Below are 115343 nucleotides of genomic sequence, written 5' to 3'. Positions count from 1 at the left end.
TATTCATACAGGTGGCCTGCCGCATGGTCCACATCCCGGAATGGTAGAAAAAAGTATTGGGGCTACTAAGACAGAAGAGACTGCTGTGATGCTGGATACATTCAACCCATTATATTTGACACAGGATGCACTGAGGTATGTGGACAAAAATTATCCAATGAGCTGGACTGAATAGTTTTCCATCAATTCTGGCCAGGCTATGAATAATAAGATTGGACAATACCCCTTTATCCTGCGCTTATTTCTGTATCTTTGCAGCTTAAAATCAACCAATATCTCATGAGGCTTCATTCCAACACCGTTTACGGGGTAGTCAATGCCATCGATCAAATATTCAACGAACAACAATATGCCGATAAGGTCATCGAGAGAACCTTGAAATCCAATCCAAAATGGGGATCAAGGGATCGTGGGTTTATCGCGGAATCATCCTATGAAATGGTCCGTTGGTGGCGCTTGATCAATGAAGTCAGTCCGACAGATGACCTTTTCCATTTATTTGCTACTTACTGGCTGATGCAAGGCAATGAATTACCTCCTTGGAGGGAATTTGAAGGGGTCGATGCGATTAAAATCAAGGAGCGCTATGAGTCTATAGACAGTCGGGCCATTTTACAATCCATTCCGGACTGGATGGATGAAATGGGTGAAGAACTTTTGGGTGAAAAATGGGACCGGGAAATCGACGCACTTAATGAGCAGGCCCAAGTGGTCATCAGGGTGAACAGCCTCAAAACAAGTAAAGAGGACCTGATGAACCGTTTGAAGGAGGATGGCGTGGAGACCTTTGCTCCTAAAGGCTATAAGGACGCTTTGGTATTGGCCAAAAGACAAAATATCTTCAGAAACCCTGCATTCAAAGAAGGCCTTTTTGAGGTGCAGGATGCTTCTTCTCAGCTGGTAGCTGCTGCGCTGGATGTACAGCCAGGCATGAGAGTCATAGATGCTTGTGCTGGTGCAGGAGGCAAATCGCTTCACTTAGCCACTTTGATGGAAAACAAAGGTCGTATCCTTTCCATGGATGTCGAAGAATGGAAATTGAAAAACACAAAGCTAAGAGCCAGAAGAAATGGTATCAGCATCATTGAAACCAAAACCATAGAGGGGAGCAAAACCATCAAGCGCTTAAATGAATCAGCAGATAGGTTATTATTGGATGTGCCGTGTTCTGGAATGGGCGTATTAAGAAGAAACCCAGATACCAAATGGAAAATTTCTGAAGCATCCATTGGCAATGTCCAAAAAATCCAACAGGAAATCCTGCAAGGATACTGCAATATGGTCAAGCCTGGTGGGATGATGATCTATGCTACCTGCAGCATTTTCCCTTCAGAAAACCAAATGCAAGTGGAGCAATTTCTGCAAAGTGAAAAAGGAAAGCACTTTGAACTCCTTGAAGATCAAAAAGTTCTTGCTCACGAAAGCGGATTCGATGGATTTTATATAGCCAAACTACAACGAAAGTAAATTTGGCATCGCAGGGAAAATATACTATTTGAGAGTGATTTCCCTGCGGTTTACCTTTATCTCTTATTTTTTGGTTTCCAAAGATTATTCCTTGAAGGCGTAATTTATTCACGAAATATTAAATTATTTTTTAGCTATCATTGATTCACATTCAAAATTGTTTGTATCTTTGACGGGCAAATAGGGTTCCTTAACCAAATTTGCCATGAATCTAAACACCGATAAATTCCTCTTCGAAGCACTCACCTATGATGACGTGCTTTTGGTTCCCGGATACTCAGAAGTATTGCCGCGAGACACCAACACCTCCACTCAACTTACTAAAAAAATCAGGTTAAACATTCCTTTGGTTTCAGCAGCCATGGATACCGTTACCGAAGCTGAATTGGCTATTGCCATCGCTTTGGAAGGAGGACTTGGTTTTATCCACAAAAACATGACCATTGAGCAGCAAGCCGCTCAAGTCAGAAGGGTAAAACGTTCTCAAAGCGGTATGATCTTGGATCCTATCACCTTACAGGTGGATGCCATTGTCAAGGATGCTGAAGGTATTATGAGAGAATATCATATTGGTGGTATTCCAGTAGTGGACAAAGACAGAAATCTTAAGGGAATTATCACCAACAGGGACTTGAGATTCATCAAAGATCAACAAAAACCTGTTAAGGAGATCATGACCTCCGACAATCTTATTACTGCTAAAGCAGGGATCACCCTGGAACAAGCAGAAGAGATTCTTCAAGAATATAAAATCGAAAAACTTCCAATCATCGACGAGGACAATAAACTTACAGGCTTGATCACCTATAAGGATATCCTCAAAAGAAAAGATAAGCCAAACGCTTGTAAAGATGAGTATGGCCGTCTAAGAGTGGGAGCTGCTGTTGGGGTGACTGCAGATATTGTGGATCGTGTACAGGCCCTTAAAGATGCTGGAGTGGACGTGGTTTCCATTGACACTGCTCATGGCCACTCTAAAGGAGTTATCGACACTTGTAGAAAAATTAAAGAGACCTTCCCTGATCTGGAAGTTATCGTTGGAAATATCGCTATGCCTGAAGCAGCAAAAGCCCTTGCCGATGCAGGTGCTGATGCAGTAAAAGTAGGTGTAGGACCAGGAAGTATCTGTACTACCAGGGTTATTGCTGGTGTAGGGGTTCCCCAACTATCTGCCGTATTCGAATGCGCCAAGGCGCTTGAAGGAACAGGAGTACCTGTAATTGCAGATGGTGGTATCCGCTATTCTGGTGACTTGGTGAAAGCAGTAGCTGCTGGAGCCAGCTCTATCATGATCGGATCATTATTGGCAGGAACTGAAGAAGCTCCGGGTGAAATGATCATTTACCAAGGAAGGAAATTCAAGACCTATAGAGGAATGGGGTCTTTGGAAGCCATGGAATCGGGATCAAAAGACCGTTATTTCCAAGATGCTGAGGACAATATCAAGAAATTGGTTCCTGAAGGGATTGTAGGAAGGGTAGCTTTCAAAGGCTTGGTAGCTGAGGTGCTTTACCAGCTGGTAGGTGGACTGCAGGCCGGTATGGGCTATTGTGGCACACAGACGGTAGAAGACTTAAAGAAAAATGGCAAATTTGTAAAAATCACTGCTGCTGGAGTTCACGAATCCCACCCGCATGATATCAGCGTAACTAGGGAAGCTCCTAACTATAGCGCAAAAGGTTAATATCCAACACATATTTATTATTTAAAATGTCATCTGCCTCCAGCGGATGACATTTTTTTTGATCATCATCTAAGCGAGACTAAAAGACGCATCAAAGTGGGCTAAGTGGAAAATTCGGGAGACCAGAATATTTTAGTTTTGATTTGCGCTGTTTATTATCCTTTAGTTTATTTACCGCAGACGGGTAAAGATGAACACAAATAAGGTTATCCATTAATGATAAATCTATGCGCATCATTTTTATGTGTCGTATCAAGGATGCGCCCTTGAGAGCTAAAAACTAGAGGCTCAGGCTCAAGCGGCATTAGGCTCTAATAATTTGAAAAAGCCAAAGTAAAGTAATAAAAAACTTTCTTTGTTTCCTGTTGTACTTTGCCTGGATAATAATCATATGGCTATATTCTTGAAAGTAATGGATGTATGTAAATGAATATTGAATTAAGCACCTAAACTATCAAGTATGTGATCATTCAATCTAAATATACAGGCACAAAAAAAGCGTAAAGGTTTCCCATTACGCTCAAATCACATCTTTCTTTTAGGCTAATCAATCCCCAAGAAGTCCACTTCGAAAACTAATACAGAATGCGCTGGAATCCTTTCAAATTCTCGGCTTTGATACGCGTATGTTGAAGGAATTAAATACACTGCTTTGGATCCACTTCTGATTCTTTTAGAGGCAATTGAAAATCCTGGTATAGCATCAGATGTACCTACAGTAAATTGTAAAGGACTATAAGTATCGCCTTCTTCATGAAGATCATTATCTTCTGCCACCGATTGAATATTGGTGTCAAAAACAGTGTCATCTATCAACTTTCCCACATAATTGACATAAACTTCATTTCCATTAATAGGACGAGAACCAACTCCTTCTTCTTGAACAATAATTACCACCCCGCTTGGATCATGGATTCTATATAGACTGTCTATTTCTGCTACCTCTAAATATTCGGCGATTTTTACACTATCGATCTTCAAATACTTCTCCGCATCATAAGTAGGCCCAACATTATAAGGGTTATTAGGTTCACATGATATCATGCCTGCAACCAGTACCGAGGCCAGTAATCCTAAAATATACTTTTTCATATTATTCTCCAGTTTCACTATCATCCTCAATATCCTTATCCACTTCTATTAGATCCAGGTCAAACATCAATACGGAATTGGCTGGGATTCTACTTCCCTGATCGACATTTCCATAACCATAGTAAGAAGGCATAATGACCCTTGCTCTATCACCTTCTTCCATTTTGGATAGTCCTAACAAGAAACCATATATATAATCGTTGTCATGTAAGTACTTAATTTCCAAAGGGACATAATCTCTATTAGAATTATAAATACGATTATCTCTGGCTATATCCTCATTAGAAGAATCAAATACGCTTTCATTCAACAACATTCCGGTATAATCCACATGCAAGGTATCACCCTCTTCTGGCTCAATCCCAGAATAAGACTTATGCTCCCACAAAACCACTATACCCGTATTCTCATCTTGATCCATCTCTACATATGGATAATCCGATGTGGAGAGATACTCATCGATTTTCTCCAGATCGCGCTGGTAGATCTCTTGTGGTGTTTCCTGTTCCTCCAAACAAGAAGTCAGCACCCCTGAGATCAGGAGTGCTGACAAGATTATTTTAATACTATTCATTGATTTATTTCTGAACATCAAGTACTTCTACGTCAAAAATCAAGATAGAGTTCGGCTTAATTACTTCACCTGCTTGTCTTGGACCATAAGCAAGGGTAGAAGGGATCAATAACTTGGCCTTGCTACCACCTTTAAGCAATTGCAAACCTTCATCCCAGCCTGGGATCACACGACCTTTTCCTACCATTACATTAAATGGCTCGTAAGGACGATTTTCGTTAAAGATCTCGTTTTCTTTGGCTACTTCTTCTACACTGGTATCGAAGATTGTTCCATCCAAAACATAACCGGTATAGTTCACAGAAACCGTATTACCTTCTTCTACAGCTTCACCATCTCCTGCTTCCTCAATGATATAGAAAAGGCCAGATTCAGTTTTTGTAGCATTAAGATCGTTCTCAGCCATATAGTCCTGGATCATTTTGATATCAGTGGCCAATTGCGCTTCAGAAGCCTCTTCTTGCTTGGCACGTTGCTTTTCTTGCACCTTGCTCATGAAATCTTCCATTTCGGATTCATCCAAGATATCAGTTACACCGATATTCAAGGTTACATTTTCATCAGGAGTCAAGAATGGAGGAGTGTTCATTTCACCAAAAATTTTAGATGCAGCAGCGGTAAACTGGATGCTGTCACCTTTTTTAAGGCCAGAAAAAATCTCGTCGATTGCTGGTCTTACTTTGGTAGTATCATACCTTTTAATGGAATCATTGTGCATCATATAAGCCGGTGCACCATTTTCAATACTAGAAAGAAAAACAGAATCTTTGGCATTTTTTGCGGTAAATTCATAGATCACAAATTGGCCGTTTTCTGGTTTCTGAGATCCTTCTTCAAGATAAGTATACTCGGTACCATCTTCTGTTGTTTTCGTCTTGTTACAAGAAACAATCCCTAAGGACAATGCCAGCACACTTGCTGACAACATCATGCTTTTAATGTTTTTCATTGACTAATTCTAGTTGATTTAACAATCTTTGTTGATTATCTTTTATTAATTTTTCAAACTTTTCTATGGTCTCCTTTAAAGACAAATCGGATTTTCCTCCGGCGGCATTTTTATGCCCACCACCATCAAAGTATTTCGCGGCAAATTGGTTGACCGCGACATCTTCAGTGGAGCGGAAAGAGATTTTCACACCATCTTTTCTTTCTGTAAACATGGCAGCTATTTTGACGCCATCCAAGGAAAGTGCGTAGTTTACCAAGCCTTCTGTATCACCGGTGCGAGAATCATATTTTTTCAAATCCCTTTTGCTGATCCAAAAATAGGCTGTATTCAATTCCGTATGAATCACTAATCTTCTACTTAAAGCAAAACCTATAAATTTAAGACGGTTTACGGAATTTGTATCATATATCAGACGGGAAATTTTTGCATTATCTGCACCAAGGCCTATGAGCTCAGCAGTCACACAGTGCACATGCTTGGTCGTATTGGGGTGGCGGAAACCGCCGGTATCGGTCATGATTCCCGAATAAAGACAATCTGCAATATCACTATCGATCAAGTCTTTTTCTCCCATCTTGACGATCAGGTCATATACCAGCTCACAAGTAGCCGCGGCTTCAGTACTCCAGTACCTAAAGTCTGCGAAATCTTCCGGATCCAAATGGTGGTCGATATTGACCTTGACCGCTTTAGAATCTCTGACCAATTCACCCAGTTCATGGATTCTTTTCAGACATGAAAAATCCAGGCAAATGATCATATCTGCAACGGCCACTTTTTCAGTTATCTCCTCCTGATGATCCTTGTCCTCATAGTTCAATACTTCATCATTACCTTTCATCCAATATAAAAAGGACGGATAATCCGATGGAGTAATCACGGTTACCTCATGATTTTTTTTCTTGAGATAATTACCCATACCCAACGAAGAACCTAATGCATCTGCATCGGGCTTATGATGGGTGGTGATTACAATTTTCTTGGGCGAGGACAGTAGTTTTTTAAATGACTCTAACTCTAGCATCTACATTATTTTAGTAGCACTTTCAACACTACACAAGATGCAAAGGTCATTATAATTTTTTAAAATTCCCAATTTACACAAACCCCTAAAATAGAGGAACATAAGGTGATTTTCCGTTCATATATTCTATCTTTCCGTTAAAAACACTATTTTTGCAGCGGAAAATAAACCTTATACTATCAATTAATCAAAGATGGCAAATAATAGAACATTCACCATGATTAAACCTGACGCTTTTAGCGCAGGAAATGCTGGAGCGATCCTAAAAATGATCGAAGAAGCTGGATTCAAAATTGTAGCCATAAAAGCTACTCAGTTGACAGCTGAATTGGCCGGGAAATTTTATGAAGTTCACAAAGAAAGACCTTTTTATGGTGACCTATGTACCTATATGTCTTCAGGTCCTATTATCGCAGCCATCTTGGAAAAAGACAATGCAGTAGAAGATTTTAGAAAACTAATCGGTGCTACCAATCCAGCAGAAGCCGCTGAAGGTACGATCAGAAAATTATTTGCCAAGTCTATAGAAGCCAATGCGGTGCACGGTTCTGACTCTGATGAAAATGCTGAAATCGAAGGAAACTTCTACTTCAACCAGTTCGAGAGAGTACTTTAATCTTTCGACAAAAAATTCAACTCCTTGGGCAAACGCTCAGGGAGTTTTTTTTTATTCACAGGCCCCTTCGGTCCAACTTTTAAGACCATTGGCAGCAGCCACACAATCATTGGAATAGGTCTTTCCATCACAACCACATACGGGCTGATAGATCTCAATACAAGCAACTGAAGGATCAACCTTTTCAGGATCAATACAATCACTTGCAAGGGTATCATCTTCATTATTGCATTGGAAGCCGAGAAGAAAAACGGCAAACACAGCAAATAGAATAGGAGTTTTCATTGTTCTTTCTTTTTAATCTCTACGAGATATAGTGCCTCTTTCGCTACATGATAACTTAAATTTCCTTATAAATCAATCTGCCTACAAATTAGTCATGCCCCATACCTTTAATCAAAGCTATTGGCAACAAAATAAAGCCATGGAGAAATTAATAAAGAAGAAAATGCGCTAACAAAGGACAACAAGGGTGGCAGCGAAGAACGCTAAGTTTTTTTTTGATCCGCTCTCTAAAATATTTTCTGTGACCTCTGCGAATCCTTGGCTGGCTTCGCGTGAACCAATTCCGCGTAAAGAACTGTAAGGGTCGAGCAAATAACACTAAACTCTGTTTTTATCTACCACTTTAAACACTCAGCGAACTCTGCACATCTTAGTGCGCTCTGCGAGAAAAGAGCTCCTTTGAAAAAGATAGCACAAAGAACGCAAATCACTTCTTTTATTAAGGGAACTAATCACTTAACTAGCTCTGAGATGATTAACGAATTCCGCGAAAAAGAAATTGAATTAACACTACTCAGCGGTTTCTTCTTTCTTCTTAAAAAACACCTGCCTGATCCACCTTGGCAAAAAGACCGCTCCCAAAAGCAAATAAGGATAATAAGAGAACATTCTCCACAGGATACTGGTAACAAAGGTGTAATTGGACAGGAATCCATAAAAGAACTGGGCAAAGAAAAACTCTGCCGTACCGCTACTGCCAGGAGTAGGGGATACCATCATAACGATCCACATGATAATCTGTCTGGCAAATACAATAATATGTTCATTAAAGCTGATGTCTACATATGCAGTAATCAGGGCATTGAGCATCAGGTATCTGGAACACCAAATAAAAATAGTTGCTAAGGAAATGGTCAGCCAATAGTTGGCCTTTTTACCTTGCAGCTCCTTGCTGGACTCAATTATCTGATCCCCGTATTCACTGGCATTATGTTTCCATTTTCTGATCCACCTGATACTAAATATCTTCAGTAAAATCCATTTAAACACCCTTGGTCTATAAAACAAGGCCGCCGCCATGACTAATGAATACAAGGCGTAAAGAAAATAGCTGACCCAAAAGATATAACTTAAACTATTGTCCAGTCTTAATTCCAGTACTTTACTATCGGGGAATATATATCCTTGTGCGAAATACAGGACAATTGGCGCACCAATAACGAAAAATAAGTTGTCCAAGATTGCTGTAACCATTACATAGGCAATAGCTTTCCCTAGCTTGATCCCTTCCTTATGCAAAATAAAAACAGCCACTGCAGTACCACCTACGATAGAAGGGGTGACAGCAGAAGCAAATTCCCATAATATAATTACATATATAGCCCTTACCCATGTAAGCTTCTTATCGGTAATTTCCCTAATACGAAAAACATATCCGGCATCTCGCATAAAAATCACCAAAAAAGCGACGAAAAGTGAAAATAAGGAAGCATCAAAAACACTGCTCAAATTCTCTTTGGTTATCGAAGGATCCAAATAAAACATCAGGAACACAATACCTATCCCGATCAAAATTGGAATCCAAACCTTATTTGGGTTTAGTGTTTTGAAAATTTCTTTATTATCTAATCTCATAAATGCTAAGCCTGAACTCCCTCTGTTTTCTCCACCCAAAAATTATTAAATCCTTCTCCCAGCTTAATGGTCACGAGCGATAACTGCAATAATTCAAGTATCGCCAGAAAAGTATAAATCACAAATATCTTATCAGGCTTGTATTCTATAAATTCAGAAAATGCCACATGTTTTTTAAAACTGATTTTGTCCAAGACAAAGTTTTTCTGTTGGTCGATAGTGTAGGGATATTGGACCACAGTGTGTTTTGTTTCATCAGTTCTGGCCGAGTACTTTGCCATTACCCTTTGGAAAACCTTAAGGATTTTATACAAATCTATATCCTGCACTTCACTCTCCACATCATCTACCTTACTCAATTCTTTAAGCTCGGCAGCGATATTTCCCCTTTTCTCCTTGCTCATCCTTTCTGCCTCCATATCTGAAAGCTCACTGATCACCGACTTGTACTTTTTGTACTCCAATAAATGGCGGATCAGTTCTTCTCTTGGATCGATCTCTTCGCCATTTTCGTCCAATTCAGGTCTTGGGATCAGTAATTTACTTTTGATCTTCATCAAAGTAGCTGCTACCAATATGAATTCACTGGCCACTTCGATTTCCATTTTCTCCAAATGTTGCAGGTAATCCAGGAAATCATGGGTGATTTTTGAAATGGGAATATCATAGATATCCAGCTCATCGCGCTCGATAAAGAACAGCAATAAATCGAAGGGTCCCTCAAAAAGCGGTAATTTGATCTCGAAACTCACTGGATAGTATTAAATTTCTCTTAATTTTGCGATCGAATTGATTATCAAAGATATTACATAAATACAAAAATCTATACGAGACGGTTCAAAATCCGCAAGATTTATTTCAAGAGGAAAGATTGGCTAAATTTTAGCTATATTGAAACAATTGAACCTTAGTCTCAGTTATCATTGCCAAACGGTATCAATCTGCCATGTTAATAGAACCAGGGAAACTTCTTGCTCAAATCAACTCCCCGGATGAATTGAAAAAATTCAGCAGGGATCAACTCGTACAAATTTGCGAGGAGTTGCGCCAATACATCATTGACTCTGTTTCCGTCTATGGCGGCCACTTTGGCGCGAGCTTGGGCGTGGTTGAATTAACCGTTGCCTTGCATTATGTATTAAACACCCCTTCAGACCAACTGGTTTGGGATGTGGGCCATCAAGCTTATGGACACAAAATCCTTACAGGTAGAAGGGGGGAATTCCATACCAACAGGCTATATAAGGGAATCTCAGGGTTTCCTAAAAGAAAAGAGAGCGAATACGACAGTTTTGGTGTAGGCCATTCCAGCACCTCTATCTCTGCCGCCTTGGGAATGGCCATGGCCTCCAAGTACAAGGGAGATGATTTAAAACAGCATGTAGCCGTAATAGGTGATGGATCCATGACAGGGGGAATGGCCTTTGAAGCCATGAACCATGCGGGTATCTCAGACACCAATATGATCATTATCCTTAATGATAATTGCATGTCTATCGACCCTAATGTCGGTGCACTTCGGGATTATCTGACGGATATTACTACCTCTCAAACTTATAATAGGTTTAAAGACGATCTATGGAGGATCTTGGGCAAATTCAGCAAGTTTGGTTCCAGTGCCCAAGAAATTATCTCTAAGGTAGAAGGTGCAGTCAAATCTGCCCTGCTCAAACAAAGTAATCTTTTTGAATCGTTAAACCTTCGCTATTTCGGCCCAGTGGATGGCCATGATGTCAACCATTTGGTAGAAGTGCTTAATGATCTCAAAAAAATACCAGGGCCTAAAATCCTTCATTGCCTGACGGTAAAAGGGAAAGGTTATGACCTGGCAGAAAAAGATCAAACCAAATGGCATGCTCCTGGAAAGTTTGACAAAATCACCGGTGAGATTTCCAAAAAAATATACGATACCCCGCAGCCACCTAAATACCAAGATGTATTTGGACACACTTTAGTAGAATTGGCTGAAGAGGATGATAAAATCATGGGTATTACCCCAGCAATGCCTTCAGGATCATCTATGAATATCATGATGAAGGCCATGCCGGACAGGGCTTTTGATGTAGGTATTGCCGAGCAACATGCAGTAACTTTCTCTGCAGGCCTGGCCACCCAAGGCCTAAAGCCCTTCTGTAATATTTACAGTACTTTCATGCAGCGTGCCTATGATCAGGTGGTCCATGATGTCTGCTTACAAAATCTTCCAGTAGTTTTCTGCTTGGACAGAGCCGGATTTGCAGGTGCAGATGGCCCTACTCACCATGGTGCCTACGATATCGCCTATTTCCGTTGTATCCCTAATTTGGTCATAAGTGCCCCAATGAATGAGGAAGAGCTAAGGAACATGATGTTTTCAGCTTCCAAATATGAAGGACCTTATTCCATTAGATATCCTCGTGGACAAGGTGTAATGCCTGATTGGAGAAAACCAATGAGAGAGATTCCTACGGGACAAGGACGTATAATCAGGGAAGGAGAGGATGTGGCCATTTTGACCATTGGACATATAGGTAATTACGCTGTTGAGGCTTGTGAAAAGCTGGAAAAGGACGGCTTAAACCCTGCTCACTATGATATGCGCTTTGTGAAACCACTGGATGAATCTTTGCTTCATGAAGTCTTTGGCAGATTCAAAAAGGTAATTACTGTAGAAGACGGCTGTCTCATGGGAGGATTTGGAAGTGCAGTACTGGAATGGATGATGGACCATGACTATCAGGCCCAAGTAAAAAGACTAGGGATTCCTGATGCGGTCATTGAACATGGTACGCAACTAGAACTCCATAGAGAATGCGGTTTCGATCCAGAAGGAATAACCCAAGCAGTAAAAAAGTTAGCTGATCCCATATCAGTGGAAAAATAAAAATTCTAGGGCCCTCATCAGGGCTCTTTTTTTTTATGAGAGATTTAGAGAAAGGCATTATTAAACTTGAGCTAGTTTTTAATCTGTATATCCACTATTACACCAGTAAACTTGTTTCTCACAGCCTGTCCAGATTTATCGAGAGATTCCACAGATCTACCTGGCGGAAGATAGATTCGCACGGAATAAAATATCGTTTCTTTGGACTTTTGTATTCTTACTGAAAGAATATTTTATTTACAAAAAGCTACTGGTGTCTTTGCGGATATACAGATTAAATTTTTACTAGTCCATACAAATGAAATTGATCGATAATTTTCACCTCTTTTTACTTCAAATCCATAGGTCTTCTTTCTTGCTTAGCTTATGTGTTCTAAATATTTTATTCTGTTTTTTAATATCAATATTATTTTCAGAAATAGGAGAGAGTGATGTGGCTAAAATCAATTATTTGGAGGAAGAATCATTGACGAATATTTTTCTTTTTACTGTCATTATAGCCCCATTTTTGGAAACCTTTCTTTTTCAATTTCTCATCATCGAAACGGTGCTGTTTATATTCAATAAATTTCGGATTAGCCACAGCATTTATTTTGCAATTGCCATTTCTTCTCTCGCTTTTGGCTTATCTCATTCTTATAATTTATATTATGTACTGTTTACGCTTTTGGCAGGAGTATTATATGCTTCTTTTTATTTATTGGCTAAGAAAAGACATGATCTCAATGGGTATCTTACAGTAGTGCTGATACATGCATGCACTAATTTCTTTGGGTTCATTCTTATGGATGTACTAAAACTTAATCTTTAAACCTAGATAGTAAACCGCTCATTTTTTTTTGTAAGGAAGTCAGCAAACAAATCAATTATTTTTATGATCAGACTATAGGGACCTACGACAACACAATGAATTGGAAAACGATTCTTATTCTATATTTGATATTAATGGTGTATAATCATTTTATAGTAGATTCCATTGCTTATTATTTTGAAGTAACGGGGGAAACGCCTGATTTTCAAAGTTCAGATTGGGAAGATTTGCTAGGACTCTTAATAATAGCTCCCTTCTTAGAAGAACTTATCTTTAGGGCGTATTTAAGTGGATATGTCAAGCACTATTTGTTTATTGTTATTCCGATAATAATTTCCTCATTGCTTAATTTTTCATGGATTATCTGGATCATTCTTTTTTCTGGAGCCTTGATCACCTTGTTTTATATGGAAAGTATTAATGGTAAAGATGGAAGCAAGATTTCAAAAAAATTACTTTATCTATCCATATTGTTTATATCCGTCCTTTTTGCCTTCAGTCACTTAAAAACCATAGAAGGGGATTCAGATTTAAACCGATATTTGGTTGTACTGATGGCTTTTGTTCCAGGAGGTATATTTTTATCTTGTATCAGACTTGAAAAAGGGCTTTGGACTGCCATGCTTTTTCATAGCCTAATAAACTTTACTGTTTTGAGTTTGAATTCAATACTTTAATCAAATTTTTCATAAAATTAGAATTTCTATTTGCATATTATGAATTTCACTTTTTCCCATAAGAAATTAACTGATGGGAAATTATATTTAATCTATTTGGGGATTTTTGTAGTGTTATTACTATTCGAGTTCTTTGTGGTTGACCGGGCGGCAAGTTTTTTTGAGGTAGCTGGAAATGATCAAACTTTTGAAACTTTAAGTTATTCTGGGGTTTTAAGCGCATTGATGATTGCTCCGGCAATAGAAGAGCTTTTCTTTAGAGGTTATCTAAATGGATTAAGAAAGCATTATTGGTTAATTACTCCTCAGGTTTTATTGGGCATAATTATATTGCCCGAATGGACGATTGAAATATCAATAGGTTTTCTGTTTTTACTATGCCTTATATTAACTGATAGATATCGTGTGGATGATCAGGTAAGGATATCAAAACTTCTGTTTTATGTTTCAATGCTTTTTAGTTCGGTTTTATTTTCTTTATTCCATTTGAGTAAAGTCAACCACCATTCAGGATATATTAGTTTTTTATTTGTAATGGTAGCAATGCTTCCTGTAGCTGTATATTTTTCATATATTCGATATAATTCAGGATTAACATCAGCAATAATCACTCATATGTTGTATAACGCAACGGCTTTAACCATAAATACTTTTATCTATAGTTCCTAAGATTAGCCCACCAAATAATACCAGCCAACCAAGCTGCCGAAGGAAAGTGGGATGCCTATACCTACCAGCAATGAAGCCAGTTTGGTGTTGAGATCATGGTTGATGGCGATGATGGAGCCGGTAATCATAGGTGCCATAGCGGTTTCCATTACGCTAACCTTATAAAGGATGCCGTCGGTAGGCAATAATAATTGATAGACAAAGAATATCAGGCAGGGGATCAGCAATAATTTATAGCCCAGCCCGTACCATAGTGGCCTTAGGGAAAGGGTCTCGGCGTTGATTTTTACCTGAAGGCCTACGGAAATCAGGGCCAATGGGGTCAAGGTAGCTGCAAATGCCTGTAGGATCTCATGCATGGTTCCGGAGAACTCCCAATGGAAAATATTCATACCCAAGGCAATCAAGAAAAAGATAAAAGGGGGGAAGGTCAGGATTTTTTTGGTGACATCCCTTTTACGTTTCTTTTCATGCCCATAGATGGAGGCTACGATGATGGCAATGCTGCTGACAATGATAAATGAACCCGCTTGGTCTACCAAAAGGGCAATTTTCAATCCTTCTCCCCCATACAATGCTTCGATGATCGGAAAACCTATAAAGGAGGTATTGGCCAATCCTGGAACGATGATCAAGCAGCCAGTAGTGGTTTTGCTCCAACCCAACTTTTTTCCCAAACTCCCGAAGAGCAGCCAGGATATTCCAAAGCTGATCCAAGCGGTGAGCACTGGAAGCAAAAGGCTTAAAGACAGCTCTGTGTCAGGAATATGCAGTAATGCCAATGCCGGCAATACAATATAAATCAAATAGGTATTGAGTGTCTTGGGTGCGTCTTTGGGCAATTCCTTGAGTTGCTGTAATAATATGCCAATGATTAAGCAGAGAATGACAAGAATGATATTGGTCATAAATTAAAAATTATAGCAGTTTTTCAGAATTATTAACAGAAATATAACCTGTTATTATTCAATGTTTTATTTATCTGTATTTTATTTGAAATAATAAAAAGAACAAGATGATGACCAAAGTAGTACCGATGCTGATCGGAGACCAACGTATTATTCAATTATCCCAATTGTCCATAGATCAGGAAAATGACCTGAGAAGCTTTTTACCAAAGAACACTGTAAAGAAAATCAATTTTCAGGGAATCGAACTCACAGATTGTATAGATTTTGAAACCTATGAATACTGGCTGAATATCATACAACTGCACCAAGATAGCACATACAGTATTTGGGATTTATAAATTAAAGCATCCCGAAATTTTTTCTTTTCTGAGTAAAATACTCCTCCAACTGTGGGTATACATTGCTTTTTGCTTCAGGAATTCCTGCAAGTGTAAGATTCATATCCCCTTTTACACTATTGTCCACCACCTCTAAGGTCTCTATGAGGAAAATCAATTCCTGCAGGGTCAAGGGTTTTTTGGATTTTTCTGGACTGAGATCAAATTCATTACCGTAAAAATCCACTACCTCATAATAGATTTTGCCATCCAAAGGCGCCGCATAAATACTCATTTCCTCTCCCCACTGGCTTTCTGGGTAAGAAAGCTTGGCCAGCAAGGCTGAAGGGCCTGTGCCATCGAAATAGCTCTTAGGGGCAAATTCAAAATCAATCATAGCAATCTCTTGTTGAACCCAAAGTTAGGATAAATGCAAAGTTTATTCAAACTGACCTATGTGTTAATACGCCCCTTTGATTTTATTTAACTATTGTGTTTTTATTTCTATTCCTTAGATGAAAAGAAATAAGATATTCAACAGTATATAATTGACTGGCCTTTGGAGGCCCGGTATTGTGGAAGTTGAGGTGAGTTTTAAGAAAATGAGTTAGCTCGTGCATTGCGGGGACGAGCGTAAAGAAAACAGGCAGTGACTGATTTTAACGAGTAACAAACCTACAGGAAAGGCAGTCTCGTTTACAAGGTCTTATCTCTAACCATAGAGCTCGTACCGACTAGACCTATTTATTGTTAGAAATATACAAAACTTAGATAAAAGCACCATTTCAGACATACATAAAACTCTATTTGTCAGTAGACAAGGCCGATATTCCTTTTGAAAAAAGGCGAATATAAAGTGCCATTTTAAAGGTCGCAAAAATCATAATTACTTCATCTTTGGGCTTTTTTAAAATAAATAAGCATCTGCTTGAATAAAGGCAAAATCAAAATTTCGGAAAAAGTATTTTTTTTGCATTAATAATTTATGTAGAAGCAATTTCTCAATCAATTGGATAATACATTGTTTCGAACTAATTTTGGGCAGCCAAAAATATATCCGTTATTTCCGGCTTAACCATAGGGGATGACGGGAAAGCCCCAATTTATTTTGGACAGAAAAATACTGTAAAAATAAGCGCATACTCATGAAAAGAGACCAGGTAATATTTGACCTAATCCAAAAAGAAGAAGATCGTCAGAAAAGAGGTATTGAATTGATCGCCTCAGAGAACTTCACCAGCAAGCAGGTGATGGAAGCTGCCGGTAGTGTATTGACCAATAAATATGCTGAAGGACTTCCAAAGAAGCGTTACTACGGAGGTTGTGAAGTAGTGGATGATATTGAGCAAATTGCCATCGACCGTGCCAAGGAGCTTTTCGGTGCTACTTGGGCCAATGTTCAGCCTCACTCAGGAGCACAGGCCAATGCAGCCGTATTCTTGGCTTGCTTGAACCCAGGTGATAGCATTCTAGGCTTTGATCTTTCTCATGGTGGTCACCTTACCCATGGCTCTCCAGTTAACTTTTCGGGCAAAAATTATAAGCCTAACTTTTATGGTGTAGAAGAAGAGACCGGCGTGATCGATATGGACAAAGTAGCTGAAAAAGCTAGAGAAGTTCAGCCAAAATTGATCATTTGTGGTGCTTCTGCTTATAGCCGTGATTGGGATTATGCTCGATTCAGGGAGATTGCAGATGAGGTTGGCGCTTTATTACTAGCGGATATCTCTCACCCTGCTGGTTTGATCGCTAGAGGACTATTGAATGATCCATTGGAGCATTGCCATATTGTGACGACCACTACGCACAAGACCCTTAGGGGTACTAGAGGGGGATTGATCATGATGCGTGAAGATTTCGACAACCCATTTGGATTGAAGAACCCTAAAGGTCAATTGAGAAAAATGACCCAATTATTGGATTCTGCTGTATTCCCTGGCATGCAAGGTGGACCTTTGGAACACATCATCGCTGCAAAAGCGATTGCTTTCCAAGAGGCCCTTTCTGACGAATACATGGAGTATGTTCTTCAAGTAAAGAAAAATGCTTCCGTGATGGCTGATGCCTTCGTGAAAAAAGGATATAAGTTGATTTCTGGGGGTACAGACAATCACTTGATGTTGATCGACCTTAGAAACAAGGATCTTTCCGGTAAAATCGCTGAAGAGACTTTAGGCAAGGTGGACATCACCATCAATAAAAACATGGTACCTTTCGATACTCGTTCTCCATTTGTAACATCAGGAATGCGTATAGGTACGGCTGCCATTACCACCAGAGGCCTGAAAGAAAATGAAATGGTTAAGATTGTTGACCTGATCGATAAGGCTTTGATGAACCATGAAGATGAATCAGCCCTTGCTGAAATCAAGAAAGAAGTGAATGATTGGATGGTTCAGTTTCCATTGTACTAAGAAAAGTTAAAATTAAGTGGCATTAGATCAATACAGGGAAGAAGAGGAAGAAGAAGGAATGTCGTTTTTGGATCATTTGGAGCAATTGCGTTGGCATTTGGTCCGATCCATAGCTGCAGTACTGATATTTTCCGTGCTGGCTTTCCTTTCCAAAAGCATCGTATTCGGGCAAATTATATTAGGCCCTTCTAAAGTAGATTTCTTTACTTATAGAATGCTGTGCAAGCTGTCGGAGTCCTTAGGTATTTCGGCATTGTGCATAGACGAGCTTCCTTTTATATTGCAAAGCCGTCAGATGACCGGCCAGTTTTCCATGCACATGACATCCAGTTTGGTCGTGGGATTGATCGTCTCATTCCCATATGTATTCTGGGAAGTATGGCGTTTTATAAGTCCTGGGCTTTATGACAAGGAAAGAAAGGCTGCCCGTGGAGCTGTTTTCTTCGTAAGTTTGTTGTTCTTTATGGGAGCGGCTTTTGGGTACTATATCTTGTCCCCATTATCCATTAATTTCCTGTCCAATTATCGACTGGACCCTTCCATTGCCAATGAATTTGACATCACCTCTTATATCTCTACCTTGATCATGTTGGTCTTGGCTTCAGCGGTGATGTTCCAACTTCCTGTGGTGATTTATTTCCTATCCATGTCAGGTTTGGTTAGTTCAGCCATGCTGAAATCCTACAGAAGACATGCGGTGGTTATGATCTTGGTGCTTTCAGCCATTATTACTCCTCCTGATGTGATTAGCCAGTTGCTCATTGCGATGCCAATCCTCGTATTGTATGAAACAGGGATTATGATAGCCAAGCGTCTGGAAAAGAGAAGAAGAGAGGAAGAAGAATTAATAGAAAACGATTAATATTAGTATCATGTCCAAAAAAATAGCAATTGGTGGAGATCATGCCGGCTTCGATTATAAGCAGAAGTTGGTGCAGTATTTGAAAGAGGCAGGATTAGAAGTAAAGGACTTTGGTCCATTTACGGATGCTTCTGTGGATTATCCGGACTATGTACATCCTTTGTGTGATGCAATTGAAGGTGGTGAATTTGAGAAAGGAATAGTCGTGTGTGGAAGCGGAAATGGTGTCGCCATTACTGCCAATAAGCATCAAGGTATCCGTGCAGCCATTTGCTGGAATAAGGACCTTGCTGAGCTTTCCAGACAGCACAATGATGCCAATGTTATCTCTATCCCTGCTAGGTTTGTGCCTTATGAATTGGCGCAGGACATGGTTGAGACCTTCTTAAACACTGATTTTGAAGGAGGGAGACATGCCAATAGAGTAAATAAAATAGCTTGTCAGTAAATAAATTAGATAGGGCTATTTCAGTGGCCTGATCTAAACAAAAAGGCTTGGCAGATTTCTCTGTCAAGCCTTTTTTTGGAGTTTATACTTTTCTATTTGAAGGTATATTTCAATCCTATTCCCCCTCTCAAATAATTCTCTAAATGATTGCCGAAAATTGGACTAGCTTCGAGCAAGAAACCAAAGTTCCTGACAGAAGGGAAAGGTTTTATCAATACACCCAAAGGTATACCCAGATAAAAATGATTATGGCCATGATGATGGTCATCATGGTAGTGATGACCATCTACGCCCAAATGAAAGCCACTGTAGAAATTGACCTCCTGCTTTTGGACAAAATTATACCCAAAAGTACCTTCAATATCCAAATCATGTCCGACACCTAACCTGGCTTCTCCAAACATTTTCTTGTCTGGATCACTACCGACGGCCAAATAAGTATTGGAGCTGAGCTGGTAAATACCTGCACTGATTTGGGCTATACTCTTGTGTTGTAAAAATAGAAAAGCAGTTAATGATAATAACAAAAACTTCTTCATGATAATAAATAGTTGGTTTAGTTTTCAACACTTCAGTTGCAAACTCTTTGCCAAAATTCCTAGAAGAAGAATAGCGCGACGCTAAATTCAATTTTAGCCCTTTTCTATATTAGGCTGCTGAGTAATCTTTTCTTTCAAAAATACTTTTACCATTTCAAGCGCTTTTTCAAAATTATCATTATTGGGGATGATCAGGTCTGCATCATGCTTAAAAGGCGCTATATATTTCTCATAGGTAGGCATGACATGCTTTTCGTATCGATAAAGTACATCGTCAAGATCACATCCTCTTTCTACTTTGTCCCGCACGATCCTCCTTTTGAGTTTGATATAGTCTTTGGCATCAATGAATAATTTCAAGTCCAGTAAATCAGCCAATTCTGGAGAATACAGGACAAAAATCCCCTCCACTACCACCACAGGAGCTGGGTTAAACTCCAACATTTTGGGTATGACATTAGGCTTATTGAAGGTATATTCTTGCCGAAACACTTTTTCTCCTGTTTGGATTTTTATGATATCTGAAGCGTAAGCTTCAAAGTCAAATGAATGGGGTGTGTCGTAGTTTTCAATTCCCTGATCGTCCAAGGGTTGCTGATGAATTGGCTTATAATAGTTGTCCTGGGAGATAAGGCAAATCTCGTCTGGATCAAAAGCGTGAAGCAGCTTATTGAGAAATAAGGTCTTACCAGAAGCACTACCTCCTGTGATGCCAACTATATACGGTTTTCTCATATTCTTAAATTACCAAATACCTTGTAATCATTTTAAGCTGTCCAAAAAATCAATAAGTTTCCTGACAGCCTTTCCCCGGTGGCTGATGGCATTTTTCTCTTGCATACTTAGCTCAGCAAAAGTTTGGTCATGGTTTTCGGGTCTAAAAACAGGATCATAGCCAAATCCCCCCTCACCGGATCTGCTGTTAGTAATCTCTCCTTTTGCTATGCCTTCAAAGCTATATTCCTTTCCATCCAAAATCAGGGCAATAACGGTTCTGAACTGGGCATTCCTGTCGGATTGGTCCGCCATGTTTTCCAAGAGCAAATCAACATTCCGCTCATCACTTCTTGGCTCACCAGCATATCTTCCAGAATAAACTCCTGGGGCACCATTCAAAGCCTGTACCTCTAAGCCTGTATCATCTGCAAAACAGCTGACCTGATAGTTTTCAAAAACATGACGGGCTTTTTGAAAAGCGTTGAAGTCGAGCGTATCTCCCGTTTCAGGCAATTCCTCGTAACAACCTATTTCCTTTAGAGAAACAATTGTAAAATCATTTCCCAAGGCGGCTTTAACCTCTTCTATTTTTTTGGGATTGTTGGTAGCAAAGCAGATTTTCATAATCCAAAAATAATGATTTTTTCCTGCTCCAAAAGAAGCATGTTGCGCAAAGGTACGCCTATAATTAAAACTTAGTACCCAATTAATATTAAGGCTTTGCGAAAAGGGTTAAAATTCCTGTAATTAGGGTAATCGTTTTACCCATTAGGTGATTTAAATGAAAAAAATAACAATTTACTGTGGTTCTAATACCGGAAATAATCCAGCCTACAAAGAGGGTGCGCTGGAACTTATCCAAGAAATGATTCTTAGAAAAATGGATTTGGTCTATGGGGCTGGAAAAGTAGGCCTAATGGGTGTGATCGCAAATCAAATGCTAAGCGTGGGCAGGAACGTGTATGGAATCATTCCCCAGAAATTGGTTGATGTGGAAGTGGCCCATCAAGGCTTGACAGACTTGACCATAGTGGAAACCATGCGAGATAGAAAGTGGCTGATGGCTGAGCGGGGAGATGGATTTATCGCAATGCCAGGTGGAATAGGAACCTTGGAAGAACTTTTCGAAATTATGACTCTTAATCAGCTTGGATATATCCAAAAGCCACTAGCCCTTTATAATCTAAAAGGATATTATGATCGCTTGATCGACTTTTTACAATTTTCGGCTGAGGAAGGATTCCTGAAAAAAGAACAAATGGATTTGTTGATCATTAGCGATGATCCAACAGAAATACTTGATAATATGACGGCCTATAAGCCGAAGTTTATCCCAAAGTGGGAGTCTCCAAAATAGTTGAGCAATACTTATAAGCATTGCTCAACTATCATCATCAATTTCTCCAATTTCTCGGCATCGGATTGATCAAAATCATTCAATTGATCGCTATCAATATCCAATACCAAAGCAACATGTCCCTCTTTAAAAGCTGGCAAAACTATCTCTGATTTACTGGCGGAACTACATGCGATATGACCAGGGAAAGCCTCTACATCTGGCACAAGTTGGGTTTTCCCCTCTGCCCATGCAGCTCCACAAACTCCTTTTCCTTTAGCAATACGAGTACAGGCAATTGGTCCTTGGAATGGCCCCAAAACCAGTTGTTCTCCTTTAACCAAATAAAATCCTACCCAGAAAAAGCCAAAAGCTTCTTTTAGCACAGCACTTATATTGGCCAGGTTAGCAACAAGATCTTCTTCTCCACTGACCAAGGCTTCAATTTGGGGAAGTATTACCTCGTATTTTTCTACTTTGCTAGCATTTTCAGGAAGGTAGATGGATTCAGCCATTATTGATTATTTTTTTGTTTTTAGAATTAATTTCCAGACCGATAGATTTCCAGCCGATCACCCATGATGTCCTCAGTTTCTCGAGGAGGCAATGGAATTTTGGGTGCTGGAATGCCAGTTTCAAATTGGCTTTTGCCAGTAAACACCCTGGCCTCATCCCATAGTTCACTTTTGATAAATTTATCCAATAAATATGAGCCCCCTTCAATGATAATGCTCTGCACCTTTCTTTGGTGGAGGTCAGCAAGAATGTCACTAACGCTAAAATCAGGCTTTAACTTTATATAATGAAGATGCTCTTTTTCTTCTTCCACTAATAAATTATAGCAGATTGTAGGTATGCTCTGATCAAAAAGGGCAAGTTTACTATCCAGGCTAAGTTGCTTATCCAATACAATCCGCAAAGGATCTTTACCTACCCAATCCCTTACATTCAACTTTGGATTGTCATATTGGGCAGTTTTAGTACCCACCATGATGGCATCTTCCTCAGCTCTCCATTTGTGAACCAACTGGCGACTATAGGCATTGGAAATCCATTTACTGTCATAGTCTTTCCTGGCAATAAAACCATCCATGGTTTGTGCCCATTTGAGGATGACGTAAGGCCTTTGTTTTTCTATAGCAGTAAAAAAGCGCTTGTTTTGGACCCTAGCTTCCTTTTCCATGACGCCAGTGACCACTTCTATCCCTGCATCTTCCAGTATTCTGATACCTTTTCCGCCCACTAATGGATTGCTGTCAACTGCTGCTATGACCACTTTCTTAACCTGCTTTTCTACCAATAGCTTAGCACATGGAGGAGTTTTCCCAAAGTGCGCACATGGTTCCAAGCTAACATAAACAGTGGATTCCTTCAGTAGTTCAGGCCTATCCACACTATTTATAGCATTGGGTTCGGCATGTGGCCCGCCATATTGTTGGTGATAACCTTCTCCTATTATTTTACCATCATGCACTATGACACAACCCACCATTGGGTTGGGGCTGACCTTTCCTCTGCCTAATTCAGCCAATTCAAGTGCTCTGAGCATGTAACGTTCATTCTCTTCCATTCAAATAAAATAATTGTGGGTGAAGGGATAAATTAAGGTTGTCTAAGTAGAATGGTTTCCATTTGGGATAGTGAATCGAGTTTAGTCACTACCGTAGTGGTACTATCCAGATAAGGGCTTGCTGGATGAAAATATATTTGATATTCTCCAGCCCTCAATCCACGAAAATAAAAATCCCCACTCTCATCCGTCAAGGTAGTCAAGGTATCTTGGCCCAAAATGGCATGAACAAAAGGCTGGGCGTCAACTGGAGTGACCTTACCACTAATCGAGGCTTCATCGCCTGTGGCAAAGGACCTCATGACTGGGTTCAGAAGGTAGCTTTCCTCAGCGTTTGGATCTGCCTTTATGGACCTACCCAGATCCATATCCAGATAAATATCATAGGAGTTCCCACCCCTAAGTACATAATCAACATCCAAAACCACTTCATTATTTACTTCAGGAGCCAAGCTAAGCGCTAATCTGTCTTCATCTTTGATAAGGTAATGTTCCTCACCTAAAACCAACTTAATCTGCCTAATGGTACCTAGCTCCAACTCACTTCTTCCTAGTATTAACTGGCTCTCAGCCACCAAAGCACTTACATTTACAATATTGCTTAAAGGGATATAATCAAAAGGCACCCATCCTTCAGTCTCTCCGTTATTTACTTCGTCCAAGAAGACTTCTACTCTTAGAATTTCCAACCAAGCTTGGTCAAAGTCACCCGGAGCATCTATCAAATAAATATTTACCAAAGACCTTTTTTGATTTACCTCATTTTCTAGACAGGAGCTGGTAAATACCAAAAAGGGTAGAAATAAAATAAATATATGCCTGATTCTATTCATGACCAAGGATTGTAATATAAGATGTGAACGCAAACTTACGAGACTTGATTGCGACATCACAAAAGTAACCATTTCAAGGGGCAATTTGATCTTGAGATTACCCTAAATTTTATTGGCACAAAAAAAGGAGCTCTAAAGCTCCTTAAAATTAATGTTTTTTTATGTGAGGTTTATTTATTCACCACCTTCTTCACCTTCTGTTGGCGTTTCTTCTTCTTCAACTGGAGTTAACTCCAATTCTACAGGATCCATCATAGTAACCTCCCCGGCATTGGTCGGCACATTATAAATTGTATCCGCTTCATAGCCCTCTATAGGTTGGAAGATAACTTTGTATTCACCATCATATAGTCCTCTAAGAGCAAATCCTCCTAGTTCGTTTGTGTAAGTTCTTACAGTATCTTCTCCTTGAATACCGATAACCAGAGGATCAGCTTCTAAAGGCAATACCTGACCTTCAATACTTGCAGACTCTTCAGCCACCACTCTTAATACTGGCTTAAGGATGTATTTTCCTGAATTTCCAGCTTCTACAATTGACTTGGCAGCATCAAAATCTATCACAATCTTATACTGAATGCCTGCCAATAATTCTTGGTTCAATTTTAATTTCAGACCACTTTGCTGAGCACTAGGAGTAGTTAGTTCAAATTCCTCCTCATCGATCACAAGATAGTTATCATCTCCAAGCAATAATCTGATCTGTGTAATCTCACCAGCAGGAACTTCTTCAGTACCTAGGTCAGCTTCATTTCCACCTACTAAGGACAATAAGTTGAGATGATCATCTGAAATTTCATTATCAAATGCTATCCAAGCAGATTCATCTTCTTCATTATCATCGTTGGTGAGTATTTCTACTCCTAAAACCTCAATCCATACAGCATCGTAATCAGCAGGTGCATCAATCAAAGACACACTTACTTTCGCGTTGCCTTCCATAGCCGGATCATCTTCTGAATCACATGAGGCAAAGGCCAATAGCCCCGCAAGTCCTAAAATCCAATTTTTCATTTGTAAAGATTTCATAATGTTTAGATGTTGGTTTAGTAGTATAAGAACTTCACAAAATATATGCCATAAATAAAATTATGTAGTTGATTACAGTTATTTACCCAATAAAAGTTGTATTTCCGGGTATTTATTGAAAAGCAGCAACATTGGAAAAAAGTGTATAATTTAGCTGAATACTTTAGCATAATTTATACCATATTGCCATTTTCAGATTAAGCTTCACTTCCTTTTATTTCAGTTAGCACTGAAAAATAATTTATCTCTTGCCGCTTTGATAAAAAAAACCGGACAAAGTCTCCTCTGTCCGGCCTGTTGATATTTTTCTTTTTGTTTAATTGGATTTAGTCGTATCCGAGGAAGACTTAGATTTACCGAATAAGCCTTTAACCAAGCCTTTCACCTCATCAGCGGCCTTATTCTGAGCTTCTTCCACTTTCTTATTCAGTTCACTTTTAACACTGTCCTGAGCAGCATCTGCCTTCAGTTTCATCTCCTGCTTCGCACTATCTTCTTGCGCCTTGAATTGCTCTGTTAACTGCTCTTGTAATTTCTTACCCTCTGAGGATGCCCTGGCCTTAAGAGCATTGGTAAGCATGGTTTCCATGCTTTCTCCTCCTGCTAGACCAACCTTAGGTTGCTGGTAAGTACCACCAAGATTAATGGAAAGTGGTATTTTAGTTTCCCCTGTTGCCTCAGTACCAGAAATCGAAGCTAATAAATTATTGGCTTGGCTTCCTAACTTCCCAGCAGGAATTTCCATATTCACTAAATAATTGATACTGCCGTCGAAACCGGTACTCCCTTGAATTCTGGCCTGATAATCCCAAAGTTTAATATCAAATGGACTCACTTCTAGCATTCCGTCCTTAATTTCAGCTTTTAGCTTGAGGTCTTTGATCTGAATCGTGTTACCATCTTTCAACTTTGTCAATGAAGTAATACCACTAACAATCTTACTGTTTTCCAAAACCGCTTGGGCCACTTCGATCAAACCATTGCCGTCCAAAGAAGACAGCACGGGCATCATATCCTGCCCCAAATTACCTGAAAGAGAAAAACCACTGGTAAAATCACCATTCAGATGCTGGGCGATTGGCGCAAAGGCCTTAACGGTATTAAAAGATTTGAAGGCCTCCTGAATACTTATGCCAAGAACTTTAAAATCCATATTGAATTTTGGATCTGTAATATCCTGGGTATTATAGGCCCCATTTAAAGTCATTTGGCCTCCCATTGTTTTCATGCCCGCATCTTTAAAAGTCAATATTCCGTCTTTCAAAGTCATTTGGCCTTTGGCATCATTGAAAACCAAATTATCATACAATACCTCATCCGCCTGTACACTCATGCTGAAATCTATATCCTTTGGCAATTCAATCAAGCTCAGCTCAGTAGTATCTTCTGTAGTACTTTCGCTTTCCGTCATCCATTCGTTAATATTGAACTTGGTCGAATTGACATTCAATTTTCCTTTCAAAACAGCTGTCTCCTCAAACATATAAGCCATATAATTGGATAAGCTACCAGTGGCTTTCACAGGGCTTTCACCAAGTCTGGCGTCAAAGTTCGCTAAATTAACAGCCTGTGGACTAAAATCACCCTTGGCTAGATAGATGCGAACACCCTGTGGCAAATCTTTGTCTGTATAATAAAATTCTTTTAGGACCACTTGTCCCCTAGTGTCCAGTTTATTATATCGTTCAGCTTCAACATCAGCATAACTACCTTTGGTATCAATATCAGCTTGGACCTTTCCTTCCATGATAACATCTTCCATTGGGAAAATCTTACTAAGTTTGCCCAAGTCCACAGCACCATGAACAGCACCATCCCAATTTAGTTGGTCTAGGTCCCTGATTTTCATATTGCCTTTTACCTCTTCGCCTTCTAGCTTAAATCCAATATTGGACATGTCCACTAAAAAATCAGCCATTTTCCCTGAACGGTTCACGATGGAGGTTTTGACATTAAGGTCCTCAATTGGTGCTGGGTATTCTTCACTTTTTACATAACCATCACTTAAATTCATTTTGGCATTTATTGCGGGAATGACTTCTGCTACGCTATCATATCGACCTTTGGCTGTTGCGTCCAAGTCAAGTATACCTCTTAGTTCCATCCCTTCAATTGGGAAGATAGAAGTCAACTCCGCAAGATTAAGCTTTCCTTTCAACTGCCCATCAACATCATAGGTTATCAAGTTTTCCAATAATAACCTTCCTGATATTGGATTAGAGCCGAAACTAAGGTTAAAGGCCGGGATATCTACTTGAGTATAATCTATATTACCAGTTTCATTTTTTACTGTAAGGTCAATATTAACATCTTTAACTGGCCTCGGCAGATCTGGATATTGGAACATGCCCTCTTTTACCTTCAATCCAATATTGAATTTTGGAAACTGGCTTTCATTATAGGTTCCTTTTAGAAAACCACCAAAATCCATGGTTCCACTGGTATTTAAGCCAGAAAATGATTCTGTATAAATACCTGGCACTAGAGAAAGGACACTTTTAAAGGTGTTCTCCTTTCCTTCGAAAGTCAAATCAATATCAATATCGTCTGAAGGCATGGCCACAAAACCATCTACACCAAACAAAAAGTCATTCACACCAAACTGTCCTTCTCCAAAGGAGAACTTCATTTGGGTCATATCCACCTGAATTTCAGTATCAGCAGTAAAAGTCTTATCACTGATATAATTGACATCTTCATAGTCCATTCTCACCACTTTAGTATCAATGCGTCCATCAATTCCATAGATATCAGCACTAAAATCTCCAGCACCCTCTAAGTGAAAATCCTGCAAGGCAATAAAATATTTAAGTTGTCTATCATCATAGACAAAGTTGACATCATTGACTTCCATTAAATCTATTCCAAATTTGAAATTGGAAGGTTCTTCTGGTGCTGAAGGCGCATCACTTTCTTTCACAATGTCATAATTGGCAGTACCATCTTCCAAAACCTTAACATACACTTGTCCTCCATTTAAGTGAAGCCCTGTCAGTTCAGGATAATCCCCGAAAATCACAGAAAACAAATTCAGGTCCACCTGAAAACTATTGACATGCGCTAAAGTATCTCCCTTAAAAGGCTCGTGACCGACTACGCCAAATTCTTCAATGGTTGCTGAAATATTGGGAAATCGCTTCAGTACACTTAGGCTAAAATTATCGGCATCATAAAACACATCAGCATCTACCGTATTGGCTATTTCTTGATCAATACGTTGAACAATTTTATCCTTAAAAACTATGGGGAGTGCAATTAAGCTCACTAGCAAAAGAGCAAAAACAATTAATACAACTATCAGGGTCTTCTTCATGGCAAAATTAAAATTTGATTTATCCTATAACACATGCTGATCCCAGCATATTAAAAATTCTTCTAAAATTACATCAAATTTAATGCCTTGAAGACTTTTGATAAAGGAAAGAATAAAAAATGCTATTAAGTAGTTACGCAATTTCACCAACAAAGATTAAAAGCGAATAGTATCGAGTCGTTTTGATCTGCACTTCAATGGCTGCAGACTCCAAACATTAACCCCCTGTCAACTTAAGCAAAGGATTGACGCTAATGGGCATAATAGTGAAAAATAAGTAATATCTATTTATCAAACAGACATTAACTTAAAGTGGTAATCGATATTTTCATTTTTTTGATGACTGATTTGTTTTCTCAGATGATAAAAAGCTTCCAAGAGCGGTGCATTATTGAGATTTCCAGCATCTATTGCTTTAAAACCTATCAGTTCGATCAGTTTTTTCACCTTAGATTTATCTCCTTCATTATTCCCACAAAAATAAGTCTCCTTCACTAATTCCAATGGATCTGATTTTGGATAATCCAGCCCTAAATTATTAAAACCCTTTAGGACCCTATCGTAGCCAGAGTTTTCTTGGATATAGCAGGTATTACAAGCAAAATTAGGATTATAGTTTCCATTGGTACAATCCAGAACGATCTTGTCTGTCTTTTCAAATTGACTAAGACACTGACAAACCAATGGCAAAAATTCGTTTTCACAACATATCAGAATGACATCAGCCTTTTTCATTGCTTCGCAATATCCAAAAACCTTGTCCTTTTGCATTTTAAGAATTTTCCATTCAATCTGTTTCGCTTCAAATTCCTCCCTTACGCCAAACACAACGTTCAACCCCATGGAAAGATATTTGTTTCCCAAGTTGATAGAAAGCTTTGTTCCGCCTATTATTCCTAAAGTCATGCAAATAGTATAATTATAAAATATAGTATTAAATATTAACGACTGTGGAAAAATTACCCTTCTTGGTGAGAGAATGGGTAATCAATGGGTGATTGTACGGGTCGATTAATTAATTGTATAATCATTTGAAAACTATAAATTTTCGATCGATTAACCAAATTTTTCACTACCTATCTTACTCAAAACAAGCACAATACATTTTTCAAATGACGAAAACCCTAAATTATCATTCGAATGACCACAAATCAAGCTTACCAAAACTTGTTCACCTCTTCTATTAGCTCCTTATGAATACTCCCATTGCTGGCCACAATCTCCCTTCCAAACACAAAGTTCGTACCATTTCCAAAGTCACTCACCTTTCCTCCAGCCTCTTGTACTATGATCAACCCACCTGCGACATCGTAAGCGTTCAGATTATACTCAAAGAATCCTTCTACTCTTCCCGATGCAACATAACATAGATCCACTGCAGCACTTCCCAGCCTTCGAATCCCATGAGACTTCTGCATAATACTTTTCAAAATCGCCAAGTAATCATTCAGCTTTTCAAACTGATAATAAGGAAAGCCAGTAGCAATCAAACTTTCGGCTAGAGAAGGAGCAGCGCTTACCTGAATCTTGGTATCATTACAAAATGCCCCACCTCCTTTGGTGGCATAAAAGCATTCGTTATTATTAACTTCATACACCACCCCTAAAATGATTTCGTCATTTTGCATCAAAGCTATGCTGACTGAAAAAACCGGTATTCCATGCACGAAATTCGTGGTACCGTCCAATGGGTCCACTATCCAATTATATTCATCTTCTCGATTATTGGCGGTTCCCTCTTCAGTGATAAAACCGGCTGCGGGCAAGGCTTCCTTAAGTCCCTTGACCACTATTTTTTCAGCTTCTTTGTCCACATAGGAAACTAAGTCATTAAAGCCTTTGTGTTCTACGTCTTTTAAATCAAAACTCTGTCTTTCTCTCCTGATAAATGCCCCTGCCTCCTTGGCAATCAAAATGGTTTTATCCAAAAGTTCTTTTAATTCCATCATCTAATTTTTACCTGAAACAGTAATCACAATTTCCCCTTTGATGGGATTATTTTCATAATACGTTATTAACTCTGACAAACTACCCCGTATATTCTCTTCAAACACCTTTGTAAGCTCTCTGGAGACACAGGCCAACCTATCCTCGCCAAAGGCCTCTTTAAACTGACTAAGGGTCTTTAAAAGCCTATGGGGCGACTCGTAGAAAATCATGGTTCGTGGTTCTTCCATCAAATTCTCTATACGCGTTTTACGCCCTTTCTTATGTGGTAAAAAACCTTCAAAAACAAAACGGTCGTTGGGCATGGCTGAATTGACCAAAGCAGGCACAAAGGCTGTAGGGCCCGGTAAACAATTAACAAGCAGATCAGCTTCCCTAGCCGCCCTTACCAACAAAAAACCTGGATCACTGATCGCAGGAGTCCCTGCATCACTTACCAAGGCGAATTGCTCCCCAGCTTCCATTCGCTCAATAAGCTTTTCCACAGCCTTATGTTCATTAAAAATATGGTAACTCTGCAGTGGCCGCTTGATCTCTAGGTGCTTTAATAATTTCCCAGTAGTCCGAGTATCTTCAGCGAGAATGACATCTACGGTCTTTAACACCTCAATGGCACGCAAAGTAATATCTTCAAGGTTACCTATAGGGGTAGGGACTATATAAAGGTTTGGTCTGTTTGTCTCTGTCATTTTTGAAGATTATCGATGGCATCAGCCAGCTTCCTGTCCTTTTCCGTCACAATATTCCCTTTATCATGTGTACACAGCTCAATGACTACTTTATTGTACACATTGCTCCAATTAGGATGGTGACCCTGTGCCTCTGCAAGAAAAGCCACCCTACACATAAAGGCAAAGGCCTCTGTGAAATCTACAAATTCAAATGTCTTTTTTAGTTTATTGTCTTCTTCTACCCACATACACTTTTTGTTTATAGAGAAATTATTCCTTCTATTTTTGAGGCTTTTTCATAAATTTCAAGAATAGCATCACTATCTGGCATCATGGCTTTTATAGTAACGCTTACATAAGTACCCTTTGCGGACTCTTTCAGGCTAGTCTCATTATTAGGTAATAAATTAGCTACTTCACCTTCTTTCCCCTTGGGCACAATAAATTTAAACATATACAAGGCCGGAAAGGAATTCTGCTCCTCCAACTTCGCCTTAAAAGCCTCTTTATTAAATTCTTTTTTCATAATTACCCCGAATTTAGTCTTTTAACATGATAGATGAAAAATTAAATCCCCTAAACAAGAAAATCCCATCCTCTAAAATGAGAATGGGATTCCATATTATATTTAAATCCTAATTAAAAGAACTTATATCTATAGTCTTTTACATCCGCCAACTCTTGGGCAGCCATCATAATCATATAGGTAGTTCTCTGCTTAGCACTAGCCTCTAATTGGTTCTTGTACATGCTATAATCAGCAATTTCACCTGCTGGAGTTATACTGTTCAGCTTGGCTACAATCACTCCAATATCTTCTTTGATAGGTTTGGTAATACCACCTTCCTTCAAGCCAAAGATCGCTCCAACAGCCTTAGGGGCATAGCCAATACCAGGAATGGTATTATCTATCATCTTCAAGTCAGCAGCAGTACCCACTGATGCAAACTCAGGGAAAGTTTCCTTCATAGCCGAAATACTTTCTTTTCCTGCTAGCTTGTCCATGATCACTTTAGCTTTCTTATCATTTCTCACTTGAGCAGTTACCTCAGCTCTAACCTGAGACAAAGTCACTTCTTCACCATCAGTCTCACCATTCAAAGTGGCTACGACATAGGCATTTTCCAATTCAAATACTTGGGAAACACTTCCAACAGAAGCATCGTTGAAAGCCCATCTTACTACTTCTCTTGCACCAGTAAGATTATTGATCGTTCTTGCATTGGTAGCCAATTCAGCAGCGGACATAATTCTATATCCTTCTTCCTCCGCATTGGTTTTGAACTCATCAGCATTACCGGTATTGGCAGCGAAGTAATCTGCATCTCTGAAAATTTCATTTCTGGTAGCATCACTAGGTCCCAATTCCAATTCAAGAACAGCCAATTTCACTGTTTCAGTCTTAGGCAATTCAGTAACACTGATAATATGATAACCATATTCCGTCTCTACCACTTCATTGATCAAGCCAGTAGACTTGGCATCAAACGCAGCTTCTGCAAATGGCTCTACAAAGTCCGCTTTGGCAAACCACCCAAGATCACCACCTCTTTGGGCGGTTGCATCTTGACCATATTGCTGGGCTGCGGCAAAGAAGTTGCCTGATTCTTTCACTTCAGCAAGCACTTCCTCTGCTTGAGCCTTTACAGCAGCTTTAGCCGAATCATCCATTCCTTGGGTTCCAAATAAAATATGACTAGCTCTCATTCTAGGAGTGCCGTCAAATTTATCAGAAACTTTATAAGTCACATAAGTACTTCGGTTCGTAATGAAAGGGCCATAAACGCCACCTTCTTCAATTTCCTCCGTATTGGTGGTCAAATCAGTTGGAAGAGGCTGACCAGGCAAGAAAGTTCTGAATGGATTGCTGAATTCTGAATTTCTCAAAACAAAAACAGAATCATTGTCACTGGCTCTTAGTTCTGCTGTCAGTTGATCTATTTCCTGAATTACCGCTGCAGAATCCTCACCGCTTGGATACAGATTGAAGGTAACGTAAGAAATGTCTCTTGTTTTTGCAGGCTGGAATCTTTCCTTGTTCTCATCCAAATAAGCCTTCAAATCCGATTCATTGATTGTTATCGCAGAATCCGAAACAGCATAATAAGGAATAAACAAATGTTCCACATCAGCAATACTGGATTGCATCTTGTATTGTAACGCTCCTTCTTCCTTATTTACATAAGATGAGGCAGCCAACATATTGTCATACTTGATACGCAACCTTGAGTCAGCAAAAGTTTGTTCTTGCTGCGCCCACATGGCACGCTGCTGAGCAGGAGCTGATTCCAAAGACTGCAAGAAAGAAATCAATTGCTGATTGTCAAACTCCCCTGTCTCAGGATTGGTCAATTGCTGACGAAGCTCGGCAACAATGTTTTTTCCTTGAACCATATCCACCAATTCTTCATCAGAAATGGTCATACCTAGGGCTTCGTATTGCTCAGAAAACACTTTCTTCACTACCATTCCCTGCCAAGCCTGCTCGCGAATGCTATACATTTCATTTTCGGAAGGGTTCCTTCCTGTGTTTTGAACATAGTTCTGCTTAAATAGCTCGATCTGGTTCAAATACTCATCATAGGAAATTTCTTCTCCGTTGATTTCTCCTACCGTGGTATCTCTACCACCAAGGAGCATGGAATTCGGACCTAATAAATCTCCTCCTACAAGGAAAAGTATCAATCCAAATGCAATAACACCTATTGCAAGACCTGTTCTCTGTCTAATTTCTTTTATTAAAGCCATTCTTCTAGTTTTTGAAGTGTCGCAAAATAATTACATCTAACGGTAAATTCAAAATATTATCGCTGTCAATAAATTACTTATTAAATTCTCTTATGTATTTATCTTTAATTTTACCGTATCGATTCGGTGTTCTTGCTTGGAAACAACCGTAAAAGTAAATGGCCCATAAACCACTGATTCACCCTTTTTAGGGATATTTTCTGTGATGGAAAGTACAAAACCCGACAAGGTATCATAGTCTCCTTCAGGCAAATTCCAATCATATTTTTCGTTGAGGTAATCTATCTCATGCCTAGCACTTAAAAGGTATTCATAATCACCGATCTGCTGTTCTATCAGGTCATCATTGTCATACTCATCCTCAATTTCACCAAATATCTCTTCAATAATATCCTCCATACTCACAATTCCACTGGTACCTCCAAATTCATCTACCACCAATGCCAAACTCTTTCTTTCCGATATAAACTGTACCAAAAGCTCATTCACTAAGGCCGTCTCAGGAACAATGATTATTGGGGTTAGAATATCTTCGATGCTTTTGGGTTTTTTGAACAGCTCCAAATGATGGCAATAACCGATGACGTCATCGATATTTTCCTTATAAACGATGATTTTGGAGTGACCACTGCTCATAAAGGTACCTTTAAGGTCTTGGATATCATCCTCCACATCAACAGCCACTATATCAGTCCGGGGCACCATACAGTCCCGTGCTTTTACAGTTTTGAATTCAACAGCATTATCAAAAATCTTGGTGTCAATATCCATCCCATCATCACCTTCTGTTTCCAGGTTATTTTGGATAAAGGTATTCAGGTCAGTGATCTTAAATACCGGTTTGTCCTCACTATATTCCAGATTTAGCACCTTGGTGATAAAAAAACGGGACATCCCTACTACCAACCAAACCACCGGATACAACAAATAATAGATCACCAAAAAAGGAAGAGCAAAAAAACCCAGCAAATTATTGGGGTTAAGCATAAAAATACTCTTTGGGATAAATTCCGCTGTAATCAAAACAATGATAGTGGAAACGATCGTCTGAATGATCATGACGGTCGCCTCATTGTTCAAGCCCTGAAAACCATCCGGCAAAAACTGCAGATAGTAAATGATAGCAGGTTCCAAAAGATAGGCCATGAAGATACCATAGACCACCAGAGAAACCGTATTTCCCAATAAGGTAGTCCCAATAAACTGCCCTGGGTTTTTCATAAAACCTGCCAAGACCCTACCGGTAAAACCTCCTTGTTTGTTCTGTAGTTCTATCTGAAGTTTATTGGCTGATACAAAGGCAATTTCCAATCCTGAAAACAATGCTGAGAACAAAAGTGTAATCAGGACATAAGCCAAATATTGATATTCCATTATGGGCGTTTTTTCTTTCTTTTCTGTGGCTGATGAACTTCCTGCTCTTCATTTTCTGCCATCTTGGTTTTCATGTATTTATACCAAAATAACATGGCCACCGCAAACATAAAAATAGGATAGCTAAAAGTAATCCCCTGGGTCATCGTAACATGGGTCCCGATGATTACTAAAGCTGCTGACAATGATAATAAAATAATCCCTTTTAATTTCATATTTAATCGCTCACATTCAGGAACAGGCCATGTTTAAGGCCTAGTCCCGGTATTTTCCTCTGGGATAGGTATGCTCCCATCCGTCACCTCAAAGAAAGTAATATCAGTCAAGGATTCATCTGACTCCATTCCTTTTGCAGGAATGACCGTCCCATCCTCTTTGGTTACAGTCACAAATTTCTCTGTATAAATCTTCCCGTTCCTTTCATCCCAGAAGAGTTCTTCAGAATTTAACTTGGTGCCATTTTCCAAATTATGCACCCTCACATCTCCCTCTCCACGGTAAATTTTGTCCCTTTGATTTTGAAATCCCTTATCAGCTTGGATGGTGGAAGTAACCTTGCCTTTATCATTAAAAAAATGAATCAAAATCCCCTTGGGAAATTCAGAATCCCCATTGTCAAATACCAGCTGCTGTTCGGCATTGACCTTGACCTTGACCCGTGCAGAATCACTCCTGTATACTTCCATTCCAGTGGTCACCCTTACAGGGCCTTCATAGTTTTGAAGCTGTCTAAGGTCCACGCTTTCCCTGCAGGAAAAGACAAGCATTGATATCAAAAGAAGCAAAATACCCCGTCTCATGTCACAAATTTATCAAATTAATCCTGTTTAATTCTTTTTTGGTACGAAAGAAAAAAGGCGGTTGTTATAACCGCCTTTTAATATTTTACAAAAGAAGTATAAATTCTTGAATTAATCTCTGGTCTTCAAGGTCACTGTTTGACCTACCCAACATCCAGTATTCAAAGTTTGTCCTACTTGGTAACCTTCGGTAAATAACTCCTCTTTAGAAGGGAATCTAGCCTTGGCATTGGCCATTCCTTTATTATCACCAGCTTTAGCAAATGCTTCATAAGCTGCTATAAAGATAGAATAGTCTTTCACCCTACTTTGACCTCCTCTACATTCAGCAGAAGAGCCCATGTATAAGCTACCGATAAATGACCAAGCTTCAGAAACTTTTTCTGGATCAAGTTCAGCAACACTCAAAGCAGATTGTCTTGCTGCAGATTTTTTACCTAATTGAGCCTGCGCCTTGGCAAGGTCATAAGTAACTTCTGCTCTTTGCTTATCATTTTCAGCCAACTCCAATGCTCTATTGAACATTTCTTCAGCTTTCGCGTGATCACCAGCCTGCATAGCTCTCAAACCTCTAACTTGGGAAGTAGAGAATGTTGGACTATCGTTATCCACTACTTCTAATGCTTTCGCGAAAGTCTCAGAAGAAGTACACTTATACTGTACTGAGTATTGGAAAATTCTTTTTGCCAATGCAATATTGCTTGGGTCTGCTTCCAACTGAGGGCCTAATTTCTCTTGGATGAAATCACAGTCAATGATTTCCATCGCCACAAGGATTTGGTCCAAGGTTGATTTCTCTCCTGATGCATCCCCACCTTCTGCTTCCGCTTTGTCTAGGCGTGCATAAAGGTTATCATAGATATCAAGCACTTCTTCATCGGTATAGGCTTGGTTATATGCATAGTTTCTGTACACAAGGTCGAAATAAGCAGGAACCAATCCCACAGTATTGATCTCTCCATTCAGCTCAACATCTCTAGCAAAATAAGAAGCTGCATCAGCTACTTTGTCTTTATTGGCTCTATAGTATTTGTAACCATAATAAGCCTTATTTTCGATCCAATCAGCCTCATTATTGTATTTTTCAGCTCTTATATCAAAAACAGTCATTACTGAATCCTGATAAATAGCCTTTTGTGCTTCATCAGCAGTAGCTTCAGCAGCACCATTATAAACTTTTACACCATTGATATAAATGGCTTCGTTTAGATCTGGAGCATTTACCAACAACCAATGTAAAGGTTTGGTCGCCTGTATAAATTGATCTGATTTCAAATAATCATTGTAGGCAGCATTATACTCCCTAGCTTTGGCCTCCATCTGAGGATCTGACGGCCAATTCCAATTGTCCTGTGCATGCGTTAAGCCCACAACAACAAATGATAATAACCCTAATAATGCAAATTTAGCTTTCATACTCGTTGTGTTTATTCAAATACTTTTTTGTAGAACCAACTGTTATCATTGATGGAAAAGCCCAAGGTGAATTTGAAATAATTCTCTTGAACCAGTCCATTACTTGTTGTACCTCTCTGTCCCACCTTGACAGCCAAATTCAAAAGTGATAAGCTGCTCATAGGAACAGAAGCTCCAAAATTGATGCCAATATCATTGACCTTATTTTGGTTAATAAGATATGGGGTTTGCTCAAATTCAATTCCTGCTCGGAAAGTAGAACGCATAAATACGCTCTCCAAAGAATAAATGTCGGGAACAAATTGCCCGCCTAAACCAACTTTAAAAGACTTTCCTAAACCTGTATTGTCATCAGAAAAGGACCTATATTCCGTAAAATCCTGATGTTGAGCTTCAAGTCCAATTACAAATTTATTAATTTTTTCGAAAGATATACCATAACCTAATTTATTAGGTAAATAAATACTCCCAATTTCATTATTGTAAATCAGCTCTCCGTCAGAATCAGGATCTGTACCTTGTCCATCTTCCGCAACTTTTGTATAGCGTTTTGTCTTTAGATCTCCATATGCCTGATAGATCGCACCGAAGTTAAGCCTGCTTCGATCCCCTGTACGGGCTGTATAATGCACGCCACCCTTAAGTGAAAAATCATTTACTGTTTGCCTATCATATAGTTCAGTAATCAAACCAGTCAAAGCGCCTTCGTCATCCACTAATGATAATTGCTCTCTGGCAATAGTAGACCCGAAAACATAACTTCCCTGCAAACCTACATTGAAGTTTTTCACCAATTCAAAACCTGTATTTAAATAAACCTCACTGACTCCACCACGCCCTCTTATTCTATTAAGGGCAGTAAAATCCGAATTCACCACATCACTTTCAATGATATGTTCGTAATCCACAGCGCTCACTTGGTTCAATCCCAGTCCCATCGTCCATTTCCTAGGACTTATAGGTAAAGAAACAGCCACATAGCTTAAGCCTCCACCATCAAGTGTCGCACTGCTTTCTTCTGTTCTCGCCTGATAACGCTTATAATTAAATGCAGCCTGAAAATTGAAAACATTATTTTTTACGGATAATGCCGGGTTCACCTGATTCACAGACCAGGCATCACCATAACTAATACCCAAGCCACCCATTGCCTGGTTTTGGGTCAGGCCAGAATTGTTCATATCTCCAACTCCAATGGAACTGTAGGTAGAAGAACCGATTTGTCCTCTCGCTTGATTAAATATAAAAAAGGCGCAAAAGACGCCTAGCAGATGCAGTCTAGTTTTTATTGACATTGTAAATTAATATTCTATTCAGGCCATGAAGGACTAAATTGGGGATTACAAATATGTGGTCTTTTGTTAAGCTTTCAAAGAATTTTGCATCACCACCACAAATAAAGACCTTTAAATCCTGATGATTGCCAAGGTATTGCCTAATCATACCTTCAATTTCATTTTTAATTCCAAAATAAACACCACTTTTCATTCCATCTAGGGTATTTGACCCGATCAATTCTGGATGGAGATCTTTAGAATCTAAATTTATCAAGGGCAAACGTGCAGTTTGCTCATGCATGGCCCTAAACCTCATCTGCAGTCCCGGGGATATTCCTCCCCCCAAATAGGCCGCTTGTTCATCAATGAAATCATAGGTAATGCAGGTACCTAAATCAATACTCAAAACCGGTCCATGTCCCACTTTACTATAAGCCCCAATAGCTGCCGCCAACCTATCAAGCCCCAATGTATGAGGTGTTTGATAGTTATTGTAAACCGGAAGGAGCGTTTCCTTGTCGAGAAATAAAAAGGTAAAAGGCAACATCAGTTTCAGTTCCTGGCTAGACCAACGCACTGAGCTGACAATGACTTGATCAAAGTTCAAGCTGTTGGCATATTGGATAAGCTCATCTACATAATTGAGACTATCCTCCCCAATCAACTCCAAGCCATCAAACAAGGCACATTTTATCCTGGTATTTCCTATATCTACGACTAAATTCCTCAATCAAAATCCTTTTTTGAACGTTCTAGTTCTACCAATTTTTGACCTTTCAGCCTTGAAAACAGGTGGCCAAATTTTCGCCTAAATTAATGATTTTAATATCCGAGTTTGAAATCCATCGTATAAATTTATCTTTACGCATCTTAATTTAACAAACTTTAACCCTCTGATGGATACTTCCAATATTTACCATATCATTGGCCTGATGTCCGGAACTTCAGGTGACGGACTCGACATGGCGCATTGCAGATTTGTCTTTGACCAAAAATGGTCCTTTAATATAATTGAAGCTACCACTGTTGCATTCCCTGATGAACTGGGCAAAAGACTTTCGCAAGCCCACTTACTTTCCGGAGAGGAACTGTGCCTTTTAGACAGGGAATTTGGAACATGGATGGGAGAAAAAGTACATGAATTCTGTAAAACCTATCAGCTAGGACCCGACGCAGTAGCCTCCCATGGACATACAGTTTTTCACCAACCCCAAAAAAGACTGACCACACAAATAGGCTGTGGCTGGAGTATAATGCAGGCCTGTGGTTTGCCCGTAATCAATGACTTTAGAACCAAGGATGTTTTGCTAGGCGGCCAAGGTGCTCCATTGGCACCAGTAGGGGATCATTACCTTTTCGAAGATTATGACTTCTGCTTGAACCTAGGTGGCATCGCCAATATCTCCATGATAAGCGAAGGAAAGAGAAAGGCTTTTGACACTTCTCCTTTCAATCTACTGCTTAATCATTTTGCCGCTAAAAAAGGATTGCCTTATGATGATCAGGGAAAATTGGCTAAAAGTGGCAAACTAATCCCCAAGCTCTTGGACCAACTTAACAGCCTTCCTTATTATAAGCAAAAGGGTGCTAAATCCCTTGGAAGAGAAGATATAGCCAATAGCTTTTTACCATTATTAGAAAATGAAAAGACTCCGTCAGAGGACATCCTAGCCACATTGATTAGACATTATGCAGAGCAGATAGGTAAAGTGGTCCTTGCTCATAATACTAAATCAACAAGCAAAATACTTATTACTGGCGGAGGAGCCTATAACCAGTTTTTTATTAAAGAACTATCAGATAAGCTTGGAAACAAGGGACTGGCAATAGTACCTGAACGAGAAATCATAGACTTTAAAGAAGCCCTTATTTTTGCTTTCTTGGGAGTGCTAAAACTTAGGAAACAAGCTAATTCACTTGCCTCTGTAACAGGTGCAAGCAGAAACAGTTGTGGCGGAACACACTATCGACCTGACTTGATTTCTTAAATGCCTTTTAATGGATAATGCCACAGGAACATCCTCCTACATTAGCATAAACTTTGGCTTTGGGGCAATTCGTTTTTTCCCCATTTAAGCTTATCCATTTGGACAAATTCATTAAATTGAAAGAATGCGTACCTGACTTGGACATTCTAAGCACAAAGCAAACCTTAACAAAATAACCATGACCGCTAACTTTTACCATAAAATCAATAAAAACAGGTTTAAAAAACAACCTATAAACACACCTTTTTTACAAAAAAAGCAAACATAGTACTTAAGAATAGCAGAAATAAGTTTTTTTTATATTTTTGTAAACCTTAAAAAAACCCCAGTATGATTGAACCACTCAAAAAGTTTGAGGACAAACCACCTGAGATAGTTTTTGAATGGAATGATAGTGAAACAGAAGCTAAGGGATGGGCTGTGATCAACTCTCTAAGAGGAGGAGCGGCCGGGGGAGGCACCCGAATGAGGAAAGGTCTTGACAGAAGAGAGGTGGAAGCTTTGGCAAAAACCATGGAAATAAAATTCACTGTTTCAGGACCTCCAATAGGAGGAGCGAAATCAGGAATAAATTTTGATCCAAACGACCCGAGAAAAGAGCAAGTCCTAAAAAGGTGGTATAAGTCAGTAATGCCTATCCTAAAAAGCTACTATGGTACTGGAGGAGACCTTAATATTGATGAAATTGACGAGGTCATCCCTATCACCGAATCATTTGGACTATGGCATCCGCAGGAAGGAATTGTTCATGGTCACTTTCATGCTACCGAACCCCAAAAAATCAAAAAGATTGGTCAACTCAGACAGGGTGTTTCCAAAATCTTAGAAGACCCACACTATACTCCAGACAGCCCCAAAAAGTATAAAGTGGCGGATATGATCACCGGGTTTGGGGTAGCTGAAGCCATAAAACATTATTACCAACTCTGGGGAGGAAAACTAAAAGGCAAGAGAGTCATCATACAGGGCTGGGGTAATGTGGGGGCTGCTGCAGCTTGTTTTCTGGCCGTAGAAGGGGTAAAGGTAGTGGGCATTATGGATAAGTCGGGAGGCCTGATCAATGAAAATGGTTTTGACCTTGACGAAATACGAAAATTATTCACGCATAGGTCGGGCAATAAATTGGTTGCAGAGAAGTTATTATCTTTCAAGGAAATCAATAACAGAATTTGGGACATTCCCCATGAAATATTTATTCCAGCAGCTGCTTCAAGATTAATTACCAATAATCAGGTAGCGCGCTTGATAAATGCCGGCTTAGAAGTAATATCATGTGGTGCCAATGTTCCCTTTGCGGATAAGGAAATCTTTTTCGGCCCCATAGGCTTGGCCACAGATAAAGAAGTCTCCGTCATCCCTGACTTTATTGCCAATTGTGGAATGGCAAGGGTCTTTGCCTATTTGATGTCTGATCAAGCGGAAGTGACCGACAAGGCAATTTTTGAGGATGTAAGCCAAACAATTCTAAGGGCTTTAAAAAAAACTCATCAAATGCAGCCTGAAAAGACAGGCATTGCAAGAAAATCTTTTGAAATAGCTATTAATCAACTGATTTAGTGTCGATACCTTTTTAAGGATATAAATATTAACACAAAATTAATTTACCCCGACCATACAATTTTTGTTTGGTGGGTATAGAGCAAATTGAGTAGTTTAGGGGAATCATAACAAAACCCTTCTAACTACTCTTTGAACTAATTATATAAAAATCAGCGTAAACAAAGACGAAAAAAATTTAATTTCATTTTAATGAAGAATATTATTATTGCTTTTGGTATTATTTGGGGAGCTATATTTTACACGGGTACACCGACAGTTCTGGCTCTTGATAATAACCATAGAACAGAAGTAGCGCAGGACCATGAACAAACAGATCAAGATCATCCTTCAGATTCCGCGCACACCTCTGAAGTATCTGGAGAACATGGAGAGGATGAAGGAGGACACGGACAAGCTCCTATTTGGTTAGTAATCCCATTTGTAGTTTTATTATTGATGATTGCCACTGGACCACTTTTCTATGAGGATTTCTGGCATCATAATTACCCTAAAGTCGCCGTAATACTCGCCATATTAGTCGTCTCTTACTACCTATTTGTGCTTCATGATGTCCACCAGCCTATTCATGCTTTGGCCGAGTACCTTCAGTTTATTGCATTACTTTCGTCTTTATATATAGCATCTGGAGGTATTCTTATTAAAGTGGACAAAAAATCCACTCCACTTGCCAATGTAACACTATTGATCATAGGAGCAATTATCTCTAATCTAATAGGAACTACCGGAGCCTCAATGCTCTTGATCAGACCTTTCATCAGATTAAACAAGCACAATATCCAAGCTTACCATATTATCTTCTTTATATTCATGGTAAGTAATGTAGGCGGCTCATTAACTCCTATCGGAGATCCTCCGCTTTTCTTGGGTTTCCTTAAGGGAATTCCATTCTTCTGGACATTGGAGCATAACTGGCCCGCATGGTCCATTGCATTGATAATCCTTTCTGTAGCGTTCTTCTTCATCGACCGTAAATTTGGAAGGGCAAACGACAACGAGACCATAGAAGAAGTAACTTATAGCAATAAAATGTCATTAATAGGTTCCAAAAACTTCCTATGGCTTTTAATCATCATCATCTCTGTTTTCTTAGATCCTAATGTTATTGATTGGGTTCCTGCCATACATTATGATGGAATGAAATTCTCCTTCATTAGGGAAATCATCATGTTCTCTGTCGCATTCTTTTCTTACAAATTTGCAGATGACAGGGCTATTAAAGGAAATGAATTCAATTTCGAACCAATCAGAGAGGTTGCCTATATTTTCGTGGGCATCTTTGGCACCATGATGCCGGCACTTCAATTGGTGGGAAATTTCGCTAAATCCCCAGAGGGATCTGAATTGATCACACACAATACGCTGTATTGGGGAACAGGTTTATTATCAGGATTTTTGGATAATGCTCCTACCTACCTGAACTTCTTAGCTGCAGCCATGGCCTCCAAAGGCGCTTCCATTTCTGATGTCGAGATGGTGAAACAATTCGCAATGGACGGTTATCATGATTCTGCATTTGAACTCATGGCAATCTCATTAGCTGCCGTATTCTTTGGTGCAATGACCTATATTGGTAATGGACCTAACTTTATGGTTAAGTCTATTGCTGAACAAAGTGGGATCAAAATGCCTTCTTTCTTTGGATATATCATTCGCTTTTCCATACCAATATTACTTCCAGTATTGATCATTATCTGGCTGATCTTTTTTGCTTTCAGTTGATAGAATAGAGCTGGCAGGAAACAAAAAAGGGCTGAAACTTAAAGTTTCAGCCCTTTTTTGTTTAGGATATGCATCAACCTCAGTCAATTAACGCTCCCTTTACTTTTATCTTATTTGGATCCAAAAACCAAACTTTCTGGACTCCCAGAACCTCATATTCTTCCAATAGCCCCATCTCATTCATTTCCAAAACTCCCTCCGCCGAAGAACTATAAAAAAAATTATCTTCTTCTGACTCAAAATGGATGCTGTTTACCCTGTCAGATCCTTCTTCATAGCTTACCTCAATCAACTTGATGGAACCTTTCGCCCCATCTTTTAACCTATGCGTAAGCATATTTTCTTTTTCAATAGTTTCATAGGCTGTCGTATAGGCTGCCTTATTGATATCAGACTGGATAAAAATATCCAATTCCTTACGCCAGGCCTCTTTGTCTAACACCCCTTCGGAGGATTGTTCCTCCCCATTGATCATGCTGAGCTTCTCCATTTTATGGCCATCAAGCCTATTGATCTGCTCTTCTACAAAATACTTAAGTGGAAAATATTTATCAATTTGGGTCGGATTTGCCAAGGGCTGCTTTTCTCCTTCAGAACAGGAGAAAAGCAGCCCACCAAGCAATACTATAGAAAATCGTTTCTTCAAGGTCAATTATTTTAGCAAAACATCTCCTGTCATATCTGCAGGAATGTCCACGCCTATCATCTTCAGAATAGTAGGAGCCAAATCTCCCAACTTACCATCCTTCACTTCTAGACGATCCTTCTTATCAACCATGATACAAGGCACTAAGTTCGTTGTATGTGCAGTATTTGGAGAACCATCTTCATTGATCATCAGATCACTGTTACCATGATCCGCTATTACAATTACTGAATAGTCATTTTTAAGTGCTGTGCTGATTACGGAGTTGGTACATTCGTCCACTGCTTCACAAGCTTTTACTGCAGCATCAAATACCCCCGTATGCCCCACCATATCTGCATTGGCAAAATTCAAGCAAACAAAATCAACTTCTTTCTTGTCCAGCTCTGTATTTATTTTCTTGGCTATTTCATGTGCACTCATTTCTGGCTGAAGATCGTAGGTAGCTACTTTTGGAGAGCTACAAAGGATCCTGGATTCACCATCAAACTCAGTTTCACGACCTCCGGAGAAAAAGAAAGTTACGTGAGGATATTTTTCTGTCTCGGCAATACGGATTTGCTTCTTCCCACTTGCTGCCAAAACTTCTCCCAACGTATTCTTCAAATTGTCCTTTTCAAAAATAACATTCACCCCTTTAAAGGTTTCGTCATAATTGGTAAAGGTTACATAATGAAGCGCCAATTTCTTCATCTTATAATCTTCAAAATCCTCCTGTGTTAAAACCTGGGTAATCTCTCTACCACGGTCAGTACGGAAATTAAAACAGATAACCACATCACCTTCTTCTATCTTGGCAATAGGCTCACCCTTTTCATCCACATGAACAATTGGACGGATAAATTCATCTGTTACACCATTGGCATATGATTTTCTGATAGAAGAAAGAATGTCCTTGGACTTTTCTCCTTCACCCAATACCATGGCATCATAAGCCAATTTTACCCTTTCCCATCGCTTATCACGGTCCATGGCATAATAACGACCGATGACAGAAGCTATTTTTCCAGTTGAATTTTCACAGTGATTCTGTACTTGCTCTAGAAAACCTAGACCACTTTTTGGGTCAGTATCTCTCCCATCTGTAAAGGCATGGATATAAGCATCTTCAACCCCATTGGCCTTAGCCGCATCACAAAGTCCCAAAAGATGTTTAACATGGGCATGCACACCTCCGTCTGAAACCAAACCAATAAAGTGTACTTTCTTCCCCCTCTCCTTTGCTGTAACAAAAGCTTCTTTCAACACAGGATTTTCATTCAAGTCACCTTCGTCTACTGCCTTATTGATTTTTACCAGATCTTGATAGACAACTCTACCAGCACCGATGTTCATATGGCCTACTTCAGAATTCCCCATCTGTCCCTCAGGCAAACCAACAGCCAATCCAGAAGCTTCTAATTTGGAATGCGGGTACTTTTCAAAAAGGCTGTCAATAAATGGTGTATTCGCTTTGTCTATAGCTGATACTTCAGGATTGGTGGCCAAGCCCCAACCATCTAAAATCATTAATAAAACTTTTTTATCCATAAGGCAAATATAAAGATTTAAATGCAATGATAGGAAATTCCTCTGGCTTAAGCCATTTTTCCATTCCCTGATTTAAAAAGGATTTGAACAACATTTTCTTCTATTTTTATCAAAAATTACCTTTTTTTGTTCACTTCAAACAGTTCACCAACCAATCATAAATTTTGGCTCAAAATTTGAGCAATGTATAATAATGAAAAAACTGATTACCCATACATTTTATATTTTTGTGATCGCCATGCTGGCCAGCACGCAATTAAGCTGGTCCCAAGGCAGTGATTATGAAAAAAGCATTAGCATTTCATTAAAAGCAGGTTCAAGCAGGGATCTCTCTGCCATGTTTGAGAGTAATGTAGAACTTAATATTAATGGAAATGAGGGAGACTACTCCAAAAACCAGGCAGAACTGATTCTTAAAGACTTCTTCAAAAAATTTCCTCCAGAAGACTTTAACATTGTACACAAAGGAAAATCGGGGTCCCAAATCCAATACTATATAGGAAGTTATCAAAGCTCACACGGCAACTTTAGAATCCTAATCAAGTGTAAAATAAAAGATGACGACATCTTGATTTACTCAATGGACTTTAACAAAGAGTAAATTAAATATTTACCCAAACCTTATTTCCGGCTTCTTTTTAACATCAAGATTGCCTTATAAAAAGGCTGCTTTCCTGAATTTTCTTATTTTTACACCGTGAAAGAAAATTACTTAACTCAGGAAAATTTAGAGGCATTCATCCAATCGGCTTTTAAAGAGGATGTTGGAGAAGGCGACCACTCCACCTTGGCCTCAATACCCAAAGGTCAAATGGGTAGGGCACAGTTAATCATTAAAGAAGATGGGATTATAGCTGGATTAAAACTGGCTGAAATGATCTTTCACTCTTATGACACTGACTTAGAGGTAAAACTTTTGATGGAGGATGGCCAGACGGCAAAAAAAGGAGACATCGGTCTTACCGTAGCTGGAAAAGCAGCTTCCATCCTTACCACAGAACGACTTGTACTGAACTGCATGCAGCGCATGAGTGGTATCGCCACCAAAACCCATCAACTTACTCAATTAATTTCCCATACTAAGGCGAAATTATTGGACACAAGAAAAACAACTCCTAACTTCAGAATGTTAGAAAAGTGGGCAGTTGCCATTGGGGGAGGAGAAAACCATCGTTTTGCACTTTACGATATGGTCATGCTCAAGGATAACCATATTGATTTCGCAGGAGGTATTGCTGCCGCCATTCAGGCTACCCAAAAATACTTAAAAGAAAACCTGCTTGATCTGAAAATTGAAGTGGAAACCAGGAATCTTAAGGAGGTTAAAGAGGTTTTAGCAGTAGGAGGGGTGGACGTAATCATGCTCGACAATATGAGTAATGAAGCCATGAAAGAAGCTGTAAGCCTTATTGATGGCAAAATGGCCACTGAAGCCTCTGGAGGAATTACCGAAGAATCGCTAAAAGGAGTCGCTGAGTGTGGCGTGGATTTTATTTCTGTTGGAGCCCTTACACATCATGTAAAAAGCTTAGACATCAGCCTAAAAGCCTACTAATTCCTTTTTATAACGAAAAACTTATCGGCATAATCGATATATGGAAGCAAAAAATCATTTCATCCATTGTTTGGTCATTCACAAACCTGAAGAGGGCTACAGGCTTAGCCACCATATCCATCAGGCATGTGTAGAAGCCAAAACCATGGAGGTTTTACCTTCATGGGAAGAAGCTATCCATTATTTGGAGGCCGGAAACAGGGTGGACCTGATCTTGGGCAGCTATGAATTGATTGACTTACATCCTTATGCCTTTGAGAAGATGAATAAGTTCATCCCTGTCATTTTTACTTCTTCTAAACCTTTTGTTACTGAAAAAGCTTTCTCCTTGAATTGTCTGGACTTTATAAATGACAACCCCTCTGATGAGCGCCTTGCAAAGTCCTTTGAAAAATTTAAATCCCTTTACCGCTCAGACAATAAACTGCATTTCAGCAAACAGATCTTGGGACTCACCGGAGGAGGAAACCACCAAAAATCCAGGTTCTTGGTAAAATCTGGAGAACAGCTATTCTACAAAAACCAAAGCGACGTGGCCTTTTTCCTGGCTGACCAAGGACAAACTTATCTCATAGAAATGGGATCTGGAAACCAATATCAAATCAGTTATAAATTGATGGATCTAGAAGACCAACTAGACCCCAGTCAGTTTTTCAGGATCAACAGAGGCATCATTTTAAACATTGAGGTAATAGACACCATCAAAAAACACTTGAACAGTAGGCTTAAAATCATTCCTAAGGTGCCTTTTGAAAATGATATTATTGTAAGCCGGGAAAAAGTAAGCAAATTTAAAAAATGGGTAAGCCAGTAAGCATCCTACTTACTGGCTTTTGTTTTTTATACAATTCATATTATTGATCTGCAAACTGTAGCTTAACCAGATTAGCATAGAAACCACCCTCTTGAGTAGCCAAGACTTCATGGTTCCCTTCCTCTACTATTTCACCATCCTTCAACACATAAATCCTGTCCACCTTCCTAATGGTCGCCAACCTATGCGCAATAACAATGGTGGTCCTGTTCTTCATCAGTTCATCCAAAGCTTCCTGAACCAAAGCCTCAGATTCGGCGTCCAATGAAGAAGTGGCTTCATCCAAAATCAAAATAGATGGGTCTTTTAATATCGCTCTCGCTATGGCTATTCTCTGCCTTTGACCTCCTGATAGTTTCACACCCCGTTCACCCACAAGGGTATCCAATCCCTCTGGAAACTTTCCTATAAACTGCCATGCATTTGCCTTTTTAGCAGCGTTAATGATTTCTTCTTCACTTGCATTTGGCTTTGCATAGGCAATATTCTCTCTAATACTCCCACCAAATAACAGAACCTCCTGGGGTACAATCCCAATATTTGAACGCAATTGTTTCAAGTTCCAATCCTTTATGGATTTTCCATCAATTTTGATCTCTCCAAAACGAATGGAATAAAACTTCATCAACAACTGAATAATGGTCGACTTCCCCGCACCTGAATGGCCTGCCAAAGCAATTTTTTCTCCTGACCTGATGGAGAATTGAATATCTTTCAATACTGCAGCGTCTGGGCGGGTAGGATAATTGAAACTTACATTATTGAATTCCACATCCCCAGTAATACGAGCATCCTGATAATCTGCCAAAGACTCCTCAGGAGCTTCCTCCAAGATTTCAAGCACCCGCTCTGATGAACCAATAGCCTTTTGAACCTGACCATAAATATCTCCAAGCCCTGCAATAGAACCTCCAATGAAAGTCGTATAAAGTACAAATGAAACCAGATCTCCGATACTCATGGCCCCTGTGCTTACCATCATCGCACCATACCACATTACCGCCACGATACCTCCAAACAAAGCAAAGATGATAAAAGAGATAAATGCCCCTCTAAATCCTGCAGCCTTTAAGGCAACCTTCACCACTTTGTTCAATCCCTTTTCATACCTCGCAGACTCATATGACTCCCCAGCAAAAGACTTTACCGTAGTAATCGACTGCAAAGTCTCTTCAACAATCACATTGGCATTGGCCAATTGATCTTGGGTCTCTTTGGACAGCTTTCGGATAAACTTTCCAAAGACCATGGCGATGATAACCAACACAGGGAAAGTAGCCAACATAAACAAAGTCAACCTTGGCGTGGTGATAAAAAGAAAAACCGTACCTGCCAACAGCGTCACTATCTGACGGAACAATTCTGCAAGGGTAGTGGAAAAAGTGTCTTGTAATAAACTTACATCAGAAGTAATCCTACTGATCAGCTCCCCAGTCCTTCGCTTATCAAAGAAACTCATGGGCAAATTCACCAATCTACTATACAGCGATAAACGAATATCACGCATTGATTTTTCACTTACCTGGGCAAATAACCATACCCTAAAAAAGGAAAAAACACTTTGCACAAATAAAATCCCTATCAATACCAAAGCAATGATATTGATATCATTAAAAATCCATTCCTTACCTTGGGCCGTATCAATCAACTTACCCGCAACATAAGGAAATGCCAATAAGGTCAAACTGGAGAACAATAGGAAAAACAAGCCTGTAATAAATACGCCTTTATAAGGCAATACAAAGTTGAATATCCCTATCAGTTTGCGTAGGTTCTTCTTATTGAGCTTTCTTTTTTCGTGTTCTTCCAGCGCTTTTTTCTTCTTTGCCATAATTTGGTCGGGTGCTTATACATTTGCGGCTACAAATGTACATGATTTGGTTTACAATTGATAAAGTTCAGTAGATCAAAAGAAAATAGTATCCATAGGACGATTTCCTCATTAACCTACGCTCTAAGGTTTATTCTGGATGAACAACTTCCTTATTCTTTTGAATATTTTTTTCTCCTTTTCCCAAAAGAAATTAAACTGGCCAAACAGAAAGCCATAAAACAACAACATGATTTGATAAAGCGGCAAAACCAAAAGCAAATACAAAATGGTTTTCCAGACTCCACCTGACTCAGTATCCAATCCAAGCAAGTCAAATATCGGTCGCTTTATGAGTACTACTGAAAAACCGGTACAAGCAAATACCAACAGGACTAGCAGTACTTGCCATAGGCTTTTCAATTGCCATTTTTCTTGTAGTCGTCTTAAATAGCTTTGCTGACTCATAATTATATTATTCCCATCGAAATATTGGGTATTGCATATGTGCTTCTTCTTTCCATGGAGAATGTTCATAAACCCACCTTAATTGGGCCGCTCCATTATTGGCGAATGCGGCATCCTCGGATTTTTTCTTTTCCAAAGCAGCCCTAATCGCTGGGTTTTCCTTTAAGAATTTAGCCGCTAAATCCTCAAAAACATAGGCAGAGTAACCTTCCTTGGACTGGATAATGGTATCAAAATAGTTCCAAGCAAAAAAGCTATCTTCAGCTTCAGGCTCTAAAACTTCCATAATATAACCATTTGCTTCCTGATCCATAGGCACTATCCAATCTCCAGCCCTAAAATCAACTTTCCTTTCCGCTTTCTTCACCTTTATACCAGTATGAAGATAATGGCCCTCATATGGACTGGACAAGGTTTCAAAGTCTTCGATCTTATACACTTGTAAAGTCATACTGGTATCTGAATTCAAAGCATACATCTCTACATTATTTCTTTTTAAGTTATCCAGCACTTTATGCCAGCCCTGGGGAATCACATAGGCTTTTGGCTTTTTGATCGTAAGACTTGGTACATAAGTATCATAATAATCTACTTCTATTGTATAAGGCTGGCTTCTATCATAAAATAATCTTTCTTTACCTGAAATCTCACTGGATTTATACCCGGACTGATAACCTAAAAACTCAATATTTACAGGATTTTCCTTCGATAACTGATAATTAAAATCAAAGCTTACTTTCGCCATATCCGCTTTTCTATCTGCCTCCACAGCCCTCACGACCTCATCAGCATCTCTATCCAATATAGCAAAATAGGATTGGAAAAGAGCATACATGCTCTCCACCCTTTGCTTATAGCTCTTGAGCATATGTGCTTCAGGCACATAACTTATGGTATGAAATAAAGAAGTATATCCACTGCTATATCTAGGAGAATCCTTAAACTGATTCCATCCCTTTTCGGGAACATCGCCCCAAACATTTACATAGGGCACCAAGGGAAAATCTCTTTGCTTCATCTCTTTGTACAAGCCTGGAGTAAGCACTTTATGCATATATTCAGCTGCTTTGCCTCCCAACATATTATGCTGGGTTTCTATCAGTGTCATCACATGTTGGTAATCCGCTCCGTTGCTGGTATGGTTATCAAGAAAAACGTGGGGGGACAACCATTGAAAAATTTCCTGAAAACTTGCAGAATTTTTTGTGTCCGTTTTAATAAAATCTCTATTCAAATCATAGTTTTGAGCATTCCCTCTAAAACCATGTTCTTTTGGACCTTCCTGGTTGACACGGGTAGTAGCATTCCTGTTGAGATGCCCACCTATATTATATACTGGTATAATGGCCAGAACCATATCCTCAGACCATTTTTCTCTTTCTAAACATAGATCTCTCAAATACATCATAGAAGCATCTATCCCCATCGGCTCTCCGGGATGAATCCCATTATTGACAAATACCACCAAACGACCTTCTGACTTCCATTTCTCTGGATTGAAATCCCGCTTTGGATCAAATATCACCAAATGCAAAGGCTCACCAGAATCGGTTGGCCCCATAGTCTTGATCTGTACTTGCTCAAAATCTGTAGCCAAATTCTGATAATAACTGATGACCTCCGCATACTTGGGTGTTTCTGTCCCACCTGATTTTTCAAATAGGGTAATGTACCGGTCTTGGGCAAATGTTTTAGACACCAAGACAAGCAAAAATGCCAATAGGCTAATCTTATTCATACGGGTAGATTTAATTTTTTTGAATTTGCTCGCAAGATAAACAATCTCATAGGAAGCATTAGCCCCTTTCATAATCATTCGAATTGATTCAATAAGCAAAGCACACTAGAGCAAGGAGAGGACACAAAAAAAGCCATCCGTTTGGGCGGATGGCTTTTGATATTATTACCACTGAAACAACTCATCATTTAATCGTTGAAGGGCTTCATTTTTATATTTAGTATCTATAAGAATGGAAACATTATTTCGGCTACCACCGTAGGAAACCATTCTCAATGGATAATCCACCAAGGCATCCATTACTTCTTTTACCATCCCTGTGTTTTCGGCAATCATATTTCCGGCTACACAGATAATGGTTTGACCATAATCCACTTCCGTATTTCCAAATTTCTCCAGCTCAAGGATAATATCCTTCAAATGTGTATCGTCATCTATGGTCACAGACACTGCCACCTCAGAGGTAGTGATCATATCGATCGGTGTTTTGTACTTTTCAAAAATCTCAAACACCTTTCTCAAGAAACCATAGGCAAGAAGCATACGGCTGGATTTAATTTTTACGGCAATGATACCGTCCTTAGCGGCTATGGCTTTCACCCCTTTACCTGTTTCCTCTGCAGTAATGGTAGTACCCGCTGCTTCAGGCTGCATGGTGTTTAACAGTTTCACCGGGATATTATAATTCTGTGCAGGCCAGATGGATGCTGGGTGAAGAATCTTTGCTCCGAAATAAGCCAATTCAGCCGCTTCATCAAATGATAGTTGTGCAATTGGGCGCGTTTTGTCCACCACTCTTGGATCATTATTGTGCATACCATCAATATCTGTCCAGATCTCTACCACTTCAGCTTTTATGGCCGCACCAATAAGAGAAGCAGTATAATCACTACCGCCCCTTTTCAGGTTATCCACTTCGTTTCTGTGATTTTTACAGATATATCCTTGGGTAACAAAAACCGCATCCTTTTCATAATTCTTTAGAATGCTTTTTAACCTATCACTGATCTTGCCGAGCTCAGGTTCATGGTTTTCATCAATACTCATAAACTCCAAGGCAGGCAAAAAGATAGCTGAAATATCTTTTTCTTCTAGTAGCGTATAGAAAAGCTTGGTAGACAAAAGTTCACCTTGTGCCAATATATCCCTGTTAATGGCTTCATTAAAGGAAATTTTGAGGATGATGTTTAAAAACTCAAAATGCTCCTTGATAATTTTTTCGGCCTTCTTCTGGCCAGCTTCAGTTTCCAGAAGTTCCTTGTAAAACGCTAGATAATGTTCGTGCAAAGCGTCAATGCGCTCCTTCGCCAAATCCTTATTTCCTTCTGCCAAGGCATCGCCAATACCCACCAAGGCATTAGTCGTACCTGAAAGCGCCGACAAAACGACAATTTTCCTTTCATTGCTTCTGGTGATCAGGTCTTTTACCTGATGCATTCTTTCGGGTTTACCTACAGAGGTACCCCCAAACTTCATGATTCTCATAGGAGTAGTTGATGTATGTTAATGGTTTGTTTTGTTACTGGAATTTTAGAAGCCTAGCATTTTTATAGCTGTAATGGCTGCTTCATCACCTTTGTTTCCATGCTTTCCGCCTGCCCTGTCCAAGGCTTGCTGATGGGTATTGGGAGTCAGAACCCCAAAGATCACAGGTTTATTAAACTTCAATCCAACATTAGTGATGCCATGAGCTACAGCATCACAGATGAAATCAAAATGCTTCGTTTCTCCTTGGATCACACAACCCAAGCAGATCACCGCATCAATTTCTTCCACCTCTGCCAACCACTGTGCGCCCAGTGTCAGCTCAAAAGAACCCGGAACATTCTTTCTATAGATATTTTCTTTTTTGGCACCATGAGACCTCAACGTCTCTATTGCACCTTCATATAGTGACTCAGTTACCTCCTCGTTCCATTCAGAAACGACAATGCCAAATCTTTTATCACTGATGTCCTGGATATTTTTGCCAGAATGTTGGCTTAAGTTTTTAAGTGAAGTTGCCATCTTTATTTATAATTAAGCTTATTCTTAAAATATATAAACACAAAAAAAGTAAGACCTTTTGGGCCTTACTCTTCAATATGCTGTTATTCTATAGGCATTAATTTGAAGCAAGACCCTCTAAACGAGCCTTATGCTTTCGTGCCAATGTGTATTCGTATGATTCTGGGTAGTTGTTTTCAATTTCCCCATAAGCACCTATAGCCTTTTCTAGCTGACCTGCTGCTTCGTAAGCAATAGCCAATTTGTTCAAGTAAATAGGCGTAAAAAACTTGTTCTCTTTATAAGAAACGGCTTTCTCATAAGCTGTGATAGCACTGTTAATATTATCTAACTCAACATAAGCATCTCCCAATAAGGAATAAGCTTTGGCCTGCACAAAGAAATCTTCAGATGAAAATTCTTCAAGATGATCCACTGCTTTTTGGAACTCCCCATTTTGAAGATAGATAGATCCCGTATAAAACTGCGCCAAATTAGCCGCATTGGTACCGCTATACTCATCTATGATTTTCAAAAAGCCATCATTAACCCCGTCTCCGTTCAAAGCAAAATCCAAGCTGTCCTGCTCAAAGTAATAAACCGCTTGGAACATCTCTCCTTGAGCTTCTTTATCTTTATTGGCGTTGTTGAATTGGAAATACAAAATACCTGCGATCACTATGATCCCTGCAATAAGTATTCCTCCTACCAATCGAGAATTCTTTTTCAAGAAAACCTCTCCTCTACCTAAACTTTCAGCAATCGCTTCTGGGTTTTCAAGTAGCTCATTATGTTCTTCTTGAGTCGGCCCGTTTTTTATCTCTTTCTTAACCATTTTTATAAAATTTCAGTCGCAAATATAACGGTTTTAGTTTATTCGCAAACTATCATAAAAAAAGTCAGCCAAACGAATCAAATAATTCACGCTATAGGCTGACTTTTTAATTGTACCTAAGTTTATTCCATTACAAAAGGATAATCCTCTTGCATATAAACATCCTCAAATGCTTTTTGTCCGTCAGGCCATGGAGATTCTTCAGCAAATTTAACTGCATCAGCTACTTGCTTTTTCACCCTTGCATCAATTTCCTTGATCTCATCTTCAGAAAGGATTGAATTATCAATGATGGTCTGCTTAACCTGCTCAACTGGATCCTTCGCCTTATATGATTCCACTTCTTCACGGGTCCTGTATTTCTGAGGATCCGACATGGAATGACCTTTATATCGGTAAGTTCTAAATTCCAATAGGGTAGGGCCATCTCCTTTTCTCGCTCTTTCAGCTGCCTCAGAAACCGCCTCATGGACAGCTTCTACATTCATTCCATCAACAGCAAAAGAAGGCATATCGTATGATTCGCCAATGGTAGAAAGGTCATCTACATTGGAAGAACGCTTCACAGAAGTACCCATAGCATAACCATTGTTTTCAATTACAAAGATTACGGGAGTTTTATAAAGCATGGCCAAGTTAAATGCCTCGTGAACCGCACCTTGTCTAACGGCACCATCACCCATATGACAGATACATAGATTTTTGGTTCCTTTGTATTTTTCTGCAAATCCGATTCCAAGGCCCATAGGTACCTGAGCACCCACAATACCATGACCTCCCATAAAGTTTCTTTCTTTATCGAAGATGTGCATAGAACCACCTTTACCTTTGGTCGTACCGGTAGCCTTACCAAAAAGCTCTGCCATTACTGCTCCTGGGTCAGTACCCAACCCTAGCGGATGAGCATGATCACGGTAAGCAGTAATCCACTTATCGTCTTTTTCAAGGGCTGTAATCGCGCCAGCTGCACAAGCTTCTTGTCCTATATATAAGTGACAAAAACCTCTGATTTTTTGTTGGCCGTACAATTGACCAGCCTTTTCTTCAAACCTCCTCATGAGCAACATGCTCTCATACCAGTAAGCATAGGTATCTTTGGAGTATTTTACTTTGGATTTAGTGGTTGTCGAACTCTTTTTCGCCATATCGTTATTTATAAAATATGCATTTTTCGGGGCTCAAATATAAATAAGTATTCATTGATTAACAAAGTCTTTTATGATTCTGAAATAGGAAAAGGGTAAATATGAAGCCCTTTTCAAAGCCATCATCCTCAAAAACCATATAGCCCATGATATTATGAAACTTATTTAAGGAACCATCGATTTAAGCTAATCATCCATTTTCTGCATAAAATCTGGAAAACCACTTTCTGTCCAGCCAATAACACGGGCCCTAGTGGCCCTATTAGGATCTTGTAATTCAGGCCCCTGAATTTCTTTATAGTCACGAGCGTGGTATATCATGACTACCGTTTCACCATCTTCAGCAGTGGTAAAGGAATTATGACCCGGCCCATACCTTTTTACTTCTTCATTAGTATAAAAAACCGGCCCCGGAGATTTATTCCAATTATTAATATCCAGTAAATCGGCCTCTTCGTCTATCCACAATAAGCCCATGCAATAATTATCATTGGTGGCACTTGCCGAATATGTCACAAAGATTTTTCCGTTTCTTTTAATAACAGCAGGCCCTTCATTGACATTATATTTTACTCTTTCCCAGTCAAACTCCGGTTCAGTCAAAACCACCTCAGGACCTTTTAATATAGTAGGATCCTGCATTTCAGACATCACCAATCCAGTACCATGTTGACCACCTCGCACGTTTTGCGCCCAGATCATATAGCGTTTACCATTATGTTCAAATGTCGTCGCATCCAAAGAAAATGAATCTATATCAGTCATGATCCTTCCTTCTTCTTTCCACTCACCCTGTGTAGGATCCTCAGAAGAATTGGACAGGGCCCACATCCTGATATTCCAGATATTCTCGGCTTCTCCTGCGGCAAAATAGATATACCATTTTCCATCAATTCGGTGTAGTTCAGGCGCCCAGATATGATGGCCCATCACTCCCTGCTCATGCTTGTGCCAAACCTCCTTTTCACTTGCAGCCTTTAATCCATCGATGCTTTTAGCTTTTCTGATTACGATGCGATCATATTCCGGAACGGTAGCAATTAAATAATAAGTCCCATCATCATTTTTGTAAACCCAAGGATCTGCTCGCTGCTCGGCAATGGGATTATCAAATGTCAATTCCTGAGAAAATAGGGGGTTGCAAAATGCCATGGTCAATACGATGACTAAGCAAATGTTATGTAAATACTTCATGAGGTTATTTTGTTTGTCATTGTAAATTTAACGATCCGAAAGATCAGATGTAAATTTAGTGTATTTTTGACATTTAAAAAGGGCTATCTTCAAAATCATATCATCTACTTACTAAAATAGGTATCCCCTTCAACTTCTGTTACATCAATGACATTATCAGAAAAATACAGAAGGCTGTCTATTTTCTTCACTTCCAAAACCAATTCTACCTTTTTACTTTCTGCCATCAAACTTGATCGCTTGTATTCCTTAACTTTCGTAAATTCTTCTTCATTTAAGAAAACCGTAACTATTGCTGAATCATGATCGGGACGAACAAAAATATAAGGAGACTCAAACAGGTCATTTTCCTTTAGCTTTGAAAAATAACTAAGGGTTTCTGATTCCCAGTCTTGGGCATTTTCATCCCCTTGAATACTGTATAGATAATTGTTTAGCTCTTCAATCTGCTCGTCTGTCCCACCGTAGGCACTGGCAAAATCAATCATTTTAAAGACCAAATCTCCTTTGAGGATTTCCTCATCCTTAGCATTACAGGAAAACAAATTCAGCAAGAGAAGAATCATTAATTTCCTATTAACTTGCCATTTCTTAAAAAACACATTCATATATTGCTTATTCTGGATTTAAAGTTTCATTCATCTTTGGCTTTACTATAAATTAACCCGGTTCCATACTTTTATTATAAATATAAATGCCTTTGAACCTAACGTAAATATTTCATATTCGGTATTTTCCAAGAATCAAGCAAATACTATAGTCTTCCACTATCAATTTTTAAGTGCCCCAGAATCAATGAATCCAAATTGATCCACTCTTATAAGCACTTATTACTAAACAACACTTTCAAAAAACTTCCTTCTCCTTACATTTGTATATTAAACCAAATCAAGTCCATCTCTATATGCACCTTAAAAGCCTTCAGTTGATTCAATTCAAGAACTACAAAAAGGCGAAAGTGACTTTTTCAGAGGAAATAAACTGTTTTCTGGGCATTAATGGCAGTGGAAAAACCAATCTACTGGATGCTATCCACTACCTTTGCCTGACAAAAAGTGCCTTCAATGCCGTGGACGCCCAAAACATCCAACATGAGCAAGGCTTTTTCTCCATGAAGGGCTCATTCGAGAAAACAGGAAAGCCCATAGAGATCCAATGCATCCTAGAGGCAAAAAAGAAAAAGCAAATCCTCAATAATGGCAAAGCCTATGATAAAATGAGCGAGCATATTGGCTTGCTACCAGTTGTCCTAATCGCTCCTGATGATACTGCTTTGATCAAAGAAGGAAGTGAAGAAAGGAGGAAATTCTTCGATAGTATACTGTCCCAGTTAGACAAAAACTACCTTTCCAAACTGGTCCGCTACCAGCATTTCCTAAAGCAAAGAAATGCCCTGATCAAACAATTGGCCGACCAAAGGAATTGGGACAAAAGTATCTTGGAACCTTATGATTTGGAGCTGATCAGTTTATCCAAATGGATTTATGAAGAGCGGAAAGCTTTTATACAGCGCTTCAAGCCGCTATTACTGCATCATTATGCGGAAATTTCCGGACAACGAGAATCCATAGAGATTCGTTATGAAAGCCAATGCGCAAAAGAAAGTTTTGAGGCTCATTATTATAATAGCCTCCAGAAGGATCTCATACTAAAACGTACTAATGTGGGCATCCACAAAGATGATTTTGTATTTGAGATCGACGAATATCCCCTGAAAAAATTTGGCTCCCAAGGCCAACAAAAATCTTTTCTTATTGCATTAAAACTGGCCCAGTTTCAAATTTTCAAATCGGAAACTGAAACCAAGCCTATCTTGCTTCTGGATGATATTTTTGACAAGTTAGACGATTATCGGATCAGTAAAATGATGGAATTGGTGGCCAACCATGAGTTTGGCCAGCTGTTTATCACTGATGCCAGACCAGAACGCACCAAAAACATCCTGAAAGCTATTGACGCTGATATTACCTATTTTGATATTGAAGAAGGAAACGTCGAAATAAGACAAAAGACGCCAGATTAAAGACATAACATTTTTAACCTTCGCTTTGTAGTTGATATTTAACCCCTATCTCTATATTGTCGTGACAGCTTTCCTGTGTGACGGTAAAACCTGAGCTTTCAGCTCTTTTCTTGCTCTATCCACAGCCAACAACTCTATGAAAGAAAGGGTAAAACACCAGAATAAAAACCTTAGACCGCCTTATGTCTTACATCTAGCGTTTAAAACGCTAGCCTGCTATTTACCAAAACCAACTGGCTTCAAATTATTCATATTTCTTAGTATCCAAGATTGTCTCTTATAATTATAGGCAGTAGGTCGAGCAGGGGACCAAAGCAGAGGATTGGGCAAAATTGCTGCGATCATGGCTGCTTGGTTTCTACTGAGATTGGCAGCTGGCTTTTGATAGAATTTTTGAGAAGCAGCTTCCACACCATAAATCCCATCACCGACTTCAATAACGTTGAGGTAGACTTCTATAATTCGCTCCTTGGACCAAATGAGTTCTATCAAAACTGTAAAATAGGCCTCCAATCCCTTTCTCAGATAATTTCTCCCAGGCCATAGAAAAACATTTTTTGCAGTTTGGTTGGAAATGGTACTGCCTCCTCTAAGCCGTTTCCCCGATTCATTATCTTTTAATGCTTCCCGAATGGCCTCCATATCAAAACCTGAATGCTCCAGAAATTTCTGATCCTCCGAAGCCACTACTGCCTGAGCCATGTGCTTGGATATTTCTCCAATAGGCACCCAAGTCTTCTCAAGTTTCATCTCCCTTTCTTCATCTTTGGACTGCTCAACTAGCCTAATGACCATCAACGGAGTGATATAAATCGGAACAAAGCGGTAGGCCACCGTCAAGCCCATGGATAGAATAAAAAACCAAAGTATGATCTTAAATAAAAATCGAAACAATTTCCTCATACCATTTTGAACAATCGAAGTTTATCTAAAGTCAAATTATTGAAAAAGTAATTCATCAAAATAGAAAACTAATGCCTTTGAGGCATTAGTTTTCATCACCTTCCTCAAGGTCTTCAAACTGTGAAAGATCATAGGTTTCCGCAGCTAAATAATGAGGATAAATTCTTAGATGCTGCTTTTTCACTTCCTCAGTCAAGGATTTTCTAAAACCTTCAATATTGGTACCATCCTGGGCAGCCATAAACACAGGTTCAATCCCTGTTTTTTTAGCATAAACTTTTTTAAGCTTCTCCAGATCAAGGAAATTGGCTTCCTCCACTTCCAACTCAGTCATATGCATCAATTCTTCCTCAGAAGGCATCTTCGGCACTAAATCCACTTTATTAAATACCAGCAAGATAGGCTTATCTCCAGCGCCCAATTCATTGAGCGTTTGGTTAACCACTGCGATATGATCTTCGAAACTCGGATGGGAAATATCCACTACATGCACCAATACATCAGCCTCCTTAATTTCCATCAAGGTAGATTTAAAGGATTCAATGAGGTGCGTAGGGAGTTTACGGATGAAACCTACTGTATCAGAAAGCAAAAATGGTATTTGGTCCAGCACTACTTTTCGAACAGTCGAGTCCACCGTCGCAAAGAGTTTATTTTCTGCCAAGACTTCAGACTTCGTCACCAAATTCATCAGGGTACTTTTACCCACATTGGTATATCCAACCAACGCCACACGAACTATTCCTTTCCTGCCCTTTCGCTGGGTCTCACCCTGCTTTTCTATTTTCCTTAACTTTTCTTTGAGCAAGGTGATCTGGTTACGGATCATCCTTTTATCCGTCTCAATCTCTTTCTCACCGGCACCACCCCTAGTAGCTGTACCACCACGCTGACGTTCCAAGTGTGTCCACATCCTGGTAAGTCTCGGCAACAAATATTGGAATCGAGCCAATTCTACTTGGGTCTTTGCCTGAGCAGTCTGGGCCCTATTTAAGAATATATCAAGAATGAGCAAGGACCGGTCATATACCTTCACCTTAAGCTCATTTTCCAAATTTCTCATTTGAGAAGGTGATAGGTCATCATCAAAAATCACCATGTCCACATCAAAGTGCTTAATATAAGCCTGGATTTCTTCCAACTTACCTGATCCCACGAAACTCCTGACATCTGGTTTTTCCAAACGTTGAGTAAATCGGTGCACCTCCTTGACACCCAATGTCTCTGTCAAAAAGGCCAATTCATCCAAATGTTCCTCTACTTCTTGCTCTGATTGGCTTTGTCTGATCAAAGCAACCAATACGGCCGTTTCCTCCACAGGAGCGGTTTCTATTAGCTTTTTTAATTTTCTTGTATATTTACTCATTCAGAATGTTTAAATCTGTACTGCAATATTATGTATAATAATTTAACATTTACGCGAACCATTTAAAAGCAATACGCTTTAAAATAGTTAGACATTATACTCCTAGGGGATGTATAACAACGGAAAACACATTTCCATTCCCGACAAATCTCTAAATTATTTTGTATAAAATTAGTCTGCTAAAGGGAAAGAATGGAAATTTACAGCTTGCTAAAGTTAATTGACGATTTTAAACATGGAAATTAGAAGTACACCTATTCAGGATGTATATGAAATTTATCCCAAGGTTTTTAATGATGCCAGGGGGTATTTCTTGGAAACTTACCGGGAAGATTTATTGGCTGAAAAAGGCATCAACACCCAATGGGTACAGGACAACCAATCATTTTCAGTTGCGGGAACAGTAAGAGGTTTGCATTTTCAGCATGCCCCTTATGCCCAAGGCAAGTTGGTGAGAGTTATCACTGGAAAAGTTTATGATGTTGCCGTGGACCTTAGGAAAGATTCCCCTACATTTGGCCAGTATCATGGTGTGATCCTAGATAGTGCCCAGCACAACCTATTATATGTTCCAGAAGGATTTGCACATGGATTTTCAGTTTTGGAAGATGCCGTTTTTTCCTATAAATGTTCCAGTTTTTACCATAAAGAGAGTGAAGGAGGCCTCATCTGGAATGATCCATCTTTGAATATTGACTGGATGGTAGGCTCTCCGATAATTTCTGAAAAGGACCTGTTATTACCCACTTTAGAAGAGTTTAAACAACAAACTGGAGGAGGTTTGTAAAATTATGGGATTATTCGATTTGTTCAAAAATAAAAAAATGGAGCCTTTATCCTTGGATTGGATGGGAGTGGACATGCACTCCCATCTTATCCCAGGAATTGATGATGGTGCCAAAACTATGGACGAATCGGTGGCCCTGATCAAAAGGCTTAAAAATTTTGGTTTGCGAAAACTCATCACCACACCTCATGTAATGACTGAGTTTTACAAAAACACCCCTGAAATCATTGCAGAAGGGCTTGAAAAACTCCAAAGTGCCCTAACGCAAGAAGGAGTAGATATAGAGATTGAAGCAGCTGCAGAATATTACCTTGATGAGGTATTTATGGAAAAAGTCCATAATGGGGATGATCTCCTTACCTTTGGAGACAACCATATCCTAATTGAAACAGGCTTTATCAACAGGCCCAGAATGCTTCAAGAAACCTTATTTGCTTTAGAAACGAAAGGCTATAAACCTATATTTGCCCATCCAGAAAGGTATCTTTACCTCCATCATGACCCTCAATTATTGGATTCACTGGTGGATAAAGCAGTGACCTTCCAGATCAATTTACTTTCCCTCACTGGTTACTATTCCAAACCTGTCAAAATACTTGCTGAAAAACTTATTGATAGGAATGCTGTTAAATTTGTAGGTACTGACTGCCATAATCACCGCTACTTGGACAGTTTGGAGCATCTACCTTCAAGCAAGTATTACGAAAAATTAAGAGCTTCAAAAATAGCCAACACCCAATTATGAAAATACTAATTACCGGCATTACAGGTCTATTTGGTAGTTATCTTGCCAAAGAATTCTTTGAAGTAGGGGAAATCCACGGATTAAAAAGGCCCGAAAGCAAGACAGATCAATTGGGACAGCTAGCAGAAAAAATAATTTGGCATGACGGAGACATCAATGATTATCAGTCATTAGAGGAAGCATTTGAGGGAATGGACCTTATCATTCATGCTGCAGGTCTAGTATCTTTTGACAATAAAGACAAGGATAGCTTGCTAAAGGTCAACCATGAAGGTACCACCAATGTGGTCAATGTGATGCTCAGCCAAGATATAAAAAAGATCATTCATGTCAGTTCCGTAGCAGCTATTGGAAGGGACCCAGAGCATAAGGTAATCGATGAAGATCATAAATGGGTAGATTCTCCTTGGAACACTCCTTATTCCATTTCCAAGTATTTTGCAGAACTGGAAGTTTGGCGCGGGGTACAAGAAGGACTGGAAGCCATAGTGCTCAACCCTTCCATCTTACTGGCCAAAATGGAAGAAAGAAGCAACAGCACAGGACTCTACGAGTATGTAAAAAAGGAACGTTCCTACTATCCCATAGGAGATATTAATTATATTGATGTCAGGGATGCTGCTAGAATCAGTTTGGAATTATTCCAAAAGGGGCTTTGGGACGAGCGATTTATCCTTAATAATGAATCCCTCTCCTATCAGCTGTTTTTCAAAGAAATGGCTGAAGTGATGAATAAAAAGGCACCCAATGTCCCCATTAAGAATTCCATGATCCCCCTAGCGAGCCTTTTAAGCAAAATCTCAGGTTTTTTGGGCAAAAAAACCATCATCAATAAGCAAACAAGCCAATTGGCACAGCAGCAAATAAAATTTGATAATACAAAAATCAAGGCCAAATTAGATTTCCAGTTCTATGAACTCAAAGACACCTTTAAATGGGCATTGAACGAAAAATAATTCAAATTCGTTAGATCGATTATTATCAAGCATTTGGATCAAAAAGTCAAAAAAATATTTTCATTGGCTATTTGTGCTACCAATTAAATTGGTATCTTAAATTTAAATTCAAAACGACGCGCATGACTGGAGATTTTGAACACGATAGGGAAGAAGAAAGAGCATTGGTAGAACGGTTTGAGAACTCCCTAAAGGCTAACCTAGACCTTTTCTTTGATGAAGAGGAACTGGAAGACATTATCCGATTTTATTTTGATTCTCAAAAATTCAAAAGAGCACTTAAGGCCAGTCAAATTGCCCTGGAGAGATTCCCCTTTTCTTTGGAAATAAAATTACTTCATGGACAATGTCTGATCTTCAACGATGAACTGGAAGAAGGACTGGAAATGTTGGAAAACCTCAACAACCTATCACCCAATAATGAGGAAGTTATTCTGGCACTATCCAACGGTCTTTTACTCAATGGAAGCATAAAAGAAGCCATTCACTTATTGGAGGATTTTCTTCCAATGGCAGAAGACAAAGCAGAAGTTCACTATTCTCTGGGTAATTTTTACCGAGCTGAGAACAATAACGAAAAGGCCATCTATAATTATAAAGAAGCAGTAAAACTCAAAATCAACCATGAGGATGCCCTATTCCAATTGGCCATGATTACTGAGGAAGAAGGTTCATTTGATGAAATCCTTCAGTTTTACCAAGACTTTATTGATCAGGACCCATATAGCGCAGGCGCATGGTATAACCTTGGTGTTGTCTATAATCGCCTTGGCCGATTTGAGGAAGCTATTAAGGCCTATGATTATGCCTTGATCATTGATGAATCCTTTGCTTCGGCTTATTTCAATATGGGCAATGCCCTGATGAATACCAAGCAATATGAAAAAGCACTCGAAGCTTACCAAAATACAATCAACTGCGAGGGAGCCAATTCAGAAAACTGTTGCTACCTGGCAGCTGCCTACGAAAAACTGGACCAGATAGACCAAGCCTTCAAATACTTCAAGAAATCCGCCAAATTTGATCCTGAATATGATGATGCTTGGTTTGGACTGGGCATGTGCATGCTCAAAAAGGACAAGTATTTTGAGGCCATACATTATTTCAAAAAAGCCCTGAAAATATCCGCTGTAAATGCTAATTATTGGGTGGGGCTTGCTGATGCAGAATATCACTTGGGCAACTTACAATCAAGCTCGGAAGCCTATGAAGAAGCCATTAACCTAGAACCTGGGTTAATGGAAACCTATATCAACCTCTCTATAATTTATTTTGATCAAAATCGTTTCGAGGAAGCAATAGATGTCCTTAAAGAAGGAATGGACGAGCTTCCAGAGGAATCGGAACTCTATTATCGACTAGTAGTTTATCTAATTAAGACAGGTAAATACAAAGAAGCCTTTTCATATTTAGAAAATGCATTAACTTTGGATTTTGAACGACACGAGCTTTTATATGAACTGATGCCAGAAGTAAAGCATCAGAAAGCCATATACAAGATCATCGCTCAATACAAAGAAGGATTATAAGCCGAATACTATTTACCTAAAAAATTAGAGAATGAATTACGTGCTGAAGAATGTGCCCGTACGTACAGAAAAACCACGAACTACAGGATACACAATGGCCATGGACAAAGGTCTTAGCCTAAGAGAAGTAGAAGATTTTATAGATTCCTGTGGAGATTACGTAGATATTGTGAAGCTTGGTTGGGCAACTTCTTATGTTACTAAAAACCTTAATCAAAAACTTCAGATATACAAAGATGCTGGTATCCCCGTTTACTTTGGGGGAACGCTTTTCGAAGCATTTATAATCAGAGATCAATTTGAGGACTACAGAAAGGTTTTGGACAAGTTTGACTTGGCATATGCAGAAGTTTCCGACGGATCCATCACTTTGGACCATGAAAAGAAATGTGAATACATCAATATTCTTTCTAAAGATGTAACTGTACTTTCTGAAGTTGGTTCAAAAGATGCCGAAAAGATCATCCCTCCTTACAAGTGGATTGAGCAAATGCAAAAAGAATTGGATGCAGGAGCTTGGAAAGTAATCGGAGAATCAAGAGAAGCAGGTAATGTAGGACTATTCCGTGATTCCGGAGAGGTAAGGCAAGGTTTGGTAGAAGAAATTCTTACCAAAATCCCTGAAGAAAAAATTCTTTGGGAAGCTCCTCAGAAAGCACAACAAGTTTGGTTTATCAAACTTTTAGGCTCCAATGTCAACCTTGGTAATATTGCCCCTAACGAGGTCATTCCACTGGAAACCATTAGGCTAGGATTAAGAGGTGATACTTTTGACCACTTCCTAGACTTAGCAAACGTATAAAAATCCTAAGCGACTGATCACCAACTCGGTCGCTTTAGTTTTTATTTTCCATGAAGCATTTGAAAAACCATATTCTCACCTTCCTTAAAGGAATGGGAATGGGAGCGGCTGACATTGTCCCTGGTGTGTCTGGCGGTACCATAGCCCTGATAACAGGTATCTATGAAACTCTGCTGGATAGCATTAAATCTGTGGATATGGAAGCTTTAAAACTCCTGTCCAAATTCCAGATCAAAGCGCTATGGAAGCATATCAATGGTTCCTTCCTTGGTGTATTATTTCTTGGAATATTTACAAGTATCTTTACGCTTTCTAAGCTGATCACCTTCCTAATGGATGAACACCCTATTCCATTATGGTCTTTTTTCTGTGGGCTGATTATCATCAGTTCCGTGATGATACTTAGGGATATCAAACGATGGAACTTTATGGTCTTTTTAACCATTCCATTAGGTGCAGCTTTGGCTTACTGGATAACAGGCTTGAACCCTGTAAGCTCACCAGAAGCAATGTACTTTACCTTCATCGCAGGAGCTATTGCCATCTGCGCCATGATTCTTCCTGGCATTTCTGGAAGCTTCCTATTGTTGATTCTGGGCAAATACGAAGTAATTTTAGAAGCTGTAAATCAGAAAGATATAATTACTTTAGCTATATTTGCAGCCGGATGCGTTATAGGCCTCTTATCTTTCTCAAGATTGATATCTTGGTTGTTGCATAATTATCATTCACTGACCATTGCAGCACTATCTGGCTTTATGCTTGGATCGATCAATAAAATCTGGCCTTGGAAAGATGTCTTGAGCTATAGAATATCCAGTAGTGGAGAGCAAAAACCCTTTATTACCGAAAATATTTGGCCACATCATTACCTTTCTGTGACAGGTGATGAACCCAAGTTCTTTATTGGTTTATTGGCATTTCTTTTCGGGATTATCCTCGTGATAGGGTTAGAGAGAACAGCATATTACTTAAAAGGAAAATGAGAAAATTCGGACTTATCGGTTATCCATTAAAGCATTCTTTTTCAAAGAAGTATTTTACTGAAAAATTTGAAAAGGAAAATATCAGTGGCTGTCAGTACGAATTATATGAGTTGGATAGTATTGACAAATTTCCCGATTTGATCAAGAACAATCCTAATTTAGAAGGACTAAATGTAACCATCCCCTACAAAGAGCAGGTCATTCCCTTTTTAGATGAGCTAGATCCAAGCTGTAAAGCGATTGGAGCCGTGAACTGTATAAAAATTAAGAACGGTAAGCTCATCGGTTATAATACTGATTATATCGGTTTTAAGGAATCACTTGAGATTTGGCTTGGAGACAGCAACGGTATTCAAGGTTTGATTCTGGGAACAGGAGGGGCTTCAAAAGCGGTAAAACAAGCCCTAAAAAGCCTAGAGATTCCATACAAAATGGTCTCAAGAACTGCCAATGAAGAAAATGGCATCATTTCTTATGAGGACCTGATCAGGAATGAAAAAGTTCTTCAGGACTACCATCTTATCATCAACACCACGCCATTGGGCACTTTTCCAAATACTGAGGAAATGCCCGATATTCCTCTTAGCCAGATTGGCAGAGAGCATAAAATATATGACCTGGTATATAATCCAGAAAAAACCTTCCTTATGCGGTCTACCCAAGCCCGCAGTGCAGCAGTGAAAAACGGACTGGAAATGCTCCACCTTCAGGCAGAAGCAGCCTGGAAAATCTGGAATGAATAGATTCCACCTTATTTCACATTTCAAAAACCTACTATTCTCACCTAGCCTTGTGCTGATGTCCAAGGGATAATTGCATCTATTTAAATAGCTGTAATGTTTCTTTATCCTTAAAGTCAAAGCTTGCGGGCCTGTACATCATTTTGGTGAAAATGGCAGGAAAAATCAAAACATAAATGACTATGTATTGGAAAAAATTATCACACGAGGAAGTAAAAAAAGCCGTATTTGATGCTTTAAATGAAAACCATGATTATAGGGGAGAAAACCCAGCCTTAGGTGTACCAGGAACCTATTTGGACACCACAGAATTCTATCATGATGCGCCATTCTTGAAGGATGCCCCCTTCATGTCCGTCATGGTAAATAATCCCAATCACATAGGGATTCATACCCTAAGTGAAGAATCAGTGCTGGATATCTTCAAAGGCACCCAAAAGATAGAAAGAGACCTTATCAATTTGGTCGCTGAGCAGATATTTGGCGGTGAAAAAGGACAGCAGGATGGCTATGTGGCCACTGGTGGCACCGAAGCTAATATCCAAGCCATTTGGGTTTACAGAAATTATTTCAGAGATGAATTTAAGGCCAAAACTGAAGAGATCGCTGTAGTTTACTCCCAAGACTCCCACTATTCCATGCCTAAGGGAGCCAACTTATTGAATCTACACAATATTATCTTAGAAGTAGATGAAGAAACAAGGCAAATCAAGCAGGAATCCCTTGAAAATAAAATTGCAGAAGCGAAAGAAGCTGGATACAAATATTTTATTGTCATAGCTAACCTTTCTACCACCATGTTTGGATCAGTGGATGATGTAGACCTTTTAGGAGATTTCTTTACAGCCGCTAATGTACAGTTTAGAATTCACGTGGATGCGGCTTATGGCGGATTTATCTACCCCTTCACCAATGAAGACAGTGCTTTCACCTTCAAAAATCCCTATATCACCTCCATCACCAGCGATGGACATAAAATGCTTCAAACACCATACGGAACAGGGCTCTTCCTCATCCGGAAGGGTTATATCCATCATGTTTGCACCCAGGAAGCACAGTATATCCCTGGAAAAGACTACACCTTGAGCGGTTCCAGGTCGGGCGCAAATGCAGTATCTATGTGGATGATCCTGAAAATCCATGGTTCAGAAGGCCTCAAATATAAAATGGCCTCTTTATGCGACCGTGCGGAAAGAATTTGTAAAAAACTGGAAAGGATGGGAGTGGAGTATTTCAGAAATCCACACCTCAACATCATCACAATGAAAGCAGCATATATTTCTGATCGCATCGCCAAAAAGTATAACCTTGTAGCTGACAGCTATGAGTTTGGAGCAAAATGGTATAAGATCGTAGTGATGCATCATGTAAGGCAAGGTGCTTTGGACAGTTTCCTGATGGACCTTGAAGGAGAGTTAGTAAGCAAAGGCTAATAATAAATTTCATTAAATGTTTAAGCCCCTTGGAAACTGAATTCAACTGTTTTCAAGGGGCTTTTTTGTAATTACGTTCATCTCACTTTTTATCCCTCTGAACTACAATAACTTATACATCACACCCGATTTACACGCTTAATTTTGGTAAAAAAAATGGTAATCCCAGAGATTATTATCTATCTTATTAAAGACTATTCATCACAAACCTTCGTCGCCTATGCCAAGAGCTAAAAAAACCGAGAACGACCGAAAAATCTTTGTTTTGGACACTTCGGTCATACTCTATGCCCACAATTCAATCATGAATTTCGCAGAGCACGATGTGGTTATTCCCATCACAGTTTTGGAGGAATTGGATCAGTTTAAAAAGGGCAATGATTCTAAAAATTTCGAGGCGAGAGAGTTTATTAGGTTATTGGACAAATTGTCAAAAGACAAGATGATCCACCACTGGACGCCACTCAACGGAAAAACCAAAGGATTCTTTAAGGTCATGATGACCTCGGACAAGCTCAAAGAAGAGCATATCAATGCCAATAAGGTCTTTGGTGAAGAAAAAAATGACCACAAAATCCTCAATGCCGCCTTAGTGCTCAAAAGCGAGGAAGACAATAGAAAGGTCATTTTGGTAAGCAAGGACATCAACCTTAGATTAAAAGCCAAATCACTGGACATCCATGCTGAAGATTATGAAACAGGCAAGATAAAAAATGTAACAGAACTGGAAAACACGGGTAAGGCGATTATAGAGGGGATTGATCCAGATGTCATTAATAAGTTATATGATAATTATACCGTAGAATCCAAATTGGTGCTAGGCACCCGAAAAAGGAAATCCAATACCTACTATATTCTTCGAAGCGAAAAAAACTCTGTCTTGGCCTATTATAACGGGGAATCCAATACCATGGAGCGTGTGGACAAGAAACTCGCCTATAGCGTGAAGCCAAGAAATGCGGAGCAAACTTTTGCTCTCCACGCTATTACAAATCCTAATATTAAACTGGTATCGGTTCAAGGAGTGGCAGGAACAGGAAAAACCTTATTAGCCCTTGCAGGAGCTTTAGAACAGCGAAGAGATTTCAAACAGATATTTCTTGCAAGACCTATAGTCCCATTGAGCAATAAAGACATTGGTTACCTACCTGGGGATATCAAATCCAAGCTTAATCCTTATATGGAACCACTTTGGGATAATTTGAAATTCATACAAAACCAGTTCAAAGAGTCTGACAAGGAATTTCAAAAAATCACAGAAATGGTCAATCAAGAAAAGCTGGTAATTCAGCCATTGGCTTATATCAGGGGACGGTCACTTTCGAATATTTTCTTTATTGTGGACGAAGCACAAAACTTAACTCCCCACGAAATCAAAACCATCATCAGTAGAGCTGGGGAAAATACAAAAATTGTATTTACAGGTGATGTACACCAAATTGACACTCCTTATCTAGATAGTCAAAGTAATGGCCTTACTTACCTGATTGATAGGGTTAAGGACCATCCATTATATGCCCATATCAAACTCGAAAAAGGCGAACGTTCAGAATTAGCAAACTTAGCCAATGAATTACTATAATACTTAAACCAAAAAAGCCTCCAAAAGGGAGGCTTTAAATTTTTTATATTACTCAGACTTGATTAACTCTCAGTTATGGTGTTTAGCTTAGCCAAAAAGCTATTATAGTACTGACGACCTACTTGGACTACGGCCCCACTTTTAAGATTAATTTCCTTGGTACTAAAGCTTTCTATTTGTCCCAACTGAACTATATATGATTTCTGTACTCTTAAGAAAAGGTCATTTGGAAGCTTTTCTTCCATATCTTTCATGGACTTTCTGATCACATAGTTTTTATTCTTTGTAAAAATAGAAACCATATTGCCATTTGCCTCTACGTAATAAATATCACCGTAATTCACACGCTCATAGGCATTGTCAGATTTGATATAAACTGCATCTGTAACCAAATATGGGCTCTCTGCTTTGGCCTTGGGAGCATCAGAATGCAAAGCATTGGTCCTTCTGTTATATAGAACAATTTCGACAATTGCATGTATATCATTCGTATTAAAAGGCTTAACGATGAACCCGGCAGGATGTATACGTTTTGCCCTTTCAATTATTGAAGGATCGCTATAGGAAGTAACATAAATAATGGGAGCATCAACCATTTGCTGTACGATCTCACCCAACTCTATCCCATCTTTGTCCCCCTTCAATTTGATATCCATAAATACCAAATCAGGCCGGTATTTCTTGATTACTTTAATAGCTTGATTGGCAGAATTAGCAATGTCGATATTTACATATCCTAAAAGTTCGAGAATCTCCTCAATATTTTCTGCAATATCCGGATCATCCTCAACAACCAAAATTCTTTCTTCTTTCATATTTTATTAGCGGTTCCTAACCTGTAAATGTTATGTTTAAATCCTTTAGATATCTTATCTATTTCCACAAATCCTCCAAAAAACAATTCTTAAACAATGAAAATGTAAATATTAATCCACAAATACAATTCAATAACTGCATTTTTAAATCATAGGCTCATCATATCCTTAAATCTAGCGGCCTGACGTCTGCTGACTTCTATCCGGTCGCCACCCTTAAGGGTTACCACTAGACCTCCGTTAAACCAAGGCTCTATGCCTTCTACCCAACTTAAATTAATGATATGTTTCCTGCTTGCCCTAAAAAATGCTTTCTCATCAAGTCTTTCATCCAATGCATTCAAAGATTTATGAATCATTGGCTTATTATTATCGAAATAAACCTTAATATAATTACCATCGGACTCAAACAACCGAACATTTTCTAATTTTACAAACCAGCATTTATCACCATCTTTAACAAAAACCTGATCCTTTAGGCTAAGCTTAGGGTCCCCACTTTCTACAGTTTTTTCATTGGAATCGTCATTTCCTGTATCTGCCTGACTCTTTAGTTTGGCGATGGCCTCAGTCAATCTTTCCGGCTCTATAGGCTTTAATAGATAATCCAAAGCATTTACTTCAAAGGCCTTAAGCGCAAACTCATCATAGGCCGTAGTAAATACTACTTTGGGAACAGCCTCCAGTTCTGCCAATAAATCAAATCCTGTCTTCTCGGGCATTTGAATATCCAAAAAAATCACATCAGGATTTAACTCAGCAATTTTCTCTTTGGCATCATCCACATTCATGGCTTCTCCAACTACCTCCACATCACTTATACCAGAAAGTAAATTGATCAGCTCTTTCCTAGCCAGTCTTTCATCATCGATTACTAATGCACGCATGGTTTTAAAAGTTTAATCTAATTTAATACTTTGTTTCGGAATTTTAATTTCTGTCAGCACAAACTCAGCATCAAAGTTTTTCATTTTGAAGCTGGCCTTGCTGCCGTATATCAATCTAAGACGCTGCATGGTATTCGAAACCCCATGTCCACTGCCATCATTCTTTCTGCCGACACCGCCTTTTAATTGCCCACTGTTTTTCACCAATAAATAAAGATCCCCCGCAAGTCCAATAGAACATTTGATCTCAATCAGCCCACCCTTCATACGGTTTGAAATTCCATGCTTGATCGCATTTTCAACGATTGTTTGCAACATCATTGGTGGAATCTTATAGTGATAGGCCTCCTCCTCAATATCAAAATTTACCTTTAGCCGCTCTTCAAACCTGATGGTTTCCAAATCGAGGTAATCTCGAACTATCTTGATCTCATCACCAAAATCAATTGTCCTTTTCTTATCCATTATTAACGAATACCGCAAAATATTACTGAGCTGAGTAATCGCCTCCTTGGATTTTGGTGGATTTTCATCTACCAAGGCCCTCACACTGTTCAAGGCATTAAAAATAAAGTGCGGATTAAGCTGACTCCTTAACTGATTGAGTTTAATTTCATTGATCTTAGCTTGATACTTAAGCGTAGTATTATAATTCTCCAAAAAGTGATAGAGAAAATACATCATCGTCCATAGTGTATAATAAAGGAAACTGATGAACATATTCACCAATAACACTATAGGCTTAAGGTCCTCATGGACCCTTAAAATACCAAAAATCCAGTTGATCAGGATGGTAGCAATGACATTGGCAAAGCTTAGGGCTAGCAAAAACACCAAGGCATTGGACATTAACTTACTGAAGCTAAAGTCAAACCATTTTTTGGTGATGATAATATGCCTGAAATAATGTGTAGAGACCAAATAGAAAGCCCCTAAGGAAAGGTATGCCCCTATCTGCACAGAAGTGATGCCTCTTATCAAAGAGACAAAAAAGAGGTTGATCACCGCAAAGCATGACCAACCTAATATTTGTAATATCCAGTATAAACGACTTCTATCCATGCTTTCCCAAATATAAGGAAGTCTTGGGATGTAGGAAGCTATTTTTTATCAATGGGTCAAGCATTGGCTAAAAGGGTATTCACCTGTTTTGACCAAAAAAACCTAAGCAAGGCTATAATTCCATCTTGAGGAATTTAGCCGTATAGCTTGACGGATGTTGAGCAACAAACTCCGGCGTTCCCTGAACGACTATCTCTCCTCCCTTATTTCCACCTTCAGGACCAAGGTCAATAATATGATCAGCTACCTTGATCACATCTAAGTTATGCTCAATGATCAAAACAGTATTACCTTTTTCTACCAACCTATTCAAAACCTCCAAAAGATGCTCTATATCTTGGAAATGTAAGCCTGTCGTAGGCTCATCCAATATATAAAATGTTTTCCCTGTATCCTTCTTGGAAAGTTCAGTGGCCAGTTTCACCCTTTGGGCTTCTCCACCAGATAGGGTAGTGGCATGCTGACCAAGGGTAATATATCCCAAGCCCACATCATTCAAGGTTTGGATTTTCCGAAGGATCTTAGGCTGCTTATCAAAAAACTCCACAGCCTGCTCTACCGTCATATCCAAAACATCAGAAATAGATTTACCCTTAAACCTCACTTCCAGGGTTTCTCGATTATAACGCTTGCCTTTACAAGTTTCACATGGAATATGAACATCTGGTAAGAAATCCATCTCTATCAATTTCATGCCCGCACCTTCACAATCCTCACAACGCCCTCCTTTTACATTAAAGCTAAATCTTCCAGGCTTGTATCCCCTGATTTTAGCCTCAGGCAATTCTGTAAACAAAGCCCTAATATCCGTAAATACACCAGTATAAGTAGCTGGATTGGATCTAGGAGTCCGACCAATAGGTGACTGGTCCACTTCGATCACTTTGTCCAAATGCTCCAACCCTTCAATACTTCCATAGGAAAGCGGTTCTTTTCGAGAACGATAAAAATGTTGGTTCAATAGAGGAAAGAGAGTTTCATGGATCAGGGAACTCTTGCCACTTCCAGACACTCCTGTTACACAGATCATACTTCCCAGTGGCAAACTAAGATCAACATGCTTCAGGTTGTTCCCAGTTGCTTTACTTAACTCAAGACTTTTACCATTTCCTTTCCGACGCTCTTTTGGAACCTCAATGGCCATTTCACCATTCAGGTACTTAGCTGTAAGGCTCTTTTGTTTGATAAAATTCGAAGGCTTGCCCTCTGCCACAATATGCCCACCGTGTCTACCAGCACCAGGTCCGATATCCACCACATAATCAGCATCCATCATCATGTCCTTGTCGTGCTCAACCACCAATACGGAATTTCCCAGGTCCCTGAGATCCTGAAGTGCCTTGATGAGTTTAACGTTATCTCTTTGGTGTAAGCCAATACTTGGTTCATCTAGGATATATAAAACCCCCACCAGCTGGGTACCTATTTGAGTGGCCAATCGAATACGTTGCGCCTCCCCTCCTGAAAGTGTTCTCAAAGGCCTGTTAAGGGAAAGGTAATCAAGGCCAATATCCAGCAAAAAGCCTATTCGCTTGCGAATTTCCTTAAGTACTTCCGTTCCTATTATTTTCTGCTTTTCAGTCAGCTTATCATCTATTTGCGCAAACCATTCACCCAACTGCCTGATATCCATCATGGCCAGCTCTCCAATATGCTTACCAGCAATAATAAAGTGCAAAGCCTCCTTTTTTAGCCTATAACCCTCACAATCCGGGCAAACCCTAGTGGTAGTAAAATCACTGACCCATTTTTGGATTTTATCAGAACCACCTTCTTGCTGCTTCTGAAGAAAGTTAACAATTCCCTCAAAAGTGGTATTCCATTTTGTTCCAGGGTATTTTACCGAATCTACTTCTACTTCCATTTTATCCCCATATAAAAGGACTTGGATGACTTCTTCTTTTAGATCTTTTATGGGAGTAGATAGACTGGCTTTATAGTGCTTTAGGATGGCATCTATTTTTTTGAAAATCCAAATATCCCTGTACTCTCCTAAAGGTGCAATCCCTCCGCGGGAAATACTTAAATTAGGATCTGGAATAATATTTTCAGCTGTAATTTCGTCTATTTTTCCCAATCCATTACAGCTTGGACAGGCTCCATAAGGACTGTTAAATGAAAATGAGTTCGGTGCAGGTTCATCATAGGAAAGACCTGTACTTGGATCCATCAGGTATTTAGAAAAATGATGAATTTCTCCATCTTCATCTCGTAACATGATGATACCTTTTCCATGCTGAAGAGCTGTTTTTAAAGACTGGGTAATGCGGTAACGATCATCCTCTTCTGCCACAATCCTATCCACCACTATTTCAATATCATGGATTTTATAACGGTCCACTTGCATCTTAGGCACCATCTCCATCACTACTCCATCTACACGAACTTTAGAAAATCCCATCTTGCGGATCTGCTCAAAAAGCTCCCTGTAATGCCCCTTCCGCCCTTTTACGACAGGTGCGAGGATATAAAGCTTCTTGCCTTCAAAATGCGCCAGTATCTGATCAATAATCTGATCTTCGGTCTGTCTGATCATCTTCTTTCCTGACAGGTAGGAGTATGCCTCTCCCGAACGAGCATAAAGCAGACGCATGAAATCATAAATTTCTGTAACTGTGCCTACCGTGGACCTTGGATTTTTACTAGTGGTCTTTTGCTCAATGGAAATCACTGGAGAAAGTCCATTTATCTTGTCCACATCGGGCCTTTCCATTCCGCCCAAAAAAGATCGCGCATAGGCCGAAAAGCTTTCCATATACCTCCTTTGCCCTTCTGCATAAATGGTATCAAAAGCCAAGGAACTCTTACCACTTCCACTAAGACCGGTAATGACCACCAATTGGTTTCTCGGAATGGATAAATCTATATTCTTGAGATTATGCTCCCTAGCACCATAAATCTCTATTTTCTCTTCTACTGCTGCTACTGTATTGGCCATGAATAGATCAGGACTTTTTGGTTATATTACAATTTGACAAAAATATGGATTATTAACGGAATACCCTTGCCATCTTTTTTAAACCCTAATAAATCAGAATTAGTTTTCCAGATAATAAGGGTTATTCTTCCCGATCAGCCTTTCTGCGCATTTTTTCTTCGTCCTCACCCGTGAGGGTGGAGCGCATACCGCTCAAAATAAGTTTCCACCAATAATTAAAAATAAATTTGCTCTGATCCCGCTTAAAGTATACTTCACCTTTTTTCAGCTGCCCTTTTTTATTGGGGTTATCCGAGGGGATCACCAACTTGTTCGTGAGAAAAGACCCAATTTTTTGAAAAATGTTTTGTGGCTTACCAAATGATTTACCCCGTATGTCAATCGCTAGATCATGGTATTTCATCACCACTTCACCAGACCCTTCAATATCATCACCCTTGATATTAAAAGCCAAATCATCAATTACTCCTGTTCTGGCCTCCACTTGGGTAGCAGGTCGTAACATTTCATTCATAGCAGAAGCCGGCAAATCGCGTACATTGCCCTTCATGGTAAACCTGCCAGTACTATCCTGTAAATAATAAACTACATTTAGATCTACTTGTCCTTTACCCATAATCTGAGCATCAGCTCTCAATCTCATCTCATTATGCATTTCCAACATTTCAGGAATATTGGTGATATTGATTATTTCAGCATTGATATCATTAAAATAGATCTTTCCTGCCATCGGTGATTCATTATCGGGGCGCTCCATATATTCCACATAACCATTTTCCAGCTGAAGCATATCCACATGTATAGGCTTAGGAATTCCTCCGATAATTTGATGTATCATTTTTGGCCGTTTTAAGGTATTGTCAGGCTTCCTTTTATCCCTGAAAACCATTATTCTGAAATCCCTGGCCAACAATTTCTCTGATTCTATAATCCCCTTCCTAAAAAAGGCGTCATAATTCATATTTGTTAATTCCAATCCTGCCTGTTCCAGCTCCACCCAATCAATTTCTTTTGGAAACTCCTGAATGTATTTATACTTGGACAATTTATTGTCCAAGCTTACGTGGGCTATCGAAAGACTTCTCTTCTCCTTGCTGAAAACCAAGTCCTCAGCATTCAATTCATTCCTATATTGATTAAAATGAATGGAAGTATGCTTAATCTCACCTTCTACAGTCTCCACATCAAATAGGGCATTGGGTGCTTCCAAATCCTCACTGGTCAAGATGAACTTATGCGCGATCACACTGAGTCCTTCAATTTGAAACCTAGAAGAATCTATATCCACATCCTTATTTTCAATTGAAAAATTTTTCAATTGTACATGATTCACCCTGATTGCCTGATAGTCTTTGCCTTTTTTTCGTTTGATCTCTTCATTACTCTTAAGGTTCAAAGAATCCAAAGAAGGGGAGAGAGATTCGATATTGACATTGCTTAGCTCTGCGGAATCCAGAATCACCGTATTGTCTACAAAAAGATCTTTCCATTTTAAACCGGATAATAAAATCCTGTCTGCCAATAGCTGAATTTTAACCCTACTGTCTGGAAAATCTTCATCCGGAAAAATAGCCACGGAATCCAATTCCAAATAGGTACCGCGGTAATCATAATCTAGGTCTACTTTCCCAAACTTAACTTTGTGTCCACTAAAATCATTGGTCCTGGTAATCAGGTCACCAACTATTTCATCCGCATGACTGTTCAAATATAAGTTTACAAAATAAGGGATCCCCCTAAAGATAAATACCACTACCATTATGGCAATAGCCAGAAAAATAAATACGCCTTTAAACTTCATCGGGATCCAAGTCTAGTCAATATGAAAAATAGGGATTATTTCCCAAGATCACACTATAAATTATTCTACCGGAAGTTGCACAAAATACTCATTCCCTTTTCTTACCGTCAGTTTGCTTCTTCTTAACCAAGGATTAAAGTTTTTTAGCTCTTTGTAATTACTTCCATGCTTTATCGCCCAATCAGCCAAGTCTTTGACACTGCTTTTGATCCCCAGTGTCCTTAGCTCTGGAAGGCGATACAAATCATCTTTACTAAGCTCAAAACCATATTTCTTGGGGTTTTCAAACACTATCTTAAAAGCCAAGATCCTAAACATATACCGACTGGTCTCTTCGTTCAGTAAAAGGTCATAGTAATTGGGCTGATGCTGGTCATTGATCCTTCTGCTCAATCCTGCTTGGCCCATATTATAACTGGCAGCTACATTGGTCCACTTTCCAAATCTAGCATAGGACTTCTTGAGGTATTTACAAGCAGCAACGGTAGCTTTTTCAAAATGGTATCTTTCGTCTACCTCTCTGTTTACTACTAAGCCATAGTCTTTAGCGGTGCCTTCCATAAATTGCCAAAATCCCCTGGCTCCTGCTGGAGAGACCACGTTCATCAAGCCTGATTCTATCATGGCCACATATTTGAAATCATCTGGTATCCCATTTTCTGCCAATATCTTTTCAATGGTAGGTAAAAACTTCCCTGCCCGCTTCATCATCAGCAGCATATTGGACTCCCAATATACATTCACATATATTTCCCTTTCCAAACGCTCCCTAATATCACTTTCCTTTAATGGTACCGCTTCGCCAGCAAAATCAAGCTTCTCTGGCAGATCAAAAATTTTTACGCGGGGACCCGCAGAACTGGTCTGAGGACCTACGCGGGCTTCAGAGCTTTTTCTATAAGAAATATTTTCTGATGGATTGTTTTTATAAAAAACTACTAAACCAAAAAGTACGGCCACAAGGCCGTACAAAACGTAAATATGATAATTTTTCAAAATTAGAAATTCGGAGATAAAAGGTACTTATTATAAAATTCGTCAATTAATTCGACCGCTTCCTCTGCAGTGTCTACCACTGAGAACAAGTCCATATCTTCAGGACTTATATTTTTGTGCTTTTCTAGCATCACACTTTTTATCCAATCTATCAAGCCTTCCCAGAACTCTTTGCCCACCAATATGATTGGAAATCGTCCTGTTTTCTTGGTTTGGATCAATGTTATCGCCTCAAATAGCTCATCCATCGTCCCAAAACCTCCAGGAAGGACGATAAAACCCTGCGCATATTTTACAAACATAACCTTTCTGACAAAGAAATAATCAAATGTGATCAATTTATCCTGATCAATATAAATATTATTAAACTGCTCGAAAGGCAATTGAATATTCAAGCCCACAGATTTGCCGTTTTCTGCATGAGCTCCCTTATTCCCTGCTTCCATAATACCCGGCCCTCCACCAGTAATCACGCCATATCCGTGCCTGACCAGCTTAGAAGCCAGCTCTTCGGCTATCTTATAATATTTGTTTTCTTGTGGGGTACGTGCTGAGCCAAATATAGACACACAAGGCCCTATTTTGGCTAGCTTTTCAAAACCCTCAACAAACTCTGACATGACTTTAAAAATCACCCATGAATTTGCACTTTTAATTTCGCTCCAATCTTTTTCCTTAAAAGCTCGGCGTATTCTTTCTTCTTCTGTCATCTCCTTTTTTTTGGGTTCTCCGTTCATCATAATCATTTAGGTTTAAAAAACTTCCTTCGAGAGATTTTCCAAAAGTGAGCACTTTTAGTAATCCAAATTAATCTTTTTCATTAATATTAAAACGGAAAAAACCTCCTTTAGTTAAATATATACGCCCAATTCAGGAACCTCAGGTCCTATTACCAAAAATAAATCAGGCACACTTCGTTCAATCCAAGCAAGAATATTTACCACAAAAACCACACTAACATCTTGTAATTCAATCCTATAAATATAAAAGAACTGTTTTTCGGTCCATCAGGCCTTGACAAAAAGTCATGACGAATTTATGGTATCGAAAAAAATTCAAAATTAGCCAATAATTGAAAGCTGAAAGGCTAAAAATATACCGCTTATATTACGAGTTTAAACCTAGGACCCCATCAGTTATTATACTGAATCTTAAAACTATTTTAATCTGTATCCATCAGAATTTGAGCAGCAAATGGCTAAAAAAGCCTTCCATTACCATAAAGGTCCATTAATATTAGTTTTCGGTGCAAGGTTTTTGATGTATATTGTAATGTATTAATCTCTTGAACAAATTTTTAATTATAAATACAAAATGATGCTAAACGCCGCTGAGATTATCAAGACTGTCAAAAAGCTTATTGAAGTCAGGGTAGAAATGGTCAAAAAGGATTTTGAGGAACATATAGCGCAATTGATCACAAAAATTGCCTTGTTGAGCATGATGGTGATCTTAGGCGTTCTGATCCTATTATTCTCCAGCATTTCCTTGGCATTTTATTTTGCAGAAATTACCTACTCCAATGCCCTTGGCTTCTTCTATGTCGGGCTTATTTATTTAGGGCTATTTATCGTCCTTTACATCATAAAAGACTCCAAAACCATACAGCACTCTATCCTAGAAGGCCTACATAAATTCTTCGTTTATACCAAAAACCAAAAATCTGATAATAATGAATAAAGATCTAAAGCAAGAAGCTGCCGATCTGGAGAAGCAATTGGAGCAGCAAATTGGCACTTTGAAAAAAGATTCAGAAACTTGGGTAAAGTTGGGTGGAGCTGTTCTGGCCGGAGGAATCCTTTCATATGGGGTTTCTAAAATGTTCAGAAAAAAGAAGGATAAAAAACTCAAAAAGCTCCTCAAGGAATTGGATAGCGAGGGCAATATTGATAAAAACATCATTAAAAAAACCAAGAAGCAAAAGTCCTCACTCATGGGCTCAATGGGCAAAAGGCTCTTTATGGTATTGCTATCTATTGGTCAGGCAAAATTGATGGATGAATTATCAAAAAAAGCAGCAAATGTCAACAAAAAAGCCTGAGCCTATTAGCAGAAAACTTCAAGAACTGCATTTGACCGGTCAAAAAGCAGTAGCCCTGTTGATTGACCCTGAAAAAATAAATGATCAACAGTCCTTTGAAAAGCTGATCAATATGGCTGCCAGCAAGCAGGTGGACTTCTTCTTCGTAGGGGGCAGCTTGCTCACAGCACAAAATATCGATAAACTTATTTCCTTTATTAAAGGGATATGCACTGAGATACCAGTAGTAATTTTTCCAGGCAATGTCATCCAAGTGAGCGACTTGGCAGATGGCATTTTGTTTATCTCGCTTATTTCAGGCAGAAATCCTGAACTATTAATTGGTCAACAAGTAACCGCTGCCCCAATCCTGGCCAAGACCAATTTGGAAATCCTGCCTACGGGATATATGCTGGTGAATAATGGAGAAATTACCAGTGCCAATTATATCAGTCAGACCATTCCACTTCCCAATAATAAACCTGCTTTGGCAGTGGCCACAGCCTTAGCTGGAAAGTATTTAGGACTAAAACATCTTTTCTTAGATGCCGGCAGTGGTGCGTCAAGCCCAGTAAGCCAAAAAATTATTTCCCAAGTAAAAGAACATACAGCTTGCCCATTGATAGTAGGAGGGGGAATCAATACAGTCGAAAAAGCCAAAGCTGCCTGGAATGCGGGAGCAGATTTGATTGTACTAGGTAATGGGGTAGAAAAAAACCCCGATCTGCTGACCGAGGTGCTTGATTATGTTCATGTCTATAATTTATCCCTGAACGTTAATTAGGGACTCTCTTCTCCGCATTTTTCCTGCAGGCAAGCCATACATCATCTTAAATCTTCTACAGAAATAGGCAGTATCCTTATAGCCAACTTCCTTACCAATATCTCGGATGCTTTTCTTAGTAGTCCTTAATAGGTCCACAGCGGCTTCCATTCTTTGGTATTCGATATAATCCTGAGGATTGATTCCCGTAAGCATTTTGAAATATTGGCCCACATAATCCTCGGATACATTGGCCACTTTCGCCAATACCTTATTGGAAAGATCTCCACCGATGTTTTTCTTGATATAATTAAACATATCGATCAATCGAGGATCTTTAAAATAGGTACTATTGGTAGACATTTCTTCCACAAAAAGACGGTTTTTAAGAATATGCCTCACCAATTCCACAACCAAAAGTTCAGTGTGCAACTTGATCACACGTTCCTTACCAGGTGTATTTTGTTCTGATTCCTTTACGACGTCTTCTATAATAGATGCCAGACGATCATTGAAACGAATTATAAATGGAGGAATCCCCAATGAATTGAAGAAATTAACCACATCAAAAACTTTCGCTTCAAAAGTAACAAGGGTAACACAATCCTCTTCTACTTTTTTGATGTCCTTAAAACTAATACTCTGAAGATGTTTCTTTTTGTTTTCTACAAAGGTGTCATTATTGGCCTCACCCCTTTTCGTGGCTGGACCAAAGGTAACCCTGGAAGCCCTTCCTGCAGGAATAAAGAGGATCTCACCTTCATTTACTACTTCCTGCTCTTCTCCAAACTTTAAGACCCCTTGATGTAATAGGATAACAGTATTATCAGGTTCAATATAGTCAGTGACCGTAATAGGTCTTTCCACCTTAAAATTATTCCCCCGCATATACCGTACACCAACGGATTCTATGACTTTATTGTAATATTCCATGATAAACGCATTAATTGAGTGATGCGTAAAAGTATGACTTTTTTAACATTTATATAATAAAAATAATACATTATTTCAGCCCGATAAAATATTTATACATTTTTTTGCCAAACATTGTATTTTTTTAACCTCTTGTCTATTATCTTAATAGGGATCGAGATATAACTATTTTTTGAATTTCGCTAGTTCCTTCATAAATCTGGGTAATTTTTGCATCTCTCATTAGCCTTTCTACATGATATTCTTTGACAAATCCATATCCGCCATGGATTTGGACAGCTTCTATCGTAACATCCATAGCCACCTTAGAAGCATATAACTTAGCCATGGCACTGGCATGACCATAATCCATTCCTTGGTCCTTGAGCCATGCCGCTTTCATTACCAATAGCCTTGCGGCTTCTATCTCAGTGGCCATATCTGCCAATTTAAACTGAATAGCTTGGTGCTGACTAATAGGCTTGCCAAAGGTTTTTCTTTCCTTGGAATAGGCCAAAGCCAGGTCATAGGCGCCTGAAGCAATCCCCAATGCCTGAGCAGCAATCCCAATTCTTCCTCCATCCAAGGTTTCCATAGCAAAGGAAAAACCAAAGCCGTCCTCGCCAATCCGGTTTTCCTTTGGGACTTTTACATCATTGAACATAAGGGAATGGGTATCAGAACCCCGAATGCCTAATTTATCTTCTTTTTTGCCTACCACGAAGCCTTCCATATCCTTCTCAACAATAAATACGGAGATACCCTTATGCTTCCTTTCGGGATCTGTCTGAGCAATGACTAGATAAACGCTCGCTGTACTTCCATTGGTAATCCAGTTTTTAGTACCATTGATTAAGTAATAATCTCCTTTGTCCTCAGCAATGGTCCTTTGCGAAGTAGCATCTGAACCTGCTTCAGGCTCTGAAAGACAAAAAGCACCAAGGAGCTCCCCAGCAGCAAGGGGCTTAAGGTATTTTTGCTTTTGCGCTTCGCTCCCATATTTTTCCAGCCCCCAACACACCAAGCTATTATTAACGGACATGGCCACTGATGCAGAAGCATCAATTTTAGAAATCTCCTCCATGGCCAAAACATAGGACACTGTATCCATCCCTCCACCATTATACTTGGGATCTACCATCATCCCTAAAAAGCCCAATTCCCCCATCTGTTTAACTTGGTCCTTAGGGAAAGTAACGTGGGTATCTCGATCAATTACTCCGGGAAAAAGTTCAGCACGGGCAAAATCTCTCGCAGCCTCTCTAACTGCAATTTGTTCTTCTGTGAGGGTAAAATTCATTTGTTTTGGGTTTATTTATAGAATAGAGGAATATAGCCCAAAAAAACAAAAGGGGCAATCTCTTGCCCCTTTTCAAATATCTAATATTGAATAATTTTTCATTTAGTCCCTGCCCCCAAAAAAGACAGAGGCATAGTACGCTAGTGTGGCCAGTGAAGCCAGGGCAGCTACCACATAAGTCATGGCAGCCCATTTCAAGGCATCTTTGGACATCCCATATTCAGAGCTTGTCACAATATTCCTTTCCTGTACCCAAGCCAATGCCCTTTTACTGGCATCAAATTCCACCGGCAAGGTAACAAAGGTGAACAAGGTCATAATACTATAAGCACCTACTACAACAGCACCTATCACTGGAAGCGATCCTCCAATAGAACCAAACAAAGCCCAGCCACCAAATAGGGAAGCTATCAACACAAAGTTCAAGATCTTACCACTCGCATTTTGCATGGGCACCATAGCAGAACGAAGGCCTAGCCATGCGTAAGCCTGGGCATGCTGTACAGCGTGACCACACTCGTGAGCTGCTACAGCGGTAGCAGCAGCATTTCTTCCATAATATACATCTGGACTTAAATTTACCGTCTTGTTCTGCGGATTATAATGATCGCTCAATTGGCCCTCTACACAATTTACAGACACATTATGAATACCATGATCGGCAAGCATCAGTTCAGCAATTTCCTTACCGGACAAATTGGATTGAAGCGTTGTTTGGGAATATTTCTTAAATTTCCTTTTAAGCTTACTGCTTACCACAAAGCCTAAAATCCCAAATACAATAACAATTAAGATTAATAACATATTCTTGTTTATTTAAACACTTACTTAATACGCAACTCATTAGTTGCTGGTTTTGATATTAAAGAGATTTTTGCCACCGCCAATAAACTAATGACACCCACCAATACCACTATCAAAACCTGAGAACTATGAACAATTACCGCAAATATTTTGCCCTCTTCTTCACTAAGACCATATGTCATCAAAATAAAGGCAACAAGTGCGTGGAAAGTACCTATCCCACCTTGAACAGGAGCAATCATGCCAATACTACCCATCACCATCACCACTAAAACAGATGAGGGAGACAAATTGGCAGTTGAAGGTATTCCTAATGATATAAAATACATCATCAGAAAGTATATTACCCAAATAATAATTGAAGATAGCCAAAAGCCCAATCTGTGCTCCATTCTTGAAACACTTTTGAGACCGGAAATAAACTCACGCATAAAATGCTGGAACTTTTGCACCAAACCATGGTCACGGTATCTGCTTCTGATCCAATAAATAACAATAATCAATAACAATAGCCCTCCAAGCAATATGGGCAAATAGTTGAGCAAAATTCCTTTGAGGTTATCAACGGAAATCAAGTCCGCCGTTAGATCCAGAAAAACATCTCTCTCCAAAACAAAGGCCAAGACAATCACCAACAGCATAAACAGCAGATCAACTGAACGCTCCAATATCACCGTCCCCAGCAATTTGCTCACTTGAAGGCGATTGGTTTTCTTCAAAACACCACACCTCACTACTTCTCCGGCCCTTGGGGCAAGCATATTCACTAGATATCCCACCATCAAAGCCCAGAAGCTTCTTATGGTAGAAACCTTTTCATCCAAATCGGCATTGATCAACAGCTTCCAACGCCAAGCCCTGATCCAAAAACCAAGCGTGGACACAAGGATAGACAGCCCTATCCAAAAAAGTGAAGCCTGCTGAAGTGCATCCAACAGGCTTTCCATTTTAATATCCTTATATAAGAACCAAAAGATCCAAATGGCCACTGAAAGTGAGACCAATACTTGGATCCACTGCTTTAGAGATAGTTTCAAGCTTATATCAATTTGTTAGCATCATCTGGAAATATTACTATTGGCTTGTACTTTTTGGCTTCTTCAAAATCCATACTTGCATAAGAAATAATTATCACCACATCTCCTACCTGCGCTTTTCTTGCAGCTGGCCCATTCAGACATACCATTCCACTGCCTCTTTCTCCCTTGATCACATAGGTTTCCAGTCGCTCACCATTATTGATATTAACGATCTGCACCTTTTCATTCTCAATCATATTGGCAGCATCCATCAAATCCTCATCAATAGTAATACTCCCTACATAATGGAGCTCTGCCTGTGTAATCTTAACCCTGTGAATCTTAGATTTCAATAACTGAATTTGCATCATTCTATAAATTTGCCACAAATTTAAACATTAAATTGGTAAGTTGTCGATTAACCTTACATCTCCAACAAAAGCAGCAGTGCAAAGTGAATATTTTTTACCTTGATCAAAATCCGTAATATGTTGCTCAACAACAATATTAAGGGTATCAGTCTCAACTAGCTCAAAATATTCGAGCTTCACCCCATCTAACTGATTAAATTTGTGTTGTATTTTGTCTTTAAGCTCAAACCAAGTCCTACCTGCTAAAAGTTCATTTTTAGCAAAAACCATTGATTCATAGAGCACTAAAGCATTTTTTCTATCCGCTGGATTTAACCTCCTGTTTCTAGATGACATGGCCAAGCCATCCGCTTCCCGTACTGTTGGAACCACCACCAATTCCACCCCAAAAGAAAGGTCATTGACCATTTGCCGGATAATGGCTACCTGTTGCAAGTCCTTTTGTCCAAAATAGGCATAATCTGGATTGATGATATGAAACAGTTTAGAAACCACTATACCAACCCCATTGAAATGCCCTGGCCTTAAAGCTCCCTCAAGAATGGTCTCCAAATCACCAAAATCCATTTTCAACTTTGCCTCTTGTGGATACATTTCTTCCACATCAGGAAGAAACACATAATCTACCCCTTTGCTTTCCAGCAATTTAAGGTCCTCTTCAACAGTCCTAGGATATTTCTCCAAATCAGCCAAATTATTGAATTGGGTAGGGTTGACAAATATCGAAACCACAGTCACATCAGAATGATATTTGGACTTTTCCACTAAATTCAAATGACCCTCATGCAAAGCCCCCATAGTGGGCACCAAGCCTATGGATTTCCCTACGTTTTTATACTTAAGCAGCTGATCTTTAGCCTGATGTTTTGTTTTAATTATTTTCACTTGACATTGGATTTTGCTTTGCAAAATAGGAGCAAAAGTAAATTATTCTGGATAATATCAATGGGTTTTTGTAATTTTTTTTGTATCTTTGTAGTCCCGTATTATCCCTCAATAAAAAAAACAAGATATGTCTAAACTTCGTATTCTCTACGTAGCAAGTGAAATCAATCCATTTCTTCAAACCTCTGAGGTTGCCAACTTTGTCAGGGCTTTACCACAGGCCATGCAAGAGAAAGGAATGGAAATCCGTATTCTTGTTCCTAGATTTGGTTTGATCAATGAAAGAAAGAACAGGTTGCATGAAGTGGTAAGACTTTCAGGAATCAACATTTCTGTCGGTGAGGAGGAAAAACCATTGATTATCAAGGTTGCTTCCATTCCAAACGCAAAACTTCAAGTTTATTTTATAGACAATGAAGACTATTTCCAGAGGAAAAGCGTTTTCTTTGACAAACAAGAAAAATTCTATGAAGACAATGACGAGAGAGCCATTTTCTTCTGTAAAGGAGTAATTGAAACAGTTAAAAAATTGGGCTGGGCGCCAGATGTTGTACATTGCAATGACTGGATGACGAGCTTGATTCCATTATACTTAAAAACGACCTATAAAAACGAACCGTTATTCAAAGACACAAAATCAGTCTTTACTATTTATAATAACGGATTTAATCATAAATTTGGCGATGATTTGTTGGAGAAAGTCAAAATGGTTGACATAGACGACAGCATCTTGGCACCTTTGAAGTCCAAAGACTATGAAGGATTCCTTAAAATAGGTATGGAATATGCTGATGTTGTGATCAAAGGCGATGAAATCTCTGACAGTCTGAATCAAATCATTGAAGAGTGCTCTAAAGATAAAAAGTGTGAGATTAACAACGAAGACGAAGAAGAACAACTTTTTGAAAGTTACTACAACATCTATACGGACCTGGCAGGCTAAGCTGGCAGGTTTATTACTAGTATCTACCACGATAAATAGTTCCTGTACCGATCCATCTGATGCTGGATTGATATTGGACCCAGATATAAATCAGATAGGGGTTTTCTATGCAGAAATACCCCTTTCTGCTTATTTGGTGGATGTAGATTCCCTCAATACCACCAATCCAGGCAGGTTAGTCGTAGGAGGCGATAATAGTGAGTATTTCGGTAGGACCGAATCCATCGGCTACAGTAGGATGAATTTTGATCCTGACAGGACCAAGCCAAGTACTGAAGCCATTTTTGACTCAGCCAGGTTCAATTTAAATATTACCTCCTTGACAGCAGAGGATTTGGACAACCTCAAAAGCTTTTCTGCCCATAAACTCACGGAACCAATACTGGATACCACTTATTATAATTTCGATCACTTAGCATATGAGGAAAGCCCTTTTGCTACGGGATCTTTTATGCTGAAGGAAAATTCGGACACATTGGTAGCCATGAATATGGATGAGACCTTTGCGATGGATCTTTTCACTAAGCTACAAAATGATGATCCTATCTTTAACGATGTTTTTTCATTTAGAAATTACTTGCCGGGCTTTGCATTAAAGGGAAACCCTGATGAGGAAACCGCTATTAATGTATTTGCCGGAGAAGCAACTGGGATCAAAATTTATTATCACGAGGATGAGGACGATACGGTATCCACTTCATACACAATCTACACTTTAGAATCCAGACATTTTAATGGAGTCTTAACAGAGAAATCGGGCACGCCGACAGAAGCTGTTATAGAAAAAAATAAAGCCTATGATGTAGGAAATCTAGTTGGTGGTAAAAACCTTTTGGGATTGGTGGCAAAATTAGACATGGAACCACTTTCAAATTTCCTTGATACCTTAGAAAATGTTACCTTTAACCAAGCGCTGTTGGAGCTTGGACCGGTTGAGAATTTCCCTGATGGTAAACTTCCACCCGCAAGTTTAATTCCTTACTTTACGGATGAAACCAACAAAATCCTAACTAGGGAAGCAGACGGAATTCTTTTATCCATTCAATCAGACGGATATAACCAAACCGTAACTGATGAGGATGGAAATGTAATCCCTGCATTTACTCCAGCAGGAGCCAACCCATTACTCTTCAATTCTGAGAAGTTCAATTACGAAATCAGCATTAGCTCATATATAAATTCTCTTTTCAGAACAGATTTAGAAAGAAACGATATTTTATTATTTCCAAGAACACCTAGCACACAAAGTGCTCCATTCTATCAACCGGACGATATCCGTTCTCTAAGAGAATATGTACTGAATCAAAACTCTATCAAACTTAAAATTTTCTATACTAAAATGAGATAGCTTTAAATAAATTTCCGACCCTAATAAACAAAAACTTTTATGTGTGGAATTGTAGCCTATGTTGGCAAGCAGGAAGCCCTGCCTGTCATCATAAAAGGCCTAAAAAGACTCGAATATCGAGGCTACGACAGTGCCGGTGTGGCCTTACTAAATGAAGCCGGCCTGAATGTCTACAAAAAAAAGGGGAAAGTTTCCGAATTGGAAAACTCCCTTTTAGACAACCCCAACCTCCACTCCCATATCGGGATAGGTCATACGAGATGGGCAACGCATGGTGAACCCAACGATGTCAACGCCCACCCTCACTATTCCTCATCAGAAAATTTCGCCATGATTCACAACGGGATCATCGAAAACTATGATGTGTTGAAAACTGACCTGATCAATAAGGGATACACCTTTCACAGCGAAACGGATTCCGAAGTCTTCATCAACTTTATTGAAGACATTTATCAAAACAACAACTGCAGCATTGAAGAGGCTGTGCGCTTGGCCCTGCATAAAATCGTGGGCGCTTATGCGATTGTTTTGATGCACAAGGATGAACCGGACACACTGATTGCTGCAAGAAAGGGATCACCATTGGTCATAGGAGTGGGAGAAGATGAATTCTTCCTGGCATCTGATGCCACCCCCATCGTGGAGTACACCAATCAAGTGGTCTACCTGGACGACTATGAAATCGCCGTGATTCGGGATGCCAAACTACAGATCAAAACCATTGAGAATGTAGAGACACACCCTTATATCAACCAATTGGAGATGGAGTTAGAGTCCATCGAAAAAGGTGGATTTGATCACTTTATGCTTAAAGAAATCAGCGAGCAACCCAGATCCATTGCAGATTGTATGCGTGGTAGGTTGGATGCCAAAGGTGGCAGACTGGTCTTAGGCGGATTAAGGGACTATATGAACAAGTTCCAAAATGCCGACAGGATCATTATCACTGCTTGTGGTACCAGTTGGCATGCTGGCTTGGTGGCAGAATATCTCTTTGAAGAATTCGCCAGAGTGCCTGTTGAGGTAGAATATGCCTCGGAATTCAGGTACAGAAACCCAGTCATCAACAGCAAGGATTTCGTCATTGCCATTTCCCAGTCTGGTGAAACAGCGGATACTTTGGCGGCCATTGAGCTAGCCAAATCAAAGGGCGCAACCATCTTTGGTGTTTGTAATGTAGTGGGATCTTCCATTGCCAGAGCAACCCATGCGGGGTCTTATACCCACGCTGGACCAGAAATCGGTGTTGCCTCCACAAAAGCTTTTACGGCCCAAATCTCCGTACTTTCCATGATGGCCCTCATGTTGGGCTACCAAAGAGGGACTTTACCTGAAAGCAAGTATATGCAGCTTTTAAGCGAATTGGAGGCCATTCCAGCAAAAGTTGAAAAGACCTTGAAGCTTAATGAGCAAATAGAAAAAATATCTGCACAGTATAAGGACGCCAGCAACTTCCTTTACCTAGGTAGGGGATATAATTTCCCGGTGGCTTTGGAGGGCGCATTGAAGCTAAAGGAGATTTCTTATATACATGCTGAAGGCTATCCTGCAGCTGAGATGAAACATGGCCCCATTGCTTTGATTGATGAGGAAATGCCTGTAGTTTTCATCGCTACCCAAGACAGCTCCTATGAGAAAGTAGTCAGCAATATCCAAGAGGTAAAAGCAAGAAAGGGAAAAATCATTGCCGTGGTAACAGAAGGTGATGAAACGGTGAAAAAGATGGCTGATCATGTCATTGAAATCCCTAAGGCTCACGAAGCTTTTGTCCCTTTGATTTCTGTGATTCCTTTGCAGCAGCTTTCTTACCATATTGCTGTTATGCGCGGGTGTAATGTGGACCAACCTAGAAATCTGGCCAAGTCCGTTACAGTAGAATAATAAATTAATATCCAAAACAAACAATAAAAGACGCTGGACTATTTAATCCAGCGTCTTTTATTGTTTAATCCACTTTGTGGTAAACGCTTCATTATTTGTAAAAAATGAAACTATATACACTCCACCTGAAAGTTGTTTCAGCTTATCATTAAAAGACAATTGAATATCTTTATATATACCATTTATGGAATAAATATTCACACCCTGCATATTCTTAATTCGTATCCATACTCTTTTTGCATATAAATTTTCCGGCACTTCAATGTGAATAGTTCCAGTTTGATAAGGATTTGGAAAAATCCTTAAATCTTCGATTTGATCCCATCCTCTAAAAAGCCCAAATACGGGCGAAAACTGAATTTCTCCGGATTTCTCGACAGCTCCAATCTTATAATACACCTGTGGATAACTCAAAGAAACACTATCCCTGAACACATAAGTATTGATGAATTGGTTATTATCCTTCAGGGACATATAGCCGATTAATTCAAACTTATCCACACCCATTATGGAGCGATAAATATCATATTTATCAATACTTTGCTCTTCCTCTACAGTCCAAAAAACCAGGTTATCCGCGCCGTCTTCCTTTGCAGAATAAGACAACCAATCCAAAGGAAGTATAGAAGCAGTAACATAACTTCCAATGGTGAATTTTCCCCCGTCCATTTCACTCAGTGACAACTCCCGCCTGGCAAAAAATTCTCCTGCATCATCCTCTGCTAACAAGTGATCTCCTTCAGCAGCAATATGATCCCCAACTATCCGAATATCATTGACATTATCCACAATGAGATCATCAGCAGAAATCCTAAGAATCAAATCGACATTATCACTGGACCCAGTATTTAAAGTAAAATAGCTATTGAGCTGATACAGAATATTGGTTCCATCATCATCCAGGAAGTTGGCATGATGGTCTACTCCTGGCACCTGTTGATAAGTAATGGAAAGTACTGAACTTAAAGCAGTATGAACACCTTCCAATTGCACTTTCCTTATTCCATCTTCATACTTATCCACAAAAGGAAAAGTAGCATTTGTACTATTCAAAATAACTGGAATTTGACCATATTGAAGCTGAAAAAGGTTATGCCAACTACCCGCTGAATACTGGTAGGAACCTAAGCCACCACTGTTGATATATAAATCATGATTATCAAAATCAATTGCTCCCTGAATCATTTTGAAATCATTTATGATTTGAAGATTATTATCCAATATCAGCATCCCTGCAGATTTGTCAACTTCCAAGTCTGATACAGTAAGCGCAAAACCAGCAACCACCTGATCAGCGGATCCATTTATTAATAAATTGGTATTGTTATCCACAATATTGCCTCCATTTATTTTTTCCACATTTCCCGCTACCTCTAATACTGCTGGCAAGTACTTTTGTGCATTACCCTGAAAAACAAGATGATTATACCTAATCGGTAAAACAGCACCCAACATACTGGTACTTACAAAATTTTGGTTTCCTGAACTGGAAGCATAATAAACGGTTCCATCTAAATTCACGCTAGCAGCATTTATTTCTGGATCATTGGCATTAAAAATCAAATCGGCTCCATCTTCCAAATCCAATAACGACGCTGGAACCAAGCCACTGGCCGATCGAAAAAGAATTCCCTCAGAACAATCCGACTCCAAGCTTGCCCCATTCTCAATTACCAAATCTCCATAAGCACCAATCACTGCTGGATCATTATTGAAAGAAAAACTGGCACAGTCTACTCCTGGAACACCCTCCTGAATCACCTTTCCATTTTTAATCACAAATTTATTAGCTTTCACTGCTTCTTGAATCCTTAAAACCTCTCCAGGATCCGCATCAAAAACCATGGTATACCGACTTCTGGTAGTAAAAGCACTCCAAGCGCCACTTGGAATAACCACTCTTGAACTTCCCTTAAAGACCAATTGACTATTCACACTACTACCTATCCAATCAATAGTATTCCAAGTTCCAGTTGGAGTACCCGGTGCTGCACCATCATAAGCATTAAGACTCCCGTAGATTTCCAATTGAAAATCATTAAGATCCAACTTTTCACCCGTACCTGTTTGGGCATTTAGAAATAAAGCATGTACTGATTCGTTTTGTTGAAGTGTTACCTTATGCCCATATTCAATATATACATCGTGACTATCATCAGGTTTGGCACTTGCAGCCACCCAAGTAGTACCATCATAAATTTCCCAAATGTTCACCTGATCAAAATAGCCACTTGCAATACTTCGATAAGCTCCGACTGATTGGGCATAGGTATTCTGGGATAATATCCTTACGGTCATAAAAATTATGGATATTATCTTGTAATTTCGTTTTGGGATATAAACCCTAAAAAAATCAAGACGCAATAAAAAATTCATCGTTAAAAAATTCGATGGAATCCAATTTAATAAGATATTAAAAAAGATGAAAAAAATAGGATTAATTTTTTCACTTATTCTACTGACTTCTAAGCTATTAAGTGCACAAGAATATAGAATCAGCCTTTTGACATGTGACCCAGGAACCGAGCTTTACAGCATTTTTGGTCATAGTGCTGTGAGGGTAACAGATCAAAAAACAGGTAGGGATCTAATTTTTAACTATGGAACCTTTGACTTTGACACGCCAAATTTCTATTTGAAATTTGCTCAAGGAAAATTGGACTATAAACTTAGCATAAGTACTTACCAGTCATTTATTGAACATTATTCCTATTCAGGAAGAGCAGTAAGAGAGCAAGTGTTGGATCTCAATCCACAGCAAGCTGCTAAAGCAGTCGAATTCCTGCAAATCAACTACCAGCCTGACAACCGCTATTACCGCTATGATTTCTTCTATGACAATTGTGCTACCAGGATCAGAGATATGCTGGAGGTAGTTCTGGGCGATCAACTGGAGTGGAAAAACCCTATTGATGCTGATGAAAAAACTTTTAGAAACTTGATAGATGAATATGTCCTTCCATTGCCTTGGGGAGACTTGGGCATTGACCTTGCCTTGGGGAGTGTTATAGATATTCCAGCTAATGAAAGACAAAAGCAATTCCTTCCTGACTATATGGAAGCTGCCTTTGGTAGAGCTGAAATTGTAGGAGATGGCCCCACAAGACCCCTGGTAAAAAGTCAATCTACTGTCCTGAACCTTCCACCTGTTAACATTGAAAACAGTATCTTCAATCCTTACTTTCTGTTTTGGTTGATAGCCATCGTATTTATGGTATTCACCTATATTGGCTTCAAAAAGAAACGACTCTATATTGGTCTTGATCAAGGACTTTTTCTTTTACTTAGCCTTTTAGGATTAGTAGTAATATCCCTTTGGTTCTTTACGGAACATACTGCCACCAAGTATAATTGGAACCTTTTATGGGCCTTTCCATTACATGGAGTTTTAGTTTATGGTCTGAACCAAAAATATCCTGCAGAATGGGTAAAGAAGTATTTACTATTTGCCCTTATCATGGCAGATGCTGCCATTGTATTTTGGATATTGGGCTGGCAATCTTTCCATCCAAGCGTATTGCCCTTTATCTTGGTGATCATTTTAAGAACTAATTACCTTTATTATAACTTAGACAGGTTGAAAGCATATAAAAGGAATGTAAAAGTTTAATAAACTTTTACCCATCGAATAAACGTTAGTTAAGGACACTAAAGAAAAACCATGGATTTCAAAATAATATCTGATTACAGTCCTACAGGCGACCAACCAGCCGCTATCAAAAACCTCTCTGAGGGGATCAATGCAGGAGAACCTTCCCAAGTACTTTTAGGGGTAACTGGTTCGGGCAAAACCTTTACAGTTGCCAATGTAATTCAGGAAGTCCAAAAACCTACTTTAGTACTCTGTCACAACAAAACCTTGGCAGCCCAGCTTTATGGCGAGTTCAAGCAGTTTTTTCCTGAAAATTCAGTAGAGTATTTTATTTCCTACTATGATTATTATCAACCAGAAGCTTTTATCCCCACCAGTGGAGTATATATTGAAAAGGATCTTTCGATCAATGAAGAAATAGAAAAATTAAGACTTAGCGCCACTTCAGCCCTGCTATCAGGACGTAGGGATGTTATCGTAGTAGCTTCTGTTTCATGCATCTATGGTATCGGAAATCCAGAAGAATTTGGAAAGAATGTAGTCAAACTTCAGGAAGGAGACCGAATCCCAAGAAACCAATTGCTTTTTAAATTGGTGGATATCCTCTACAGCCGGGCCAATGCAGATTTCAAACATGGTACATTTAGGGTGAAGGGTGATACGGTAGATATCTTTGTGGCCTATGCAGACTTTGCCTACAGAATTTATTTCTGGGGAGATGAAATAGAGGCCATTCAGCGCATTGATCCTGCTACTGGTAAAAAACTATCCAGTGAAAAACTGATTACGATTTTCCCGGCCAACCTGTTTGTGACAGGCAGAGATGTCATAGATGTGGCCATCAAAGAAATCCAAGATGATTTGATGGCCCAGATTTCCTTTTTTGAAAAGGATATGAGATTGGAAGAAGCGACCAGATTAAGGGAGAGAACCGAATTTGATCTTGAAATGATCAGGGAATTGGGCTATTGTTCAGGTGTGGAAAACTATTCCAGGTATTTCGACAGAAGATCTGCAGGAGCCCGACCTTTCTGCCTCTTGGATTATTTCCCAGATGACTTCTTGATGGTCATAGACGAAAGTCATGTGACCATCCCACAGATCAGGGCCATGTGGGGCGGTGACCGCTCCAGAAAGGTCAATTTGGTGGACTTTGGCTTTAGGCTACCTTCTGCTTTGGACAACCGACCGCTGAAATTTGATGAATTTGAATCCCTTACCAATCAGCTCATCTATGTAAGCGCTACACCAGCAGATTATGAACTGAACCAAACTGATGGCGTAGTGGTGGAGCAGATTATCCGTCCAACGGGTCTACTGGATCCACTGATAGATGTGAGGCCAAGTGGGAACCAGATCGATGACCTATTGGAGGAAATCGACCAGACCATTAAGCAGGGTGACAGAGTCTTGGTGACCACCTTGACCAAAAGAATGGCAGAAGAGCTTAATAAATTCTTGGAAAGAGCTGGCATCAAATGTCGTTATATACACTCCGAAGTAAAATCTCTGGACAGGGTGGAAATCCTTAGGGAATTACGTTTGGGTATTTTTGATGTTTTGGTAGGGGTTAACCTACTAAGGGAAGGGTTGGACTTACCTGAAGTTTCCCTCGTGGCCATTTTAGATGCAGATAAAGAAGGGTTCCTGAGAAATGAAAGGAGTTTGGTACAGACTATCGGTAGAGCAGCGAGAAATGAAAACGGTCGGGTGATCATGTATGCAGATAAGGTAACTGCCTCCATGCAGCGAGCCATAGATGAGACGAAAAGAAGGAGAGGAATTCAAATTGCATATAATGAAGAGCATGGCATCACTCCAAAAACAGTCATCAAATCCAAAGAAAAAATCATGGGACAAACCAAAGTGGCAGACAGTAAAAAGAATGCCAAGTTCTATGATGATCACTTTACGGATGATCAAGCCTATGCAGCAGATCCTGTGGTACAATATTTGAGCAAGGATAAGCTGGAAAAACTTATCCCGCAAACCCAAAAACAAATGGAAAAAGCAGCCAAGGAACTTAATTTTATGGAGGCCGCCCGTTTAAGAGATGAATGGCAGGGATTAAAGAAAAGACTGGAAGAGCTCAAACGTATGGACTGATAAATGCTACTGGTTTTTGAAAATCAGGATGTTATTTTTCCACCACCAATTGACAGAATATTACAAATGAAAAAAATTTTAATGCTAATGGCTTTCCCGCTATTTTTGTGGGCAAGCAAGGAAGCACATGCACAACAAGCAGCAGGCAGTTATTTGATATCTGGTGCTTTGGACCTGGTCAAAACAGATGCACCGGGAGTCATCAGAAGATACCAAATTGGTGTAGAAGCCAATTATTTTCACTGGCATAATATATCCTTTTCTGGTGGATATGAGTTTAACTATAATAGACCAAACCAAGTTAGCTTAGGTGGCAGATTTTACCCATTGGAACCAGCCTTTATCAGAATGAGGGGCTTGATAGGAAAGAATAGCGATATTGCTTTTGGAGCAGGATATACCTTTAACCTGTCTTACAGATTGCGTCTAGAGGGAATAGTGGATTATTATGCGGTAAGCAATGTAGCAGGTTTAAGAGCTGGATTGAGCTTTTTGATCAACTAAAAGAATAAAGAAATGACACTTCAGGAAGTGACAAGACTGGCCCAAAAGGGTGAAGGCTTACATATTGAATTCAAAAAAAAGGCGTCACACCCTGAGAAAATTGTCAGAGAAATCATTGCCCTGTCCAACACTGATGGTGGCTACCTCATGATAGGGGTGGATGATGATAAAACTGTAAGTGGCCAAAGGTATATTGAAGAGGATGTATATGTGCTGGAAAAGGCCATTAAAGAAAAAATCAGGCCCATAGTACAATATGAATTATCGATCATTCCTATAAATGAAAAAAAGGGAGTAGCGGTTTTCCATTTTGAAAAAAGTCCCAAAAGGCCCCATTTTTTATATGAAGACGGCCGAAAGAAATCTTATGTGAGAGTGGAAGACCGCACGGTGCAAGCTAGTAGGGAAGTTTGGGAAATCCTTCGCAGGGGTAAAAATGAAAAGAATATTATTTTCAACTACGGGGATAAGGAAACCAAACTCATGCAGGCGCTCAATGAAAAAGAATCCATTACCTTAAAAGAATATTCAAAAATCGCCCGTTTACCGAGGTTTATTGCCTCAAAGACTTTGGTAAGATTGGTACTGGCCAATGTACTGCAGGTGGTTCCTCAGGAACAGGAGGATTTATTTAGGCTCAAACATCTTTCCTAATCTCCTCCAAGGCTGCCTGAACCAAATCATTCTCAAATCCCCTGCTCAACAAATACCGATGGACTTTTACCTTCTTCTTAAACAAATCATTATCATGGGTGGTGTCCCATTTCTTTTGGGCAAGTCCCAATAATGTCTCCCAGTACTGGTCTTGTTCAATCTCCCTCATTCCTGACTTTATGCAATTAACAGTGATTCGATGCTGCTTCAGGCCCTGCTCAATCTTTATTTTTCCCCACTTTTTTAGGTTGAACTTTCCCCTGACATAGGATTGGGCAAATCGCTCTTCATTCAAAAAATTCTCAGTGATCATTAAAGAAATCAAGTCCTCCACTTCCTCACTGAAAAGCCCATAACTGTACAGCTTATCCCTTACTTCCTGTTGGCTTCTTTCCTGATAAGCACAAAAAGCAGCGATCTTTACCTTGGCCTCTGAAGGACTTAGTGATTTTTTCTGTTGCTCATTTGAATAATCTTTTCTTTGGAAGGACATTTTATGTAATTTTAGCATCGAAATTGCTTTTCCTGCCTTACAAAAATCAGGAAATTTATTTACTCATCAAATATATCAAACCTAACCAAAATTATCATGCGCAAAAAAATCGTCGCCGGTAACTGGAAAATGAACGGAACGCAGGAAGAAGGCCAAAAGCTAACTTCTGAAATTGTCAATATGGTACAGGACGAACGCATCAGCGATGTGACTGTAGTCTTGAACCCTCCATTTGTTCATGCTTCAAATGTAAAAAAATTGATCGGTGGAGTTCCTAACATTTTCCTTGGTGGACAAAACTGCTCAGATAAGGAATCTGGTGCTTACACTGGTGAAACTTCCGCTAAAATCTTAGCTTCTTTCGGCGCTAAATATGTGATCATTGGTCACAGTGAACGTAGAGAATATTTCAACGAAAGCAATGAAGAGCTTACGGCAAAAGTAAAGCAAGCCCTTGCCAATGATTTAACGCCAATCTTCTGCTGTGGAGAGCCGCTTGAGATTAGAGAAGCAGGTACTCACGAGGATTATGTAAAGGAGCAGCTAACTGCCAGTCTTTTCGGTTTGACTGAAGAGGAATTCTCAAAAATCGTTATCGCTTACGAACCAATCTGGGCAATCGGAACTGGTAAAACAGCCTCTTCTGACCAGGCTCAGGACATGCATGCAGCTATCAGAGCTCACCTTGCCTCTAAGTATGGCCAAGATATCGCTGATGGTACTTCTATCCTTTACGGAGGAAGCTGTAAGCCTGACAATGCGGTGGAGATCTTCTCTAAAGCTGACGTAGATGGAGGTTTGATAGGTGGTGCTTCTCTTAAATCAAGAGACTTCGTAGATATCATCAAGTCATTCTAAATATACCTAAGAGACTGTCAAACAAGACAGTCTCTTTTATTCCCTTTTTAGACAAATTTATACTTTTCCCTTTTCAAATCATGGATTACCTGGAATTTAAAATCAACTGTACCGAGGAGTACAATGAAATTCTCATCGCAGAATTGGCAGAAGTGGGCTTTGATTCATTTTTGGAAACAGACCAAGGCATTGAAGCTTATATTCAGGAAGATCTTTTTGACCGGGAGGCCTATGACGAGGTCATCGAAAAGTACCGTGAGGCTGCAGAAATAACCGTTGAAGAGGGAAAAATGCCCAAGGTCAATTGGAACGAGGAATGGGAAAAACATTATGACCCGATTTCCATTGGCAAGGAGGTTTATGTAAGGGCTTCCTTCCATGCGCCAATGGAAGGGGTAAAACATGATATCCTTATCAATCCAAAAATGTCATTTGGTACCGGTCACCATGCCACTACTTACCTGATGCTTTCCCACCAGTTGGAAATTCCTCATAAGGGAAAAAGCATCATTGACATAGGTTCAGGAACAGGCATCTTGGCCATCTTAGCACATAAATTAGGAGCTACCCATATTGAAGCCTTCGATATCGACAATTGGTGTGTAGAAAATGGCAACGAGAATTTTGAGCTCAATGGGATCACTGATGTAAAAATGGGCCATGGCACTATCCGTGAAGTAAATCCTTCTGGACCCTTTGACATTGTTTTGGCCAATATCAACAAGAATGTACTTCTGGATGAAATGGAGGTTTATGTTTCCTTGATGAAGCCAAAGGCTAAACTATTGCTAAGTGGTTTTTATGAACATGATGTACCCGATATCCAATACAGAGCAGAATCTCTAGGTCTAAAACTCAAGGGCCAAAAGGGAAAAGACAACTGGGCTGCTGTAGTCTTTGAAAAGGAATAGATTTTAGACTCTCGCAAAAGACACTTAGAGTGCAAAACAGTAATTAGTAAAATCACCCGCGAACTTCGCGCAGCCTTCACGAGCTTTGTGTGAAAATAGTTTCCCCTCTCTTTAGGACCATCAAACTAATATCTCCAGGCCTTCTTCCGTCAAATTGGTTTTATAAACTTCCAAATCTCCACAACCTCCACCCGAAGTCAGTTGGCCTGTATTCATATTAAAGCGATAAGAATGCAAAGGACAAATCACCTCTTCAAACCTATTGATATGCCCATCCTTTAGTGAGGCTCCTCGATGTGGACAAAGCTGCTCAAATGCATATACTTTTTCCCCCAATCTCACCACACAGAGCTTCTTGGCCCCTAATTGGGTCACCTTTATGTTTCCCTCAGGCAACATGCCTTTTACATCTTCTTTTGACTGCCCCAATCTAAATTTCCCCATAGAGTCGAAGATAAATGATTTCTCACTTAGTTAAAACGGAAAATCATTGATTAATCACCATTTAAATAAAATCTACCAAAGATTGAAGAAGATATTACAGGTACTTGCTGAAATTTGTAAATTAGCTTAGCGTTAAACCAAAAATACCATGAAAACCCTATTGATTATCCCGTTTATATTTTTTTCAATCTGTGTATTTGCCCAAGACTTAGATGGTGCTTGGAAGCTCACCCATATCAATGGTGATCCAGTTAAAGACAAGGAATGTATTAAAATCTACCAAGATGGTTACTTCGCCTATGGGAATAAGGAGCTTAGCAATAATCACTTTTTAGGTGCAGGCGGTGGAATTTATGCTAAAGAAGGAGAGGACGGTTATACTGAAACTTTTGACTTTAATACGCTTGACCCCAAAAAGATAGGCATGAGTACCCAATACACCCAAAGTTTTGTAGATAAAAAAATGGTGCTTTATTACACCAAAAAGGGCAAAAACATGATTGAAATTTGGGAAAAAATATCAGATAGGGACGATGACCTTAATGGTACATGGGTAATCACTGGGAGAAAGAGGGATGGAGAAATCAACACCATGACGCCTGGAGCTAGAAGAACTATCAAAATCTTGGGCGGGGGAAGATTCCAGTGGATTGCTTTCAATTCGGAAACCAAAGAATTCAGCGGTACTGGCGGAGGAACTTATAATGCGGAAAAAGGTAAGTACACGGAAAACATCGAGTTTTTTAGCAGGGATGATAGCAGGGTAGGAGCTTCCTTAGGTTTTGATTATGCTGTTAAAAATGGAGCATGGCATCACAGCGGGCTAAGCTCAAAAGGTGACCCTATCTATGAAATTTGGTCAAATTACCGCAAGGCATATTTAGATAAATTGAATTAAAAATAAATATTAAATCCCCTATTAAAAAGCCTTAGGAAATGTAATCCTAGGGCTTTTATTATTTGATGCTAAACACTCACTTTTCATCCGCTTCCTTCATTCTGGCATGCAGTTCCACTGGTTTCTTGGCTGTTTTCTTACGCATCCGCATATTGACAAGCTCCACTGCCAAGGAGAAAAACACGGCAAAATAAATATAACCCTTAGGTACTTCCACATGGAATCCCTCCACAAATAGCATTACCCCAATTAATATCAAAAAGCTCAGTGCCAAAATCTGCAAAGTCGGATGTTTGTTGATAAACTCACTGATTTTTCCTGCAAAAACCATCATGATCAGTAAGGAAATGACGACAGCAATAATCATTATACTGACATGATCTACCAAACCCACAGCTGTCAAAATACTATCAAAAGAGAATATCATATCCAGTAATATTATCTGAAATAAAACACTGCCAAAACTCGCTCCAGTCTTTGTTTTCACTTCCTCGGTTTCACCTTCCATCTTATGGTGAATCTCAATAGTGGATTTGAAGAGTAAGAACATACCTCCACCAGCCAAAATCAAATCCCTTCCACTAAAACCATGGCCAAATACAGTAAATAATGGTTCGGTAAACTGGATTATAAAGGATATTCCCAATAACAGGCCAATCCTAAAAAACATAGCTAATAAAAGTCCTATATTTCTGGCTTTTGGTTGTTGGTCCTCTGGAAGTTTATTGGAAACTATGGAGATAAAAATAATATTATCTACACCCAATACGATTTCCAGAAAAGTCAATGTCAAAAGTGCGATCCAAGTTTCACTCTGAAGAAATATTTCCATTTTTTAAAAGTTTAAATTTTACCATGAATTTAACAAAGCTTTTTTGAACTCCTTATCAGTGGAAATAATTATTTATTTTTGAGATCAAATCAGAAAAGTTAACCCCAAGGGTTTAGATAAATAGAACCATGATAGCAGAAAAGAATAAAGTAGTCAGTGTGGCTTATGAACTCCATATAGACGATGGAGAAAACGGCAAGGAATTCAAAGAAAAGGTCACCAAAGACCAAGCTTTTCCTTTCCTTTTTGGAGCAGGGAACACTCTTCCAGCATTGGAGGAAGCCATTGCTGGTAAAAGTGTTGGGGACACCTTTGAAGTTTTTATTGACTTTGAAAATGCCTATGGAGATTATGATGAGAGCAAGGTAACCATCATTCCAAAATCCAACTTCAAGGAAAATGGCAAGAAAAATAAAGAAATGCTAAAAGTTGGCAGAGTGATCCCTATGCAGGATGATCAGGGCAATCAACTCAGAGGTGAAATTCTTAAGGTTGATTATAAAGGCGTACACATGGATTTCAACTCTCCATTGGCCGGTTATGACTTATATTTTAAAGGAGAAATCGTCAATATCAGGGAAGCAGATCCTGAAGAAATCGAACATGGTCATGTGCATGGTCCTGGGGGACATCACCACCATTAACTATTTTAAGCCCTTCCGATTAGAAGGGCTTATTTTTTAAATACCAGCACCGTTTGTACTACCAGTCTCCTTCTTTACTACTTTCCGCAAATACCTTAATACAAAAAAGACAGCCACACAGACAACAAAAAAACCAAGTAGCACCATACCCACTGCAAAAGTTTCTTCTGAACTAACATGATGAGGTTCATCAGCCATTTCCAAAATGGTATTCATGAGTTCTTGCCCATTAAATGCCATAATACTTAACCAAAGAAACAAGCCTCCAAATAAGGCCGTCAATATCTGTAAGACGCTTACAAAAATATTGGACAAATCATGAGCTGGATCTTTCATAATAGAATAATTTTTTAGCATCATCTTATCTACAGCTTTAGTCAAAAACAATTAACTACTGATATTCAGCAATTTACCCTATTTACTCAACTTTTCAACGCTTTGAGGAAGCTTAAATTTTATTTTGAACAGAAAATTAATGGCTTATTCCTTAAATCTTAACGGATCCACCTTTAAGGGGTGCTTCCATAGTGGCCTGGTGTCTAGCGCTTCAATTGATCCGCTTCCCAAAGTCTGACTTCTAGGTTTTCCATTAATTAACTTTTTGAAAGCACCCAATAATCCTAAAGAGGGATTGGAGGAAAATAGGGTTACACCACCATTGGTATTCACATTTTTCAGGAGTGTATTATAACTAGAAAAATCATGTTGATAACCCAGATCCTTGATTTTCATGACCGTCTGAAGATTATTCTCCAACATGTTTCTTTCCTTGGCATGATCCAGATTGCTATTCATAATAGCCTCTTTAAATGCCTGCTCACTTGGAAAATCACTGACCTCAAACTCCCTCAACTCCAAAACCCGCTCAGAAAGAACTATCTCCAATTTCTCATCATTGGTTTTAACATTAAAATGAGCTGTTTCATAGCTTAGATGCACAAAAGAAAGTTTATCTCCGACTTTTGCTTTGATAGAAAATTCCCCTTGCTCGTTAGAAGATACCCGCGCTAGCGAACTACTTATCCTGACCACCGGAATACCTTGCCCAGTTTTTGCATCAACCACCTTCCCGCTTACCATAACTTCAGCTTCTTGAGCCTGCAGCGATAAAGGATTTATTAAGAAAAAAAGCAAAAGTATAAAAGTCCGGATCATGCGCGCATTTGAATATTATGGAGGACGCAATCTAGACCTTATCATTTAAGATTTTGGGGATTTAAAATTCTTTAACACAGCACTTAACATTATTTAATAAGCCCTAAAAATAAAAAAAGCTACCCATTTATTGGGCAGCTTTGAAAGATATATCTTTAATCGGAATATTATCCTTGATTCTTCAAGGCATGATCTACCGCCCTTGCCGCAAAAACCATATAGGTCAATGAAGGATTTTGCGTACTGGTAGAAGTCATGCAGGCCCCATCAGTAACATATACATTGGTACAGGCATGCAATTGATTGTGCTTGTTCACCAATGAAGTCTTAGGATCCTTACCCATTCTAACTCCGCCCATCTCGTGGATGTCCAGCCCTGGTCTTCTTCCATCATCCCAAGTTCGGATATTCTTGAATCCAGCAGCATCAAACATTTCGGCCATTTGCTCCCGATAATCTTTTAGCATATCCTCATCATTTTGGTCGTAATCCACATTTACCTTGATGATCGGCATACCCCACTCATCTTTTTGCTCCTTGTCCAAGGCAACATAGTTACTTTCCTTTGGAATGGTTTCTCCCATCATATGAGAACCGATTTTCCATGGACCGTAACTTGGATTCATCATATTGGAAACCAAATCACTTCCAGCTCCTTCATAATTGACTTCTTTGGATCTGCTGCCATAAAGTCCCGCAGCATAACCCCTGAGGAAATTAGTCTCTTGCTTATGCACATTTCGGAACCTTGGCATATAACCACTGGTTGGGCGCTTTCCCTCTGTGGTATATTCCTGCAAGCCCTCATATTCACCAGAAACTCCACCTCTATAATTATGGAAGGCAACAAATTTTCCCATTAGACCATTATCATTGCCCAATCCATTCGGAAAACGGTTAGAAGTTGAATTAAGTAAGATCAAATTCGTGTTCAATGCACTAGCATTCACAAAAATGATCGGTGCATAGTATTCGGTCATTTCTTTGGTATTGGCATCTATCACCCTTACCCCGGTGGCTTTTTTCTTTGTTTCGTCATAAATGATGGAATGTACCACGGCATCATTTTGTAAGGTCAAGTTACCAGTTCTAGCTGCCCAAGGCAGGGTTGCTGAATTACTGCTAAAATAACCACCAAATGGACAGCCCCTTTGGCACAACACCCTGTGTTGGCAGATACCACGGCCCTGCTTGGCATAGTATTCTGCATTGCCGGTAATATGGGCACATCGACCACTGATTACATGACGATCAGGGTATTTCTCGGCCATTTGGGCTTTGAAATATTCCTCTCCGGCGGTTAGTTCTATTCCTGGAAGAAACTCCCCATCCGGCAAATGAGCGATACCATCATGAAACCCAGCTACCCCAACAAATTTCTCTACATAACTGTACCATGGCTCTAGTTCTTTATACCTGATCGGCCAGTCCACCGCAAAGCCATCCCTCGCAGGCCCCTCAAAATCAAAATCACTCCACCGCTGCACCTGTCTGGCCCATAGCAGAGATTTTCCTCCAGTCTGATACCCTCGAATCCAATCAAAGGGCTTTTCCTGAATATATGGATGATCTGTATCCTTTACGAAAAAATGAGCCGCATCTTCCCTATAAGCATAACACCTGCTTATGGACGGATTTTCTCTTTGGATATCCTCTGGAATCTGACCTCTATGTTCAAATTCCCAAGGCATCATATGGGTCGTAGGATAGTCTTTATTATGCTCTACTTTTCTGCCCCTCTCCAGTACCAAAGTCTTCACTCCCTTATCACACAATTCCTTTGCTGCAAAACCACCACTCATTCCAGAACCAATCACAATAGCCCCGTATGTATTTTCTACTTTACTTTTTATATTCAGATTAGCCATTAATATTCACTTTTTCGCCAGGTACTATTTTCTTACTTCCATTAAAATTTGGCCCAGGAACCAAGGTATAGGGCATCAACTCCGTCATTACATACTCAGATGCCATATAACCTTGAATTGCATATTTTTTAGTGGTCTTTACAAAGTATTGATAATCTTCTGAGCCCACACTAGCCTCCTTTTTAGCATCCAATAGCGACTCAACAACCTCCACAGCTTTGGCTTGGTCGAGCTTTAAAAACTTTGTACCAAAATTGGTTTTTACGTACTGATCAAAACCCTTTAATCCATTGACGAAACGCTCCTGATCTTCTTGACCTAAGCAATCATTCGCCATCACCAGGACAAAATCATGCACGCCCAATTCCACTGCGCCTTTTAAATCTGTCTTTGGGATAATAGTGTCCACCAGAGACTTTAACACCTGTTGATGTCCTTCGGTAATTTGGAGCTCATCGTAGGCGGCCAATATTTTCTCTTCGCTGAAATCACATCCTGGAATCAGCGCCAGTCCTCCTGTCACCAAAGCCATTTGCTTTAAGGCTAATCTTCTGTTCATATGTAAATGGTATGTTATAAGCTACTTTGGAATGCCCTCATTTTGTTGAAAAGTTAAAACGGTTTACTGAAATTTTCAATTATTATGAATATTAATTAAAAAAAGCCGGAAGGTATATCCCCCGGCTTCAAACGAAATCTATATTAAATTAACGGATATGATAGACCTTTTCTCCATAATGTTTGTTTCCAAACATATCCGTAGCCTCCACCTCTATGGTATGTTGCCCTTTCTCTAGTTTGGCATCTATACTGCCTCTCCAAAGGTGGGTACTCTTTACAGGATTTGAAGGCCTCCTACCATCCAAAAGCACCTCAGTGGTATCCCATTGATACACCTCCAGCATATAGTTAGGATCATATTCTTCCATATACGTCATCTTTTTCCACTCTCCATTATCAATGCGATAACGCAATTGGTCCTTGGAGGTACCCATAAAGAAGTTCACGAAAATCCCAGCAGAAGTCCTCTTATCCTTTTCGAGCACCTTAGGAGCAAAAATGGCCATTTGATAATCTTCTTCTTGATCAACCACCTTATACCTAATATCATATTGATTACCTGAAACTTCTAAAAAAGCATAGCCTTTTGGAGTACCATCTCTCATAGTTGACTTGGGAACTCCTTTTTCATTCAAAACACCGGAATACCAATCCCCTGAAGTAGTACCTACATTATAATGGTGATGTGGGTGCTTTTGATTCCAGCCATCTTTTTCGAAGAAGAAATCTTGCCTCTGCAAGTGGGTGTGAGCAGAAAGAGAAAGGGTATTAGGATAATCTTTCAATAAATCAAAAAGGGCTTGTCTGTCCTCATCCTTAAAGGGGTCCCCAGATGGCTCACTTAAAGGAATATGAAAAGCCAAAACAATCAAATGGTCTTTTGGAACATGCTTCAGGTCGTTTTTCACAAATTCCAATTGATCTTTTCTGAAACCGCCCCAATAACTCTTGCCATCTCTGGGGTCTGGATAAAGTATGTCATCTAGCACAATAAAATGAACCTTGCCATGGTTGAAAGCATAATTGGCTGGACCAAAATGAGCTTCAAAAGTTTCATCAGAGAGATGGTCTTCCTTTACATCAAAGTTCAAATCATGATTTCCTAACACATTGTACCAAGGAACACCTACCTTGGAAGTTGCCTCGATATATGGATCAAAAAGGTCCAAATCATTGCCAACCAAATCTCCCAATGATAATCCAAAATCGATTCCTTCAATACCCGCTACTTCTGAAACCACCCCATTTTCAAAATGGTTGACCTCTTCAATGGTATAAGGCTGAGGATCCCCAAAGATTAAAGCAGTAAAATCAGCCTTGTCTTCAGTTGGGATCAAGCCAAAATTTAATTTCCTTGGCAGTTTTCCTGTAGGTGCAACTCCTGGAAATTTTGTATCAGGAGAACCTGATGGTTTGTGAATATAAAAGTACTGCGGAAGGTGTTTGTCATTTACAGGCACTAGATATCCCGATGGCTTAATAACAAAAATGATTTGGTCATCAGTCACTGGCAATTCATACCGGCCCTTTTCGTCTGTCAGTATTACTTCCAAGCCATTGGAGATTGCGACATTGGCTAGCCCCTTTTCACGGGACTCTTTTTTGCCATTTCCATTGAGGTCTTCAAAGACAACTCCCTTAGCTATTTCCTGTGCCATAACAGACAGTGAGGAAGCCAATAGCAAGCCTGATAAAAGTAGCTTTTTCATTTTGAGGTTTTAGAGATTAATGATAAAATTCTAACTTTTTGATTACTTTCCACCATCATTTCATGCATAGTTCATTAGCTGGCAAGAATCATTTTTGATAGAAGTATAATTCTATATATATATAGTATATTTTAAAGAGGCTTACTACCATTCAAAACGATTAACTAATTGTTATTAATCAAAAAATACAATAATATCATGGTAAAGAAATGATTAAAATTCACCGTTATAACCTATAAGATAGCTCATATTGGATACTTTGCATTTTTACAAAAAAATAAATTCTACTTCCATTTCTTCATGTATTTCCAATTTCTAGGCTTTCCTTCTTCCATATAAGCTATCGCTGTCTTCAACCGGCGATTGCGGGTGTTTTCAGTCTTGGCTTCATCCAACCATTCTATATACTCCTTCTGGTTGGAATAGCTGAAATTTTCAAAAGTATCCAATGCTTCGGTATTGGCTTCCAAGGCCAATTTTAAATCTTCAGGTACGACAAGGTCCATTTTGCTCTTGGATGGATTTTTTGGAAGCTTAACTCCTTTTTCATTAAGTTCCATGGCCTCATAGAGATAAGCCAACATTTGCTTATCTTCTGGAAGATCATCCATTTCTGTAATTTTACCCAAAAGCCCCATGGCAGTTCCACCTGCTGCATTTTCCCTTAATACGGAATCCTGCATCAATGCACCTTTCCAAAAAAGAAAAACACAATGGGCTTTAAAACCAGCCATGCTGCACAATATCTCCCCCTTATACATAAAATGTGGCATGCCCCATTTTATGGTTTCTTTTACTTCTGGGCAAGCCTGATGAACCAAGGCACGCAAATGCCTCAAAATAGGTTCAGCAAAAGCTTGCGACTTATTGATATAAGTATCAATTCGCCTATCATGGGAAGGATGAAATTGAGTCTTTTCCTTACTATTCATTTTTATAAGCAATATTGCCCTTTATGTTCCTTCTCTCAATTTATATAAAATTTCCCTAAGGCTAAAAAAATGTAAAATTCTACGCCTACCACACAAACATCTCAACCGATTGACTATCAGTACATAAAACAATAATATTTAAGTCTATTAACCTCAATTATTGGTATATTTATCTTATATGATATTCTTTAATTCTAAACCCAAATAATCATGAAAAAATTACTAAGCATACTCTTAATTGTAGTTTGCTATTGTGGAAATGTCTACGGACAAGACAAGCTATATGCAATTTTGGAATTCATGAAAGTGGATGGCGATCAGGAACAAGCATACTGGGAAACTGAGAACTTTTGGGAAAATATCCACCAAGAGCGCCTCAAAAACGGAGACATCATAGGCTGGGACCTGTGGTCACTTAAACCGGGTGGTGAGGAGCAAGGCTACCAATACTTAACAGTAACTATATTTGACGATCTGGCTAAAATGCTTAAAGCAGGTGACGGTATTATGGCTGCTGCGCAAGATGCCTATTCTGATTACACCGAAGAGCAATTTCAGGACAAAATGAAGCATACCACCAACTCCAGAGATCTATCTGTAAGGCTCTTTGTGGAAGTACTCCAAGAAACCAGTTCCGATATGAGTATGGAACCCGGTGTGGTTGCCGGCATCACTCTTCTAAAAGCCCAGCCTGGAATGGCTGGACAATACGAAAAAGCTGAAACAGAAGTATTTTACCCGATCCATCAAAAAATGGTTGATCAGGATATTATGGAATACTGGGGACTGGGTCGGGTAATGCTTCCTTTTGGCAGCGATATATATGCATCTCATATCATCGTCACCATGTTTAGCGATTACGATCAGTTTGTCAAAAGTATTGCTATCAACCCTTGGGCAGGGGCGGATGAGGAAACTGTCAAAAAAGCCAATGAGGGTAGAGCCTCAAGGGATCTAAAATGGGGATACCTAGCGAACTTGATCAAAACAGTACGATGATCCATTCCTTATTTAGTTGTATTTAGAATATCTAATGCTTAAAAAAAATGTCCCCATTTTGCTATCTGCCAAATGGGGACATTATAAATTTATTTTCAACACCTTAATCAATCTGTAATTTTTGTTTTCGTATTGATCTCCATTGGTATGGACATGCCATCCGGCATTTGATCACTTTTTTCAACTTCAATTTTACCAGAAATATGCTGTTGTACTTCTTGATTTTTCAACCAACCGGATGATGCATCGATGACGATATCAGCACTCATATCCCCGGACAAATTAAACTTCATGGAAAAGGGTAACGAAATGCCAGGTTGTTCCATGTTTTCATTCATGATCACCGAAGCGACAGCCTTAAGATAATATCGATCAGCCTCTTTTTTGGTCAATGTATAAGTGGTCATAAAAGTAGCTTCCTGCCCATTCATGGTAGATTTAACCTCAGCATCCCAACTTTCTCCCACTGCTATTGCTTCTGTTGGGAATATGGTACTGGCCATCTGCATGCTTCCCATCATGGCATCTTTCCCATAGGCTTGCTTCAACTGCTTCTTAAGCTGTTCGAGTTCTTTGCCCTCTAACTTTCCTCCACCAGCCTCAATAGCCCTTTCAAATGCCTCTTCTATACCATCTACTTTCAAGACTTTTCCATTTTTGGCTATCCGTACCATAAACGGCTCCTCAGTCATGACAGACAATACCTTATTCATGGGATTGTCGCTTTCCATATCTTTGGAATCAAAACTCATATCCATCATAGGCATTTTCATTTGCATTCCCATGCTTTCATAGCGGGTCTCCAGATCATAATAATCTTTATCAATTCCTTTGACATTAAATGATATATCTCCCGTAACAGTCATATTCATATCAATATTCTGACCATTAAAACTTTGCTTTATGGAAGAATTGGATTCCATCCTTTGATAGTAGGTTTCTCCTTTATCTAGCTTTAACGCTAGTAAAGTCTTTTTAGATTGACATGCAGCTATCGACATGACCAGTAAAAAATAAATACTCAGTTTTTTCATTATTGGAATAGTTATATGATTATGTTTTATTTCAAAAATTATTTTGCTTTCTCTCCAGTCTGAAATTCAGAAAAAATCTAAAAATGATTATAAAAACTGAAATCTCTACAACTCAAAAAGCAGCTTAATATCTCAAAGCGCAAGTTTACCTAATACAAAGGAAAAAATGCCTATCTTTTACTGCTTAGTTTCATTCTTTTTATTGAGATCTATTCCGGCATAGAAGTCCAAACTCTGTTCCCTAACTACCTTGGTCCAAAAAGCAATTTGGCCTGTATGATATGAAAAATGTTCAACAGCATGGAGTACATTACCCACTCCAGTATACTTAAAACCTTGGACACTATATTTACTTATAAAATCCTCTTCTGTCAAAGCTTCTATAATTTCACAGGCAGCTTTCACTTCTTCATTGATCAGATGGATCAATGCATTTTTGGCCATTCCTCCACAAGCAGAAAACTCTGCATCTCGGTCTCTTTTATCCTCATGCCCCCCAAGTGAAGCAACAATATATTGTCCTAGGTTTCCTCCCAGATGGAGTACCAAATTCCCGATACTGTTCGAAACCTTATTAGGCCTTTGCCAAATCTCTTCCTCTGTTAACCAGTTTAGACAACTGATAATCTTTGCCTTATTCTCATTTAATCTAAAAACGGCATGTTTTATTAACTCCTGACCTATTGGGTTACTATCCATAGCTTTACTCACTGATTTTATATTGTAATTAATCGTACTAATTAAATAGATTAAATCTCGAAAAGTTTAATCTATTCCTACTAAAGTGCTGGCCTCTGATTTAGTATAAAACCAAATCGCTATCGATTAAGGGTAATTAAAGCCTAGAAGGAAAATGTCTCTATTAAATACACAAAACCAAAAGTGAAGGAAAGTTTATTTTGCCACACATCAGACACCACAAAGTTTTTCCTTCTCTCTCTCTCATTAAACGTTTATAATTAAGTTGGAGTTTATTTATTGGCTTACGACCATCCCCAAAAATTAGCTCTTGGTTTCACAAAATCATTTACACAACTTAAAGCCACCAATTTAAAAATTACCGCTTACCACCACTGTAATAATAGAATGAATCTTTATCAACTCCCACATTTATTATTTAAAAAGCTTATTCCATGTCAAAACCTCTTACAAAATCCTACTGATATGCCCCAAGTATCATAACCCTTTTTAAAATCAAACAAAAGAGTAGGTGTAAATTCCCAATCTCGCTGCATCTCAAATGCATATTCTGTCCCAAGTCTAAATATTCCCAGGTTTTCATGCTTTTCAAGTTCAATACCTCCACCTGAAAATACTTTCCATTTTTCGGTTATGCCATAAGTAAGTACCAGCGCAAAAATTAAGGCACGCTCTCTTTCAAGCTCCTTACCCGTGACTATATAATGGTCTAATTCCCAATCCCACATTAATCCAATTTCAAAATCTTCATGGATTTTTCGGAAATAATCAAATCCAACAGCAGGAACAAAAAAGCCATTTTCACTTTCTGATTCACCCAAACTCGCCCCTTTGGGAATCCAGGTATATCCTAAAGAGAAAACTACCCTATTTTTTAACAGTTCTTCTTTCTCACCTTCTTCCTCTTCTTGGGCATAACTTGAGGAGCTTAAACAAGTCAACAGAAAAACAATAAGGCTTATTAGTCTAAAATCTTGCATAAAGAAATGATTTTATCAAAAACTAGGCTTTTATAAATTTACCATAAAAAAGCTAAAAATCATCCTATTAACTTCATAATAAATCATTTACACTATAACAGAAAATTACTTTTTGATATAAGCCCAAATCAGGTTCGCTATCGCTTTCATGCCTTTATCATTGGGATGCCTGGACACACCTTCATGTTCATATTCCCCTAGAGCCATATTATCATCATCAGCACTCAAATGGGTAATATCCACTAATGTCCATTTCTGTTGTGCAGCGGCCCATTCTATCTGACTGTTGACAACAGGGTTCTCCCAAAAAGTCGTCGTTATCAAAACTTTGGTCTTTCCATTATCGCTCAGATAATCGGCAAAATCTAATATCGATCTTCCTAAATTATACCCTTCGACCTCTGCTGAATTTACATTTTCCCCCAGTCTTATAATGAGTAATTCTGCTTGGAATTCCTTTAAATAGTCATAGTCCTCAAAATCCAATGTCTCAAAAAACCTTTCAAAAGGATAAACATTTTCCCTGATAATTTCTATGTCAGGATTGCGGGCCTTTAGCGAGTCACTTAAAACACTAACATAATCCTTATCAGCAGCACTTGCTGCCATTCCCCAATCGTTATTCCAGCCAACTTCTGGAGCCGGGGGATGGTATGTAATGCTGTTTCCAATGACCAATACCTTGGACAATGGAGCTTCAGGAGGCCCATCTTCCTTATTACAGGACACTAATATCATTCCCATTAATAAAGAAACCATAAAAATGGATTTGGTCATGCTGATCTTGTTCATTCGTATAAATTAGAAATGGTAAAATAATTTTACTCTATCACTCTCTGCAATAATAACGATTTTCTAAATCTTCTTTCAGTTTTAAAAATTGCTGCCATTTTGGATAAATAGTCACATCGTGTACCGCCTGTACCTCATCAAACATTTCTTGGGCCAGTTCATATTCACCTTGCCTGAAAGCCCTGAAGGCATGTTTCAAAAGTTGCAGGGCCCTGGCATGTTCCAATTCCTTTTCCACCTGCTCTGCCGCTAACCGCTGCTTACTAAAAACCAAAGAATCAG

The 115343-nt window shown here is 39.2% G+C and carries 114 protein-coding genes (2 of these 114 running past the window's edge); 44 read left to right on the top strand and 70 right to left on the bottom strand.

The window, feature by feature from the left end; all coding sequences use genetic code 11:
* The 3 genes from H7U17_RS14215 to guaB all read left to right on the top strand — a co-directional run.
* A protein-coding gene (locus tag H7U17_RS14215; RefSeq protein WP_186757396.1) for a homogentisate 1,2-dioxygenase crosses the window boundary here: on the top strand, nucleotides 1-175 show its 3' portion. Its footprint begins 986 nt before the window's first position; the window shows 175 of its 1161 coding nt (coding positions 987-1161); its start codon lies beyond the left edge, outside the window; it ends in the stop codon at nucleotides 173-175.
* Nucleotides 176-279: 104 nt separating this feature from the next.
* Nucleotides 280-1467, top strand: a complete 1188-nt coding sequence (locus H7U17_RS14210) for an RsmB/NOP family class I SAM-dependent RNA methyltransferase (protein ID WP_186757395.1) — start codon at nucleotides 280-282, stop codon at nucleotides 1465-1467.
* 205 nt (nucleotides 1468-1672) lie between these two features.
* Nucleotides 1673-3151, top strand: a complete 1479-nt coding sequence (guaB, locus tag H7U17_RS14205; RefSeq protein ID WP_186757394.1) for an IMP dehydrogenase — start codon at nucleotides 1673-1675, stop codon at nucleotides 3149-3151.
* A 543-nt stretch (nucleotides 3152-3694) separates the two neighbouring features.
* Here the strand turns inward: guaB and H7U17_RS14200 are convergent.
* From H7U17_RS14200 to H7U17_RS14185, 4 genes are read right to left on the bottom strand one after another with little or no spacing between them, the layout of a single operon-like run.
* Complete coding sequence (locus tag H7U17_RS14200; RefSeq protein ID WP_186757393.1) at nucleotides 3695-4243, bottom strand: FKBP-type peptidyl-prolyl cis-trans isomerase; 549 nt, start codon at nucleotides 4241-4243, stop codon at nucleotides 3695-3697.
* 1 nt (nucleotide 4244) lies between these two features.
* A complete protein-coding gene (locus tag H7U17_RS14195; RefSeq protein ID WP_186757392.1) occupies nucleotides 4245-4817 on the bottom strand; it encodes an FKBP-type peptidyl-prolyl cis-trans isomerase in 573 nt (190 codons plus the stop codon).
* Between the two features lie 4 nt (nucleotides 4818-4821).
* Entirely contained in the window at nucleotides 4822-5766 is a 945-nt protein-coding gene (locus H7U17_RS14190) for an FKBP-type peptidyl-prolyl cis-trans isomerase (protein WP_186757391.1), read from the bottom strand.
* Complete coding sequence (locus tag H7U17_RS14185; RefSeq protein ID WP_186757390.1) at nucleotides 5753-6793, bottom strand: DHH family phosphoesterase; 1041 nt, start codon at nucleotides 6791-6793, stop codon at nucleotides 5753-5755. Before H7U17_RS14185 ends, H7U17_RS14190 begins: the two co-directional genes overlap by 14 nt.
* Nucleotides 6794-6986: 193 nt before the next feature.
* Here H7U17_RS14185 and H7U17_RS14180 point away from each other — a divergent pair, with 193 nt between their 5' ends.
* Nucleotides 6987-7409, top strand: coding sequence for a nucleoside-diphosphate kinase (locus H7U17_RS14180; RefSeq protein ID WP_186757389.1), 423 nt, complete (start codon nucleotides 6987-6989; stop codon nucleotides 7407-7409).
* 51 nt (nucleotides 7410-7460) lie between these two features.
* On the opposite strand, the gene H7U17_RS14175 is transcribed toward H7U17_RS14180, so the two are convergent.
* The 3 genes from H7U17_RS14175 to H7U17_RS14165 form a co-directional block, all read right to left on the bottom strand.
* Nucleotides 7461-7694, bottom strand: coding sequence for a Kazal-type serine protease inhibitor family protein (locus H7U17_RS14175; RefSeq protein WP_186757388.1), 234 nt, complete (start codon nucleotides 7692-7694; stop codon nucleotides 7461-7463).
* 510 nt (nucleotides 7695-8204) lie between these two features.
* Nucleotides 8205-9269: a lysylphosphatidylglycerol synthase transmembrane domain-containing protein gene (locus tag H7U17_RS14170; protein ID WP_186757387.1), complete on the bottom strand. Its 1065-nt coding sequence runs from the start codon at nucleotides 9267-9269 to the stop codon at nucleotides 8205-8207.
* Nucleotides 9270-9274: 5 nt separating this feature from the next.
* Entirely contained in the window at nucleotides 9275-10021 is a 747-nt protein-coding gene (locus H7U17_RS14165) for a segregation and condensation protein A (protein WP_186757386.1), read from the bottom strand.
* Nucleotides 10022-10215: 194 nt separating this feature from the next.
* Between H7U17_RS14165 and dxs the strand changes: the two genes are divergently transcribed.
* The 4 genes from dxs (at nucleotide 10216) to H7U17_RS14145 (ending at nucleotide 14289) form a co-directional block, all read left to right on the top strand.
* Nucleotides 10216-12132: a 1-deoxy-D-xylulose-5-phosphate synthase gene (gene dxs, locus H7U17_RS14160; RefSeq protein ID WP_186757385.1), complete on the top strand. Its 1917-nt coding sequence runs from the start codon at nucleotides 10216-10218 to the stop codon at nucleotides 12130-12132.
* 298 nt (nucleotides 12133-12430) lie between these two features.
* Nucleotides 12431-12943, top strand: a complete 513-nt coding sequence (locus H7U17_RS20810; protein ID WP_394353722.1) for a CPBP family intramembrane glutamic endopeptidase — start codon at nucleotides 12431-12433, stop codon at nucleotides 12941-12943.
* 95 nt (nucleotides 12944-13038) lie between these two features.
* The gene (locus H7U17_RS14150; RefSeq protein WP_186757383.1) at nucleotides 13039-13620 is read left to right on the top strand and encodes a CPBP family glutamic-type intramembrane protease; all 582 of its coding nucleotides are present in this window, start codon (nucleotides 13039-13041) and stop codon (nucleotides 13618-13620) included.
* 39 nt (nucleotides 13621-13659) lie between these two features.
* Complete coding sequence (locus H7U17_RS14145; RefSeq protein ID WP_186757382.1) at nucleotides 13660-14289, top strand: CPBP family glutamic-type intramembrane protease; 630 nt, start codon at nucleotides 13660-13662, stop codon at nucleotides 14287-14289.
* A gap of 2 nt (nucleotides 14290-14291) precedes the next feature.
* Here H7U17_RS14145 and H7U17_RS14140 read toward each other — a convergent pair whose 3' ends face one another.
* Nucleotides 14292-15197, bottom strand: a complete 906-nt coding sequence (locus H7U17_RS14140) for an AEC family transporter (protein WP_186757381.1) — start codon at nucleotides 15195-15197, stop codon at nucleotides 14292-14294.
* A 107-nt stretch (nucleotides 15198-15304) separates the two neighbouring features.
* Between H7U17_RS14140 and H7U17_RS14135 the strand changes: the two genes are divergently transcribed.
* Nucleotides 15305-15538, top strand: coding sequence for a hypothetical protein (locus H7U17_RS14135; protein ID WP_317172744.1), 234 nt, complete (start codon nucleotides 15305-15307; stop codon nucleotides 15536-15538).
* A 1-nt stretch (nucleotide 15539) separates the two neighbouring features.
* On the opposite strand, the gene H7U17_RS14130 is transcribed toward H7U17_RS14135, so the two are convergent.
* Nucleotides 15540-15914 carry a UDP-glucuronosyltransferase gene (locus H7U17_RS14130; RefSeq protein ID WP_186757380.1) on the bottom strand — a complete coding sequence of 125 codons (375 nt, stop codon included), beginning with the start codon at nucleotides 15912-15914 and terminating at the stop codon, nucleotides 15540-15542.
* A gap of 748 nt (nucleotides 15915-16662) precedes the next feature.
* On the opposite strand from H7U17_RS14130, the gene H7U17_RS14125 reads away from it, so the two are divergent.
* The 3 genes from H7U17_RS14125 to rpiB are packed head-to-tail and all read left to right on the top strand — an operon-like array spanning nucleotide 16663 to nucleotide 19241.
* Nucleotides 16663-17931, top strand: coding sequence for a serine hydroxymethyltransferase (locus H7U17_RS14125; protein WP_186757379.1), 1269 nt, complete (start codon nucleotides 16663-16665; stop codon nucleotides 17929-17931).
* Nucleotides 17932-17947: 16 nt separating this feature from the next.
* Nucleotides 17948-18793 (top strand): twin-arginine translocase subunit TatC, encoded by an 846-nt coding sequence (gene tatC / locus H7U17_RS14120; RefSeq protein ID WP_186757378.1) that lies wholly within the window; start codon nucleotides 17948-17950, stop codon nucleotides 18791-18793.
* Nucleotides 18794-18803: 10 nt separating this feature from the next.
* On the top strand, nucleotides 18804-19241 hold the full coding sequence (gene rpiB / locus H7U17_RS14115) for a ribose 5-phosphate isomerase B (protein ID WP_186757377.1): 438 nt from the start codon (nucleotides 18804-18806) through the stop codon (nucleotides 19239-19241).
* Between the two features lie 92 nt (nucleotides 19242-19333).
* Here rpiB and H7U17_RS14110 read toward each other — a convergent pair whose 3' ends face one another.
* The 3 genes from H7U17_RS14110 to H7U17_RS14100 form a co-directional block, all read right to left on the bottom strand.
* A complete protein-coding gene (locus H7U17_RS14110; protein WP_186757376.1) occupies nucleotides 19334-19780 on the bottom strand; it encodes an outer membrane insertion C- signal in 447 nt (148 codons plus the stop codon).
* 93 nt (nucleotides 19781-19873) lie between these two features.
* Nucleotides 19874-20515 carry a uridine kinase gene (udk, locus tag H7U17_RS14105; protein WP_186757375.1) on the bottom strand — a complete coding sequence of 214 codons (642 nt, stop codon included), beginning with the start codon at nucleotides 20513-20515 and terminating at the stop codon, nucleotides 19874-19876.
* A gap of 27 nt (nucleotides 20516-20542) precedes the next feature.
* Nucleotides 20543-21121, bottom strand: a complete 579-nt coding sequence (locus tag H7U17_RS14100) for a non-canonical purine NTP diphosphatase (RefSeq protein ID WP_186757374.1) — start codon at nucleotides 21119-21121, stop codon at nucleotides 20543-20545.
* Between the two features lie 157 nt (nucleotides 21122-21278).
* On the opposite strand from H7U17_RS14100, the gene H7U17_RS14095 reads away from it, so the two are divergent.
* On the top strand, nucleotides 21279-21854 hold the full coding sequence (locus H7U17_RS14095; RefSeq protein WP_186757373.1) for an LOG family protein: 576 nt from the start codon (nucleotides 21279-21281) through the stop codon (nucleotides 21852-21854).
* Nucleotides 21855-21865: 11 nt separating this feature from the next.
* On the opposite strand, the gene H7U17_RS14090 is transcribed toward H7U17_RS14095, so the two are convergent.
* From H7U17_RS14090 to H7U17_RS14010, 17 genes are all read right to left on the bottom strand, one after another.
* Nucleotides 21866-22348, bottom strand: coding sequence for a GAF domain-containing protein (locus H7U17_RS14090; RefSeq protein WP_186757372.1), 483 nt, complete (start codon nucleotides 22346-22348; stop codon nucleotides 21866-21868).
* Nucleotides 22349-22374: 26 nt separating this feature from the next.
* Nucleotides 22375-23403: a bifunctional diaminohydroxyphosphoribosylaminopyrimidine deaminase/5-amino-6-(5-phosphoribosylamino)uracil reductase RibD gene (ribD, locus tag H7U17_RS14085; protein ID WP_186757371.1), complete on the bottom strand. Its 1029-nt coding sequence runs from the start codon at nucleotides 23401-23403 to the stop codon at nucleotides 22375-22377.
* Between the two features lie 32 nt (nucleotides 23404-23435).
* Complete coding sequence (locus H7U17_RS14080; protein WP_186757370.1) at nucleotides 23436-24236, bottom strand: DUF4382 domain-containing protein; 801 nt, start codon at nucleotides 24234-24236, stop codon at nucleotides 23436-23438.
* A gap of 174 nt (nucleotides 24237-24410) precedes the next feature.
* Entirely contained in the window at nucleotides 24411-25265 is an 855-nt protein-coding gene (locus H7U17_RS14075; RefSeq protein ID WP_186757369.1) for a DUF4382 domain-containing protein, read from the bottom strand.
* A gap of 316 nt (nucleotides 25266-25581) precedes the next feature.
* Nucleotides 25582-28578: an AsmA-like C-terminal region-containing protein gene (locus H7U17_RS14070; RefSeq protein ID WP_186757368.1), complete on the bottom strand. Its 2997-nt coding sequence runs from the start codon at nucleotides 28576-28578 to the stop codon at nucleotides 25582-25584.
* 291 nt (nucleotides 28579-28869) lie between these two features.
* A complete protein-coding gene (locus H7U17_RS14065) occupies nucleotides 28870-29484 on the bottom strand; it encodes an NADPH-dependent F420 reductase (protein WP_186757367.1) in 615 nt (204 codons plus the stop codon).
* 251 nt (nucleotides 29485-29735) lie between these two features.
* On the bottom strand, nucleotides 29736-30524 hold the full coding sequence (locus tag H7U17_RS14060; RefSeq protein ID WP_186757429.1) for an inositol monophosphatase family protein: 789 nt from the start codon (nucleotides 30522-30524) through the stop codon (nucleotides 29736-29738).
* 3 nt (nucleotides 30525-30527) lie between these two features.
* On the bottom strand, nucleotides 30528-31214 hold the full coding sequence (rsmI, locus tag H7U17_RS14055; RefSeq protein WP_186757366.1) for a 16S rRNA (cytidine(1402)-2'-O)-methyltransferase: 687 nt from the start codon (nucleotides 31212-31214) through the stop codon (nucleotides 30528-30530).
* A complete protein-coding gene (locus tag H7U17_RS14050; protein ID WP_186757365.1) occupies nucleotides 31211-31444 on the bottom strand; it encodes a 4a-hydroxytetrahydrobiopterin dehydratase in 234 nt (77 codons plus the stop codon). Before H7U17_RS14050 ends, rsmI begins: the two co-directional genes overlap by 4 nt.
* A gap of 11 nt (nucleotides 31445-31455) precedes the next feature.
* Nucleotides 31456-31722 (bottom strand): DUF493 family protein, encoded by a 267-nt coding sequence (locus H7U17_RS14045; RefSeq protein ID WP_186757364.1) that lies wholly within the window; start codon nucleotides 31720-31722, stop codon nucleotides 31456-31458.
* Nucleotides 31723-31835: 113 nt separating this feature from the next.
* The gene (locus tag H7U17_RS14040; RefSeq protein WP_186757363.1) at nucleotides 31836-33944 is read right to left on the bottom strand and encodes a SurA N-terminal domain-containing protein; all 2109 of its coding nucleotides are present in this window, start codon (nucleotides 33942-33944) and stop codon (nucleotides 31836-31838) included.
* A 90-nt stretch (nucleotides 33945-34034) separates the two neighbouring features.
* Entirely contained in the window at nucleotides 34035-35318 is a 1284-nt protein-coding gene (locus tag H7U17_RS14035) for a hemolysin family protein (protein ID WP_186757362.1), read from the bottom strand.
* A complete protein-coding gene (locus H7U17_RS14030) occupies nucleotides 35318-35533 on the bottom strand; it encodes a hypothetical protein (RefSeq protein ID WP_186757361.1) in 216 nt (71 codons plus the stop codon). Before H7U17_RS14030 ends, H7U17_RS14035 begins: the two co-directional genes overlap by 1 nt.
* 33 nt (nucleotides 35534-35566) lie before the next feature.
* Nucleotides 35567-36118 (bottom strand): LPS export ABC transporter periplasmic protein LptC, encoded by a 552-nt coding sequence (gene lptC / locus H7U17_RS14025; protein WP_186757360.1) that lies wholly within the window; start codon nucleotides 36116-36118, stop codon nucleotides 35567-35569.
* Between the two features lie 111 nt (nucleotides 36119-36229).
* Nucleotides 36230-37534 (bottom strand): tetratricopeptide repeat protein, encoded by a 1305-nt coding sequence (locus tag H7U17_RS14020; RefSeq protein ID WP_186757359.1) that lies wholly within the window; start codon nucleotides 37532-37534, stop codon nucleotides 36230-36232.
* Nucleotides 37535-37545: 11 nt separating this feature from the next.
* Nucleotides 37546-38829 (bottom strand): hypothetical protein, encoded by a 1284-nt coding sequence (locus H7U17_RS14015; RefSeq protein WP_186757358.1) that lies wholly within the window; start codon nucleotides 38827-38829, stop codon nucleotides 37546-37548.
* Nucleotides 38813-39541 carry a type III pantothenate kinase gene (locus tag H7U17_RS14010; RefSeq protein WP_186757357.1) on the bottom strand — a complete coding sequence of 243 codons (729 nt, stop codon included), beginning with the start codon at nucleotides 39539-39541 and terminating at the stop codon, nucleotides 38813-38815. The genes H7U17_RS14015 and H7U17_RS14010 overlap by 17 nt, the downstream gene beginning before the upstream one ends.
* Before the next feature lie 166 nt (nucleotides 39542-39707).
* On the opposite strand from H7U17_RS14010, the gene H7U17_RS14005 reads away from it, so the two are divergent.
* The 3 genes from H7U17_RS14005 (at nucleotide 39708) to H7U17_RS13995 (ending at nucleotide 44078) form a co-directional block, all read left to right on the top strand.
* Nucleotides 39708-40799: an anhydro-N-acetylmuramic acid kinase gene (locus H7U17_RS14005; RefSeq protein WP_186757356.1), complete on the top strand. Its 1092-nt coding sequence runs from the start codon at nucleotides 39708-39710 to the stop codon at nucleotides 40797-40799.
* Between the two features lie 330 nt (nucleotides 40800-41129).
* Nucleotides 41130-42356: a Glu/Leu/Phe/Val dehydrogenase gene (locus H7U17_RS14000; RefSeq protein ID WP_186757355.1), complete on the top strand. Its 1227-nt coding sequence runs from the start codon at nucleotides 41130-41132 to the stop codon at nucleotides 42354-42356.
* A gap of 192 nt (nucleotides 42357-42548) precedes the next feature.
* Nucleotides 42549-44078, top strand: coding sequence for a sodium:proton antiporter (locus H7U17_RS13995; RefSeq protein ID WP_186757354.1), 1530 nt, complete (start codon nucleotides 42549-42551; stop codon nucleotides 44076-44078).
* Between the two features lie 79 nt (nucleotides 44079-44157).
* Here the strand turns inward: H7U17_RS13995 and H7U17_RS13990 are convergent, their stop codons facing one another.
* Both H7U17_RS13990 and gpmI read right to left on the bottom strand, forming a co-directional pair.
* Nucleotides 44158-44724: a hypothetical protein gene (locus tag H7U17_RS13990; RefSeq protein ID WP_222439211.1), complete on the bottom strand. Its 567-nt coding sequence runs from the start codon at nucleotides 44722-44724 to the stop codon at nucleotides 44158-44160.
* Between the two features lie 6 nt (nucleotides 44725-44730).
* Nucleotides 44731-46254, bottom strand: a complete 1524-nt coding sequence (gpmI, locus tag H7U17_RS13985) for a 2,3-bisphosphoglycerate-independent phosphoglycerate mutase (RefSeq protein ID WP_186757353.1) — start codon at nucleotides 46252-46254, stop codon at nucleotides 44731-44733.
* A gap of 193 nt (nucleotides 46255-46447) precedes the next feature.
* On the opposite strand from gpmI, the gene H7U17_RS13980 reads away from it, so the two are divergent.
* The 3 genes from H7U17_RS13980 to H7U17_RS13970 all read left to right on the top strand — a co-directional run bounded on the left by H7U17_RS13980 (nucleotide 46448) and on the right by H7U17_RS13970 (nucleotide 48623).
* Nucleotides 46448-46855, top strand: a complete 408-nt coding sequence (locus H7U17_RS13980; RefSeq protein ID WP_230981418.1) for a DUF4783 domain-containing protein — start codon at nucleotides 46448-46450, stop codon at nucleotides 46853-46855.
* Nucleotides 46856-46951: 96 nt separating this feature from the next.
* Nucleotides 46952-47809: a carboxylating nicotinate-nucleotide diphosphorylase gene (gene nadC, locus H7U17_RS13975; protein WP_186757352.1), complete on the top strand. Its 858-nt coding sequence runs from the start codon at nucleotides 46952-46954 to the stop codon at nucleotides 47807-47809.
* Between the two features lie 40 nt (nucleotides 47810-47849).
* Nucleotides 47850-48623 carry a LytR/AlgR family response regulator transcription factor gene (locus H7U17_RS13970; protein WP_186757351.1) on the top strand — a complete coding sequence of 258 codons (774 nt, stop codon included), beginning with the start codon at nucleotides 47850-47852 and terminating at the stop codon, nucleotides 48621-48623.
* A gap of 40 nt (nucleotides 48624-48663) precedes the next feature.
* Here the strand turns inward: H7U17_RS13970 and H7U17_RS13965 are convergent, their stop codons facing one another.
* The 9 genes from H7U17_RS13965 to H7U17_RS13925 all read right to left on the bottom strand — a co-directional run bounded on the left by H7U17_RS13965 (nucleotide 48664) and on the right by H7U17_RS13925 (nucleotide 58365).
* Complete coding sequence (locus H7U17_RS13965) at nucleotides 48664-50454, bottom strand: ABC transporter ATP-binding protein (RefSeq protein ID WP_186757350.1); 1791 nt, start codon at nucleotides 50452-50454, stop codon at nucleotides 48664-48666.
* A gap of 123 nt (nucleotides 50455-50577) precedes the next feature.
* On the bottom strand, nucleotides 50578-50901 hold the full coding sequence (locus H7U17_RS13960) for a DUF6787 family protein (protein ID WP_186757349.1): 324 nt from the start codon (nucleotides 50899-50901) through the stop codon (nucleotides 50578-50580).
* A gap of 7 nt (nucleotides 50902-50908) precedes the next feature.
* Nucleotides 50909-52639, bottom strand: a complete 1731-nt coding sequence (locus H7U17_RS13955; protein WP_186757348.1) for a M14 family zinc carboxypeptidase — start codon at nucleotides 52637-52639, stop codon at nucleotides 50909-50911.
* Between the two features lie 165 nt (nucleotides 52640-52804).
* Nucleotides 52805-54124: an aspartate kinase gene (locus H7U17_RS13950; RefSeq protein WP_186757347.1), complete on the bottom strand. Its 1320-nt coding sequence runs from the start codon at nucleotides 54122-54124 to the stop codon at nucleotides 52805-52807.
* Between the two features lie 45 nt (nucleotides 54125-54169).
* Entirely contained in the window at nucleotides 54170-54646 is a 477-nt protein-coding gene (gene ribH / locus H7U17_RS13945; protein ID WP_186757346.1) for a 6,7-dimethyl-8-ribityllumazine synthase, read from the bottom strand.
* Between the two features lie 97 nt (nucleotides 54647-54743).
* Nucleotides 54744-55460: a tetratricopeptide repeat protein gene (locus H7U17_RS13940; protein ID WP_186757345.1), complete on the bottom strand. Its 717-nt coding sequence runs from the start codon at nucleotides 55458-55460 to the stop codon at nucleotides 54744-54746.
* A gap of 122 nt (nucleotides 55461-55582) precedes the next feature.
* Nucleotides 55583-56605, bottom strand: coding sequence for a pyruvate dehydrogenase (acetyl-transferring) E1 component subunit alpha (gene pdhA, locus H7U17_RS13935; protein ID WP_186757344.1), 1023 nt, complete (start codon nucleotides 56603-56605; stop codon nucleotides 55583-55585).
* A gap of 186 nt (nucleotides 56606-56791) precedes the next feature.
* Nucleotides 56792-57799: a glycoside hydrolase family 43 protein gene (locus H7U17_RS13930; RefSeq protein ID WP_186757343.1), complete on the bottom strand. Its 1008-nt coding sequence runs from the start codon at nucleotides 57797-57799 to the stop codon at nucleotides 56792-56794.
* A gap of 104 nt (nucleotides 57800-57903) precedes the next feature.
* Entirely contained in the window at nucleotides 57904-58365 is a 462-nt protein-coding gene (locus tag H7U17_RS13925; RefSeq protein ID WP_186757342.1) for a hypothetical protein, read from the bottom strand.
* Nucleotides 58366-58703: 338 nt separating this feature from the next.
* Between H7U17_RS13925 and recF the strand changes: the two genes are divergently transcribed.
* Nucleotides 58704-59822: a DNA replication/repair protein RecF gene (gene recF, locus H7U17_RS13920; RefSeq protein WP_186757341.1), complete on the top strand. Its 1119-nt coding sequence runs from the start codon at nucleotides 58704-58706 to the stop codon at nucleotides 59820-59822.
* A gap of 216 nt (nucleotides 59823-60038) precedes the next feature.
* Here the strand turns inward: recF and mtgA are convergent, their stop codons facing one another.
* Complete coding sequence (gene mtgA / locus H7U17_RS13915) at nucleotides 60039-60725, bottom strand: monofunctional biosynthetic peptidoglycan transglycosylase (protein WP_186757340.1); 687 nt, start codon at nucleotides 60723-60725, stop codon at nucleotides 60039-60041.
* Nucleotides 60726-60810: 85 nt separating this feature from the next.
* Nucleotides 60811-62091: a GTPase HflX gene (gene hflX / locus H7U17_RS13910; protein ID WP_186757339.1), complete on the bottom strand. Its 1281-nt coding sequence runs from the start codon at nucleotides 62089-62091 to the stop codon at nucleotides 60811-60813.
* 235 nt (nucleotides 62092-62326) lie between these two features.
* Between hflX and rfbC the strand changes: the two genes are divergently transcribed.
* The 9 genes from rfbC to H7U17_RS13865 all read left to right on the top strand — a co-directional run bounded on the left by rfbC (nucleotide 62327) and on the right by H7U17_RS13865 (nucleotide 71651).
* Complete coding sequence (rfbC, locus tag H7U17_RS13905) at nucleotides 62327-62878, top strand: dTDP-4-dehydrorhamnose 3,5-epimerase (RefSeq protein ID WP_186757338.1); 552 nt, start codon at nucleotides 62327-62329, stop codon at nucleotides 62876-62878.
* A gap of 4 nt (nucleotides 62879-62882) precedes the next feature.
* Nucleotides 62883-63623, top strand: coding sequence for a tyrosine-protein phosphatase (locus H7U17_RS13900; protein ID WP_186757337.1), 741 nt, complete (start codon nucleotides 62883-62885; stop codon nucleotides 63621-63623).
* On the top strand, nucleotides 63620-64579 hold the full coding sequence (locus H7U17_RS13895; protein WP_186757336.1) for an NAD-dependent epimerase/dehydratase family protein: 960 nt from the start codon (nucleotides 63620-63622) through the stop codon (nucleotides 64577-64579). Before H7U17_RS13900 ends, H7U17_RS13895 begins: the two co-directional genes overlap by 4 nt.
* Nucleotides 64580-64701: 122 nt before the next feature.
* Entirely contained in the window at nucleotides 64702-66108 is a 1407-nt protein-coding gene (locus tag H7U17_RS13890; protein ID WP_186757335.1) for a tetratricopeptide repeat protein, read from the top strand.
* Between the two features lie 31 nt (nucleotides 66109-66139).
* A complete protein-coding gene (locus tag H7U17_RS13885) occupies nucleotides 66140-66910 on the top strand; it encodes a phosphosulfolactate synthase (protein ID WP_186757334.1) in 771 nt (256 codons plus the stop codon).
* A 50-nt stretch (nucleotides 66911-66960) separates the two neighbouring features.
* Nucleotides 66961-67896 carry a DUF368 domain-containing protein gene (locus tag H7U17_RS13880; protein WP_186757333.1) on the top strand — a complete coding sequence of 312 codons (936 nt, stop codon included), beginning with the start codon at nucleotides 66961-66963 and terminating at the stop codon, nucleotides 67894-67896.
* Nucleotides 67893-68639, top strand: a complete 747-nt coding sequence (locus H7U17_RS13875; protein WP_186757332.1) for a shikimate dehydrogenase family protein — start codon at nucleotides 67893-67895, stop codon at nucleotides 68637-68639. Before H7U17_RS13880 ends, H7U17_RS13875 begins: the two co-directional genes overlap by 4 nt.
* Nucleotides 68640-68818: 179 nt before the next feature.
* The gene (locus H7U17_RS13870; RefSeq protein WP_186757331.1) at nucleotides 68819-70069 is read left to right on the top strand and encodes a pyridoxal phosphate-dependent decarboxylase family protein; all 1251 of its coding nucleotides are present in this window, start codon (nucleotides 68819-68821) and stop codon (nucleotides 70067-70069) included.
* 220 nt (nucleotides 70070-70289) lie between these two features.
* Nucleotides 70290-71651 (top strand): PhoH family protein, encoded by a 1362-nt coding sequence (locus tag H7U17_RS13865; protein ID WP_186757330.1) that lies wholly within the window; start codon nucleotides 70290-70292, stop codon nucleotides 71649-71651.
* 62 nt (nucleotides 71652-71713) lie between these two features.
* On the opposite strand, the gene H7U17_RS13860 is transcribed toward H7U17_RS13865, so the two are convergent.
* The 7 genes from H7U17_RS13860 to H7U17_RS13830 form a co-directional block, all read right to left on the bottom strand.
* Complete coding sequence (locus H7U17_RS13860) at nucleotides 71714-72466, bottom strand: LytR/AlgR family response regulator transcription factor (protein WP_186757329.1); 753 nt, start codon at nucleotides 72464-72466, stop codon at nucleotides 71714-71716.
* Between the two features lie 149 nt (nucleotides 72467-72615).
* On the bottom strand, nucleotides 72616-73353 hold the full coding sequence (locus H7U17_RS13855) for a LytR/AlgR family response regulator transcription factor (protein WP_186757328.1): 738 nt from the start codon (nucleotides 73351-73353) through the stop codon (nucleotides 72616-72618).
* Nucleotides 73354-73365: 12 nt separating this feature from the next.
* On the bottom strand, nucleotides 73366-74415 hold the full coding sequence (locus tag H7U17_RS13850) for a sensor histidine kinase (protein WP_186757327.1): 1050 nt from the start codon (nucleotides 74413-74415) through the stop codon (nucleotides 73366-73368).
* Between the two features lie 112 nt (nucleotides 74416-74527).
* A complete protein-coding gene (gene uvrA / locus H7U17_RS13845; protein ID WP_186757326.1) occupies nucleotides 74528-77353 on the bottom strand; it encodes an excinuclease ABC subunit UvrA in 2826 nt (941 codons plus the stop codon).
* Nucleotides 77354-77474: 121 nt separating this feature from the next.
* A complete protein-coding gene (locus H7U17_RS13840; RefSeq protein ID WP_186757325.1) occupies nucleotides 77475-79154 on the bottom strand; it encodes a hypothetical protein in 1680 nt (559 codons plus the stop codon).
* Nucleotides 79155-79214: 60 nt separating this feature from the next.
* Complete coding sequence (locus tag H7U17_RS13835; RefSeq protein WP_186757324.1) at nucleotides 79215-80150, bottom strand: lytic transglycosylase domain-containing protein; 936 nt, start codon at nucleotides 80148-80150, stop codon at nucleotides 79215-79217.
* A gap of 2 nt (nucleotides 80151-80152) precedes the next feature.
* Nucleotides 80153-80887, bottom strand: coding sequence for an LOG family protein (locus tag H7U17_RS13830; protein ID WP_186757426.1), 735 nt, complete (start codon nucleotides 80885-80887; stop codon nucleotides 80153-80155).
* Between the two features lie 577 nt (nucleotides 80888-81464).
* Between H7U17_RS13830 and H7U17_RS13825 the strand changes: the two genes are divergently transcribed.
* The 3 genes from H7U17_RS13825 to H7U17_RS13815 are packed head-to-tail and all read left to right on the top strand — an operon-like array spanning nucleotide 81465 to nucleotide 82954.
* Complete coding sequence (locus H7U17_RS13825; protein WP_186757323.1) at nucleotides 81465-81830, top strand: phage holin family protein; 366 nt, start codon at nucleotides 81465-81467, stop codon at nucleotides 81828-81830.
* On the top strand, nucleotides 81823-82191 hold the full coding sequence (locus tag H7U17_RS13820; RefSeq protein WP_186757322.1) for a hypothetical protein: 369 nt from the start codon (nucleotides 81823-81825) through the stop codon (nucleotides 82189-82191). Before H7U17_RS13825 ends, H7U17_RS13820 begins: the two co-directional genes overlap by 8 nt.
* Nucleotides 82172-82954 (top strand): geranylgeranylglyceryl/heptaprenylglyceryl phosphate synthase, encoded by a 783-nt coding sequence (locus H7U17_RS13815; RefSeq protein ID WP_186757321.1) that lies wholly within the window; start codon nucleotides 82172-82174, stop codon nucleotides 82952-82954. Before H7U17_RS13820 ends, H7U17_RS13815 begins: the two co-directional genes overlap by 20 nt.
* On the opposite strand, the gene H7U17_RS13810 is transcribed toward H7U17_RS13815, so the two are convergent.
* The 6 genes from H7U17_RS13810 to panC form a co-directional block, all read right to left on the bottom strand.
* Nucleotides 82934-83866: an AraC family transcriptional regulator gene (locus H7U17_RS13810; protein ID WP_186757320.1), complete on the bottom strand. Its 933-nt coding sequence runs from the start codon at nucleotides 83864-83866 to the stop codon at nucleotides 82934-82936. The two genes, H7U17_RS13815 and H7U17_RS13810, sit on opposite strands and share 21 nt — an antisense overlap.
* A gap of 139 nt (nucleotides 83867-84005) precedes the next feature.
* Nucleotides 84006-85145, bottom strand: coding sequence for an acyl-CoA dehydrogenase (locus H7U17_RS13805; protein WP_186757319.1), 1140 nt, complete (start codon nucleotides 85143-85145; stop codon nucleotides 84006-84008).
* Nucleotides 85146-85247: 102 nt separating this feature from the next.
* Nucleotides 85248-85949, bottom strand: a complete 702-nt coding sequence (locus tag H7U17_RS13800) for a zinc metallopeptidase (RefSeq protein ID WP_186757318.1) — start codon at nucleotides 85947-85949, stop codon at nucleotides 85248-85250.
* Nucleotides 85950-85969: 20 nt separating this feature from the next.
* Nucleotides 85970-86986, bottom strand: a complete 1017-nt coding sequence (locus tag H7U17_RS13795) for a lysylphosphatidylglycerol synthase transmembrane domain-containing protein (protein WP_186757317.1) — start codon at nucleotides 86984-86986, stop codon at nucleotides 85970-85972.
* A 2-nt stretch (nucleotides 86987-86988) separates the two neighbouring features.
* The gene (panD, locus tag H7U17_RS13790; RefSeq protein ID WP_186757425.1) at nucleotides 86989-87336 is read right to left on the bottom strand and encodes an aspartate 1-decarboxylase; all 348 of its coding nucleotides are present in this window, start codon (nucleotides 87334-87336) and stop codon (nucleotides 86989-86991) included.
* A gap of 30 nt (nucleotides 87337-87366) precedes the next feature.
* Entirely contained in the window at nucleotides 87367-88224 is an 858-nt protein-coding gene (gene panC, locus H7U17_RS13785) for a pantoate--beta-alanine ligase (RefSeq protein ID WP_186757316.1), read from the bottom strand.
* Between the two features lie 127 nt (nucleotides 88225-88351).
* On the opposite strand from panC, the gene H7U17_RS13780 reads away from it, so the two are divergent.
* The 3 genes from H7U17_RS13780 to glmS are packed head-to-tail and all read left to right on the top strand — an operon-like array spanning nucleotide 88352 to nucleotide 92396.
* Nucleotides 88352-89167, top strand: coding sequence for a glycogen/starch synthase (locus H7U17_RS13780; RefSeq protein ID WP_186757315.1), 816 nt, complete (start codon nucleotides 88352-88354; stop codon nucleotides 89165-89167).
* Nucleotides 89091-90515 carry a DUF4270 family protein gene (locus H7U17_RS13775; RefSeq protein ID WP_317172743.1) on the top strand — a complete coding sequence of 475 codons (1425 nt, stop codon included), beginning with the start codon at nucleotides 89091-89093 and terminating at the stop codon, nucleotides 90513-90515. Before H7U17_RS13780 ends, H7U17_RS13775 begins: the two co-directional genes overlap by 77 nt.
* Before the next feature lie 39 nt (nucleotides 90516-90554).
* On the top strand, nucleotides 90555-92396 hold the full coding sequence (gene glmS / locus H7U17_RS13770) for a glutamine--fructose-6-phosphate transaminase (isomerizing) (RefSeq protein ID WP_186757314.1): 1842 nt from the start codon (nucleotides 90555-90557) through the stop codon (nucleotides 92394-92396).
* Between the two features lie 57 nt (nucleotides 92397-92453).
* Here the strand turns inward: glmS and H7U17_RS13765 are convergent, their stop codons facing one another.
* Nucleotides 92454-94694, bottom strand: a complete 2241-nt coding sequence (locus tag H7U17_RS13765; RefSeq protein WP_186757313.1) for a T9SS type A sorting domain-containing protein — start codon at nucleotides 94692-94694, stop codon at nucleotides 92454-92456.
* A 124-nt stretch (nucleotides 94695-94818) separates the two neighbouring features.
* Here H7U17_RS13765 and H7U17_RS13760 point away from each other — a divergent pair, with 124 nt between their 5' ends.
* The 4 genes from H7U17_RS13760 to H7U17_RS13745 all read left to right on the top strand — a co-directional run bounded on the left by H7U17_RS13760 (nucleotide 94819) and on the right by H7U17_RS13745 (nucleotide 99252).
* Entirely contained in the window at nucleotides 94819-96006 is a 1188-nt protein-coding gene (locus H7U17_RS13760; RefSeq protein ID WP_186757312.1) for an Lnb N-terminal periplasmic domain-containing protein, read from the top strand.
* 51 nt (nucleotides 96007-96057) lie between these two features.
* Nucleotides 96058-98094, top strand: coding sequence for an excinuclease ABC subunit UvrB (gene uvrB, locus H7U17_RS13755; protein ID WP_186757311.1), 2037 nt, complete (start codon nucleotides 96058-96060; stop codon nucleotides 98092-98094).
* Between the two features lie 66 nt (nucleotides 98095-98160).
* Nucleotides 98161-98598 carry a hypothetical protein gene (locus H7U17_RS13750; RefSeq protein ID WP_186757310.1) on the top strand — a complete coding sequence of 146 codons (438 nt, stop codon included), beginning with the start codon at nucleotides 98161-98163 and terminating at the stop codon, nucleotides 98596-98598.
* Nucleotides 98599-98610: 12 nt separating this feature from the next.
* A complete protein-coding gene (locus tag H7U17_RS13745) occupies nucleotides 98611-99252 on the top strand; it encodes an AlbA family DNA-binding domain-containing protein (protein WP_186757309.1) in 642 nt (213 codons plus the stop codon).
* Here H7U17_RS13745 and H7U17_RS13740 read toward each other — a convergent pair.
* Nucleotides 99236-99745, bottom strand: coding sequence for a regulatory protein RecX (locus H7U17_RS13740; RefSeq protein ID WP_186757308.1), 510 nt, complete (start codon nucleotides 99743-99745; stop codon nucleotides 99236-99238). The two genes, H7U17_RS13745 and H7U17_RS13740, sit on opposite strands and share 17 nt — an antisense overlap.
* Nucleotides 99746-99841: 96 nt before the next feature.
* Between H7U17_RS13740 and tpiA the strand changes: the two genes are divergently transcribed.
* The gene (gene tpiA, locus H7U17_RS13735; RefSeq protein WP_186757307.1) at nucleotides 99842-100603 is read left to right on the top strand and encodes a triose-phosphate isomerase; all 762 of its coding nucleotides are present in this window, start codon (nucleotides 99842-99844) and stop codon (nucleotides 100601-100603) included.
* A gap of 80 nt (nucleotides 100604-100683) precedes the next feature.
* Nucleotides 100684-101514, top strand: a complete 831-nt coding sequence (gene prmA, locus H7U17_RS13730) for a 50S ribosomal protein L11 methyltransferase (RefSeq protein ID WP_186757306.1) — start codon at nucleotides 100684-100686, stop codon at nucleotides 101512-101514.
* Nucleotides 101515-101634: 120 nt separating this feature from the next.
* Here prmA and H7U17_RS13725 read toward each other — a convergent pair whose 3' ends face one another.
* Nucleotides 101635-101958: a Rieske (2Fe-2S) protein gene (locus tag H7U17_RS13725; RefSeq protein ID WP_186757305.1), complete on the bottom strand. Its 324-nt coding sequence runs from the start codon at nucleotides 101956-101958 to the stop codon at nucleotides 101635-101637.
* A gap of 148 nt (nucleotides 101959-102106) precedes the next feature.
* Here H7U17_RS13725 and H7U17_RS13720 point away from each other — a divergent pair, with 148 nt between their 5' ends.
* A complete protein-coding gene (locus tag H7U17_RS13720; protein ID WP_186757304.1) occupies nucleotides 102107-102856 on the top strand; it encodes a hypothetical protein in 750 nt (249 codons plus the stop codon).
* Nucleotides 102857-102932: 76 nt separating this feature from the next.
* Here H7U17_RS13720 and H7U17_RS13715 read toward each other — a convergent pair whose 3' ends face one another.
* The gene (locus H7U17_RS13715) at nucleotides 102933-103688 is read right to left on the bottom strand and encodes a TerC family protein (RefSeq protein ID WP_186757303.1); all 756 of its coding nucleotides are present in this window, start codon (nucleotides 103686-103688) and stop codon (nucleotides 102933-102935) included.
* Between the two features lie 128 nt (nucleotides 103689-103816).
* Here H7U17_RS13715 and H7U17_RS13710 point away from each other — a divergent pair, with 128 nt between their 5' ends.
* A complete protein-coding gene (locus tag H7U17_RS13710; RefSeq protein WP_186757302.1) occupies nucleotides 103817-104332 on the top strand; it encodes an FKBP-type peptidyl-prolyl cis-trans isomerase in 516 nt (171 codons plus the stop codon).
* 36 nt (nucleotides 104333-104368) lie between these two features.
* On the opposite strand, the gene H7U17_RS13705 is transcribed toward H7U17_RS13710, so the two are convergent.
* The 6 genes from H7U17_RS13705 to H7U17_RS13680 all read right to left on the bottom strand — a co-directional run bounded on the left by H7U17_RS13705 (nucleotide 104369) and on the right by H7U17_RS13680 (nucleotide 110557).
* The gene (locus H7U17_RS13705) at nucleotides 104369-104668 is read right to left on the bottom strand and encodes a hypothetical protein (protein ID WP_186757301.1); all 300 of its coding nucleotides are present in this window, start codon (nucleotides 104666-104668) and stop codon (nucleotides 104369-104371) included.
* Between the two features lie 144 nt (nucleotides 104669-104812).
* Nucleotides 104813-105487, bottom strand: a complete 675-nt coding sequence (locus tag H7U17_RS13700) for a carboxypeptidase-like regulatory domain-containing protein (protein ID WP_186757300.1) — start codon at nucleotides 105485-105487, stop codon at nucleotides 104813-104815.
* A gap of 167 nt (nucleotides 105488-105654) precedes the next feature.
* Nucleotides 105655-107355, bottom strand: coding sequence for a GMC family oxidoreductase (locus H7U17_RS13695; protein ID WP_186757299.1), 1701 nt, complete (start codon nucleotides 107353-107355; stop codon nucleotides 105655-105657).
* Nucleotides 107348-107914, bottom strand: a complete 567-nt coding sequence (locus tag H7U17_RS13690) for a gluconate 2-dehydrogenase subunit 3 family protein (RefSeq protein ID WP_186757298.1) — start codon at nucleotides 107912-107914, stop codon at nucleotides 107348-107350. The genes H7U17_RS13695 and H7U17_RS13690 overlap by 8 nt, the downstream gene beginning before the upstream one ends.
* Nucleotides 107915-108062: 148 nt before the next feature.
* Nucleotides 108063-109625 (bottom strand): calcineurin-like phosphoesterase C-terminal domain-containing protein, encoded by a 1563-nt coding sequence (locus H7U17_RS13685; protein ID WP_186757297.1) that lies wholly within the window; start codon nucleotides 109623-109625, stop codon nucleotides 108063-108065.
* Nucleotides 109626-109909: 284 nt separating this feature from the next.
* Nucleotides 109910-110557, bottom strand: a complete 648-nt coding sequence (locus H7U17_RS13680; protein ID WP_186757296.1) for a YdeI/OmpD-associated family protein — start codon at nucleotides 110555-110557, stop codon at nucleotides 109910-109912.
* A 210-nt stretch (nucleotides 110558-110767) separates the two neighbouring features.
* Here H7U17_RS13680 and H7U17_RS13675 point away from each other — a divergent pair, with 210 nt between their 5' ends.
* Complete coding sequence (locus tag H7U17_RS13675; RefSeq protein WP_186757295.1) at nucleotides 110768-111556, top strand: hypothetical protein; 789 nt, start codon at nucleotides 110768-110770, stop codon at nucleotides 111554-111556.
* 107 nt (nucleotides 111557-111663) lie between these two features.
* Here H7U17_RS13675 and H7U17_RS13670 read toward each other — a convergent pair whose 3' ends face one another.
* The 5 genes from H7U17_RS13670 to H7U17_RS13650 form a co-directional block, all read right to left on the bottom strand.
* Complete coding sequence (locus H7U17_RS13670) at nucleotides 111664-112590, bottom strand: DUF6263 family protein (protein WP_186757294.1); 927 nt, start codon at nucleotides 112588-112590, stop codon at nucleotides 111664-111666.
* Between the two features lie 177 nt (nucleotides 112591-112767).
* On the bottom strand, nucleotides 112768-113289 hold the full coding sequence (locus H7U17_RS13665; protein ID WP_186757293.1) for a DinB family protein: 522 nt from the start codon (nucleotides 113287-113289) through the stop codon (nucleotides 112768-112770).
* 437 nt (nucleotides 113290-113726) lie between these two features.
* Nucleotides 113727-114269, bottom strand: coding sequence for a hypothetical protein (locus tag H7U17_RS13660; RefSeq protein WP_230981417.1), 543 nt, complete (start codon nucleotides 114267-114269; stop codon nucleotides 113727-113729).
* Between the two features lie 105 nt (nucleotides 114270-114374).
* Complete coding sequence (locus tag H7U17_RS13655) at nucleotides 114375-115061, bottom strand: SGNH/GDSL hydrolase family protein (RefSeq protein ID WP_186757292.1); 687 nt, start codon at nucleotides 115059-115061, stop codon at nucleotides 114375-114377.
* 37 nt (nucleotides 115062-115098) lie between these two features.
* Nucleotides 115099-115343: the 3' portion of an ATP-dependent DNA helicase gene (locus H7U17_RS13650; RefSeq protein WP_186757291.1), read on the bottom strand. The gene runs 1345 nt beyond the window's last position; the window shows 245 of its 1590 coding nt (coding positions 1346-1590); the start codon falls outside the window, past its right edge; its stop codon occupies nucleotides 115099-115101.

Origin of the sequence: Echinicola salinicaeni (assembly GCF_014280965.1) — a bacterium.
In the GTDB taxonomy this organism is placed as follows: Bacteria; Bacteroidota; Bacteroidia; order Cytophagales; family Cyclobacteriaceae; genus Echinicola; species Echinicola salinicaeni.
Note: the sequence above shows the minus strand (reverse complement) of the source record. Positions and strands in the feature narration are given on the sequence as shown.

Bases quoted from the DNA above. Each gene is read 5' to 3' on its own strand.
- H7U17_RS13840 (WP_186757325.1), bottom strand. From the start codon at position 79,154: ATGAAGTTTAAAGGCGTATTTATTTTTCTGGCTATTGCCATAATGGTA.
- H7U17_RS14135 (WP_317172744.1), top strand. From the start codon at position 15,305: ATGATGACCAAAGTAGTACCGATGCTGATCGGAGACCAACGTATTATT.
- H7U17_RS13660 (WP_230981417.1), bottom strand. From the start codon at position 114,269: ATGCAAGATTTTAGACTAATAAGCCTTATTGTTTTTCTGTTGACTTGT.
- H7U17_RS14000 (WP_186757355.1), top strand. From the start codon at position 41,130: ATGATTGAACCACTCAAAAAGTTTGAGGACAAACCACCTGAGATAGTT.
- H7U17_RS13880 (WP_186757333.1), top strand. From the start codon at position 66,961: ATGAAGCATTTGAAAAACCATATTCTCACCTTCCTTAAAGGAATGGGA.
- H7U17_RS13860 (WP_186757329.1), bottom strand. From the start codon at position 72,466: ATGAAAGAAGAAAGAATTTTGGTTGTTGAGGATGATCCGGATATTGCA.
- H7U17_RS14130 (WP_186757380.1), bottom strand. From the start codon at position 15,914: ATGATTGATTTTGAATTTGCCCCTAAGAGCTATTTCGATGGCACAGGC.
- H7U17_RS14190 (WP_186757391.1), bottom strand. From the start codon at position 5,766: ATGAAAAACATTAAAAGCATGATGTTGTCAGCAAGTGTGCTGGCATTG.
- H7U17_RS13700 (WP_186757300.1), bottom strand. From the start codon at position 105,487: ATGATCCGGACTTTTATACTTTTGCTTTTTTTCTTAATAAATCCTTTA.
- H7U17_RS14195 (WP_186757392.1), bottom strand. From the start codon at position 4,817: ATGAATAGTATTAAAATAATCTTGTCAGCACTCCTGATCTCAGGGGTG.
- gpmI (WP_186757353.1), bottom strand. From the start codon at position 46,254: ATGGATAAAAAAGTTTTATTAATGATTTTAGATGGTTGGGGCTTGGCC.
- H7U17_RS14045 (WP_186757364.1), bottom strand. From the start codon at position 31,722: ATGAAAAAAGAATTTAATAAAGAGGCTTTTAAGGCGAAGTTGGAGGAG.
- H7U17_RS14180 (WP_186757389.1), top strand. From the start codon at position 6,987: ATGGCAAATAATAGAACATTCACCATGATTAAACCTGACGCTTTTAGC.
- lptC (WP_186757360.1), bottom strand. From the start codon at position 36,118: ATGAGACGGGGTATTTTGCTTCTTTTGATATCAATGCTTGTCTTTTCC.
- H7U17_RS13950 (WP_186757347.1), bottom strand. From the start codon at position 54,124: ATGAGAATCATGAAGTTTGGGGGTACCTCTGTAGGTAAACCCGAAAGA.
- H7U17_RS13960 (WP_186757349.1), bottom strand. From the start codon at position 50,901: ATGAGTCAGCAAAGCTATTTAAGACGACTACAAGAAAAATGGCAATTG.
- recF (WP_186757341.1), top strand. From the start codon at position 58,704: ATGCACCTTAAAAGCCTTCAGTTGATTCAATTCAAGAACTACAAAAAG.
- H7U17_RS13680 (WP_186757296.1), bottom strand. From the start codon at position 110,557: ATGAATAGTAAGGAAAAGACTCAATTTCATCCTTCCCATGATAGGCGA.
- H7U17_RS13750 (WP_186757310.1), top strand. From the start codon at position 98,161: ATGAAAAAAATTTTAATGCTAATGGCTTTCCCGCTATTTTTGTGGGCA.
- H7U17_RS13940 (WP_186757345.1), bottom strand. From the start codon at position 55,460: ATGGTTAAGAAAGAGATAAAAAACGGGCCGACTCAAGAAGAACATAAT.
- hflX (WP_186757339.1), bottom strand. From the start codon at position 62,091: ATGAGTAAATATACAAGAAAATTAAAAAAGCTAATAGAAACCGCTCCT.
- H7U17_RS13825 (WP_186757323.1), top strand. From the start codon at position 81,465: ATGATGCTAAACGCCGCTGAGATTATCAAGACTGTCAAAAAGCTTATT.
- H7U17_RS13655 (WP_186757292.1), bottom strand. From the start codon at position 115,061: ATGAACAAGATCAGCATGACCAAATCCATTTTTATGGTTTCTTTATTA.
- H7U17_RS14125 (WP_186757379.1), top strand. From the start codon at position 16,663: ATGAAAAGAGACCAGGTAATATTTGACCTAATCCAAAAAGAAGAAGAT.
- H7U17_RS13955 (WP_186757348.1), bottom strand. From the start codon at position 52,639: ATGAATAAGATTAGCCTATTGGCATTTTTGCTTGTCTTGGTGTCTAAA.
- rpiB (WP_186757377.1), top strand. From the start codon at position 18,804: ATGTCCAAAAAAATAGCAATTGGTGGAGATCATGCCGGCTTCGATTAT.
- H7U17_RS13870 (WP_186757331.1), top strand. From the start codon at position 68,819: ATGTATTGGAAAAAATTATCACACGAGGAAGTAAAAAAAGCCGTATTT.
- uvrB (WP_186757311.1), top strand. From the start codon at position 96,058: ATGGATTTCAAAATAATATCTGATTACAGTCCTACAGGCGACCAACCA.
- H7U17_RS14075 (WP_186757369.1), bottom strand. From the start codon at position 25,265: ATGAAATCTTTACAAATGAAAAATTGGATTTTAGGACTTGCGGGGCTA.
- udk (WP_186757375.1), bottom strand. From the start codon at position 20,515: ATGAGAAAACCGTATATAGTTGGCATCACAGGAGGTAGTGCTTCTGGT.
- H7U17_RS13855 (WP_186757328.1), bottom strand. From the start codon at position 73,353: ATGCGTGCATTAGTAATCGATGATGAAAGACTGGCTAGGAAAGAGCTG.
- H7U17_RS14015 (WP_186757358.1), bottom strand. From the start codon at position 38,829: ATGTCAATAAAAACTAGACTGCATCTGCTAGGCGTCTTTTGCGCCTTT.
- H7U17_RS14200 (WP_186757393.1), bottom strand. From the start codon at position 4,243: ATGAAAAAGTATATTTTAGGATTACTGGCCTCGGTACTGGTTGCAGGC.
- H7U17_RS13875 (WP_186757332.1), top strand. From the start codon at position 67,893: ATGAGAAAATTCGGACTTATCGGTTATCCATTAAAGCATTCTTTTTCA.
- H7U17_RS14040 (WP_186757363.1), bottom strand. From the start codon at position 33,944: ATGGCTTTAATAAAAGAAATTAGACAGAGAACAGGTCTTGCAATAGGT.
- prmA (WP_186757306.1), top strand. From the start codon at position 100,684: ATGGATTACCTGGAATTTAAAATCAACTGTACCGAGGAGTACAATGAA.
- uvrA (WP_186757326.1), bottom strand. From the start codon at position 77,353: ATGGCCAATACAGTAGCAGCAGTAGAAGAGAAAATAGAGATTTATGGT.
- H7U17_RS13810 (WP_186757320.1), bottom strand. From the start codon at position 83,866: ATGGAATATTACAATAAAGTCATAGAATCCGTTGGTGTACGGTATATG.
- H7U17_RS13675 (WP_186757295.1), top strand. From the start codon at position 110,768: ATGAAAAAATTACTAAGCATACTCTTAATTGTAGTTTGCTATTGTGGA.
- H7U17_RS13820 (WP_186757322.1), top strand. From the start codon at position 81,823: ATGAATAAAGATCTAAAGCAAGAAGCTGCCGATCTGGAGAAGCAATTG.
- H7U17_RS14065 (WP_186757367.1), bottom strand. From the start codon at position 29,484: ATGACTTTAGGAATAATAGGCGGAACAAAGCTTTCTATCAACTTGGGA.
- H7U17_RS13980 (WP_230981418.1), top strand. From the start codon at position 46,448: ATGAAAAAACTGATTACCCATACATTTTATATTTTTGTGATCGCCATG.
- rfbC (WP_186757338.1), top strand. From the start codon at position 62,327: ATGGAAATTAGAAGTACACCTATTCAGGATGTATATGAAATTTATCCC.
- dxs (WP_186757385.1), top strand. From the start codon at position 10,216: ATGTTAATAGAACCAGGGAAACTTCTTGCTCAAATCAACTCCCCGGAT.
- H7U17_RS13995 (WP_186757354.1), top strand. From the start codon at position 42,549: ATGAAGAATATTATTATTGCTTTTGGTATTATTTGGGGAGCTATATTT.
- H7U17_RS13890 (WP_186757335.1), top strand. From the start codon at position 64,702: ATGACTGGAGATTTTGAACACGATAGGGAAGAAGAAAGAGCATTGGTA.
- H7U17_RS14070 (WP_186757368.1), bottom strand. From the start codon at position 28,578: ATGAAGAAGACCCTGATAGTTGTATTAATTGTTTTTGCTCTTTTGCTA.
- H7U17_RS13865 (WP_186757330.1), top strand. From the start codon at position 70,290: ATGCCAAGAGCTAAAAAAACCGAGAACGACCGAAAAATCTTTGTTTTG.
- H7U17_RS13665 (WP_186757293.1), bottom strand. From the start codon at position 113,289: ATGGATAGTAACCCAATAGGTCAGGAGTTAATAAAACATGCCGTTTTT.
- ribH (WP_186757346.1), bottom strand. From the start codon at position 54,646: ATGGCAACTTCACTTAAAAACTTAAGCCAACATTCTGGCAAAAATATC.
- H7U17_RS13970 (WP_186757351.1), top strand. From the start codon at position 47,850: ATGGAAGCAAAAAATCATTTCATCCATTGTTTGGTCATTCACAAACCT.
- H7U17_RS13740 (WP_186757308.1), bottom strand. From the start codon at position 99,745: ATGTCCTTCCAAAGAAAAGATTATTCAAATGAGCAACAGAAAAAATCA.
- H7U17_RS13930 (WP_186757343.1), bottom strand. From the start codon at position 57,799: ATGAAGTATTTACATAACATTTGCTTAGTCATCGTATTGACCATGGCA.
- H7U17_RS13850 (WP_186757327.1), bottom strand. From the start codon at position 74,415: ATGGATAGAAGTCGTTTATACTGGATATTACAAATATTAGGTTGGTCA.
- H7U17_RS13745 (WP_186757309.1), top strand. From the start codon at position 98,611: ATGACACTTCAGGAAGTGACAAGACTGGCCCAAAAGGGTGAAGGCTTA.
- ribD (WP_186757371.1), bottom strand. From the start codon at position 23,403: ATGGAAGAGAATGAACGTTACATGCTCAGAGCACTTGAATTGGCTGAA.
- H7U17_RS14100 (WP_186757374.1), bottom strand. From the start codon at position 21,121: ATGAAAATCTGCTTTGCTACCAACAATCCCAAAAAAATAGAAGAGGTT.
- H7U17_RS13695 (WP_186757299.1), bottom strand. From the start codon at position 107,355: ATGGCTAATCTGAATATAAAAAGTAAAGTAGAAAATACATACGGGGCT.
- H7U17_RS13900 (WP_186757337.1), top strand. From the start codon at position 62,883: ATGGGATTATTCGATTTGTTCAAAAATAAAAAAATGGAGCCTTTATCC.
- H7U17_RS13725 (WP_186757305.1), bottom strand. From the start codon at position 101,958: ATGGGGAAATTTAGATTGGGGCAGTCAAAAGAAGATGTAAAAGGCATG.
- H7U17_RS13800 (WP_186757318.1), bottom strand. From the start codon at position 85,949: ATGTTATTAATCTTAATTGTTATTGTATTTGGGATTTTAGGCTTTGTG.
- H7U17_RS13925 (WP_186757342.1), bottom strand. From the start codon at position 58,365: ATGATTCTTCTCTTGCTGAATTTGTTTTCCTGTAATGCTAAGGATGAG.
- H7U17_RS13705 (WP_186757301.1), bottom strand. From the start codon at position 104,668: ATGAAAGATCCAGCTCATGATTTGTCCAATATTTTTGTAAGCGTCTTA.
- H7U17_RS14020 (WP_186757359.1), bottom strand. From the start codon at position 37,534: ATGAAAGCTAAATTTGCATTATTAGGGTTATTATCATTTGTTGTTGTG.
- H7U17_RS20810 (WP_394353722.1), top strand. From the start codon at position 12,431: ATGAAATTGATCGATAATTTTCACCTCTTTTTACTTCAAATCCATAGG.
- rsmI (WP_186757366.1), bottom strand. From the start codon at position 31,214: ATGACAGAGACAAACAGACCAAACCTTTATATAGTCCCTACCCCTATA.
- H7U17_RS14150 (WP_186757383.1), top strand. From the start codon at position 13,039: ATGAATTGGAAAACGATTCTTATTCTATATTTGATATTAATGGTGTAT.
- H7U17_RS14185 (WP_186757390.1), bottom strand. From the start codon at position 6,793: ATGCTAGAGTTAGAGTCATTTAAAAAACTACTGTCCTCGCCCAAGAAA.
- H7U17_RS14005 (WP_186757356.1), top strand. From the start codon at position 39,708: ATGGATACTTCCAATATTTACCATATCATTGGCCTGATGTCCGGAACT.
- H7U17_RS13830 (WP_186757426.1), bottom strand. From the start codon at position 80,887: ATGAACGGAGAACCCAAAAAAAAGGAGATGACAGAAGAAGAAAGAATA.
- H7U17_RS13815 (WP_186757321.1), top strand. From the start codon at position 82,172: ATGTCAACAAAAAAGCCTGAGCCTATTAGCAGAAAACTTCAAGAACTG.
- H7U17_RS13805 (WP_186757319.1), bottom strand. From the start codon at position 85,145: ATGAATTTTACCCTCACAGAAGAACAAATTGCAGTTAGAGAGGCTGCG.
- H7U17_RS13690 (WP_186757298.1), bottom strand. From the start codon at position 107,914: ATGAACAGAAGATTAGCCTTAAAGCAAATGGCTTTGGTGACAGGAGGA.
- mtgA (WP_186757340.1), bottom strand. From the start codon at position 60,725: ATGAGGAAATTGTTTCGATTTTTATTTAAGATCATACTTTGGTTTTTT.
- H7U17_RS14110 (WP_186757376.1), bottom strand. From the start codon at position 19,780: ATGAAGAAGTTTTTGTTATTATCATTAACTGCTTTTCTATTTTTACAA.
- panD (WP_186757425.1), bottom strand. From the start codon at position 87,336: ATGCAAATTCAGTTATTGAAATCTAAGATTCACAGGGTTAAGATTACA.
- H7U17_RS14090 (WP_186757372.1), bottom strand. From the start codon at position 22,348: ATGGCTGAATCCATCTACCTTCCTGAAAATGCTAGCAAAGTAGAAAAA.
- pdhA (WP_186757344.1), bottom strand. From the start codon at position 56,605: ATGGCGAAAAAGAGTTCGACAACCACTAAATCCAAAGTAAAATACTCC.
- H7U17_RS14210 (WP_186757395.1), top strand. From the start codon at position 280: ATGAGGCTTCATTCCAACACCGTTTACGGGGTAGTCAATGCCATCGAT.
- H7U17_RS13670 (WP_186757294.1), bottom strand. From the start codon at position 112,590: ATGAAAAAACTGAGTATTTATTTTTTACTGGTCATGTCGATAGCTGCA.
- H7U17_RS13720 (WP_186757304.1), top strand. From the start codon at position 102,107: ATGAAAACCCTATTGATTATCCCGTTTATATTTTTTTCAATCTGTGTA.
- H7U17_RS14095 (WP_186757373.1), top strand. From the start codon at position 21,279: ATGAAAAAAATAACAATTTACTGTGGTTCTAATACCGGAAATAATCCA.
- H7U17_RS14145 (WP_186757382.1), top strand. From the start codon at position 13,660: ATGAATTTCACTTTTTCCCATAAGAAATTAACTGATGGGAAATTATAT.
- H7U17_RS14080 (WP_186757370.1), bottom strand. From the start codon at position 24,236: ATGAATAGAATCAGGCATATATTTATTTTATTTCTACCCTTTTTGGTA.
- H7U17_RS13765 (WP_186757313.1), bottom strand. From the start codon at position 94,694: ATGACCGTAAGGATATTATCCCAGAATACCTATGCCCAATCAGTCGGA.
- H7U17_RS13780 (WP_186757315.1), top strand. From the start codon at position 88,352: ATGTCTAAACTTCGTATTCTCTACGTAGCAAGTGAAATCAATCCATTT.
- H7U17_RS13710 (WP_186757302.1), top strand. From the start codon at position 103,817: ATGATAGCAGAAAAGAATAAAGTAGTCAGTGTGGCTTATGAACTCCAT.
- H7U17_RS14170 (WP_186757387.1), bottom strand. From the start codon at position 9,269: ATGAGATTAGATAATAAAGAAATTTTCAAAACACTAAACCCAAATAAG.
- H7U17_RS14050 (WP_186757365.1), bottom strand. From the start codon at position 31,444: ATGTGGGTAGAAGAAGACAATAAACTAAAAAAGACATTTGAATTTGTA.
- H7U17_RS13965 (WP_186757350.1), bottom strand. From the start codon at position 50,454: ATGGCAAAGAAGAAAAAAGCGCTGGAAGAACACGAAAAAAGAAAGCTC.
- H7U17_RS14140 (WP_186757381.1), bottom strand. From the start codon at position 15,197: ATGACCAATATCATTCTTGTCATTCTCTGCTTAATCATTGGCATATTA.
- guaB (WP_186757394.1), top strand. From the start codon at position 1,673: ATGAATCTAAACACCGATAAATTCCTCTTCGAAGCACTCACCTATGAT.
- H7U17_RS13760 (WP_186757312.1), top strand. From the start codon at position 94,819: ATGAAAAAAATAGGATTAATTTTTTCACTTATTCTACTGACTTCTAAG.
- H7U17_RS14175 (WP_186757388.1), bottom strand. From the start codon at position 7,694: ATGAAAACTCCTATTCTATTTGCTGTGTTTGCCGTTTTTCTTCTCGGC.
- H7U17_RS13895 (WP_186757336.1), top strand. From the start codon at position 63,620: ATGAAAATACTAATTACCGGCATTACAGGTCTATTTGGTAGTTATCTT.
- H7U17_RS14030 (WP_186757361.1), bottom strand. From the start codon at position 35,533: ATGAAATTAAAAGGGATTATTTTATTATCATTGTCAGCAGCTTTAGTA.
- H7U17_RS13885 (WP_186757334.1), top strand. From the start codon at position 66,140: ATGAATTACGTGCTGAAGAATGTGCCCGTACGTACAGAAAAACCACGA.
- H7U17_RS14060 (WP_186757429.1), bottom strand. From the start codon at position 30,524: ATGGAATTAAAAGAACTTTTGGATAAAACCATTTTGATTGCCAAGGAG.
- H7U17_RS13685 (WP_186757297.1), bottom strand. From the start codon at position 109,625: ATGAAAAAGCTACTTTTATCAGGCTTGCTATTGGCTTCCTCACTGTCT.
- tpiA (WP_186757307.1), top strand. From the start codon at position 99,842: ATGCGCAAAAAAATCGTCGCCGGTAACTGGAAAATGAACGGAACGCAG.
- H7U17_RS13715 (WP_186757303.1), bottom strand. From the start codon at position 103,688: ATGGAAATATTTCTTCAGAGTGAAACTTGGATCGCACTTTTGACATTG.
- H7U17_RS14035 (WP_186757362.1), bottom strand. From the start codon at position 35,318: ATGGAATATCAATATTTGGCTTATGTCCTGATTACACTTTTGTTCTCA.
- glmS (WP_186757314.1), top strand. From the start codon at position 90,555: ATGTGTGGAATTGTAGCCTATGTTGGCAAGCAGGAAGCCCTGCCTGTC.